Consider the following 109956-nt stretch of genomic DNA (forward strand, 5'->3'; position numbering starts at 1 on the left):
TATTCTAAATCCGGCGCGAAAAGAAAGTTTTTCTGCGGTGTTGCGCGCAGGGCGCGCGGTGGCGGGGCTGGCCTCCATTATTCGGTTACGTTCAGCCGTTTCGCATAAAATGGGTTCGAGCCGTTTCAAAAAGACGCTCCAAGATGTGACTTTCCGTTTTTTTACCGCTTTTTTCATTGGCGACGTCCAACGCCGACCACGGCTCGACGGACGCGTTTTGTGGGGGGAAACTGTCGCCGACTGGCGGACGCGGACGCATTTCGCGGTTCGCCAAGACGAGGTTCGTCTCCCGCGCGCTTATTTTGTCTAATAATTTTATGAACATAAACAACAACAAATTCTTTCTCTATGCCCGCAAGTCAACGGATGTGGAAGATAAACAGGTTTTATCTATTGAAGCGCAGATCGCGGAATTACGCGCGTATGCTGTTCAATCTGGATTAAATATCGTTGAGGAGTTTATCGAAAAACAGTCTGCCAAAATTCCGGGCAGACCGATCTTCGGGAAAATGCTGGAACGTATCGAGAAAGGTGAAGCAAGCGGAGTTTTGGCGTGGCACCCCGATAGATTGGCGCGTAATTCCGTGGATGGCGGGAAAATAATCTATCTCGTTGATTGCGGACATATTACAGCCTTGAAATTCGCGCAGTTTTGGTTTGAGCCAACACCGCAAGGAAAGTTTATGCTCTCTATCGCTTTCGGACAAAGTAAATACTATGTGGACGCGCTTTCTGAAAATACAAAACGGGGCTTGCGCCAAAAAGTAAGGCGTGGTGAATATCCCTCGCTTGCCCCTGTTGGCTATCTCAATGATTCGCGGACAAAAACGGTGGTGGTGGATAAAAAACGCGCTTCGCTTATTCGCAGGGCGTTTGAGCTGTATGCCAAGAACGAAAGCAGGTTAGAGGATATCTCAAACTTTTTGGCGCAATCCGGGATCACATCAAGGAATGGAAAACATCTCCACCGCAACAGAGTTACGTTTATTCTTTCCAATCCGTTTTACTACGGACATTTTCGCTATGCCGGAGAGATTCACGAAGGCAAGCACTCGCCAATCGTTTCAAAGAAAATTTTTGATCAGACGCAGGAAATACTGAAACAACGAGGCAGACCGCACCACAAGCAGAAAAATGAACCACAAGCATATTGTGGACTGCTTTCCTGCGCCTCATGCGGAATGATGATCACCGGCGAATACAAGGTTAAAAAACAGAAAAATGGGAATGTGCATAACTATACTTATTATCATTGCTCTAAAAAATCTAAAACTATCAAATGTCCCGAGCCCTGTATTCGCCAAGAGGAACTGGACAAGCAAATTTCCTCTTTGCTGCAAAAATATTCTTTGAGTAAAGACTGGGCGGAAAAAATGCGTGCAATGTTGGAAAAAGAAAAATTGGAAGTCACACAATCATCCACCGCTTTTGTTCAGGAAAACCAAAACCGAATTCGCGTCATCCAAACGAAACTCCAGCGACTTCTTGACGGGTATTTGGAGCAGGATATTGAACGAGAAATCTATCGTACCGAAAAAGCAAAACTACTATCTGAAAAGAAGTCGCTGGAGGAGCAAACGGTGCGGATTGAACAAAAGCGGACGGGCTGGCTCGAACCGATGGCAAAATGGCTAAAAGAGGCGGAAAACGTGTCTAAAATCGCGCGGGAGAGCGACCTTTTTGCGAAAAAGGTTGCAGCCAAAGAAATCTTTGGCTCGAACCTCGTCTTGGCGAACCGCGAAATGCGTCCGCGTCCGCCAGTCGGCGACAGTTTCCCCCCACAAAACGCGTCCGTCGAGCCGTGGTCGGCGTTGGACGTCGCCAATGAAAAAAGCGGTCAAAAAACGGAAAGTCAGATTCTGGAGCGGGTAACGAGAATCGGACTCGTATCTCAGCCTTGGGAAGGCCGCGTTCTACCACTGAACCATACCCGCATAGATTTTTAAACTATTTATATTTGTTTTGTCTCATACATTGTGCAATTTTGCAATCGGAATGCAAAATTGCACAGAAAAATAAGTTGATTACTTGTCAAAAGTGACTTTTTTTGCTTAGATTTGTCTGTTGAGGAGTAGGTTCTGATTTCCGATTTCTGACATCCGATCTCCTAGTCTTGCCGGAGTAGCTCAATGGCAGAGCAATGCTTTCGTAAAGCAGAGATACGGGTTCGATTCCCTTCTTCGGCTCTCAAGATTAGTTTCGCTTTGCGAAACAATCAAATGTACACAATACAACCAAACATCCTGTTTGGTTGTATTGCACAAGAATCGAAGAACTCCGAAACTCGGTTTGCCGGAGCGAATCGAGTTTCGGAGCACCTCAGTTACCATCTAAGCTGTTTTACACAAGAGTCAAAGAACTTCGAAAAATACGTCTGCTGACGAATTTTTCGGAGCTACCTTTCGTGTCTGCGAAGCAAAACTAATCAAATGTACACCCCGCCCTTGGCGGGGCACAAGAATCAATGAACTCTGGCGTGAGGTTTATTCTCAATAAACCGAGTGGCAGAGCCAAGAGATCTCGCGCCAAGAGGCGCGGAGTCTCGGAGCGACCTCCTTTATCCATTGCGAAGCGAAACCATTTAACAAGAAAAAATCCGTGTCGGCGGGACACGGATTGGGCGGGATGACGGCGGTCAATCGTAGGTGATGATGCGGAACGCATCGATGCGCCACTCTTCGATCTTGTCTTCGTGGCATTCTCGCACCGTTTCATCCGCGCGACGAACGGCGATGTCGAGTGTTTTGCTAAGATTGAAATACCCGTCACTGTAAGCCTCTTGATAGCGACGGCACAGCTCTTCTTCTTTCCAAAGCCTGTGAAGAAGTTTCTGTTGCTCACTGCCCAATCCCACCAGAGCGCGTTTTTGCTTGCGACGGATTGAAATAGTGCGAGGAAAATTCAGTAACCAGCCCACTGGGGACGAAATACAGGCAACCGCCGAAAAGACGACAGTTACTCCAAAAATTCCCAGACGCTGTTTCAAAAAACTTTCTTTCATTGCTGGACTCCTGCTAAATGTGTATCGGGGGCGACAGAAGAACATAGAATTATACTCTTAATACGGAAAATTGTCAAGCATGATCATTTCTGATACATTTGACCCCATGACCTCCAAAGAAGCCCAAGAATTAGTGCTGAGACTGCAAACAGTTTCAGACCGGCTTTGAGTTAGGTAAAAAGCGTATCCGGTTAGTGGAAATAGGCAAGAAACTGGAAGATCCGGCTCTGTGGAACGATCAAAAACAGGCCACACTGTTACAACGCGAACAATCCGCTTTGCAAAAAGAAGCGGGAAAATTAGACGCGCTAAAAAAGGAAATCGCGGATGCGACAGAATTATTATCAATTATTGCGGAAGAAGACGAAGCATCGAAAAAAGAAATTGAAGCGACATTTCGAAAAATCACAAAGGAACTTTCCAGTTTGGAATTGTTAACCTACTTTTCCGATAAACACGATAATTCGGCGGCAATCATCACGCTATCCGCCGGTGCGGGGGGTACGGAAGCGCAGGATTGGACTGCCATGCTTTCACGAATGTATTTGCGATATGCTGAAGCACAAGGCTGGAATACGCAAGTATTGGACGAAAATCGTGGCCAAGAGACAGGTTATAAACACATTACAATTCGGATGGAAGGGGACTATGTTTATGGAAAAATAAAACACGAGGCGGGTGTGCATCGGCTCGTTAGACAATCACCGTTTAATGCCGATAATTTACGCCAAACATCGTTTGCGTTATTGGATGTAATCCCGGAAGTGGGGAAGGAAGAAGTGATTATTCGGCCGGAAGATTTGGATTTTGAAGCTTTTCGCAGTGGTGGAAAAGGTGGACAGAACGTCAATAAAGTTTCCACGGCAGTTCGGATTAAACATGTTCCGACAGGCATTACAATCGCTTGTTCAACCGAACGCAGTCAGGCGCAAAATCGCGAACGCGTGATGACAATGTTGGCCAGTAAACTGGAACATTTGAGAGAACAACAACACGCTCAAAGCATCGCCGATGTGCGGGGTGAGGTTAAATCCGCTGAATGGGGCAACCAAATTCGTTCGTATGTTTTGCATCCGTATAAAATGGTGAAAGACCATCGGACAGAAGTGGAAACATCGGATGCAGAGGGAGTTTTGGATGGGGGATTGGATGAATTTATTACCGCAATGGTGACGCGGGGGAAAGATAAATAAATTATCAATTTTCAATGGCCAATTATCAATTAATGTTCAATTTTTAAATTATCAATTATCAAAAATCCGCAGCGTTTGATAATTAGAGTATTTGATAATTAATTGAACATTGATCATTGAGAATTGAAAATTAGCCAAAGCTGATTTTCCAGTTGGGTTAGAAATATCTGTTGAATTATCTTTCATCGACGTTTGTGCTATAATTCCCCCGTGATTCTCTTCCAAAACGTCAGCAAAAATTATACTAAGGGAACCTCCGCGTTGGACGACATAAACCTCGAAATACAAACCGGTGAATTCGTTTCAATTGTAGGACAGAGTGGTGCGGGAAAAAGTACGTTACTGCGCTTATTGTTTGCCGAGGAATTTCCCACGAATGGTTCGGTGATTATCGATGGTTGGGATATTACATCTATAAAACCTTGGCAAATTCCGCACCTACGCCGTCAGATTGGCGTTGTGTTTCAGGATTTCAAACTGATTACCGATAAGACGGCTTTTGAGAATGTCGCTTTTGCGATGGAAGTCACCGGTGAAGATACACGAGATATAAAAAGAACGGTTCCCCAATTATTAAAACTTGTGAACCTTTCCGATAAAACTGAAAACTATCCTTGGCAAATGTCCGGTGGTGAACAGCAACGTGTTGCTCTCGCGCGAGCATTGGCTTTCAAGCCACAGATTATTTTAGCTGACGAACCGACAGGTAATCTCGACGCATTACACGCGTGGGATATTATTCAGTTGCTTCTTAAAATTAATAAATTGGGCACGACGATCTTGCTCGCTTCACATGATGAAGCGATTGTTAACGCCGTGAAAAAACGCGTCGTGACATTAGATAAGGGAAAAGTTGTTCGTGATCAAAAAACAGGGAGATACGCACTATGAAAATGCAAGCACTGGGTCGGGCAATTAAATCCGGCGCAACCCATTTTTGGCGCAATATCTGGTTGTCGTTGGCGGCAACGGGGGTAATGGTTCTCACATTGGCGATGCTCGCGTTAATAATGGTTGTGTCTGTTCTTGGACAAAACATTCTTAGTGGGATTGAGTCTAAGGTGGATATAACCGTATTTATGGCGGAAGATTCGGCGGAAGCGGCAATTATGGCCGTGAAAAACGATATCGAGGGTTTAAAGCAGGTTTCCGAGGTTGTATATGTGTCAAAAGAAAAATCGCTTTCCGCTTTTCAAGAAAAGCATAAAAATAATCCGCGTATTGCTCAAGCTTTAACGGAGCTTGGTAGTAATCCAATGCAGGCGGCACTGGTGGTGAAGGCGGAAAATATTGAAGCCTATAACGCGATTAATGAATCTCTAAAAAGTCCCAAATATCAACGCTTGATTGCGCGGGTTACCTATGAAGACAATAGTGAAATTATTACGCGATTGTCGGCTGTAATTAAAACGGCGCGAAAGGTTGGGATGGCTATCACTCTCGCGTTGGCGGTAATCGCGGTGCTTGTCACATTCAACACGATTCGTTTGGCTATTTACGGTTACCATCGGGAAATTGAAATTATGACGTTGGTTGGGGCCTCACCATGGTTTATTAAGGGGCCGTTCGTAATTGAAGGGATAATTTCCGGGTTTGTGGCTTCCTTTTTTACTATTCTTCTGCTTTACCCATTTCTACGGATAGTCTCGCCCGGTGTAGGCGCGTTTTTTGTGGATAATCAATTCAGTATCTATCAGTGGGCGAACGATAATTTTGTGATGGTGATCGCATTGGTGGGTAGCGCGGGAATTTTGCTTGGCGCGATCAGTAGTATCATTGCTGTCCAACGCTATCTGAAGGCGCAGTAAAAAATATATCGAGATTTTATATCGTTGCTTTCCGCAACGAGAAATCTAATTTTACGACCTTAACTTTCTTCGCTTTTGGCACGAAGATTTTTTTACTGGTTGTTTCGTAGCCTCTTCTGGAACAAAATACGGTATAATTTCCCGGTTGTAAAAGAATAAAGAATAAACCGGAATTGTCGGTAATACGTACCTGGACAAATCTGTCTCCGGAAGCGACGCGAATCGTTGCTATGTCTAAAGGTTGACCGGTAGAAGCGTCAACAACAGTGCCTGTTTGTTTTCGACGTCTCAACATTTGAATTGTTTTGTAACCAAAAACGATAACATAAAGACATTCAAAAATAATGTTGAGTGTCGAGGGTTCATTAACCAAAAAATATGTATTAAGGAACACACCCAGAATCAAAAAAGGAAAGCTGTTTATATCAAGCCATTCTATGAATTTGGAATACGAGTGTATTATAAAATGCTGGAATGGTGTTCTTTTGTTTTCACGATCCATGAGAACAAACATACGTGGCAAAACCTTACTTTCAGTCTCGTTTTTGATTGGTTGATCAACCATTGAGATTCATATTAGAGCGTTTAAAGTTAATTAATCCGGAACGATATATAAATTCACCGGATTGCATTGCAAACATTGGTTCTTCAACGGAAGGGAAAATATAGCCCGGTTTTTGAACCACGAACTTGTATTCACCTTGTTGCAATAAATCACCGGCATTTCCCGTTTTAGAATCACTTATCCATGTGGCACGAACTTTTCCGTCGGGTGAAAAAATATTGATAATAGCTCCGCCAACAGGTTTGCCTGTTACGGCGTCGATGACTTTTACCCAGTGCTCGGGACGCCGACGGTCTGTTACAAAAATGGCCGAAGAAATACTAAATAATGAAAAGGCAATCGGTATCATACCAACAACAGGGATCGCCATTACAATCGCCTTTATTCCCTTACCCAGAATAGTTTTGCTACAAGCCGCGATGGCGCCGGAACCGGAACTGTTAAAATCATCATCCGTATTAAAAGAGGTTGTGGTTGAAGTTGTGGGAGAACCGGATGGCTCCGGGGACGGCTCGGCTGTTGCACTTGGAGTAAGTGTAGATAGTGGTTCAACCACAGGAGAAGGAGAAGGGGTGGGGGTGGCTAAAATGTCCCGGCAAACTACAACCTTTCTCTCTTTTTCATATTTACCCGTAACATCATACCCGACGCTATTTGCCTCAAAGGTTGTTCGAATGATAAAAGATGAACAAATATTGGTGCCCCCAGCGCGCCCTTCTTTTTCAAAATCCAGAGGAATTTTGACGTCAAATTCTTGAAGATGCGTTTGATCGATGGGGTTGATGTGTTGGATAATCGTGGGATCGATAGTTTTGTCTTTTGATGTGGTAATAATTTGTGTTCGTAACCCACTCTTAAAAAACTCATGATAAATTGATTCATTAAGCTCAATTCGCATATTTAATATTTGGCCGTAATTGGAGTTTATATTGCCAATGGGCTCTGTTTCGGATTTTTCGAGGATTTTTATTGCCGAAAAAGCATCCATCCAGGTGGTAGCTCTTGCTTGTGGCGCGATTAAAATAGCAGTTGATATCAGTATTCCAAACCCTATTTTACCTATTTTCATGATATTATTGTACTAAACTTACTGTAAAGCGTCCAAATTAATACAAACGTAACTTTTGAGTACTTAGGACTTGGTAATTAATAAACGCTTCATCTTATGTTCAATCCATCTCCAAATACAACTGCTTCTCAATCAAAAATTTTTCAACGTACGTTAAGTACGTCTCAAAATTTTGTTCAATCAAAGACAGTCGTCTTTGAAGCGCATTGAACATAATATTAAAGCGTTTATTAATTACCAAGCCCTAATGAAATTAAATAAAAAAACTATCATATTAGTGTTGTTGGGATTCCTATTAATATTGATGGTTGGTTTTTTTGTACTAAAATTACGCGCCGTGTATGGAGATGTACAGGGAGCAGTTAGTGCAAAGAGTGAACTTCTGTCCGCTATTAATTCTAAAGATACAAAGCGTGTCAAAATAGCAATTATCACAACAAGGGAAGCCGTCACCAAGGTTGATGAGGATTTAAACATTTTTCGCTATTTTGCTTTTGTTCCAAGGGTAAAAAGGGAAATGAATACGGCAAAAGATGTAATCTTGCAAACAAACTATTTGCTGGATTCAGCCAGTCTGGCAATCAAAATTATTAATGAATCGGGGGTGGATGTTATATCGCCAAATATGGATGTGACGAGCGCGGAAGCGTTGAAAAAAATTGATACCGCTCTTGTAAACAATAAATCGGATATGCAAAAATTGTTGGAGCGCGGGGATAAAATTATTGTTAATAAAGTCGCGAGTAGCAGTTTTCGGCAAATCAGATCCCTACACGAACAAATTACGGGTTATTCAAAAATAGCTCAACAGGTGGAAAGATTGATTATAACCACAGAAGATGGTACGGCTACTCTTTTGGGTTTACGCGGTGAAAAAAAATACTTATTAATGTTTGAAAACAGTGATGAGCTTCGTCCTGGTGGTGGCTTGATTTCAACTTATGGTTTAATCACTCTAAAAGACGGACAAACATCCAATCTTTTCATCGACCATGTTCAAAATTTGAAACTTTTTTATACTACGCCGATTGAACTTAATCCCGACCCAATTCAGCAAACAATGCGACACCAGAAGAATTTATATATTTACGATGCCAATTGGTTGGGAGATCCCAACGAATGGTTGGACAAAATTTTTCGTTCTTGGAATGCCCAAAAACCGCTTGTCGATGGGATAATAGTAATGAGTACGAAGATATTGGAAGATGTTGTACGGCGATACGAACCGCTTCGATTGCCTGGAACAAATGAAGAATTTCGCGCGGATGACATAGTCGCTTCCTTGGATTACAACCTTGATGTACAGCATGGTCTTTATGATGTTAGTAAATATAAGGTTTTGGGCCCCCTGGTCGACGAATTGCTGAAAAATATTAAGTCTTCAAAGCCTACGCAACTTAAAGAAATTTTAGTGAACGCGAAAAAACGTTTTCAATCACGCGATCTTTTATTTTATACAAAGGATGAAATTGTAAATGATGCGTTAAAAAACAATGGCATTCAAAACGAAATCACTGTGCCGGCCGGTGACGAGTTTTACGCGCTGGGGGCTAACTTGGGAAGCGGTAAGGCCGATGGACGAATGAAACGCTCGCTTGCGATGCGCGTTTATGCTCAAGAAATTTATCCGGCAACTTCGGCTACAATTACGCAAGATTACACCGCGGGTGTTGATGATTTTCGTGCCAGTGGATATTATGGATATCTCCGTTTCTTTTTACCTCTTGGAAGCAAGCTTGGTGCTTTTGATAATTTTAACTTGGTCGAAGATGAAAATATAATAGAGGCAGGGCGACAGGTTTACGGTAACTATTTCAGTGTTGCCACGGGAACAAAAAAAGACGTCGCGATTACATACGCGTTGGCCGAGAGCGTTGCCAAGCAAATTAAAGCTGGAAATTATTCGTTAACTCTGCGCAAGCAAGGTGGCGTAGAAATGCCGTTTGAGGTGAAAATAAATATTCCCGATAGTTGGAAAAATCCGGTAATTACGACATCCGACGGAACAACCGAATTTACAAAAAACCAAAGCACGGTCACATGGAAGGGGATATTAACAAAGGATATGCAAATCGAAATTAAAAAATAGGGCAGTAACGTTTCCCTCCCTTATTCAGGTTGCACACGCTTCGGCGGTGTTACTCTGATGAGCAAAGGGCGAGGGTGGGTTTTGTGAGAAAGTTTGCCATGTCTGGACGTAAAATCCAAAAAAGAGTAGTTTCAATAAACATTTTCCGGGATCGTCTAATGGCAGGACACGAGACTCTGAATCTCGTAATCTTGGTTCGAGTCCAAGTCCCGGAGCCACGTAAAGAAAATTGCAAAGCAATTTTCCACGTGGCAGGCCGCCACGCAGACTGCTACGTGGTTTACTTTACGTGAGCCGCGTAGGGACGTGAGCGCGATGCGCTTTTACGTCCTTTACGCGATCAAATAGTTTGAAATATCGCTGATTTGTATAGTTTTTTGGAATCAGATAAAATATGATCACGATGAAACCAAAAAGTAAAACAAAGCAAGATGCTGTAAAGGCAGATGATAATCAGAAATATTTTATTGCGATAAATCAGGAACTCAATTCTATTAGAAGCGAAATGGCAACGAAGGTTGAGTTAAGGGATATGGAAGAAAGAATTTTCCAGCACTTTGACGTTTCTGTGGAAAAAATTGAATCATCACTGCGCGGTGCAAATTCAGATCACATATCATTGCTTGATGAAAAGAAAAACGATCACGAGGTTCGAATTACAACACTAGAAGTCCGTGCGGGGCTACGCTCCATATAGCATTTAGTTCGGAGCGAATACAAAACCGTTATCGTTCAACATTTCGGGGCAATCTAGTAAAAAGTAATCCTGTGTTTCACTTGTTTATCAGGTGTTTTGTGTTGGATTTGGCCTAAAAACGTCACTTGAATTTTCTAAAAGAGTAGTAAATGGTAGACTAATGGTACCCATGCAAGACAAAACGGAGATAGAGAACCTGACACAGGAAATAAAAAAACTAAGTGCTAATTTTAACTGGCGTAGTTCATTTATCCACGGAATAGTGAGCGGTTTTGGTACAGCCATTGGTGCCGGCTTGTTGGTGGCTTTAGTCATATTACTATTAGGACAGCTAACCAATATGCCAATACTGGGACAACTCTTTAAATTCTTGGTTGGAAACTTGTCGGGCATAAAGTGAAAATCGTGTTACTGTTATGTAACAATTAAGATAAGATTTAGTTTAAAAAGGAGGTGAGAAAATATGGCGACTATCATAAATAATCCACCAGCTAATGATAATTCAGGTGGACCCATCGGTATAATTATCGGGATTATCGTCCTGATTGTTCTAGGATATCTCGGATACGTGTATGGGCTTCCTGCGGTAAGACAAAAGGGAACTCCGCAGATTAATGTACCAAGTAAAATTGATGTAAACGTTAATCAAACTAAATAACATACGATGAACGTATGTGCTAAAGGAGGTGAAAAATATGGGAATTATTGAAATCATTGCAATTGTGTTAATAGTCATGTGGCTTGGTGGATTTGCGCTTCAGATAGGCGGAGGACTTATTCATATCTTGCTCGTCATAGCGATAATTGTATTCTTATTGCGATTTATTAGAGGAAAATCTTGAAGCGTTTATTAATTACCAAGCCCTAAGGCGACTGACGTAAATAACCTATCCATCTTATGTCCACTACATCTCTGACTACAAACACTACTCGGTCACGAAATCCCTCAACGTACTTACAGTACGCTTCAAGATTTCGTTCGGTCGCAGTATTCGTATTCAGAGCGTATTGAACAGAATATGGACAGGTTATTTACGTCAGTCGCCTAAGGATGAACGCTGATCAACACACGTCGCATAGGACAGTCGCAGTCTTTGGGGCCGGTATTGCAGGTTTAAGTACAGCCCATGAGTTTGCTCGAAGGGGATATAAGGTATCTGTGTATGAAGTAAATCCAGATGCAGGTGGATTTTTTCGCAGTGCTCGGATGCCCACAGATGATCATATGCCTTCCGAGTACTCATGGCATGGCATTGGGCCTTGGTATCACAATGTATTTGATCTCATGAAACAGATTCCGTTTGACGAGACGGGGAGCATGTATGACAAGGCATTATCTCGACCGATTGCTTTTGGATTAGTTTCAGATAAAGGAAAAGCGGCATTTGATGATACGCTTTTTTTGAATGTGAAGAATATGTTTCGTATGTCATGGCTAGATGTTGTTCTGGGAGGTTGGTTGATGATGAAAACTTGGACAGCTAATCGTAGAACTGTTGAGCAGTACGCTACATGTAATGCGGCTCAAGCATGGAGACCTTTGTTACGTGATCGCGCTTGGAAGGCCTGGAGATCTTCTTTTGGTCCTTGGGTTGGTTCTGATTGGAAAAATGTATCTCTCCATACGGCTGGGCAATTTTTTCGTAAACAATTAATAATGAAACCATCCCATTTTCATAAAGCTGATGAGCAAGGCCCGGCGTGGTGGCATGGATCACGGGATGGATGGCTTCTTCTGCGTGGACCAAGCAGTGAATATTGGTTTGATAGATGGGTTGCATATCTTAAAACAAATGGTGTTGAATTTTTTTGGGAAAAGGCGTTAGAAAAATTAGATTTTGATGGGGAAAAAATACTAGTTGCACATTTAGAATCCGGAGATGTTGTGCGATCCGATGTGTATGTTCTAGCAACAAATCCGTTCGCCGCTGCAGATATTTTGGAACGTACACCTGATCTTGAAAAGCAGGATCAGTTACGTCTACTTCGTCCGCTTGTGCAAGATGGTCCACATATTCAAGTATCTTTGCGCATCGCCTTCTCGGAGAAAATAGCATGGCCCAAAGAGCGGATGGCAGTTATAGTCGCCGATTCTGAATTTAATTTGACGCTGTTCGCAGAGGAACAGGCTTGGGACTCCCAAGTGTCTTTGGGTAATAGTATTAAGTCTTTGTGGACGGTTACGGCTTGTGTAAGCTCTGTTCCGGGTCCACTCTTTGGTCTGCCACTTTCTAAATGTACGAAGGAGCAATTTATTGAAGAAGTAAAAGAGCAATTATTTCGTTGTGAAGGGATAAACACATTAATTCAAAAACATAATCGCGGTAGAGAGTTAAAGGATTTTCCCATTGTAAAAATAGAAGTTTGGCATGAATGGTTATTTTCTTCCCAGGGGATTACATCTCCTCAGCCGAAATGGGTAAATACAACAAATACACAACAATATTTACCTACCCAAGCAACGCCTGTTTTAAATCTTGTGTTAGCGGGCGCACACACTAAAACACAGGTTGATGTGTGGAGTATTGAAGCTGCCGTAGAAAGCGGTCGGCGTGCGGCTCAAGTAATTATTCCTGATGTGAAAGTTGTACCTCAATATAAACCGATATGGTTGCGTATGATCAGTGCTCTTGACGATGTTTTATTTGCTGTTAAAGGACCTCATATACTGAATGTTCTTGGGTGTTTTTTGATTATTATCGTTGTTGCTTTGATTTTTGTGAATTTGAGAAGATAACCAGGTTCTCACTTCCTCTTAACTCCTGCGGGTTAAAGTTTGGAATATAAATAAACTCGTTCTGTCTCTGAAAAACAGTTCTAACGTCGTTCACGATGTGGAGCACTTAAAACAGGTTCTAAACGCGACCATTACCTATCGCTAGAAAAATTAAAATAAGAGCATTGCGCCCTTATTTTAATCCATATTTGTATAAATTTTGCCTTACATTGTTACGTTTACGTCTGGTTGCTCCTTAGTCAGTCGTTTTATGTTCAATATCAAATAAAAATTAATACATAGATCAATTAATAAAATGACCAAAACAGAAAATTGAGCGCTAATAATAAATGTGAACAAACTTTCTAAAACAAAAAATACCATTTGAGCGATAAGACACTTAACTATCAAGTTGGCAGATTTTAGCATAATTTCGTTTAGTTTAATACCAATATATATATATAGAATTCCAAAAATTAGACCAATGATTCCAACTAATCCCAAAATTAAGTTACCTTGAAAAGTTTTAAATAAATTTATTATATTATAAACTTCATACATACCAATAATCAAAAAGAACCCTTTTAATGATTTTGTTGTTTCTAGAGTAATTTTTAGCATTTAAGTTTAAATATAATTAATACTACTAGACTAGCATTAGTGTAAAAAAGTGTATAGCATTACGAAACAATTGAACCCGTAAATAAAAATGCTATAATTTGATAGATGAAAAAAGCGATACCAATAATTATCATCGTTCTTACAAGTTTCTACTTGATTTATGATATTTTGCTTCTTGGGCACAATCGTGATGATATTTTTGTAGTTTATTTTTTTGAGGCAATAATTTTTGGTGTATTCTGTGTTTTGAAAATGAGAAAGACGATAAAGTATGACTTAATCTCAAGTGAAAATAGATCTGACAGTATAAGCAAATCAAAAGAGTATCAAGCAAAACTAAGAACCTCTGATGGTGTTGTTGGACTACTTACGTCTATTTATTTCTGTGTTCTTGCCGCTTTTTTTGTGTTGACTTATGTTTTTGTAAGTGAAGGAATATTTGAAATACAAATTAATTTTACCAACATATTACAACTATTGGTTATTCTTTTACTGGGACAATCCGTAGTTTACGTATCTGATTATATTATAGGCAATGATTACAAAAATGCAGATATAGAAAAATTATTTAGCCTTCCTTACTATAGGTTGATTATTTTGAGTCTTGTAATTATTTTAGGCTCTTTCTTTGGTTTTCCTGTAGTAGTTTTGATTATAATGAAATTGGCATTTGAAATTTGGTATAGCATCTTTGAAAAATCGAAAAATAAATTCTAGAGCCCTTGCTCGTATTCAGTCCATGAGAAGAAAAATGAGCAAAATAAATGTTTTGTTAAAACCAAGTCGTTTTTGATTTCTTTGTCCGAATCATCTTTGATTTCAAATACAGTGTCGTGGTAACGCAGCCCATTATCGCTTGTTTATCTTCTCGCTTCCCAGTCATGAGTATATGTTTGGCGTAGTCGCAAATATCAACGTTCGTTGCTTCGAATGAACTGTCGCTTTGTTTTAGTACACTTTCCATGAATCCTCAGTAGCGAATCAGATCTTCTGTAAACCGATTTTCAACCACCAGTTTATCAATATTCACTTTGTCGATTAGGTGGCTGTATTTTTTGTGCATCCGGGAAGCAAGCCACCTTCGTGGCTTGTGACGACATTGTTTTGTCCGCAAAGCGGACACAAAATTATTGATGAGCTTGTGTCCCTAAATTGCCACAAGCAATTCATGAACACTTCGCTCGGATTTGATGGCCGGAGCGATGTTTTTGTTTGCCCAACAGGGCAAGGCAAAAACCCCGCCATGCCCATCATAGTTTTACCGCGTCACGCCGTAGCTTTATGCGGAGGGTGAGCGGAGTGGAGAGGCCGGGGTCGAGGAAATTTTCGTCCGTCCTCGTTTCTTGCCCCGTAGCATCCCGCAAAAGCGGGATTGCTTCTGGGGTTCCGCCACCGAATTTCGTGCCAACGAAGTCGGTGCGTTGCCTACGATTCCAAAATCCTCATCAAGCCTGATTCAAAATTCTTGTATCGATTTTCTTGTTCATCTTTCGAAATAGCCATTTTCTGGTTGCGTGCCGGATAAAGAGATGAGATAATATTAATATGGATTTTCTAGATTTTTTGCGACAGTTTAGAATTGGGCCGTTTGCAATTTTTGATACCGCGCTTGCGTATGTGGGTATTTTTCTTGTGGCACCGCTTCTGACTAAATTATTTTCTCGACTTCATCTCAATATTTCCAGAACTGCGTGGCTTTGGCTAACTTTGCCCATTGCGGTGATATTCCATCTTGTGTTTCGCCAAAACACACCGTTCATGAAAATGTTTTTGGATCCCAATGGTTTTTACATGGTAAAAATTATACTTTTGTTTATGCTTTATATGGGCTTAAGAAATATTAGAACCAAAAAGCAGGTTAACGATTATTCAAGAGCTTAGTCTAATTTTTCGGAAAAACGGGATGAATCCGACATAAGACATGAAATTTTTTCGAATTAAATTTTTTGTTGGCACACTAGTTATTTTTTTGCTTCTGGGTTTTAGCTATCGCTACAGAGGAGATATGGTTCGTATTTTGCCACCGACAGGATTTCTAAACCAAGCACCCTGCCAAAAGCCGATCACATATTCTATCGCAAACATCGACCCGCGTTTCGGTTTAACGGAAGCGGAATTATTGAACATTGTGAAACAATCAGAAGAAATATGGGAATCGCCGATCAATAAACAGTTATTTGAATATTCACCCATGGGAAATTTAAAAATAAATCTCATCTACGACAATCGGCAGGGAGTCATAGACTCGTTGAGAAAAATAGGAACATCTATCAGCGACGACCAGTCTGCATATAACATAATAAAAACTAAGTACGATTCACTTGTTGTCTCGTACGACAAAGCAAAAGCGCAACTGGAAGTCTTAATCGCGACCTATAACGCAGACAAAAGTGCTTATGAGAGCGACGTTATTTATTGGAACAGTCGAGGTGGGGCACCAAAAGCGGAACATGACGCGCTGGAGCAGAGAAGAGTTGCTTTGAATAATCAAGTTGCAAAAATTAATCAAACCGAAGACTCTTTCAATGGAATAGTTGAAAACATTAATTCAACAAGAACAGAACTCAACAAATTGGCTGCCACGCTGAATATTCAGGTAAACACATACAACAACGTTGGTTCATCAAACGGCAAGGAATTTGGTGAGGGTGAATACGTAAAAGACGCAAGCGGAACGGCAATTAATATTTTCCAATTTGACGATAAGAATCAGCTTGAGATAGTTCTCGCTCATGAACTTGGACACGCGCTGGGACTGGCGCACGTTGATAATTCCAAAGCCATTATGTTTTACCTGATCAACAAGAGTATAGAAAAAAAATTAACAAAAGAAGATCTCGCAGCACTGGTAAAAGTGTGCGGGGGTAAGTAGAAAAGGAAAAGGTTAGTGATACGGAAGTATTTGTGGAGTAGATAAATAAAAAAATATTAAGTCCGGCCGTTTAAGTAATCATTTGCATTATTTTATAGTTTTGTTATGGTGCGTCAGTAGCTAGCCATTGTGGCGAGCGTGTTCGTTTCAACTGAAAAGGAGAAGGGCGATGCCGAGGATTCCCGAGCGTGTGGCGAGTCATGAATTTCATTTCGATCTTATTATGGCCGGTTTTGTCCGTGTGCACAGTGGTAAGGTTCGAGATACTTACTGGCGTCCTGGTGCGGATTGGCTTTTGGTGGTGGCCACCGACCGCGTCAGTATTTTTGACTTGGTTATGCCGTTCACAATGGATAGGAAGGGCGAATTCCTAGTGGCGTACACAGTGTTGTGTTTGACGGAGATTTTGAAAAACATCGACCACCACTTACTGGCTTACGGGAACAGTATCGACAAGTATCTTAATTCCGTGAAGTTGCGGGATAATATCGGTCTGCAGAAACGGGCAATCGTGGTGAGGAAGGAACAAGTGATTCTCATTGAATGTGTTGTCCGGGGGTATCTCACCGGATCGGGTTGGAAGGAGTATCAACTAGCCGGAGAGGTCTGTGGAAATAAGCTTCCAGACGGATTGTTTGATGGCGCACGTTTGCCCGAACCTATTTTCACGCCGACAATCAAGGCGGCGGAAGGGCATGATGACCCGCTTAATGTCCGAGATGTGGATCCGGAACTGGCGCGACGCTCGATTGAAGCGTACAAGCAAGGTGCGAAGTACGCATTGACGCGCGGAATTATTATCGCGGACACCAAATTTGAATGGTCAAAGAAACTTCTTGTCGATGAAGTCCTGACGCCCGATTCCAGCCGATTCTGTTTGGAAGAAGAGTGGAAGGCGTGTTCAGCATTACGCCAGTCTCCTCCATCCTATGACAAGCAACTCATTCGTAATTGGGGTCTGCAGGTCGAAACGCCATGGGGCAAATTGGACAGCTTGGATCCGGAACAGGAGGGACTTGATCCTGTGATTAAGGAAGCCCAGTACGCCTTTATTGGCCAACTTCAGATTCCCGCGGAAATTCTACAGCTTACCGGTGTCCGTTACGAGACGATTCTGAGTCGTTTGAGTGGACACTCACTCCCAGAATTTCAACAGAAATACATGGGAATACGTTAACCGCTTAGTAGCAGTTGATGACCCGCCACCGTCCAGCGCGACGGTGTTTTTTAATTACCAAACCCTAAAGTGGTATAGTGATTGTATAAATAATTATTTATTAGAATGTTTAAAAAATCTATTATAATTTTTGGCTTTGCCTTGCTTTTTAATTGGTTTTGGGAAATTGCGCACAGCGTGCTGTATGTTAATTATCAAGGTGGAGCGATTACTTCATTTGTTTTATTTCGGGCGGCGCTTGTTGACGCGGTAATAATTCTTTTTTTGATTTTCATTGCCGAGATATTCAAATTGAATAAAACGTTATTTATTGTTGGTGGTGGCTTACTTGTCGCCATCGTCATTGAAATTTGGGCGATGCACATCCACCAGCGGACATACAATGCATTGATGCCGATTATTCCTATTATCAAAACAGGTTTAACGCCGACGATTCAACTTGCTGTCACGGGATTAATTACCCTTAAGCTGGCTGTTAAAAATCATATCTGATGCAGTTTTAATTTATTAAAAAGTATGTTCTAATTGACTAGACATGGACATCAAACAACAATTCACAACAGTCACACGTTTCTCAAAGTTTGTGGCGTTAACTATGCTTGTTTTGTTACCGTTTGTTGGTTTTTATATTGGGGTGAAGTTTAAAGCATCTGTGACAAACACCAGCGCGCCTATTATTGTGTCGCCAACTATTACCCCCAAAGTTTCTTCATTACCAATAGCAAGTCCAAAAGAACAAAAGCCGGTAGAGTGCACCCAAGAGGCAAAAGTTTGCCCTGATGGTTCTGCTGTCGGTCGCACTGGCCCAAACTGTGAATTTTCAGTGTGTCCTTCGAGTAAAGATATTTTAAAAGATGATTTTATAGAATGGGCGGTTTATTCTTTTGGCAACGAATACAGTATTAACATTAAGGCCGATGGGAGTTTTCTTTTTGTTGATGAAATACCGGGGGGGGGCAGAAATCTGATTCAGGATGCCAAAGAGGTGTGATATCTAAACAGATGTACGCATCAATTATGGAATTTATAGTGTCGACGGGGTTTTTTGAGGCTGTTGACCAAGAGAGTGATAGTAATATGTGCGAGAGCGGGGAAAGTTTGCAGGTTAAAATGGGAATAAGGATGAACGCGCTATCATCAACATGTTTGGGGAATTTGGCGAAGCCTCAAAATGTTACTCAAGGAATAAAAAGAAACGAAAAAATTATCACGGACGTATATGAAAAACTAAAAAGTGCGATAGATTCAGTTCAAAAAAATGTTTGTAATTAGAAGATGAATTTTTAACTCATTCCGTAGTGGATTTTGAGAAACGAAAATTTTATCAATCACGGAGCGCGCAATTTTTTGAGGGAGGGACGAATCCTTATTTGAGGAATATTGTGTTTGAATCATTATTAGTATAATATATTTTAATGTCTTCTCATAAACATCCAGACGTCGTCGTAATTGGCGGGGGACCATCTGGTATGATGGCAGCCGGGCGGGCGGGAAAGCTCGGCCATTCAGTTTTGTTGTTGGAAAAAAATCTGTCTCTCGGCAGAAAATTATTACTTACCGGCGGTGGTCGCTGTAATATCACGAATCATAAACCAACCCCGCAATTAATGATCGAAAAATATAAAGGGAGTGAAAAATATTTGTATTCTGCTTTTGCACAGTTTGGCGTGGAGGACGCGATCGAATTATTTAACCGTCTTGGGGTGGAAACAAAAGAAGAGGCGGAAGGAAGGGTTTTTCCTACCTCCGATTCTTCGCGATCGGTTTTGCAAGCACTGGTTCGTTATATGCGAGAAGGAAACGTTTTGGTGCGCACTAACGCGGGTGTTGCGGAAATTAGTATCAATGATGAAACAAAACTTTTTCACATTAAAATGAAAGATGAAAGCGAAATTATCGCGAAAGCGTGCGTTGTCGCGACCGGGGGTGTCAGCCACAAGGAAACCGGGTCGACGGGGGATGGTTTTCGCTGGTTAAAACAACTTGGTCACAACATTATCGACAATAATATGGCGCTTGTTCCGGTGGCGTTAAAAGACGATTGGGCCAAAAAAATATCCGGCGTAACGCTGGAAGATATTAAACTGACCACTTTTCAAAACAATACAAAACAAAAGTCTCAAAAAGGAAAACTTTTATTTACGCATTTTGGCATTAGCGGACCGACAATTTTAAATATGAGCAAGGGAATTGGCGAGTTATTGCAATATGGCGATGTTGTGGTGATGTTGGATCTATTTCCGGGCACAGACCACGCGGAAGTGAAAAAAAGACTGCAAGAATTATTAGTTACAGAAAGCAACAAACAGCTAAAAAATACCTTAGCGCAATTGGTTCCACTTTCATTTGTTTCTGCCATCCTAGAACTCGGAAAGATTAGCGGTGATAAAGTAAATAACAGCGTAAGTCACGAAGAAAGATTAAAAATTGTGGCGCTCACCAAGGCGATTCCACTTAACGTAAGTGGGTTGCTTGGGGCAAGCAAAGCGATTGTTTCATCAGGTGGCGTTGATCCAAAAGAAGTAGATTTTAAAACTATGGAGTCAAGGATTGTCCCAAATTTGTTTGTCACCGGTGATGTGTTAAATATTGATCGGCCATCCGGCGGGTATAGTCTACAACTTTGCTGGACAACCGGCTTTGTGGCGGGAAGCAATATATTGAAAATCAATATGTGATTTTTCCGTTCGTGATATGATTATCGCATGGGAATGGAAGGAATTAAAATAAACGTTGCTGAGGCAAATATTCAGGATCATGAACAAACAGGTGTTCAAGAAAAAAAGACCACAGAAGCGCCAGTTGAAGATTCGGGCATAAAAATTGAAAAGGAGTTGAGGTCTGGATTATTACCGGAGGCATTAAGGGAATCGTGGAAAATCGTTGATCCTGAATCGCAAGAAGCGAAAATATTTCAAGAAGAGGCGGAAAAAATTGCCATCGCTCTGTATACACCGGTACCGGGTGAGGAACATTTGCCATATTATGAGTATCGACATCACGATTTCCAAAACAACCCTGTGCGTTTTTTGCTGTCAAAGGACGAATCGCCAAACGCTTGGTTTGTGGACAAGAGTGATCCGCCAATAATTGTTTTATCGCAGGCGCTTTTTACCAAGAAAGACGAAAATGGCGAAGCGTATATTGAATCGCCCGACGATTTAGCGGCGATTATAGGCCACGAATTGACACACATGAAAATGCGAGAAGTGTATGGTGCTATCTCCAACTCCAAAGCGGAAGAAGGTTTTGCGTACTCTATGCCTCTTGTGTTAATGCGGGACCACGGAAAATCAATTGGCTTGAATCCGGAAAACGTGTTTCGTAAAAAAGGTGGCGGGGTGGGCGTCTATGAAAGACTCTGCAGAGAGCAAAAGAAAAATTTCGATTGGAATTCCTATTTTGATGTACATCCCGCTCCTGATAATATTCATTCGATAGTTTCCGATACATTGGCGTACCTTAAAAAAGAAAGAGGCACGTTGGAGCCCGATGTCCCGGCCGTTAAACCGTATGGTCGTGATAGCCGAATTATTCAATCGGTAACACGCGCGGAATTTCATTCTTTTGTTGAATCGCGACTAGAAAAGTTTCCTGGCTATGGGGAAGCCGATTTGTTACAGAAAGCAGAAATTCTTGATTCGATTTTGGGTGAAATGGGGTCGAATAAATATGATGTTCGCGTTGGTGATGTTGTTTCGGAAATTCGAAGATTACGGCCCCAAGTAAAAACTGCGGAGGACAAGCGGATAATCAGTCGCTTTGCGGATCGTGTATTAAAGATTGGCGAAGGTGGTGATATTAAATCAATGAAACGTCTTTACGGGGCGTTATGCAGTACTGTAAATCAAAAGTTTGAAAAAACTCCACTAGGAAGATTTAGAACAATTTCGCGTGAAATCAGAGAATTTATAAATGCCACGAATGATGGTTCAAATGCCGATATGTTGGCCACGGCCAGGAAATTTGTGGGTTTACTGGAGGATTCAAACGGAAACACAATCGAGCCGTTTTTGGACTCTCCATATGGTCGTTCTTTTTTGGCAGAATTGGCTTGGCCACAATTTGCATTTCCAAGTGAAGAAAAAATTGCGCGTGCCCGCAGAAGAGGAGAGGGAGTCCAAGTTGAGTGGGACTCGTTAAGAAAAATTGCGGGGGAAAAAGAAGAGGTGGCAAAAGCTTGCGCGTATTTGGGTTTGATAAGGGATCCGTTTATTCTGGCCGGTGCAATGAAACATGAAGAGCTTGCATTGAGAATAATTGGTAGCCGACTTGGGGCGAAACGGCAATTCGGTTCTATCGCGGAAATATCGTCCGGTCCAAATGATGGTCACAATAAACTTAATTCAATCCGGTTTGACGCGGATGGGCTTGCAATTGGTATTAGAAGTGAGTCAAGCGATTCCTTGATGGATAAATATGTAACCAAAGCGTTAGAAGAATGGATTGAGGGTGAATTTATTCGATCCTCTGATGATCCTGAAGCGCAACAAGAATTTATGGATAAGCTTTCGGCTGTTGAAATGATGGTATCCAAAAAACAACTGATTGGATTAGATTCCATGGAAAAGAATTTTCCGCTTTTTCTGCGTGTCAACGAGGCCTTATGGCAGGAAAGAACGGCAATTAATTTTTTTCTGAAGCGATTGAACGATCTGGGGCAAAACGGCACAATACTTGCGCGAGAGTTTTTTATGTCGGAGGTTGGGGAAAGAGTGATTCAGCAATCATTCGGTTCCTTTCCTGTTGTTGGTTATTCGACAAAAAATGAAATGGAGATGGACGAAAAGGGAGAATATCTTAATGCGAATCCTTACCTTGTTTTTATATCCAAGAGCGACAGTATTTTTTCGGCTACCGAGAAATATGAGTTATTTAATAAATATATTTTTACAAACAGAACCGGTGTTGAGGGTACGGAGTATGAAAATTTTCTAGTAGTCTGCAGTGAGCTCGATGATGAAAAGGCCAAATATTTTTGTGATTTTATAAGGCCGGTTCTTGCGGAAAACGGATTTGTTGATGATGTTGGTTCCTGGGGTGGATTAATAAAAAAAATGGGTCAAATGGGGAAAGATGACGCGTTCGGGTTGGAACAAGCTTATCTTTATAATAAATCGTTTGGTTGGTTGCAAGATAAAAATTGTCCGACCGTCCGACAGGCGGCAGATTTTCTTTCAATGGTACCGTCTGAATATATAAAAAATTCAACTTTTCAAATCTCGCTACAGGAGCAATTGCAGGAAAGATCCGGGCGTTTTGCGTCCAAAGAAATGTCCAAAATGAACTTAGATTCGGCAATTTCACTTTGGTATACGCTATCTCGGGCCGAGGTTATTTACCCCGATGTCGCGGATGCCATGCTTGCTAGTTTAATCGGAAGGATTGAGGCGCTTGGTTCCCAAGATGAAGTTCGTAAAATGTCATTAGCCGGCAAGCTTATGGAGGGTGGACACATTCAGGATCCGCAAATGCGAAAACAATTGATCGGAGTTTGGACAGAGAGTGTTCGTGAGCTAAATGGATTAGACGAAAATGAACGTGGGTACGTGGATTCCATAACCATGCTTGCAGACAACTTAAAGACCAACAAGCTGGATCGCGCGGAAATTCTTCAAACGTTGGCGAGTACTCTTCAGGCACAGGATGTTCTTTGCAGAAAATTGAGAAGTCGCGCTTATGAGGTAACCGGCGAATCGCTGACTTCTACAATAAATTATCAAATATTTACTGACGCAGGGATAAATATGATCAAAAAATCTACCGCTAATCGTACCGCAACGCTGGATTTTTTGATCGCTCCTTTAACAAAACAGTCGGTTGATGCCTATGTTGATCGTTGCGCGTATTCGTTGGAATTTACCGGTCTTTCGTCGGCCGGATCCGGCGGCGCGTTCTCGATCAGTTCAACATTAGAGGAAGATCAGGGTCAGAAAGAATATCGTGAGCAACTGGCGAAATCATCATTGCGCAAGTTTTATGAAAATTTTTGGGCGGCGCCGATCGATGGGCGGGCGATTCTTGCGCGGGAGTTGTTGATTTCCCCGGACGAATCGTTGGATACAGTAGATGCCGAAACGTTCGATTACGCCGTTTCGAAGGTGTTTTCGGGGGAAGATAAGAATGAGAAGGAAGCCCGGATATTTTTACGTTCATATATTGACGCCCTCCCAAAATATCAACAGCATCTTTGTCTAGGTGCTATAATGTCTGCCGCCGAACGTCGTGGAAAAGGTGAAGTGAGAATGGGGGAAGCACTCGCGTATTTTTTGGAAAACATGGGTCCGGCGGAAACGAAGTTTGGGCAGGCCGCGCAAAGCCATCCGCAGGTTCCGGAAGATATTCGGACTGACTTGCGGCGTCTGAAATTTCGCGCCGGAGAGCCGATGCGGTGGGACATCACTCAATGGGTGGAAGAAACGAGAGATGATTTGGAACAAAATTATTTAAATGAAACAGGTAATGCCGCAACAATAACGCATATTGGCGACATGATTGGCTCGGGTTCGATTAATGTGGTGGTGGATTTGGATATGTCGGATGGAAATTCCTACGTTCTTTCTTTACTAAGGCCAAATGTCGAAGCAAAAGGACATTCGGGCTTCGAAACAATGCGGAGAATGGCTGACAATTTAAGCGTTCAGAATGATTCACGTGACGCGGTTCAAACGGTTCGTGAACTGATCGATCAGGCAAACGATCGATTGGTAATTGAGGTTGATTGCGGGTTAGCCAAGCAGCAATACTCAAACGCGAAGCAACTTTACGCCGGCACATCCGTTGTTATGGATGGAGAAAAATTTGAGTTTGATTCGGCGGATGTTGTTGTGGCAGGAAAAAAATATTTTATGATGCAAAAAATGCAGGGTCAGCATTATATTGAATTGCCGGAAACAACCGATGTTGAGCGCCAAGCAAAAAAGAAGATAGCACAGGCAATTCTGACTGTGGAGCTTAATAATAAATTAAGGGGTAAGTTTGATCCCGACAGGCACGGTGGAAATGTTCGTGTGTCAGAGGATTTGCATAAGATTTCCCATTTTGATTTTAAGTCTATGGCGGTCAATGAGTGGGCGGATGAGGGACTGAAGGAGTTTGCGAACCTACTGATTGGAGCGTTAACGGAAGAAAAAACCGCTGAGGAATTTTTTAATGATTTGGTTGATCAGGAACGCGTTATCAGGGAAGAGTACGCGGCGTCGGGAAGAAGTTTGGATCCGTTTGTCGCTGAAGTTTCAAAGGGGCTTCTGACCGATGGCGAATATGCCCAAATGCTTGATAAGGAAGATTTAATGCGCGTTGTGGTATCCGCGTTGCTTGCAGGGATTCATCCGGTTTTGAAAGAATCGTTATTGGATGCCGTTGAAGATCGTATCCCGGAACCGTTTAAGGGCGTATATTTTGAGCGAATTCGCCCGGAACTAGAGACCGCTTTGGAAACGGGCGAATTGACGCAAAATCTCTCTGATTTTTTACCTTATCGTGGAGGTAATGACGCGTTAATCAAAATCAATAGGTCATTCCCCTAAGTGGTAATGCGACCAATTTTGCAGTGTGAATATTGCGGATTGATATGTGATATATTTATCGTATGATCAAATATCAATTTTGCCCAAAGTGTGGTGGGGGTCTTAAGCCCAAGAATACGTCTTTATTGGTGTGTGGGGTTTGTAGTTTTTATTTCTACCAAAATCCAAAACCAACCGCGAGTGCGTTGATTGTCAAAGAAGGTAAAGTTTTATTGGGAAAACGTACGATTGAGCCGTCCAAGGGAAAATGGAACGTGCCGGGCGGTTTTCTTGATTTGGGGGAAGATCCAAAAGTCGGTGCCAAAAGGGAAGCGTTGGAAGAAACGGGGTTGGTTGTGGAAATCAGGGAATTTGTTGGGATTTATATGGATGTGTATGGGCCAACAAAAGAATCAACGTTAAATATTGCGTATTTGGCAAAAGTGGTCGGCGGGGAAGAAAAAATGAATGATGATCTAACCGAATTAAAATGGTTCGCACCCGAGGAGTTGCCAAAAGAAATGGCGTTTGAGAACAACGCCAAAATGTTGGAGGCGTGGTTAGAAAAATAAAAAAATCCCCGGCGGATTTCGTCGAGGTTTGGTAACTAATTGTAAATGGCAATAATTTTCTTGCGTTTTTCCGGAAGCGGTTTTTGCATAACGAGCTCAAAAATTTTGTGTTCGTGGGGGATTGGGGTGTTGTCGATACGTTGAACAATCTTAAAACGTACAGGTCTAAGATCCTTCAAATTGATGAGAATTTCCTGTGCGGATTGTTCGAAATCCACTTTGCCGGTGTGGTCAATAATGGAGAGGTTGAAATGTACGAACAGATACCCGCAGGGTTTGAGTGCCCGCGATATTTCGGCAAGAATCTTAGTCTGATTGACGTAGTGCATCAAATTGATGCAAAAGAATGCGCCGACGGAGTTATCGTCAAACGAGAGCGCTTCGCCGTTTTGTTGGTCGAATTTTAGATTGGGATGGACTAATCTTGCGGCGATTGTTTCGTCCTGGGAACGGTCAATACCAATCGTCTTAAAGCCGTTTTCGGTAAACACGGCGACGTCGTGTCCTGCACCACAGCCAAGATCAACAATTAGATCGTCAAACTCACGCAAGCGAAGAAAATTGGCAAAATCCTCGGCATAGGTGCGGGGGTGGTTGTCCCAATGACGGCCGTTGCCATATTTGATATGCAAGTGAACGTTTTTCATCTCATATTCTCCGTAACAAAGAACAAGAAGAAAGAACGAGGAAGCAGTGCCAATGTATATAATTAAGTAATAAATGTCAATAATGGATTACCGTGATGGCATTGACGGTACAAAGCATACGCAGGGTGATATAATTCAATCATGAACAACACATATAATTGGTACGCACAGTTAATTAAACCAACATGGGCGCCACCGTCTTGGCTTTTTGGACCGGTTTGGTCGGTTTTATATGTTTTAATCGCGATTTCATACGGAGCGGTTGTTTGGCTGGCGCTACAGAAGAAAATCACTTGGTTGGTTGTTTTGCCGTTTGCGCTAAATTTGTTGTTTAATGTAATTTTTACGCCGATTCAGTTTGGTTTGCGGAGTAATGTTTTAGCCGCGGTTGATATTTTGCTTGTCCTGACAACGTTGGTTTGGGCAATGGTCGCCATTTATCCGCATTCGCGCTGGATTGCTTACGCGCAAATTCCGTATTTGTTGTGGGTTTGTTTCGCGACGGTATTGCAGTTGACGGTTACTTATTTGAATAAATAAATATATGACAATTTTTAAAGAATTTAAGTCGTTTTTGTTAAGAGGGAATGTCGTGGATCTGGCGGTTGGCGTCGTGATTGGCGCATCTTTTGGGTCTGTAGTTACCGCGCTTGTGGCGGATATCATGACACCATTTATTGCCGCTGTAGCTAAAGTTCCGGATTTTGGCGGGCTTGTTTTTACGATAAATGGCAGTAAGTTTATGTACGGGCATTTTATTAATACGGTAATTTCTTTTCTGTTGGTTGCTACGGCGATATTCTTCTTTGTGATTAAACCAATCAACCTTTTAGTTTCACGTGCGCGAAAAGAACCCCCGGCAGACCCGACAACAAAGAAGTGTTCGGAGTGTTTGAGCGAGATGCCTGTGCATGCAAAACGTTGTTCACATTGCGCGCAGGTAGTGATTTAAAATGCTCTGTAACCGCTTACAAGTTAAGGAAAAAATAAGAACATCGCGCCCACTTCCGATGTGGTGCTGAGGCACTTCATCGGAAGTGGTGTAGGTTAGTAGCGTCGTAACGACGTTACGCGAACCCAAACCACATCGAAGGAGATGCTGAAGCACCACCTTCGATGTGGCCACTATGGCTATTTCCTCAACCAGTGAGCGATAGCAGGATAAGAATTAAACTAGACATTTTTATAAATTTGGTCTATATTCAGGTCTGATTTTATTGTGTAATCAATCAAGTAAATGGCCAATGATAATGTGATAATTAGGTTTTCTGACGTGAGTTTCGGATATCAGGAACATCGCCCTCTTTTAGACGAGGTAAGCTTTTCCGTGCGCGAAGGAAACCGTATCGCTCTTATGGGGCAGAATGGTGCCGGAAAGAGTACTATTTTTAAACTTATTACAGGAGAAATTCAGCCAACCGAAGGACGGGTGCTAATGACGGATAATGGCACGTCTGTTGCGTTAGGGCGTCAAGTTATGCCTGATGAAGCTAAGGAATTAACGGTTCGCGAATATTTTCAAACCGCTTTTAGAGAAGAAAAGTATGATTTGGATAAACACATTAAAGAAGTTTTTGAGGTGGTTAATCTCTCGCAACCGCTCGACAAGAAAGTCGGTAAATTTTCCGGCGGTCAGCAAGCACGTCTGCTTTTAGCCCATGCCTTAATTCAAAACCCCGATATTTTATTGCTTGATGAACCAACCAATAATTTGGACCAACATGGCATCGATCATTTGATGACATTTTTAATGCTGTACGAAAAAACTTGTATTGTAATTTCTCACGATGCAGACTTTTTGAATGCATTTACCGACGGCGTGTTGTATCTCGACGCATTTACCAAAAAAATTGAACAATACACGGGAAACTATGGCGATGTGGTGGAACAAATTAAAGTACGTATTGAACGGGAAAACCAATTGAACGCGCGGATGCTGTTGCAAATCAAGGAAAAACGCGCGCAATCGGAAGTGTTTGCTCATAAGGGTGGAAAGATGCGTGGCGTTGCCAAACGAATGCGGGAGGCGGCTTCCGAGGCGGAAGAAAATATTGTTGAAGTGCGAGAGGAAGATCGCGCAATTAGACCCTTTAAAATTCCGACGCAAGAGTTTGAAATAGCTTTTAAAGGATTAATTATCGATTTTAACTCCATCACGGTTGTAAAAAATCACGAAGCGGTGGAAAAGGATATAAATCTGATTGTTAATCGCAAGACACACGTTTTAGTAACCGGTCCAAATGGAATTGGTAAAAGCACCTTGTTGGAAAAATTAAGCAAAGGATCTTCGCCTGCGGCCGAAATTCATCCCGACGTGCGGGTGGGTTATTACAAACAGGATTTTGGAAATTTAAACTATAATCAAAAGGCCTACGACGCCCTGGAAGAAGTAATGGAAGACAAGGATGAACATATTCTTCGTTCCACGGCGGCGGGGTTTTTGTTAGACGGCAAAGTGTTGGCGAGTGAAATTAAGTCTCTTTCCGAGGGTCAGAAAGGGTTATTATCGTTTTGTCGCTTGGCGTTGATGCGACCGGGGCTTTTGATTTTGGACGAACCGACCAATCATATCAATTTCCGTCATTTGCCGATAATTTCGCAGGCTCTGCACGAATACGAAGGGGCGATGGTTTTGGTGTCGCACATTCCGTCATTCGTCGAACAAATTCGTATCGACGAAACAATCGATCTGGGTAAACTTTAAAAAACCAGCTTGTCAATAGAAAATGTACATGTCTTGGCATGTGTTGTGTTAGAATGAATTATCATTAATTATTAATAATTAATTAAATGGTTACAATCGGAGAAAAAGTCGCTAATTTTACCGTTGATGCTTTTGTTGGCGGTAAGATTAAAAAGATATCGTTAAATGAATGTGAAGGAAGGTGGTTGGTACTTTTGTTTTATCCGGCGGATTTTACTTTTGTTTGTCCGACAGAACTGCAAGAGGCAGCGGAATTTTATGAAGAATTTAAGTCAAATAACGCAGAAGTAATGAGCGTCAGTACCGACACGGCCTACGCGCACAAGGCTTGGCACGACACATCGGAGGCGATCGGCAAAGTACAATATCCGATGCTGGCTGATCCAACGGGGGATCTATGCAGGCAGTTTGGGACATATATTCCAAAAGAAGGACTTTCGCTACGGGCATCATTTATTATTGATCCAAAAGGTGTTTTGAAGGCGGCGGACATGCATGACAATAGTATTGGACGCAACACGGCCGAAATTTTACGCAAACTGCAGGCATCAATCTTTGTCGCAAAAAGACCGGGGCTTGTTTGTCCGGCGAGTTGGCATCCCGGGGATAAAACATTAAAGTCGTCGGTGGATTTAGTGGGTAAAATTTAGTTATAATATTTTTATGAAAAACACAATTATCGTCGTAGCAGTTTTAGTCGTCATTGTCGGGGCGCTGGTTTTTTGGAGTAAATCCGGTAAGGAAGTGGCGGTGCGGGTTCTGGAAACACCTCCTGCAAGCCCATTGAGTACTGAAACACCATCTGTTATAGTTTCCTCTATGCTTACAACACAACCAGAGATTAAAGAAATTAATCAAAAAGTTAATGTCACACTGGAAACAAGTATGGGAAACATTGGTTTAGAATTAGACGGTACGGTTGCTCCGTTGACGGTCGGAAATTTTGTTACACTGGCAAAAAGCGGTTTTTACGATGGAACAGCTTTCCACCGAATTATCTCCAATTTTATGATTCAAGGCGGTGATCCGTTGTCGAAAGATCCAGCTAATCGCGCGATGCAGGGCACGGGCGATCCCGGCTATAAGTTTAAGGATGAATTTAATACTCTGAAATTGGTGCGTGGTTCATTGGCAATGGCGAACTCTGGGCCAAATACCAATGGCAGTCAGTTTTTCATTGTCACGGCCGTCAGTACGCCTTGGTTGGATGGAAAGCATACTAATTTTGGTAAAGTAACATCCGGAATGGACGTAATTGATAAAATTTCCGCGGTAGAACGCGACGGCAACGATAATCCGCTCGTGCCGGTGGTTGTAAAAAAAGTTTTAGTTACTGAATAAAAAGGAAATATGCGTATTCTCGTAACGGGTGGTACCGGATTTGTGGGATCAAATATCGTTAAAGAATTAAGCGGTAAGGGGCACGAAATTATTATTACCGGTTCGGATGCCGAGCAGGAAGTAAATAAAGATGTAGCGAAATATTTACAACCAGGACTAACAGGAATCGATTGGGAGGCATTAGGGAAGCTGGATTTGGTTTTTCACGAAGCGGCGATTAATAATACTTTACTGAATGATCGCACGGAAATGTTGCGTGGAAATTTGGAAGCATCGCGGGAGCTTTTTGAGCGCGTCGTTAATTCTGGTTGTAAAAGAATTGTTTACGCCTCCTCAACGGCCGTTTATGGAAATGTACCGGCGCCATTTAGAGAAGATGGTCCAATTGTTCCTTTGAATGTTTATGGCGAATCCAAAAAAATGCTGGATGAGTTTGCGATGGATTTTGCAGAAAAAAATCCGGATATTGTAGTTGTTGGTTTGCGTTATTGTAATGTTTACGGTCCGGGCGAGGGACACAAGGGCAAGAGGGCCAGTATGATTTATCAGTTGGCTCGACAGATGCAGAAGGGGCGACCGCGCCTATTTAAGGACGGAGAACAAAAACGTGATTGGATATATGTTGAAGATGTTGTCACAGCAAATTTGTTAGCTGTCAAAGCTCCTAAGAGTTGCGTGGTAAATTGCGGTTCCGGGAAGGCCTCTTCGTTTAATACAATTGTCGGGATACTTAATACATTATTGGGGACGGATTGGCAACCGGAGTATATTGAAAACCCACACATCGCTACGTATCAAAACTATACATATTGTGATATGACTTATGCCAAGAAGATGATTGGGTTTGTTCCGCAATTCGACATAGAAAGCGGATTGAAAAAATATTTCGCGGCGGGACTATTTAATTCTTAATCTATAATCAAATGAAAAAAGAAAAGAAAGAAATATTCGATAAAAATAAGCAGAGCGAGATTGAGTTTCCCATTATATTTCATCACGCGCCGGAAGGACCGACTCGCGAATATCGATTGGAACAACTCAATGAAATATTGCAAAAATATGCAAATAAAATAAACAAACGTGATCCGGTTGAACGGATTGAAGTAACAATTGAACAGCCAAAAAATCCGGTGGGAAAAATTACCGGTTATGGCGTTCGTTTGCACATCTTTTTGTTTTGTGGCGAATCGTATGTCGCCTCGGCCGGATCATTTGTCGCGCGCGCTCAACATTTGGGGCTGGAAAAAAATATCCGAGAAGCAGGTAAGGAAATTATTTTGCAAATAGAAAAACACCGCTCAAAACAGATAGGGCACAATTAGGCCTCGTCCATAAATAAATTCCCCAAGATTATGTTCAATGCGCTTTGAATACGAGTGTTTTGATTGAGTAAAACCTCGAGGCGTACTAGCAGTACGGTGAGAGGGTTTTACGATTGAGAAATACTTGCAGTCAAAGATGCAGTGAGCATAAGATGGGGAATTTATTTATGGACGAGGCCTTAGTGCCTAGGATTAGTCGATCGTAATTGGGAGTGGTAATGGTTCCGTTTTTTGAAAAACCCAGTTTACTAAAGACAGGCCACCATCAATTGTGATTGTTTCACCGGTAATATACGAGGCGTTTTCGGACGAGAGAAAGAGAACCGCATTTGCAATATCAGTTGTACGGCCACGGCATTCGCCAAGCGGAACGGATGTAAATTTTGACGGTACTTTGCGATTGTTTCTGATCGCTCCAGGCGCGACGCCGTTAACGCGGATTTTTTTATCCGCCATGGAAAGGGCAAATTCCAAAATAAGCATTTTTAGGGCCGCCTTGGACATTGCGTAAGTTGCGTCACCGAGAGGTTTGTCTTGATGCACTGATGTCGTAAACACAATACTGCCACGCCGCATGTTTTTTGCGATTGCCTGGGAAAGAAAAAATGGTCCGCGTATATTGGTATTTAACACTGAATCAAAATCATCGGGTTCGGTTTCAAATAATGATTTTGATGAACCGATACCAGTATGGTTTATTAATACCTCAATTGGGCCATGGGCTTTTTCAACTTGCTCGATAATTTGACGATGCATGATAATTTCGGTGATATCGGTGACAATTGCCAGGGCTTTTTTGTAGCCATGTTTGTTAGACCACTTACGAAAACTATTGCATCCGATTTTATCAATATCAAGAATAGTAACGGCGTCGCCGTTTTTTAAAAAGGCCTTTGCGATCGCTAAACCAATACCGTTAGCTCCGCCAGTTACCAGGACAGATCTATTTTTTCGCATCATAAATTGTTGTTACTGCAAAAACTAAGATTAAAGTGCATTAAACCGAACATTATGTCAATAGTTTTTTCTGACTATGTTTAGGAGAGTCCCTCGTTAGATAGCTACTTATTGTCATTATTATTTCATGTTATAGTGTCTTATGTAACGATGAAAAATAAAAAAATTGCATTTGATACAATAATTAGACTAACGGGTTCACTCTGCCTGGTTCTTGCTGTGCTTTTTTGGATCCCGGGTTTACAAAACAGAACAATCGGAGGGGTATTCTTATGGATATCTATTTTGGCCAGCATTGTCGGTATCGTAGGGTCATATTTTGGGAAGAGATCCTGGTATAGTGGCGTGCTTCTATTGGCAACTTATTTATTTGTGATTTCACGCTACAATCCAAATCAGGTTATGCAATTTATCGTTATGGTTCTAGTTCTTTTTGTTGCCTTTGGCGGACTTACGAATAACTTTATTAAGCGCGTCTACTCTAAAAGATTATTTATCAAAAAAATCACATGAAGATATATTTTGGCGCTGATCACGATGGTAATCCATTAAAGGAAGTTATAAAAAACGAGTTAAAAAGGGATGGATATGAAATATATGATTTAAGCCCAAGCACTCCTGAAGGGGGTGACGATTATCCCGACTATGCCTTTGCGGTCGCGGAAGAGATTGCAAAAGATGCGGACGCGCGGGGAATTTTAATTTGTGATACGGGTATCGGCATGTCAATCGCGGCCAACAAAATTAAGGGGGCGCGAGCGGCCCTTGTGTTGGATACTTTTGGCGCAAAAAGGGCGCGCGAACATAATGACGCGAATATTATAGTATTTGGTACAAGCGAAATTAAAAAAAATGTCGCGATAGAATCCACGAAATATTTTCTTGAAACAATGTTTAGTTCCGCCGAGCGTCATGTTCGAAGGGTTGGTAAAATTAATTTGCGCGACCGATTTTGTTAGAATAAATTCTAAAATATGGGATGCATAATAGAACCGGCAATAAATGTGTACGCGAAAGAGGAGTACATTAGGAGAATAACTAGCGCGAAAAAGCTTGCTCCGATTATTCAGTTCGATGTTATTGATGGTGTTTTCGCGCAACCGGGAAATTTTAACGATCCAGAAATTGTAAAAAATAATTTACCGTCGAGACAAATTGATTTGCATTTGATGGTGATGGATTTTAAGAGAGAACTTGATGGGTGGTTAAAAATTAAGCCGGAGAGAGTAATTATACATATTGAACAGCCCGGTGATTTAGGGGAAAACCTTAAAATATTAGCAGAAAATAATATAAAAAAAGGTCTAGCGGTCGCGCCGTTTACGCCATTGGAAAAATTGATACCTTTTGTTGGACGGATTGATTATTTGTTGTTGATGAGTGTAGTTCCCGGGAGAAATGGACAAAAGTTTATTCCTGAAACTATTAACAAGCTAAAGATTCTTCGTGCTAAATATAAAACACTGCAAATTGGTGTTGATGGCGGTATCGAACAAGGGAACGTAAGTGAACTGGTTAAAGGCGGTGCTAACAATATCGTAGTTGGATCAGCATTGTTTAATGGTGATGTCGGGAAAAGATATCAGGAATTAACGAAAATTATTACACAGCAATAATGAGGGGTTTATTTTTTATTAGGCCCTAATAATTAACCATTAATTTATGTTGGAGATTCAGAGCATCACAAAACTATAACCCCCCGCCCTCTTGCTTTTTTGGGCGTTAGAGACTATAGTAACAAACCAATGGGTACCAGGACGGAATTAAAAATAGAATACCTTAAACAAATCTTTAAGGGATCAGATGATCTAATTCGCGATCTGGAACGAATTACACACATGCAGGACGTTACAAAAGGGCAACTCATTGCCGGGCCACAGATTAATTGCGAGAATATCTATATATTAAAAAAAGGATCGATTAATACCTATTTTGTTTATGATGGTAAAAAAATTATTGTTGACACGCTAAAACCGGGAGATATTTTTGGTGATGTCAATGGCGTGGGTTCGGTTGCCGGTGCGTGTGACGAATCGCCGTTTGTGGAAGTTAGAGAGGACAGCGTTTTGTCGATTGCAAATAGCCGAGACCTATATCGTGTCATGCAACGTTATCCTGATTTGGCGATTCAGGTCTTAAGAAATGTCGGAAATCGTTTATCGAGGGCGGAAAGAAAAATACAAGATTTGGCGTTGCGTCCGGTGAGTGAACGTATTGTAAGGGAACTGACACGGTTGGCGGAAATTAACGGTGAAAATACGGTCGGATATTACCGACTTGATGGGACTATCACGCACGAGCAATTGGCGATGATGGTTGGTGCCACAAGGGAGACGGTTACAAAATCATTAACAATTTTGCGGTCAAAAGGAATTGTGAATATTCGGCAGAATCATTACATTATTAATAAACAAATGACACAACCGCGTTTTACAGTGTGACAAAAGTCACAACTGGTGTAATTTTTCATAAGTACAATTCCTATTATGAAATTCACTAAAAAGGTTGCTCAAAATGTTTTGTTGAAACAGGAGGTGAGGAACCCAAAAATTCTTGTTTTGTTTTATTCCCTCTACGGACATATGTTACCAATGGCTGAGGCGGTGGCAAAAGGTGTGGAAATTAGCGGGGGAGAAGTAATATTTAGACAAGTGGACGAGGTTATACCGAAAAAAAAATGGACGACAGCAATGAAACAAGCTAAAAAACAAATGAGCAAAATTGCGATTGCTGACCCATATGATGATTTAAAAGATATTGATGGCGTGATTGTTGGTGGGCCTGTGAGATATGGAACTATTTCTACCCAGATGAAAGCTTTTTGGGACCAGACCTCGCAGGCCTGGTCAGAGGGGGTCCTAAACGGTAAGCCTGCTGGAGTTTTTGGTAGCACGGCTACCCAGCACGGTGGCAATGAAGTTGGCTTGATTACCATGATTGTGACATTACTGCATCATGGTTGCTATATTGTCGGACTGCCATTTAGCGAAAAAACCAACAGTGCGGGGTTGAGAGTCGTGGATGAAGTTTCCGGCGGTTCGCCTTACGGCCCGACAACTATTACCGGACCGATGGGGGAACGATCACCATCACAAAACGAATTGTCTCTCGCGCGATTACTGGGTGAAACAGTAACTACCGCGGCAAAAAAATTAATGTTTTAATTATAAAAAATTTAAGATATGAAATACGAATTACCAAAATTGGCATACGCTTACGACGCGCTTGAACCGCACATCGATGAATTAACAATGCATGTACACCACGATAAACATCATCAAACATATTTAGACAAACTAAACATTGCGATTTCAGGGCACTCTGATTTTGATGGTGTGGAGATTGAAACTGTTTTACGGAACATAAAAAGCGTGGACGAAAAAATCCAACAAGCCGTTATAAATAATGGAGGCGGGCACAGTAACCACAGTATCTATTGGACCAATCTTTCCCCAAATGGTGGTGGGGAACCGACGGGCGAAATTAAAAAGGCGATAAAATCCGAGTTTAATAATTTTGAGGACTTCAAAGCCAAATTTACGGAAACAGCAATGAATGCTTTTGGCAGTGGTTGGACATGGTTAGTTATTAAAGATGATAAATTGACTATTTTATCTCGCCTAAATCAAGATAGTCCATTACTTGACGGGTATGAGCCGTTATTAAGTTTAGATCTATGGGAACACGCTTATTATTTGAAATATCAAAACAGGCGCGCAGAGTATGTCGGCAACTGGTGGAACCTCATAAATTGGGAAAACGTAAATTCTAGATTAAAAAACAAATAGGATTATCGAGCGGTATACTGGCTAAAATTTGGAACCGGCGTTAAAATGTTGTTGACACAAATAAATGATAGACATTTCAAATATTCCAAAAAAGCTGGTATATAGTATTTCTTCGATTGCTGTTGTGGGCATCCTTTTTGGTGCCTATTTTGCCACCAGGGGCAATATCCAGCCAATTGGCGATATACCAGTCGCGACGGTTAAACCCAATGGCGAGAATAATACTTTTGGCAGTACGTTTAGTAATTTTATTCTTGGAAGATCGGCAGATGGCTCGGCAATAGGCAGTAAAACACCGCTTGTAAGGGCCACAAAATTTAGTGCCGGAGAGAAAGTTGGGCTTAGAGTTCAAACCAGCAGTGAGGTAGTTGTCGCGTTTCCCATTGAATTGAGATTTTTAAGGCAAGATTCTAGTGAGGAGACTCCATCGCTTCAACCATTTCGCCAAAAATTTTCGATTAAACCGGGTTTAAGAAGCTATTGTTGTCTCACTATCCCAAAAGAAGCCGGAAACTTTAGTATTGGTATTTTGAGAAATAATTCATTTGTTGGTTCGATTGCAAATATTGTTGTTGTACCTGCCAAAGTAGATGAGGGTGGATCAATTTTTGGTTTGTAAAAATTATTTACGGACGAAGTCTAAATCTAATCCTGAAATCAAAATTTCACGGTGACCGAGAATATAATCGCGTGCCGGCATTTTATTTTTATTTTGTGGCTGTACGGTAATAATATCTAGCGCACTATTTTCGCCACAGCACACTGATAAAACACCGGTTGTATTAATAAAAGTATCGCCAGGAATTCTTCCTGATGTATCTGCGGAAGATAAACGCGCTTCGTGAATTTTTAGAAGTGAATGATTAGATTTTAACGTTGTCCAGGCAATTGGCCAGGGTTGAAAAGCACGGACTTGTCGTTCGATCTTCTGTGCTGTTTGAGACCAATTTATTTGACCATCATTCTTTGAAAGTTTTTTACAAACGCTAATGCCTTCATGTAATTGGGGAACAGGCTTAATTTCTCCGACAATGAGCCGTGTGAGTGTTTTGACTAACAAAACACCACCGATATTGGAGAGTTTTTCGCTAAGGGTGCCTGCTGTGTCGCTTGGTGCAATCTTGACTTCTTCCTGACTAAGAATAGGGCCGGTATCCATCCCGGCATCCATTTGCATAATACTTACGCCAGTAATTATTTCATCCGATAAAATGGCGGCCTGAATGGGGGATGCACCGCGATACTTTGGGAGCAGTGATCCATGGACGTTGATTGATCCGAATTTTGGTAAGTTGAGCAGGGTTTTAGGTAATATTTTTCCATATGCAACGACAATAAAAATATCGGGATGTATCGCCGATAATTTATTAAAAAATTCGGTATCGTTAAGATTTTCCGGTTGCAAGGTTGAAATTTTATTTTCATTCGCCCATTTTCCAATGACGTTCCGAGAGATTTTTTTTCCTCTTCCAAACGGCTTATCCGGCTGAGTTACAACAGCGACGATATTAAATGGCGTATCGTAAAGGCAAATGAGCGAGGGGAGCGAAAATTCCGCGGAACCAAAAAAAACTACACGGATTTTCGTATTGTTTTCTTTATTCATTGCCAAGCCCTAGAAGAGAATTCTATTCTCTTGATAGTTCGAGATTAAGATTCCGTTTGTGTGATCAATCTCGTGTTGAAATATTTTTGCCAACATATCCTTTGCTTTAATTTCGATAGTTTCTCCTTTTTCGTTCATGCCGGTGATAATAATTTTTTTTGGTCTGGAAATTTTAACAAAGTAGTCCGGAACTGAAAGGCAACCTTCCTCGAGGGCGGAAGTTCCGTTTGATGACCATTTAATTTCCGGGTTAATTATGGCGTATGGCTCTTTTTCGAAATTGATAACTATGACCCGAAGTGAAGCACCAATTTGCGGGGCCGCCAAACCGATCCCATTGGATGCAATGACCGTATCTTTCATATCTGCTATTAAACCCTCTATTTCCGAGCTTAAGGGGCGTGAAACCATTTTGCCTGGTGCAGAAAGGATCTTGTTAGGAGCGTGGAGAATTGATCTTATTGACATACTTATTCCTGTACATTGTAATTCAAGCCCGATTTTTCGCAATAGGTTAGTGGTTTTATTGGACGAAGTCTGAAATTTTGCTTTTATTCTAGTGCGTAACTATGATTGAGATTGTGATCAAATACGCATGAAAATTCTAATTGTAGCGCCATATTTTTATCCCGCGTATGTATACGGGGGACCAATTGACGTTGAATATCAGACCGGCAAGGCTTGGGTGGAACAAAACCAAACAGTAACGGTTGTATCCACAAATGCGAACGGTAAAAAAGATATGGAGTTAAATAACGAATTTCCGGTTTATGTCGCGGGAATGTCAGTATATTATTGCAAAAGGTCGTGTTTGTCGGCGGTGTCATGGCGGATGCTGGTTGTTCTTTTCCAGCAAATTAAAAAAACCGATATTGTTGCACTTCATTTTGTGTATTCATTTCCAACCATTCCGACAATAATTTTATGTAAAGTATTTAAAAAAGAATTATTATGGCGTCCGCATGGGGCACTACAACGGTGGTCGGGAACAAAAAAACAATGGCTAAAAAATATATGGAACGAAATTTGTAAAATATTGCTTCCGGAGAGTACGCATATTTTATTTACTTCAATGGCAGAATGGGAAGAATGTAAAAAAATATTTCCGAACTCAAAACCACTCATTGTGCCAAATGGCGTTGTTGTTCCATTGGCGGAACCTGTCAAAATATTTTCAAAAAAGATTCGTCTTCTGTTTCTGGGTAGGATTGATCGGATAAAAGGATTAGAAAACTTATTGATGGCCATAAGAATGATTGATCAAGAAAAGTTTACGTTGGACATCTGCGGCGACGGTGCAAGCTCGTATATCAATGAAATAAAACAAAAAATCGAGGAATATCATATTAGTGATCGGGTGTTTATGCGTGGGGAGGTTTCTCGTGAAAACCTTGCACAAACATTTGCGAAGGCAGATTTTTTAGTAGTTCCTTCGCATACGGAAAATTTTGGTCAGGTTGTTGTTGAGGCCCTGGCTCACGCGGTGCCGGTGATCGCCTCAAAGGGGTCGCCATGGGAAAAAATGGAAGAAATTGGTTGTGGTTTGTGGGTCGAAAACGATCCAAAAAGTTTGGCCGCCGCAATCATAAAAATGAGCAAATTACAAATTTTGGAGATGGGAAGACGCGGTAGAACTTGGATGCAGAAAGATTTTGATTGGTCGCAAAATGCAAAAAAAATATTGCCAGTTCTGGAAACCCGTAACTAATTTAATTTAATGATATCATTCAAGGAAAGAGGGGCATCTATCGACCACGAACTTGGCACGTACTTTATTGATTCACGTATTATTTGGTGTTGACCTCGAAAAATAATTTGACCTACAAATTTTGTGCGTCTTTTATAGATCAGAGTATTAATTTTTGTACTTATACAATTTAAACTAATTTTAGCTTTTATTTTAAGTATTTCTTTTTGAGCAAGGATTTCGGAGGTGAATTCTTTTTCACATGTCATCAATAGCGCGTATGGTGGGAACCAAAGTTCTTTTCGGTCGCGTAAATCATTCTTTATTAATTCATCAATCTTATTATTTTTAATATAGTTAATTATTCCTGAAGAGCCATTTGAGTCTTCGATATAAATTAATTTTTCAGTTGAGTTTTTAATTAGTCCATATAATCTTTTTAGGGTGATCAGTGTTTCCTCAAGCGCACTAAAGCTTGTGGAATTTACGATGGAGGTAAAATCGGGAATTATGCAATAATCAAAAATTTTTGAGTCGATTGTGGAAAAAATCTTTTGTGTCGCGATTACTATATTTGCGTCTACTAAAGATTGCGTCGGGGTGTTAATTTGTTTTGTATCTCGATCAATTCTTAAAATATTCAATTGAGGAAATTCTCGTTTGAGTGATTGTTCAACAGAGTGTGTCCCATGTTTAAGGGCATTCAATTTTGGGCTGCCACACTTGTTGCAAAACGCGCGAAGCGAACCTTTGATGGATTTACATGTTTTGCAAAACAAGTCTCGTGTTTGTCTTTGAAGAATGGTCCCACACTGTTCGCAACGAAGCGTGTTTCCGCAATCCCTACATACATACAAACTCTCATAACCTATTGCGTTGTGGTATATGAGGATTTTTTTCCCCTGGTTAATATTCAGGCGAATTAAATTAATCGTTTCCTTTGAAATGAAACTCGACTCATCCCAATTTTTATTAAGAACGATGATATTTTTTAAACCCAAGGACCCAACTTTCATTTTTCGAGAAGAATAAAGGTCAAAAGAGGGGAGTATAGAAATATGGATTAGGGGAATTTTTTGTAATTTAGATTTTAGGTAGGCGCCAATTCGCGCGTCATAATGTGGATGCATATTCCATTGACGGTGAGACGATAGTGCCGGTTCAAGTAAAATAATAGTTACGAGATTTGAAAAAGGAAGGAATATGCCGCTATGAGTAGCGACGATAACGCATGATTCATTTTTTGTTATTGCTGAAATAGTTTCTGTTTTTTCTTTTTGTGATAATTGGGTGTTGTAGAATAAACAAATTCGCCTATTAGTTTTACAAACCTCAAGAACCTTATTTCCCATAATAATTTCAGGGATTAAAACCAGTACTTGTCCTGATGGGGCTTCTTTGATGGATTTATCGAGCTCGTTTTCCTTAAACTTGAATTTTATGGAACCGCGCTTCTTTGGTGAAGTTTGTTTTGGAAAACATAATTCGGTTGAGAATTTTCTATTTAAAACTAGCGTCTTCGTCACTAGTGACAGCGACTCAAAAGAGGCACAGGAAAACTTTTCCAGCCACTCAATGTCTTTGAGTGTGACAACTTGTTGTTTTTCAACTCCAATTATTGTTTTTAGATTTGAATAACTGCTTTTAGATTGACGCCAAACTACTCCTTCGATGATACGATTTGCAAAAGGAATTTTTACTAATGTGCCGGGAAAAACAAAAATATTTTCTGGTACAAGATATGAAAATTTCTGATTACCTTGCGGTGGAAGCGTAACGAGAGGTACAACTTCTACAATTTGGTTAGAAGTGTTCATTGATTTTTTCCGTTCCAAAATGATAAAGGCGCAAGTCGGTGATACCGCGATCAATTCCATTCGCACTGCACGTCTCGGCAAGACGTTGTTCCGGTTTTTTATATATCGAAGCCGGTAGGGAATAAGCAATTTTGCTCGTTTCCGTTCTTATTAGTAAACCATTTTCTTGTTTTAACTCACTAATATGAGACAGTAGGTGTGGCGTTTTAATCATCAATAATTCGTAAGTTAAAAATGGTAGATCGTTTTTTCTAAAGGCATACGTTTTTGCCAGGGAAATTGTGTGTGCTTGAATTTCTTCACAAATGGTAGATTTAGAAGGAAAAATGGATCCGACTCGTCCCCTCGGTGTTAGCCCAATTCGTTCAAAGACGGCTATAAATATACCATTCTTTGCCCTTGAGAGCTCGGGCGGTAATTCATAAGGAATTCGGTAAAGCCCTTGCTTCAAGATGTAGTATTCAAAAGTTTTTCGAACAATTTCTATCGACAATTCTCGCATATCTTAATCTTAACACCCTTAGATTGGGGATAAAAGCAATTTTGTCTATAATGAATAGGTGAATATTCATGAGAAATTGATTAACGTGTTTGGTGTACCTGTCGTTTTGGCGAGAAAACAAGATGTAGTTTTATGGTGCAAGAAAAGAATTACGGCAAACATTAAAACCAGAGTTGTTACTGCTAATCCAGAAATATTATTACAGGCTCGTAGCGATGCTTGGTATCATACGGTGGTTCGAACAGCGGACCTTGTTACTCCGGATGGTGCCGGAGTTTGCTGGGCAGCAGTTTTTTGGGGGTTGGCCGATCAATCGCGCGACGTTTTTGATATTATTAAATTATTCGTGAGTACGTTGTGGGAAGTAGTTTTTGGTAATAAGAACAGTGGATATTTTCCTGAACGGGTTTCAGGCTCTGACTTGCTTTGGGATATTGCAAAATTGGCCGAACAATTAAATAAAAAAGTATATTTAATTGGCGGGGAAAATGGGACCGCACAACGGGCAGCGATGCGTATAAAAGGTGAATGTCAAAACCTAAATATTCAAGCGTTTGGTTTAAATCATGTCGCTACGCCATATTCAGTCTATTCATTGCACAATGAAATTGAAAATTTTCAACCGGATATTATCTTTGTGGCGTATGGATCGCCAAAACAAGAGGAGTGGATTAATCAAAATATGCATCGGTATTCCTCGATAGGGCTGGCAATGGGCGTTGGTGGAGCATTAGACTTTATTGCCGGTAATACGGTCCGTGCGCCATTGCGTTTGCAAAATCATGCGTTAGAATGGTTTTGGCGGTTATATCAACGGCCTTCAAGATTTATTCGGGTATTTCGAGCAATTATTGTGTTTCCGGTAATAATTCTTATTTCACAACTTAAAAAGTTTTATGCAAGAAAAATCTGAAAATAAACCAAAGGTTCGAGTTCGGTTTCCGCCGTCACCGACAGGATTCTTACACGTGGGAAGCGCAAGAACGGCTTTGTATAATTTTCTATTTGCCAAATCAAATAATGGCCAACTGATTCTTCGTATTGAAGATACAGACGAAGCGCGTAATAATGCGGACGGGGAGGCGGATATTTTTGAAAGTTTAAAATGGCTGGGAATTAGTTGGGATGAGGGGCCGGACATTGGAGGACCGTCTAAATCATATAAACAATCCGAGCGCGCGGAGATTTATGAATTGGCCGTCAAAAAATTACTTAGTACGGGTAAGGCCTATCGTTGTTTTTGTTCACAAGAGCGTCTTGATAAATTAAGGGATGAATGTGAAGCGGTGAAGATGCCTTTTAAATATGATAATAAATGTAGAGGTATTTCATTGGAGGAAAGTGAAAAGAAGGGTAAGGTCGATAATTTTGTAGTTAGATTAAAAATTAACGAAGGAGAAGAAGTTATTATTAATGATCTTGTTCGTGGAAAAGTCAGGTTTGCGCCGGGGGCGGTTGATGATTTTGTTCTTTCAAAGGGCACAAATAAAGCTCTCTATCACTTAGCGGTTGTCGTTGATGATTATGAGATGAAAATAACTCATATTATTCGAGGTGAAGATGGCCTTAGTAATACGCCAAAACATGTGTTTTTACAGCGCGCACTTGGATATCAGACACCGATATACGCGCACTTACCGCTATTGCTTGATGAACAAAAGAAAAAACTTTCAAAACGCTCGGGGGATGTTTCCTTATTTGTAAAAACATTAAGAGAAGAAGAGGGTTATTTGCCGGAAGCAATTATTAACGGGCTGGCGTTGTTGGGGTGGAATTCGAAAACCGAACAAGATTTGTTTACACTAGAAGAGTTGAAAAATGTGTTTAAGTTGGAAAATGTACAAAAGGCCGGGGCTGTTTTTTCACTAGACCGATTGAATTGGTTGAATAAACAACATATCAGGAAACTCTCTGTCGAAGTTTTAAGGGAAAGAGTAAAACCATTCATGGATAAGGTTGGCGTTAAAGTGGCGGATGATTACTTAATGAGGTTGATCCAAATTGAAAGAGAAAGAATTACACTATTAAAGGAAGTTCCCGGGTTGGTTTTGGACACAATAAGTAATCCTGTTTTGGATAGTGAGAAGATTGCGTGGAAAAAAGATGATAAAAATATAGCAAAAGATGCTTTAGAGTTTTTATTGGATAAAATGGGGCAATTATCCGCAGAAACGTGGTCGGATTTTGAGATGTTACAGTCAAGTATTATGAAGATTGTCGATAAATCGGAAAAAGGAAGAGCGACAATGCTTTGGCCGATGCGTTACGCACTTTCAGGGAAAGAGAAGAGTGCCGGCCCCCAGGAATTGGCCTGGTTGCTTGGAAAAGACGAGACTATTAAGCGAATGCGCGAAGCTGTTGTACAGTTAGGGCCTGGTAATAAATAAACACCCCCATCTTATGTCCACTCCATCTCTGACTACAACCACTTCTCAATCAAAAATCTTTCAACGTACATTTAGTACGTCTCAAGATTTTGTTCAATCAAAGTGGCTGTATTCAGAGCGTATTGAACAGAATATGGAGTGTTTATTTATTACCAAGCCCTTAGGTTAATGGACAATATCAAAATAATAAAAACAATCGGAATCTTGATTATGGGTTTTGTTTGTTTTGGAATTCCTATCGTCACCCATGCCGATGTTTTGGAAGATCTGCGTCAGCAGATGACGGCCAAAAGAAAAGTAATTGATGAGATAGAACAAAAAATTAACGCGTTTAAGTCATCAATCGCGGAGCAACAATTACAAGCAGTTACTTTGTCCGGACAGATTCATGTTATTGATAATGGTGTTAAGAGTTTAACACTGGAGATCGATAAAACAAATGCGCAAATCTCGGAATTGCAAACCGAAAGTGAAGCGTTAAAAGAGGAAATGCAAGCAGTTGACGCGCAAATTAAAAATCAAAAAGAGGTGCTACGGGAGTATCTTCGGACTTTGCAAAACCTAGATACAATTAGCAGTGTGCAGGCATTTTTCAAATATGCCACTTTGTCTGACGCCATAAACGAAATTCGTTCTGTATATCGGGCGGAACAAAATAGTCAAATAACGCTCGATCGAATTCGTGAATTACAGCAAACACTGAAATCGCGCGAAGTAACTTTTAAAGATTTCAAAAGAGAACTTGATGGTCTTCAAGCAAGACAAGTAAGTCAAAAAAATATTTTGGGTCAACAGCAAGAAGCAAAAAGTAGACTTTTAGTATTAACTCGTGCTCAGGAATTTGAGTATAATAAATTATTGTCTCAATCCATGGCGGCTCAAAAAAGACAAGATGCCGAGATTACGCGTTTAGACGCGGCGATTCGTCTGGAGCTGGAAAAACAAGGATATCGCAAGCTTTCCGGTGTCGGTAAATTGGATTGGCCCATAGATCCAATTTTTGGTGTTTCATGCGGGTTTCATTGTTCCGGGTACCCTTACGCATCAGTAATTGGCGCACACACCGGAACCGATCTGCCGATTGATGTGGGGACACCCATCAAAGCATCCGCGGACGGCTATGTTGGAAAAGTGAACATTTCAGCCGGATCCGGTTATTCATACATTTTGCTGATTCATGGTGATAATATATCAACGATTTATGGACACGTTATTAATGCCAGCGTTAATGAAGGTTCGTATGTAACCAGAGGGCAGGTTATAGGGCATACGGGTGGTGCTCCTGGCGCGCGTGGTTCCGGACTTTCAACGGGCCCTCATTTACATTTCGAGGTAAGAAAGAATGGAATTCCGGTTGATGCACAAAATTATTTGCCGTAATTTGGTAACTGATATGTATAAGCCAAAATTTGTAGTAATTATTCCAACATACTTGAGGGTGGAAGCGTTGGGGTGCTGTCTTGAAGCTTTGGAAAAGCAAACAATATTACCGGATGAAATAATTATTGTTCGACGTGAAAGTGATATTGAAACAAAAGATTTTTTAAATCAATACAATAAAAAAAGGGGTGCGCTAAACACGACTGTCTTTTGTGTGATTGAAGCGGGATTTTTACCGCCAATTAAGGAGGGTCTAAAAATGGCGAAGGGCGACTACGTGGGTATTTTGGATGATGATGTTTTAGTTGGTTCTAATTGGGTGGAGACGGGATTGTTAACCTTTAAAAAAAATGGGCCCTGTCTTGGGGCTATTAATGGGGCATCAATAGGTCAAGACAAGAGCGGAACCGTATTTCCGGCAAGACTTTTTTGGTTTGGCCGTTTTGCGGTTATAAAAAATAAGTCCATAAGTACTAAAAAAATAAATGGACCAAATGAGGGAAACATGATTATTCGTGGCGAGGTGAGCACGGAATTGGATGTCGACATGCGTTTGAATTCCGGTCGGATAGCGCACCATGGTTTGGATTTTGGTTTGCAATTAATTATGCGAGGGTGGGAAATTCAGTATGAGCCACAACTAAATGCGTATCATCTTGCATTACGAGCACAAAGCGATGTTGACAATCCCCTAAATGTCAGCACCTTTATTCATAATTTAACGCATATAATTAATAAGCACTACGGAAAAATTAAATTATTTGTATTTGTGTTTTACAACTTAGTGGTTGGTCAACATGATATGCCCGGCCTGTTGTATGGTTTTTTTAGACATGTAACGCCTTCAAAACGTGTTTCCGTTGCGCGACGTGCCTTAATTTTGGAATTATTTCAACGCATATGAACGTATCGGTGTTGTTATATGAAGCAATAAAATTTATTATTCCGCTCCTGCCAATTTTGATACCCTTGAGCGCGGTAGTATTTTTATTCGTACCTTCGCGAAAATTGTTAGCATTGTTTTTGTTTTTTCTGGGATTCCAGGCGTTATTTATTGATGTGGGGGTTATGGTAAATATTCCACGTGTGTTGCTCTTCTTCTCTTTATTAACGCTGGTTTTATATTTTCCTAAAGATCTGGCGACTGCGATGGATGAATATCCGGGAAGAATTATGATAATAATTTTAATTATTTTTTTTAGCGTTTCAGCATTGTTGAATATCCCCAGTTTTCCGGTAAAAAGTATTGTTACAGCCTACGGACCGATAGGCGATAGTCTATTTCGTGATCGCGCCACAAAACAAATGTCACAAATTATGATGTTTGCACTTAAAGCCTCAATTCCTTTAGTAATTTTGGCGATATGTCGCTCACGGAAACAAATTGTGTCAATGGTAAAAATTTCCCTAATTGGTACTTCGATGCTTTGTATATATGGGATATATCAGTATTTCGCTTATTTGTATAATTTACCCTCGATCTTTATTTTTCGTGGAGCATCAAACCCCACTGGTGGTATTGGCATTTTTAGTACATCTCTCGGTAATTTTTTTAGAATTTCTTCCTTGGCGGGAGAGCCAAAAGATTTAGCTGGAATACTGCTACCATTTTCAGTTTTATTGGGAGTGATAACCTGGCGAGTAATTAGAGAAAAGAAATATAGACTAGGTTTTAAATCCCTTTTACTGGGCATATTTTTATTGCATGTCTTTATTTTTACCATGACTTTTTCAACCGCGGGGTGGTTGAGTGCCGTTGTTGCGGTGATTGGTATTTTAGGATTTAGTGTAAATTGGAAGCCCAAATTTAAACCGATCATATTGGTTTTTGGCGCGTTTCTTGGACTTTTTGCCGTATATATATTAGTTCCATCAGTTAATGAGGTGGTTAAACAGAGGTTTATCAGTAGGCTAAATCTGGAATATATAACCAATGATGTTAATTATGGAGGTCCGCAACTTTTACACATGTATAAAACGCATCCGGAGACGATTATTTATGGGGCCTCATTGGGCGGTGCGGTATTTTACGAGCAATACAATGAACAACCGGAGAGCTTTGTCTATTACTTGTTCGATTATGGATTGCTTGGAATTCTATTCCTTTGTTATTTCTTTTACTTGATCGTAAAAAAAGTACTTTATTTATCAAAACAAAATAATCTGGAAAATGATATTTTATTTAATGGTCTTTTATACGCGATGATTGGAAGCATGGCGTCAACACTGGTATTTCCAAAAATTGACGCGATGCTTGGTTTGTGGGTTCTGATTGGATTAACTAGTGCGTTGGTTGTATATTCGCGAGGAGATGGTAAAGGCCTCGTCCGTAAATAGGGCGGATCGTTGATGGACTTCACGTTTGTTTACGTTAGTCCCCTAAGGTGGTAAAATAAAACAAAATGGACACAAACAATAATTCATCCTGGCGCTTATTAAAAACCGTGAAAGATCGTTGGTTTGTTGTTGTGTGTATTTTTCTTTCAATTTCCGTGTTGGGGACATATATTATTTGGTTGGCGGCACGTACATATTCCGCAACCGCAGTTTTGTTGGTTCACTCACAACAAAAAGACGTAATTGATATGCAATCGTTACAAACGGTTGAAAGGATCAATTCCACTATCGCACAACTGGCTACACAAGAAAGCGTTGTCAGTAAGGTTGAAAATATTACGGGAAATTACCAAAGTAATGTTTCCGCGTGGCCGGTAAAAGGAACGGAATTTATCAATATTACAGCCATAGATTCTTCACCTGAATCGGCGCAACGTCTGGCAAATACTACTGTTGACGTGCTTCTTGATAGGGTAAATTGGTTGCAGGAAAAACAGCCGTTGGGAATTAGTGTTGAAGTCGTTGAAAAAGCGGTAGCACCACCAATTCCTTCTTCTACTTCAAAAAAGGTTCAAGCTGTTGGAGTCGTTATTTTTGCGATATTTTGTAGCATATTTTCAGCAGGTATCACGGAGTCTCTGGATAGGAGAGTTAGGGAGGAAGATGTAGAAACTGAGCTGCAGTTGGCCATTATTGGTAAGACAAACAAATTCCACCACAGTCATACCGGGTCTCTGCGTTCAAGAGATTCGTTTAAGCAATTGCAGTCAACAATGCAGTTTCTTAAATTTGATGAACCAACAAACGCCATTGCATTTACTGGAACTTCACCGGGTGAAGGAAAATCTTCAACCATAGCAAACCTGGCCCTCGCTTTTCATAACGTAGGGCAGGATGTAATAATCGCGGATTTGGACTTCCGGAGACCAACAATGCATCGGCTGTTTGATATAGCAAACAGCTCAAAAAGCGGGCTTAGCAATATTTTGTTGAGTACAAGCAATTTCCCTGATCCGGTGCAAACAAAATTTAAGCACATTTCTGTTTATCCCGCAGGAATTGCCGCACCGGATGACGCGGCACGTATTTATCAATCTCCTCGTTTACGTGAGCTAACTGAAAAAATGCGTGATAGTTGGCTATTGATTGATTTACCGCCACTTTTACTTGTTCCAGGGGCGGCAACAGTTGCTTCTGTTTGCAAAAACACAGTTTTTGTTATTGAGCCGGCAAAAACAAAACTTAGAGATGCAAAAGCGTGTCTGGCGATATTACGACGCGCAAATGTTAATATTGTTGGTGCTATTCTTACAAAAGTTAAAGGAATTAACGCCTATTATTCAAAAGACGAATATTAGTCTATTTTTTGAAGTTTATCTTCATAAAGTGAAATTAGCCGCGACACAACTATCGTCCAAGAATATTTGTTGCTAATTATGTTGTGTTGAGTTGTAGTATTATGCGGACTGGTAATAGTTTTGGAGATCGCCTCAGTGATTTTTTCTGCCAAACACTTACTATCGCCTGGGGGGCAAGGGCTTTCATTGTCAGTGATTTTAAGTATTTCTGAAATTGCGCCAGTGTTGGTTCCAACGAGCGGTTTTCCACAAGATGCTGCCTCCAGAAATGTTAAGCAAAAACCTTCTTGTAATGATGGTTGAACATAAATATCACAGCCATTAAAGAAATCCAAAAGTTCATCCCTGCATATTTCATTTGTAATAAAAGTCCAATTCGGACCGAGTTTGTATTTTTGTATATAATCGTCTAGTTTATTTTTATATTTCTTTTCTTTTATTGAACCAATATTTATAATGTGTACGTTTGGATAATATTTTCTAATTTCAACAGAAGCGGTCAATAAGACGTGTAAACCTTTGTGTTGAGAGATCGGAGCAACCGTCAAAATTGTGGGAAAATGATTTGGTCTTGATCTTTTAACGTTGAGTTGTGGTGTAAAAATATCAACATTAACACCATTTGGAATGACGATTATTTTCCCATCAGGAATATAGTTTTGGATCAAATGATTTTTTACATGTTCACTTACTGCAATAATATTTGTGACTTTGTACTTTTGAAATCTTGAGATATTTATTTGTTTTACGACATAGAAATAAATTGTTGTTAGTAATACATTGAGCGAAGAAATAGGTGTCGTTGAAAGTGGAGAATATTCCGCGGGGGGAAAATTATGTACTGTCCAAAAGACAGGGATATGAATAATGTGATTATTGAAAATACCAGTCACATAGTGACCATATAAAACATGAACAATGTCGGCTTTGAGGCTTAATATTTGATGAACAATAATCTTATCAAGTTCTTTGCAAAAATTTCGTCGTGCAGCGCGCGTATTGTGGTCAAGGTTGCTTGGTAAACCCAAATTATAGACATTGTAGTTGTCAATTTTTACCCACCTAAGTGGGGGAAAGGTTTTTTCGTCCGGTGTATAAGTTATAAGAAAAACATTTTGACCAAGCCTTGCGAGGGTTTTACAGATATTTTTCACATAGGTTATTGTCCCGCCAATCAGGGGAGAATAGTGTTCGCTTATACAAAGTATATTTAATGGCCGACTCTTGACTAATTGGTGGTTTGTTGCCATTTTTCAAGTTTATAAGGCATTCTTTAATCATGCTAGTACTTGGAATTAACGCGTTTCACGGGGATGCCGCCGCAAGCTTGGTGGATGATGGCAAGATTGTGGCTGCAGTCGCCGAGGAGAGGTTTACACGCAATAAGCATGAGGGCGGATTGCCAATTCAAGCCATTGCGTGGTGTCTAGGTCAAACAAAAAAAAGAGTAGAGCATGTGGCAATTAGTCGTAATCCGTCACTGTTTCGTTTGCGTAAAATCATTACGATTTTTGAAAATCCACTTTTATTAAAACGAATTAATAATAGGTTAAATAATGCGAACAAAATTAATGCCGTTAAGGAACAGGTTCAAAGAATCATTGATCACAAAATAATTCTACATCAGGTAGAACACCATCGTGCTCATCTTGCGTATACTTTTGCCGTAAGTAATTTTGATGAATGTAATTTATTATCAGTGGATGGGTTTGGTGATTTTGTTAGTACCGCTTGGGGCTCTTGCGATGGTAAAAATGTTAAAATCGATAAAAGAGTTTTTTTTCCACATTCAATCGGTATATTTTATACGGCACTAACGCAATTTTTGGGATTTTCCGGGTATGGCGAAGAGTATAAAGTAATGGCCTTAGCTTCATTTGGCACCCCGCGGTATTTAGAACTATTTAATAAAATAATTTCGAAGACTTGTAGCGGATTTCAGCTTTCGACGAAATATTTTACTCACACAAAAGGCGGTGCGGATATGACTTATGGTGCCGGTACGCCGGTAGTGGGGAAGCTGTACTCTAAAGAGCTGGAAAAAATATTGGGGCCCGCCAGAAGACGTGATCAACTAATAACTGAGCGACATTATGACATTGCCGCAACACTTCAAGCCATGACAACGGATATGGTGTTGCATCTCGCGATGCTGGTAAAAAAAACTTCAAACTTAAAAAATTTAGCCATCAGCGGGGGAGTGGCACAAAATAGCGTAACTAATGGCGTTTTTGAAAGAAGTGGGCTGTTTGAAAACTATTGGTTTCCGAGCGCACCCGCCGATGATGGAACCGCTATCGGCGCTGCGGCCATAGTTGCCCTTGCCAATGGCGATAGGTTCGTTGGGAAAGGTAATAATTCGGCATTCCTGGGGTCGAATTATTGCAATGATAATTCGGGCCTGATTTCAGCGGTTGTTGATTTGCTTGGCAGGGGTAAAATTGTCGGCTGGTTTGAAGGTAGAGCGGAATTTGGGCCGCGAGCACTTGGACATCGTTCTATTCTGGCAGATCCGCGACTAAAAGATATAAAGGAAAAAATAAATGCGGTCATAAAAAAAAGAGAAAACTTTCGGCCATTTGCTCCAATGGTATTATTGGAAGATTGTCCGAAGTATTTTGAAATGACAAAACCTTCACCAAACATGATGACGGTTGCATTGGTAAAAAAAGAATGGAGGGACAGATTGTCTGCCGTAACGCATTTTGATGGGACAGCTCGCGTTCAGACGGTTACTGGGGAATTTTTGCCAAACATTGCAACTCTATTGGAAAGATGGCGTGATGTCGCGGGTATGAGTGTTTTGCTCAATACTTCTTTTAATGAGAACGAACCGATTGTGAATACACCAGAAGAGGCAAAGGCTTGTTTTCAGCGGACAAAAATGGATGCGCTGGCCATAAATGGCGAGTTATTCGTGAAATAGGCGTTTTGTTGGTACATTTATGAGTGCTATGAAGATAACTTTTATAAATCCCCCCGTCTGGAAGGGAACTAGGCCAGTAGACAGAGTTTATGGTTGCACCTATGCCCTTTATCCAATTCCAAACATTGTTGCAGTGGGTTACGCGGCGGTAATTCTTGAGACAGGCTTAGATGCTGATTATTTGGATGCTGCTAATGAGCGAATTAGCGCAGATACGTTTCTTGAAAAAATAAGAAAAGATCAAAGTGATGTATATTCGTTTCATACAACAAATCTCTCACAAGAGATTGATTTAAAAACGGTTCGGGAAATGAGGCGGATTAAGCCACAGGTGTGGTTTGTTTTTACTGGTCCCGCGCCAACGGATCGTCCCGACGAATTTTTACTTGATGACAAGATGGTTGTTGCAAGGGGGGAAGCGGACTATATTTTGCGAGATATAGTTTTAGAAATTAAGAATGGTGGACGTAGGGAGGAATTTAAAAAAATAAAGGGAGCATCTTTTATTGAAAACGGGAAGCATGTTCATAATGTCAGTGCTGGTTTAATTGAAGACCTGGATGTGTTACCAATTCCCGCAAGATATTTATTGAAGAAAGGGATTTTTTATAATCCGAAATTACCCAACGAGCCGGTTACTTCAATGTTAACCTCGCGCAATTGTGCGTTCCAGTGCGTTTTTTGCGTGCCTAATTCAATTGGATTTGCAAGGGAAATCGAATATAAACGCTACAACAATAATGAAAATGTTTCCGATGGGGAATTGCCTTCTGGATACGGAAAATTTATTAAACCACCGGTTAGAAAACGTAGTGCAAAAAAAGTTATTGAGGAATTTGTTCAACTTAAAAAAGATGGCTATCGCTCCGTAGCAATAGCAGACGACCAGTTTTTGTGGGAGGAGGAACGAACCATCGAAATTTGTGATGGAATTAAGAATTTGGGAATTACGTGGGGCTGTCTTGCGAGGGCAGATCGAGTTACGGAAAAAACGGCCATCGCGATGGCTGAATCAGGGTGTCGTTATGTAGATTTTGGCGTCGAGTCTCTAAATCCACAAACACTTCTTTACATAAACAAGGGCACCACAAAAGAGAGAATTATTGAGGGAATCAAAATTCTTCAGAAAGTCGGTATAAAAGTAAAGGTGAATATGCTGATTGGTGCAGATCCCAATGAAAGTTCTGCGATGTTGTGGAACAGCATTAAAGAAATTACCTCTCTTCATCCTGAAAATATTATGTATAGCATTGTCAGTCCTTATCCCGGGACAAAATTTTATGAGATTGCAAAAAAGGAAGGGTTTTTTATGGATAGAGATTTTAAGGCAGTAAGTGTTCATCAAAAAGCAATCACTGATTTACCAAACATCTCCGCTCAAGATCTTGAAAAAATTATTCGCAAGGCGAATTACTTATTCTTGTTTAATTGGTATACAATTAAACAAAATTTGTGGCGCTTGGGGCGCCCAAAGAGTGCGATTTCTGCGTTACTGGCAATCAGGGAAAAACTATTTTCATGAACCTGACTGGGTAGTTGTGATGGGGTATGAAAATATTATTTATCACTTCAAGGCTACCGTTTCCACCATATCGTGGAGATAAGTTGCGAACTTTTAATTTTATAAAAGAACTTTCTCTGAATCACGATATTCATCTTGTTTCGTTCTACGAATCAAGACAGGAGCTCGTTGATTGTAAGCAACTGGAAAAATACTGTAAAAAAATTTATCTTGTGTATTTGCCCAAATGGCTAGCCTGGTTAAAGGCGGTCACGTTTTATTTCTCAAATGATCCATCGCAGGTTGCGTATTACCGATCTGGCAGAATGAAAAGACTTATTGCACAAATATTAAATAATGAGAGTTTTGATTTGGCATACATCCATCTTTTTCGAATGTTTCAATATGTCCATTTAATCCCCGACAATGTTTATAAAGTAACGGATTTAACAGATGTAATTTCGAAAGAAATCTTTAGATCAATTGGTAATGAAAATAATTTACACACAAGAATAATTAAAAGGGAGGCAACGAAAATAAGAAAATATGAACAGATGGTCGCGTGGACGACCAATGAGACATGGGTGATTTCTGAACAGGAAAAATGGGATCTAATCGCAAGTAGTAATTGCGAAAGGGTGAGTGTGGTTAAAAACGGGGTAAATATCAGTGGCGATATGAAGCGCCTTTATGATGATCCCAATATTTTATTTTTTGGATATTATAATACCAGTCACAATAAAGACGCACTGAAATTTTTAAAAGATAATATTATGCCAAATATCATAAAAAAAGTTCCAAATACTAAATTAACAGTTTTTGGAGCAGGGAAGTGGCGCACCCCGAAAAATGTAAAATCCAAGTTCCCTGTTAATTATTTAGGATTTATTTCTGATCTTAGCGACGTCTTTGTATCAGCAACTGTTATGGTGGCACCTATTTTATATTCTGCCGGAACACAAAATAAAATTTTAGAAGCCATGAACCATGGTGTCCCCGTAATCACCAGCAATTTTGGCAACGAAGGAATCGACGCAAAAAATGGCACCGAAATAATTCTTTGCAACAGTTCGGAGGAGTATGTGACCCAAATCTGCCGAATAATAACTGATGTTCGTCTAAATGAACATATTGGAGTAAATGGCCAAAAATACGTGCGTCAGAATTTTTCATGGGATAACGTGACTAAGAGGGTAAGTGAGATAGAAAAAACGCTTAAATCGCAAAATTTGAAGCCGAATTCATAAGGGAGGATTTTTGCAGTAGGGCGGCACGAGGTTCTGTATTTGCACTATTTATTGAGATAGATTAATATGAGTATAATCACTATTATACTCAGTTAAATACATACCCATGGACACAAAACAAAAACCGAGCCTTCCCCACCTGGATAAATATATTTTGCATTTGATCACACACAACTATTCAAAAGAAACAATTTATAATTACGAAAGAGATTTGCAACTGTTGGAAAATTTTTTGAAAAATGATTTGAAAATCCCCTTCCAAAAATTCGATAAGCAAGCATTGGAGCTTTATAAAGCCGAGTTGGTTTCGATTGATCGAAAAACGGCAAATGGAGTTACCGCGGGGGCCTCTACCCTATCGTCTCGTTCCATCAACAGGGCGCTTTCCGCTTTTCGTTCTTATTTATCATTTTTAATTGCAAATGATATTCCGTGTCCTTTACCGCGTGAAGCAGTCACATTAATTCGAATGGAAAGACGTCACGCGCGCGTAGCCGAATTGGAAGAATTGATTCGTTTGATTGAAGCACCGACAACAATGGAAAAAAATAAAGAAATTGCGTTGCGAAATCGTGCGATACTTGAAACATTGTTTGCAACCGGAATGAGAATATCAGAACTCGTGTCATTAAATTGCGATCAAGTGGACGGAAAAGGAAAGATATTTGTCAAAGGAAAAGGGAAAAAAGAAAGATTTGTTTATATGACGCCCAGGGCTACGGAATATGTTAATCGGTATGTGTCATTGCATAAGGACAAAAAAGGCGCGCTGTTTACCCCCCTGCGTGGCAGAAACGCAAAATCACAGAAAGCGAGAATATCAACAAACTATCTGCAAGATAAAATAAAAAAATATCGGGAGGCACTTGGAATTGTTGTGCCAACATCGGCCCATTCCCTAAGACATGGGTTTGCTACTTATCTCGCCGAGTCGGGTGCCAACCCCGCGGCTATTCAAATATTGCTCGGCCACGAATCTTTGGAAACCACAACGAGATATGTGCATCCCTCCGACAGGTTTGCCGAAACAACGCACAAAAAATTTCACCCGCTGCAAAACATCTAATGATTTGTCGCCACCAATTTTTTGGATATATTGCGGATGACTCCCAAAAGCGGGATATCTCAAATAATGACCAATGTCCACTACCCAATAACCACTGAATGACCACTAAGATAAATGACCAATTTCTACGCATAACGTCACCACTATGATGCTCGTATCCAGTGGTTATTAATGCATTAGTTATTCAGTGGTCATTGGTTATTGAGTATTGGTCATTAATCATGGATACACGAAGAAACACGATAAGAAATACTCGTTGGTTGATTAGATCTATCCCGCTATTGCGTGCGATCCCGTATTTCTTCTATCCTTTCGTTACGCAAACACTCGGTTCGTAACCCGCATCAATCGCCTCTTGTTCCGTTTTAAAGAAAACCAGGTTTTCTTCTTTAATACGTTTAACTTCGGCGCAACTTGTAAAATAGTATTTTGTGCCGTTTATCGACGCGGCATATTGGCCATTACCGGTTGTAGTACTATTTGTTGCATTATCGGTAGTTTCTCCTGCAACGCGTGGAAGCATACTCGCAACGGGAGTGGTTTTGGTCGCCGAGGTCAATACTGCGATATCGGCATCCGAAAACACTGATGGAACTGCGTTTGTGCCCTGAAAAACGATCGGAGACGCTTTTTTAGTCTCCGATGACCAATAACCCACCAAGTAGCCCAGAATCACCAGAAATACGCCTAAAACCCACATAAAAACTTTGTCCTCTCGCTTGGCGGTCAATTTTTGCCATTGGTCAGTTACGCTCATGTTAAACATATGGTACAACTATGGCTGATATTATCCCAGTAATACAACCGTCAAGAAGTTGAAAGTATTTGTTTTTTAATATATACTCATCAATTAAATGGAATACGCCTTTTTTCTTGGAAGCAACCCCGGTCTATCGGCCGTTGAGGTTCACGACTATTTTAAACGCATAAAAATTGTGGCGGATTTTGATTTAACTCGCCTGCCAAAATATTTAATAGTAAAAACCGATGAAACATTGAAGTGTCAGGCGATTATTGACGGTTTGGGCGGTACGCCGATGATCGCGCAAATAATCGGGGAATTGCCGGATTTGTCCGCCGAAACAATTATTGAAAAAACCGGTTTGGAGAGTCGATTTTCGGAAGGACAAAAACCAATTTTCTCAATTTCTTTTGAAACACTTGGTACTTCCCTGCCCGCCTCAAAAAGTCCGCGTGAAATTAGAACATTGGGGATAGAAATAAAAAAACTATTGAATAAAAAAGGTTGTCGTGTGGTGGTTCCGCAAATTGGAACTTCATTGAGCACCGCGCAATTATTTAATTCAGGCGTGCCGTTTAAGGCGGTTGGTATCCACATTATTGAGCTTGAAAGTGGTCGCTATGTCGCGATGATCGTTACCGCCGTGCAAGATATTGATTTTTACACGCGCCGTGATCGAGAGCGTCCGGAAGCCGATCCGGGCAAAGGAATGTTGCCTGTTAAACTTGCGCAAATTTTTATTAATTTTACACAAGCGGAAATCGGTTCAAAAATATATGATCCGTTTTGTGGCGCGGGTACGATTGTCGCCGAGGCCATGTTACAAGGTTTTAATGTAATAGCTACAGATATTTCTCTAAGACAAGTTGAACGCACAAAAATTAATACCGATTGGTTAAAAAACACATTTCCTAATTTAGTTGATCCGAGAAAAAACATTGTCGTTATGGCGCAAGATATCGAAAAACCGTTACGTGAGATCGAAAACAATTCGATTGACGCGATTGCTTCCGAGGGCTGGCTAGGGCCGGCTACCAACCACGAGTTATCGGCCTTCGAGATTGAAAATGTTTTCGTGAGAACCCAACAACTGCTTTATGCCCTGCTTGCCAATGTCAGTAGCGCGCTCAAAAGTGGGGCCACAGTGGTTGTGGCACTCCCCGCTTTTCGCGTCGATAAACGCATCGTAAGAGCGCCGTTTATGCAAGAAGAATTGCGAAAATTTTTACCAAAGGGCTACAAAGTTGAAAGCCTTGTCCCGGAAGGTTGGACAAATCCTGCCTTTCGCGACGCCGGTCAAGGAATGATGTTGTATGGTCGCCCAGACGCGGTGATTCTTAGGGATATTGTGCGAATAAGAAAAACAAATTAGCAAAGTATCACCTCGGAGGTGGTGCCTCAGCACCTCCTGCGAGGTGGTTTTGGGTTTGCGCTTAGAGCCTGGTAATAACATCGTTATCTTACCACTTATGGATGTGGCTGATTAATAATCACAGGGACATTGTTCACATACCAATGAGTATGTTAATATATAATCACATTATGGATAAGATATTAAATCACTCAATAGACGAGAGGGTATATAAAAGCGCAGTACTTTACTTCATAAAGTACTGCAACAATCAGTATTTGCACGCGACAAAACTGAACAAGCTTTTGTATTACCTTGATTTTATCTACTATCGCGATCACAAAAAATCCGTCACGGGCGACACCTATATTCACCAAGGTTACGGCCCAGTTCCGGCGCGAATAGATGAAATACTCGCCAGTTTGAAAAATGAAGGAGTGATAGAAACGGAAGCGGTTGCTCACAATGACGCGGAAATGATTAATTTCACCGTCAAAAACGAGGCGAAATTCGACGAAGCGGTTTTTACGCCCGATCAAAAAAAACTTCTAAAACAAATTTGCGATCAGTTTGGCGGTTGGCCGACGGAAAAAATAGTCGCACAAACGCACCTTGAAGCGCCTTGGTTTTATTCCAAACCCTACGAAATCGTGGACTATTCTTACGCGCGCGATATAGATTTTTTTCGAGAGTAACATCGAATTATGGCTTGGGTGTATGTGGAACGGGAAAACTTTGTTCGGATGTGCGAAAAGGCGGGCATTTCAATCGTAGTACGAACGGCGATTAAAACTTGGGCGCCGAGCGTAAGCAACCTATATCAGTTGGCTCGACAAAAACTGATTTATCGTTCTCCTAAAAATCGTTATGAAATTTGGGCGGCGGGAATCCCAAATCCGGACAGTAATAGAGGCAAAAGTGGCGGTTATCGCGTCGTCTATTTTTTTGATTTAACCGAAAAAACAATCAATCTGGACTTCATAGAGGAAAGAAAAGAACTCGGCTTCAAAAACGAAGGCCAAGCAAAAAAGAATCGCTACACCGATTACGTCAACCAACTGAAAATTTCTCTAAAAAAATTGGATGTTTAGCGTCCCTGCTCCTCAAAAGCTGTTAGCAGTTCATTCATATCCAGTTCTCGTCCCTCTTTTTCCGCCAAAGCCATAGCCCGACAAATAGCGCAGTCGTCGCAAGGCTCAAGGCCGGCTTCGGAAGCAACCTGTTTACTTTCCTTTTTTATCTTTTTTGACATGGGTTTTTGTTACTTTCCTTTTCTTCGGTTTTGACGTCCAGTATTTGCCGGGGTTTTTATCTCTTAGTTTTTTTATAATATCCTGTGCGTCTTTATCGGTGGCCACGTATTGCTTGATAATCTCCACCAGTTTATCGCTTTCGTGAAGTTCCAAATCTCTCGGAAAAGAAAAGAATATTTTTACGGCTTCCATAAACTTATCTTTTCCAAAATTGTCGTGCAACAGTTCCAATATCCTCGAATGATACTGAGCCGGGTACCAATAAACATTTGCCAAGTTGCCGATTTCCGCTTGTTTTTCATAAAATCCTTTTTCTACTTCAAAACACTTGATCAGCAATTGATACCACTTTTGCGCATCTTTTTGAGGCTTACTAAATTCCCGCTCCATGGTTTGATAAATGACATTAAAAATATTGCGAGCATAAATGTCAGAAAGCAATTCAAAATATTCCAAAGCAAGCTCTGTGTTTTTCGGCATTTCTTCGGGCGATCCTTCCCGCAAAGCGTGTTCGACGGATGACGCGAATCTGAAACAACTGTCAGGATCTTCTTTTTGCATTTCCTTTATGGTTTCAATCAGGATTGTTTTGAACTTTCTCTGATCATATTTCTCCGGTCCGAGATCGTCATATAAACCAGGCATGCCAAACCGCCAATTAACATATTTATTCTTTCTAAACTCTGCGTAGTAAATAAACAACGGCGCAGCTTCTTTTTTGATGTCAGCCGACAGGTTTGCTATGGCGGTCACGAACCTTAAAGAATCCTTCTCATTCAATGCCCTGATGGGGTCAAAAACGTGCAACACGCTCTTGATTAACGATTTTTGAACCGGCGGTGGCCACGCAATGAATTTATCCAGCAAATCAAATGCAACACTTTCAATTTCTTTTGACATTCGTAGTGCCCTTTCCCTGTCGTCGTTCAAAAACAGAAGCTCTCTGTTTTCCGGCAACACGGTCAGCCGGTTGCGAGCCAGTTGGCCAAGTGGTAGGGTGGCCATTTGTATTACGTAATAATTCGGGTCGTTAACCAACTTCTTCGTCAGTTCAATCACTTCGGCCACTTGTCCTCGCCCCGAAAGTACGGCGCATTTCGTCAGCACCCACCCGCACCAACCGCGAACCGAAGCAATTGCGTTCGATTCCTTACCTTCCAGAATACTTTTGTGTTCACTGTATTTATCTTCCGGATCGCGCGGATCTTTGCCGAGCGAATACGGGTCTGGGTCGTCGATAAAAATACGAATAATTTTTAATGCCTCGACTATTTTTTTCTTGGTCGCCAGCCTTGCCGCGAATTGAACGAAGGCCTCGCGACAACTGGCGTTAGTCAGCCACTTGGATATTTCAGCTACATTGTCGCCGTGTTTTTTTAAGAACGGAACGACAACCTCTTTGTAAATTTTCAGTAGCAATTCTTCGTCATCGGAGTCATCGTTTCCCAAGTGATTAAACAAAGCGTAGGAATAAATAATTTGCTGATCTTCACTGGGTTTTACCTCGTTTTCCAACAAACGAATTATCGACAAGCCGGCGACATAATCTTTTCTGATTATTTCATTCAACAGAGAGGCTACGGTATAAGCGCCAAAATGATCACTTTTTTCTTTTTTGATATAGTCGCTTGCAATAAAGGTTGTAAACAATTCAACGGCAAGTTTCAAATCAGTTTCCAGCAGTGTCTTAATGCCTGACACAACTTCGAAATCAAACATAAAACGCTCGTAATACTTTGGGTTAGAGTACCATTTTCGCATCGTTTGTTTGGCTTGCAGAAAACCATTTTTGGCCAAATCGGTCACAATCCGTTCAACAAAGGGATTAACCGGAATGCCGTATTTTTTAACAGTCAGTTCAACCAACTTCCATTTTTTGCCGTCGGACAGAGCAATGTTGCCGGCAGACCAATAGATCAGTTCGGATTTGTGCGGAATGCCTTTTTTTAAAAGAATAAATTCTTTTAAAATCTCAAAAGCCTCGTTGGAAACATTTTCGTCCGTGTTCACATATCGGTTTATGACTATTTCACAAACCGCGCGGTTTAAAAAATCAGGCTTGTACTTGTTTACCTCGTGTGGCATTGAGATACAACGCTCTTTGATAAATTGCCAACCCTTGGCTTTATCCTTTTCGTAATATTGATTAATGGCCGGTGTAAGAATGAAAGACACAAAATGCCGTTCATTAATGGCATATTGGCCGGAATCATAAGAAATTCCGCCACCCATATATTCCCACCCTTTGAAGTTCATTTTGCTTTTGAATTTTTCATAATATTTTTGGTATTGGGCACTCGCCATTTTTACAAATTCGTCAAACCGGCCTTCGAAATCTTCATTTAGCCATTCACGCAATATCTCGTAAACGTCGCGGGGGGCGTGGTGGATAAATTCTCCTTCGTCTTGCGTGATATTAAACGCGGAGGCGATTAAATCAATAACTTTTTGTTTCAGGTTGCCTTCCGTGTCGCGCTCGTATATTTTTCGCGCAAGCTTGCAAATTTCTTCTTTTTCCCATTCGCCGTGTTCGTTTCCGGTATCTTTGAGATAGAAAAAATCATTTTCATTAAACATAATCAGGTCTTTCGCTATAATGAACGCGTCGTCCAGATATTCTGCACCATCCTCCCCTTCGATAATCTTTTTAACTATCCTCACAATATCCACGTTAAAATAATCGGTTCGATAAAAACCACGAATCATTTTTGTGTATTTTTTAATATAGCTCAATATATACTTTCGATTTTTGTCTGTATGTAAATTGTTTTCGAAAATATAAAAGATTCCGAAGTTAAATGCATAGATCCTATTTAATTTCCAAACAGGATCCCAGTTTTTTAGAACCAACTCGTTATGTTTATTTTCCAGCCTATCTTTCGCAAACTTTAATCGTTCATAATCGGTTGAAAATGCAGAAAGCTCTTTTGGCACTTGCCATATACCATGGTTCGGATTACTTAATGCTCTTTCGAGTTCCCAGAATTGTTGCTCCCTTTTGCTTAGTTGCTCGTTGTAATAAACACTATTTTGCCTTGTTTCAACAGCAATGTTATTTATTTCTTTCAGAATATCTATTCGGGAATATGTGTCACCGACAGCCGACCCGATATAAATTTTTTGCACAAGGATGCTATCTGAGATTCTTTTAATGTCTTCTTCCGATAACCAAAAGTTTAACAGATCGGTAAAAAGGGAATAAATTGTTTTTTGTATAAATCCAGATTTTATATGCCAAAACCTAACCCTAGGAAGTAAACTAATCATTGCCGCGGAATACCCTTTTTCCTTAAATTGATCTTTTACACCATCCCAATAACGAGAATTTTCAACGCGGGAAATTAATTCTGTATTAACATTAGTGCAAACGATCAGTATCTCGTCGGCGTCTGCGACTTCTTTGCTTGCTACCACCTTAGTCAGAAACTCTTTTAAATGTGCGTAATTAAAAGGCTTTTTTCTATCTTTTGATTCACAAATTATTCTTTTACCATCATTAAAAACTAGATTGAAATCTTCAAACCCCTGGGCTTCAAGGTGAATATGTGAAAAATTTGGATCGCGTAAAAACTGCAGAAATAACGACATGGCAGCCCATGCCTGTGTATTAATTCCTTTATAGTTGCTTTGTCCTGCTCTGCCCATAAGATTATTTAAACTCAAGGTAAAAATGAATTCCATTGTCCGACCCAAAATCCGATGCGGTCAATTCTCTTATTGGCAAACTGGCTAAAAGTAAATGCCTGGGTGGACATACAAAGGAAACGATTCCCTGCGGATGCGAAAGACAGAAATCTTTTATACTGGCAAATAAGCAACGTCCAGCTGGGTCTATTTTTTTGAACAGATTAATTAAATCAGCTTTTTTTCCATCAACTATTTTCGAATATTGCTTTTTATTGAAAATTTTACTCTCTCCGATTGACGTTTTTTCTACAGTTTCAAGTTCGGGAGATGTCCCCGTGCTAAGAAAATCATTCTTTGTTGGAGTAATAACATATGGATAAGTATTAATTGAAAGCGCAACCACCTCATTTCTAGAAAAAGTATACTGTTGAGTATTTATGCCAAAAACAAAGTTGGGAGGGGTGCCTGGGTTAGTAAGACGAATTTCCTCAATTTTTATATGTAAAACATCGTCAACTAATAAACTGTGTTTTGCCTCCCTCTCTCTTACATAAGAACGTCTATGTAGATAACCATCGACCGATTCTTTTTCTAATTCTTTTTGGATTACTGATATTATTTCATTGTGTTTAGTTTTATCACTATTTGATGCATTGGGAAAAATCTCGTTTGCATCGATAATATTTAAATGAGGGATTTTATCCTTCAAGAAATCAAAATCCCATATACTAATTTTGAAAGGAAATTTGTTTATAACATTTAAACTTGTTAACCTTTCGGAAAATATTGTATTACTTTTATATCTTTTATGAGGGATAAAAATACAATATACATCCGGGTAATAGCTACTCCCCATAGACATTAGCTCTAAAATCTTATCGCTAAAATCAGATAGCTCTACTTCTAAAACATCGCTATAATTATGATTGTGTTTTTGGCGATTGAGATCTTTACATTCGAATTTCCAAAAATATTCCTTTCCTTGTATTTTAAAATTAGCATAGGCATCATACCCATTCTGTAGTCCTGAACGATTAGGCCAATATAAGGGCGTGAAAAGGTTCCTCATTATATTCGCCAAGTTATTTTCTAATTGTTGACCCTTGCTCATATATTTACTTTTTCATTGCCCTCAACAATTTTTATTTCCTCATTTGTTAAGTCGTAGAGACTATACACCAACGCATCTATTTGGCGTTCAAAGTCCTGGATCTTAGCTTGTTTTTCGGCGTTTACTAAATAGTCGTTAGATTGAATCACCTTTTGTATATTGTCTTCGAGAGCAATAAAATCAAGTTGAATATTATTCTCAAGTACTGCCTGCGGAATGGGTATTTGCTGGATGTAAAAGTCATACAAGTGCATTGTTCTTATTGCCCGTGCGTAGATGAAATTGTATGCATACCAATTTACAAAGCTGGAATTAAGATAAGAAAGCCAAAATTTTGACGACAATTTATCATCTAACGCAAAAGACATCAGCGTGTTAGTGATAATTATTCCTTCGGCATCATAGCAAGCTGTTAACTTTATATGTGGCTTTGGATTATCAATATGTGCAACTAAAACTTGCGCTATAACTTTTGGTTTTAAAAATTTTTTGGCTGAATCCCAATTCAATTTTGATTTATTTTTTAACCACCTATTAGATTTTATTTTCCATCGAGCGATATCTATGCCCTTTAAAAGTTTATAATCGGTTTGTTTATCAGAGAAAAAGTCTGTTCCAATAGCAAGACCCAATCTCCCCTTAACAAGGTGTTCGTTTGTTTTTGCGTCCTGAATTTTTTGCCAAAGCGTTTTAGAGATAAGCAATTTATAGATTTGGGCTGTACCATTTTCCGCAAATATTTCGGCCTTATGTCCTGATGCAAACTCAAAAACAACATCGTTCTTATTCAAATAAGAACATCTCACTTTATCATTAGAGCTGTTTTTCACTAAACCAAAAGCATTAGCCTCAAGTAACACTTCGTCAAACGCCTTACTTGAGTCAAGCAAAAACCTAAGATTATATTTCAACCAATACTCTTTCCTGAATCCATCCCACGCATCACCATACAGTGATTTCTTGGGGATTATGAAAGTTAAAATACCGTTCGGTCTAACTAAATTGTTAAATGATTTTTTACAAAATAATTCAGCACTGTCACCACTACTAAACTCAATATTTTCTATTTTTCGATAATATGTTTTTTGTTCTGAAGTCAAAACATTTCTAAAACCATACGGCGGATTTCCGATTACCACGTCAAATCCTTCTTTAATGCCGAACATAAACAACGGATCGAAAAATTCGGCACTGGAGTCGGAATTAAACGGATCGTAGGACAATAATTGTTCCTGTCGTTTTGATTTTTTGGTTTTTATTATTGACCCTTTGCCATTACCTTTTAATAAATCCGCAAAATCTTGCTTCATTTTTTCCTTAATATTCCGACTGCTGGAGGTGAAATAACGATCCCTAATCGTCCGCATTTTTTCTTCCAGCTTATCGTGATCCCAAATAGAAGTTTGGCCGTTGGGCGCCAAGGGAATTAAGCTGTTGGCGCAAACAAATTTAAATTCCAAATTTGGCAACGGATCAATACCCATATTCTGCCTATCCGGCAAAATCGGCTCGTCTACCACCAGTGAAAGCCAAGCGCGCAGGCGCGATATTTCCACCGCCATCGGCTCGATATCCACGCCGAAAATGTTTTTCTCAATAATTCCCAGTTTTGTTTTGTAACTATCAAACCGACTTTCAATGCGATCATAAACCGTGGAGATTAATTGCATCATCCCAATTGGAAATGCTCCGGAGCCACAAGCAGGATCGAGAATTTTCATTTCATCCAACGCGGAGACCAATTTTGCTTTATAGGGAGCGATGTCGCGTCGATCATTTTTTGAGTCAAACTCGTGCTCTTTTTTATCTAACAATAATGACAATAATTTTTCTTTGCGTTCATCTTCGCCCAGTTTTTCTGACAAAAACGCTCGCAAGCTTTCTTTGCACATATATTCCACAATTTCACGCGGTGTATAGAAAGCGCCTTTCGCTTTGCGCGCCTGCTTGCCGGTTTCGTCCGTAATTTCTGCGAGCAAGTTTTCAAAAATCCTGCCCAACATTTCCGGATCAATTGCCACTTGCTGAAAATCGCTGGTAGATTCGTCGGTGGTGAAATGGTAGCCATTTAAGAAGGCATAGAACCGCTGGAAAAAATCGGCCGGAAAAGTGAGTAGAGGGTCGCCATTGAGATCAGAATCCTTCGGTTCAAATAAACCGCCGTTCAGAAATGGAGTTTTAGCGTCTGTTGGAAAAAGGGTTTTCGCGCCCTCCTTTTTTCCAAACAGCGTTGCGTCAATTTTGTCCGCGTTTTTTTCGCGCTCGTCCATTGGCGTATTAAGCGTGCGGAAAAATAGCAATTCGAGTTTTGAATGATAATAATTGGTGGCATCCGTACTAGAAGCGTCAAAATAGCCATACTGCTCCGAAATTATCCCCTTTTTGCGGAGAAACCAGCAGAAAATCAATCGGCCAATTAAGCGCGTGGCAAATTGCCGGCGATGATCGCCTGCCAGGATATTTTTGTTTTCCAAATGTTGGAGTAGCTCGGTAAAAAAGCGTGAGATTTCTTTGTAGAATTCTTTATTAAGCGGACGAATATCGAAGCTATCCCATAAAATGTGATGGACTTGCGCCTTATTGGTAAAATCAAAACTCTGGAGCCAGTGGTTAAAAATTGTTTTTTGGGTGTTGGATAGTTTTCCATCCAGTTCTAACGTGCGGATTTTATAGTTGTTGCTTAAAACAATAATCAGCTTGTCCGCTTTATCGGATACCACAAAATCAATCCCGACATTTTTATTCGCGTAAATTTTTTCATCCTCAAAATTCGGGGTTAAGGTAACCAGATTGGCAATTACTTTTTTTGACGGTTTTTGCGCCCAAAATAACTTAAAATCAATGCCGTAATCCTTCTCTGTTTCCAGTGCGTAACTGGCTTTTCGATCCGCGAATTCCGGCGCGTTTTTCACCCAGCCCGGGTGCGCTTTCAGTTGTTTAAATTGACGTAATGTTGGTGTTGCAGAGACCACACCGAGCATAGACACAATCTCTTTTGCCACGGAAAACACATCGTTTAGATTTCCGCTCTTCTTGGCGCTCTGAAGGGCGTCGTCAATTTTGGAAAAGACTTCGTCGGCGTGATTATTTATTTTCACGGGCATATAACAATAATGATTGGGCTTGATTAGGAATAATAATCGTCTCTTCTTCGGCTACAGCCTCGCGAGCCAGGGCTATCAGTTCTTTAAGGTTATCATTATACGGCTTTTGGTTTCGGTGCGCCTTCGCGACATCTCTCACAAGATTATCCATTTTACTGTTGAGCAAGTGATTGTGGGTGTTAAAAGCATTACCCACCAGATCTATTTCCTCCAGCGTGTAATTATGGTCGTGCATAATCCGCAATATCATCGCTTTTTGCCCCGTCGGCAATGACGCTTCTTCGTTGCCGATCGAGAAATTTGTCGGTATGTCGGCCACCTCTTTCAGTTTAATCTTATCAAGAGTTAGCTTATCGACATCCCTGCGATTGTCGGTTTCATTGGTTCTAATTAATCGTAAAGCTTCCAGGACCGGCATAGCGCTACGCTCCTCGCCGTTTCGGTTCATTTTAATGAATTGAGGTATCAGTTTTTCATGGTCTTTGTAAAGTTCGCTTAATGCTAAAACCTCCGGCAATAATTCATCCTTTTTCGTTGGTAAAACAGCCCACTTGCCTTTTGGGATGTTATAAATTGACTGCTTGTATTCTTCTGTTTTTTCCGTGTCATTCGCAAACTGTTTCAAATCGTGCACAAAGTCGTCTTCGGCAAGTAAAAAGTCACCTGCTTCTTCAGCGAGCTGATAAGCCCTAAGCCTCTTTTGTTCGTCGTCGCTGTAAATCTCAATAAACTCCATCGGGTTAGCTGTTTCCCCCAGCACCGACTGATCAATTCCGATTGTGCTATTAATTAATTCAATTTTTCCCTCCAATCTTTTTACCAGTCTTAAATATGCCTCTAGTTTTTTATCGGGGCTCATATTAAAAATAATTATTTTCGCGTATTCCGATCCAAGCCGGTTCACGCGCCCGTTGCGTTGTATCATACGCACGGGATTCCAGTGCAGGTCATAATTAATAATTGTTCCGCAGTCTTGCAGATTTTGCCCTTCAGAGAGAATATCTGTTGAAAACAAATAACGCAATTCACCCTTGTTTTTATCGCATTGCTTGTAATGTTTGGCAATTGGCGCGAAACGTCCCGCAAGGTCTGTCGCCTCGTCACGATTTTTTCCAGTAAGAAAGCCTGCGTTTGTTTCATTCACCAAACCACCCGACGCGACTTGTATGTTTGCTTTTAAATATTCCACAGTATCAGAAAAGTAAGAAAATACCAGTACTTTTTCCCCCGCCGGTTTTGTTTTGTTCAGCTCCACTAAAACATTTGCCAACTTGGCCAATTTTGTGTCGCCTTGTTTAAACAACAAAAGACAATCTGAAATAATCTTTATAATTTCTTTTTCCATGGTTATGTCTTTCTTAAATGCCTCCACGTTGTATTTGTTTTCATCTACCTCGTCTTGAACATGCTTTTCCAAAAGTTCGGCATCCACATCACTCAAATCTTCCTCGTCTTCATCACGCATCGCGTCACACAGAACATCAAGATCTTTCATTGCTAATATTTTTTCTTGCTTAAGCCCCTTTTCAAACATAACGAGATTGTTTTCGTATTTTTTCAATGATTTTTCGATGGCGTACACTGAAGATTCCATGCGTTTTAAAAAGATAGTGCGAAAAATGCCGTAAATGCCACGTTGTTGTTGGAGCGCTTTGCTTTGTTCGGCAGGCAAACGCATTTCTTTTATTTGTTCTTTGGTTTTTCCATAATATCTTGTTTGATAAATACGCCACCGATACGGAATAAAGCCCAACATCAGAATCATTTGATATACAAAATAAACGGGAGATTCATTAGTCAGATCAGCTTCTGAATAAACTCGCTCCGCCAGTTCCAGTTGATCCAAAGGATGCATAAGCATACTGCATTTTTCCACGATATCCTCGGGTTTCCTGCTGTAAACAGACAACAAATCAATCTGTTGTGACTTGTTCTCCATAATTTTTTTGGTCATTTCCGGTGGCAAATGATAATTGGCGTTTTGGGGATCTGCCTTGGGAAATTCGTATTCTTTTCCGTTTATAATTAGTTTTCCGTATTCTTTTTCAATACCCTGACGCGTTCGACGCACAACAAGGGTGCGAATAATCGGAGCCATGATTTGCTTAATTTCTGCATAATCCGGCATTTCCTCTTTATTAAGTTTGCGATTGATTTTATTTTGCAAATCAGCTACGGCCTGAAAAAAATCTTTCATCTCGCTTTGTCCGGTTTTCCGATCAACAGTCATCACCTTATCCACAACATCCCCTCTGCCTCTTGTGCCAAGTATCAGCTGTCTACTTAAGTCTTGAATTTCGTTATTGATTGGTGTGGCGGTTAATAAAAGCACATCAGCTTTTTTGTTATTTCTAATCCAATTTAATAACGCATTGTATCTGGTACCGCCGGTTTTTCTTAGGTTATGTGATTCATCAACAACAAACAACGACACAGAAGCCAAATCATCAAGTTTTTGCTCTTCTTTCATTGCGTTAATATTTTGAAGGATCACGGGTTTCAGATGCATCACACCGGAGTTTATTAATTCTGCTTTCCATTGTTCCTCCAATGACTTCGGACATACCACGATTACCCGCTTCTTACCCTCCTCACTATCAAGATAATGTTTCATAACTTCGATTGCCGTGTATGTTTTTCCCAACCCCACCGAATCGGAAAGCATCGCTACGTGATATTTTTCCAGCTTTCTAAGTAACTGTTGAACATTTCTTTTTTGGAATTCCATTAACTCATAACTTTTATCCGTACTTTCCTTGAGAGCAACATCCTCTAGTTCGTCTTTGTAGAGTTCGTAAAGGGTTTTTATGTATGTTTCATATGGACTGAATAATACGTCGCCAACAGGAGACATTTCCAGAATCTCAATAAATTTTCCGTTCCAATTTTCCGTTGTCGGGTCATTCCATAATTGATCAAACCAAAACAAGTGCCCCACTTCTTGTTGCTCCGATTGCGGTTGAAAGGTTACAATCCGCGAGTCCTCTTCGATATCATTTAATTCCGTATTCACCGTTAGACCATTTTTGGTAAAATTTGACGAGCCGATTATGCCAACCGCTTCATTTGATTTATAATCGCCAAAAACATAACACTTGGCGTGTAAAAATGTTTTTCGATAGACTTTAACTTCCAGTTTTCCCGCGCTGATTAATGCTTTTATTTGAATTACAACTTCCTTGAGTTTTTTGTCTTGAATAATATTTTCTAAATCGTGAAAAATATCCTTGTCTGGAAAATCCGGTTCTGGGGCACTTATTGCGTGTCGAGGAATAAGGGGTTCGCGTCCTATCAATAATCGGATTTTATCCAAATTTTTTATTTTATCAATAAGCAGAGCGGTGCCGGGCAAATCCCAATAGCCTGTCGCTATTGATACTTGTTTGAAGTTTGGCATTATCTCGCAAATTACATCTGCGAGTTTGTGTCTGCTATTGTCGATAATTTGGGGTATTTTAGGCATTGATAATCACTAATTCTCAAAAAATTATTTCAAAGACTATGCAATTAAATTACTCTCATTGGACGGTATAATCAACCATTCTGTATGTAGTATTTGGCATATTGGAGCAACAGACACCTCCTGTATCAAAGTCTTGTCTTGTTCTTTGACAACAACCGGTGGTTTTTGTTACATTTCCAACTGAAGCATGCAATAATACCTTAAGAGGCGCTGGGGTGTTCCCTCGGAGATTCCGGGGCTTAAGCTCCAGATAACCACCTCTCAAGACGCTGCTTCTACTAGAAGATGATAAATTTGGATCGGGGCGTCCCCGGTCGGCAAGGGGTCCCGCAAGGGACTTTTTGTTATTATGGGAATACTTTGTATCCATATCCATCAACCTTTCCGTTGTTGGAAATGGCTACTTCTGATACCCATATACTACATACCAAATACAAGATACTCCGTGCGCTGGACAAAATTCTTATTATCGTTTAATCTGCTTAAGTCAATTAAAGTAATCATTTCTCACCCATATGGCACATAAAAAAGCTGGAGGTTCAACCGCGCTGGGTCGCGATTCGCAAGGGCAACGCCTTGGCGTTAAAATTTATGGCGGTTCCAAGGTTACAGCCGGGGCGATTATTGTTCGTCAACGCGGATCAGGCTATCGCGCCGGTACCAATGTAAAAATCGGCAAAGACGATACGCTTTATGCGCGCGTAGCCGGAATTGTGAAGTTTCAACAAAAGAAATTGCGGTCATTCCACGGCAAGACTATCATTCGAAGTCTAGTACACGTGTTGAGCAAATAATCTCAACTAAAGGACAGCCATTGGGCTGTTTTTTAGCAAATACACGACGGAATCCCTCCCCGCCTCCCTTTGAACAAAGGGAGGAATCGCGACGTTTCCCTCCTTTGTTCAAAATTGCACACGCCTCGGCGGTGTTGCCCTGATGGGCTAAAGGGCGGGGGTGGATTATTCGAAAATAATATATTAACTTCTATCTTTGATGGCCGCTTTAATAAACCCATCAAAAAGCGGGTGCGGTACGTTTGGGCGACTGTTAAATTCCGGGTGGAATTGTACCGCCACGAAGAACGGATGGTCTTTAAGTTCAACAATTTCCACGAGGTTATTATCAGGTGTTGTGCCGGAAATTATTAGCCCTTTTGCCTCGAGTGTTTCGCGGTAGTCGTTATTGAATTCGAAGCGGTGGCGGTGGCGTTCGGTGATTTCCTTCTTTCCGTATAATTCACGCGCCCTAGACCCGTTTTTGAGGCTACAAGGCCAGGCACCAAGACGCATTGTGCCACCCTTACGGTCGATTCCCTTTTGGCTTTCCATGATGTGAATTACTTGGTTGGCGGATTTTGGATTGAATTCTTCACTGGCGGCGTCGGCAATACCTGCAACATTGCGGGCAAACTCAATTGTTGCCAGTTGCATGCCAAGACAAAGACCTAAATACGGAATATTGTTTTCACGGGCATATTGAATTGCTTGGATTTTTCCTTCCGTGCCACGTTTTCCAAAACCGCCCGGAACAACCATTCCTGCCACTTTTTTTAAAGTTTTTACAGAAAGTTTTTTCTTTTCAATTTCTTCCGCGTCCACCCAAACTATTTCTAAATCACGCCCGTTATTCCAGCAAGCGGCCTTCAAAGCTTCGGTCATGCTCATATATGTATCTTTCATCTCGAGATACTTCCCTACTATCGCAATCTTTAATTTCGGTTTTTTTTGCTTGATTATTTTGACTAATTTTTCCCAATGCCCGTTCTTGAATTTCGCTTTTTGTTCAATGTTAAAATGTTTGAGAATTAATTTGTCCAACCCATATTCCTGCATTAAGAGTGGAGCTTCGTAAACAGAGTCCAATGTTGGCATAGGAACGATGGCGTCCGGCGTAACATTTGTAAACTGTGCCAGCTTTCCAATAATCTTTTCCGGAATCGGATAATCACTGCGAACAATTAAAACATCCGGTTGAATGCCGATGTTGCGCAAATCGCGGACGCTGTTTTGCGCGGGCTTGGATTTTACTTCTCCGCTTGCTTCAAGGTGTGGCAAGAACACTAAATGGACATATAAAACGTTGTCGCGACCCACATCAAGATGTAACTGACGCATTGCCTCATGAAAAACGACACCCTCGTAATCGCCAACAGTGCCGCCGATTTCGACGATATGAATATCATAGTCCGCACTTTGAGCGGCTTTCCAAAGTAGAGATTTGATCATGTCTGTTACTTGCGGAATAACCTGGACGGTTTTGCCTAAGTACAAGCCTTTCCTTTCATTGTCGATAACCGCCGCATAAATGCGTCCGGCCATCACCGACGAATCTCGTGTCAATTTTTCATCCAAAAATCGTTCATAGTGTCCCAGATCCAAATCCGTTTCGCCACCATCATCCGTAACAAAGCACTCGCCATGCTCTCCCGGATTGAGTGTTCCCGCGTCGCTATTCAAATACGGATCGAATTTTTGGATATTAACCTTAAAACCCTGTCGTTTTAAGATATTTCCCATTGATGCGCAGGCGATTCCTTTTCCCAGGCCGGAAAGTACACCGCCTGTAACGACAATAATTTTTGGGTTTTTATTATCAGTCGAAGAACCGCGAGCTTTATTGGTGACTTGCGGGTTGGTTTCTTTTATATTTTGGGGCATGGGATGTAGAAGTTTAATTTCTATTAGGGCTTGGTAATTAATAAACGCTTCAATATTATGTTTAATACGCTTCAAAGACGACTGACTTTGATTGAACAAAATCTTGAAACGTACTTAACGTACGTTGAAAGATTTTTGATTGAGAAGCAGTTGTATTTGAAGATGGATTGGACATAAGATGAACCGTTTATTAATTACTAAGCCCTTATCTTCGCGGATTTATCTTCTTCACCTTCGACGACAACAATCACGTCCGCCTCGAGTGCGTGAGGAAATTCCAGATGCACCGGCGTTTCGCCGATTTGCTTAATTGGACTCTTAAGACGAACAACGCTTTTAGACAACTTGGTTCCTATGGCCTTCTCAATTTCTACCGTAATATCCTTAGCGGAAATAGAACCAAACGCTTGTCCTTCCGGACCAACTTTCAACTTCATTGGGATTGTTTTTCCATCAATAGAGTCTACTTGTTTTTGTACTTCTTCTAAAAGCATCTTTTGTTCCTCTTGTTTCTTTGCAGCCTTCTTTTCAACTTCCTTAACACGTCCATCAGTGGCTTGTGCCGCTAAACCATTAGTAAACAAATAATTACGTGCGTATCCTTCGCTCACATTAACCACATCGCCGGCCAATCCGACATTTTTTACGTTTTCTAACAAAACTACATTGATATCAGTCATGGGAAAAATATAACACTATGGGTATACACAATGCAATAAGGAGTCAAGAGAGGTTGTTTTTGCATTTTAACACATCAAATTATCAATTTTCAATGACCAATTTTCAATTAATTATCCAACCTTCGCTAAAGCTTCGGTTGGCAGGCAATGGCTCAATTAGTTGAGTTACGGCGTCGTCTTTTGATAATTATAAAATTGAACATTCATTGATAATTGGTCATTGAAAATTGATAATTAACACTCGAGGATTTGATCTATCGAGAATTTTCTATCTCAGTTTGTAGAACGCCAACCGCCTTATCCAATTGCACGTCAATTTTGTCCGTTGAATCTTGGTCATCAACTTCAATGTCGGGCGTGATGCCTTTTTCATGAATGGCGTCGCCTTTTGGCATAAACCATTTGGCAATCGTCACGCGCAGACTGGAGCCATCGCTAAGGCTGATCATTTCCTGAACCGAACCTTTTCCAAAAGATTTTTCACCGATGATTTTAATTCCACGATTATCCCGCAAGGCCCCCGCAAGAATTTCCGACGCAGACGCCGACCCGCCATTCAATAAAACAATGGTTGGAATTTTGTTCAGCTCCCCCGGACCCATGGAATAATGGGTGACGGTTTTTTTAGGATCAATAGGAATTTCCTTCACCACGACGTCTCCCGTTTTTAGGAAGTGGCCGGCGATTTCCACGGCGCCATCCAAAACTCCTCCCGGGTCGTTGCGCATATCCAAAACAATTCCTTTTACGCGCGCTTGCGAAAGTTGTTTTACAATTTCCTTAAATTTTACGGCCGTATCTTCATGAAAAACCGACAAATTAATAATACCGATGCCATCTTTTATCTCAAGCGTGACGCTTTTTAACACGATATTGTCTCGCTTTATCGTAATCTCAATCGTTCCGTCTTGTTTTTCACGAATAATTTTCAATTTTACTTCCGTACCAACGGGACCGCGAATTCGATTGGCAATTTCCGTGATCGATTCGTCCTGTTTAATTATTTTATCATCAATCGCGATGATGTAGTCGCCCGCCTTTACGCCCGCTTTTTGTGCCGGCGAATCTTTTAACGGCGCCACGACTGTCACAAGATCGTTTTTGATGGAAATTTCCACGCCTATTCCGGAAAATTGACCGCTAAGTTCCTCGGCAAATTGTTTTGTTTCTTCCTTGTTGGCGTAGGCGGAAAACGGATCGTCTAATCCGGAAACAAGACCCTTTAAAATTCCATCCGAAAGATTTTCATCTTTGATCGGGCTGACATATTTTTTGTGAACAATCTCCCATACTTCATTGATTAAATCGGTACTAATCGCCCTGGGTAATTCACGAGAAAAAATGCTGGGCCGTGTAAATGAAGCATTGTTGGCAGTGGGTGCGAGATTATTTTTGCCGACACTTGTGCCAATAAAAAAAGCGACTACAACTAATAAAATATAACCAATACGATGTAGTTTTTGGAAATTAATTGTCATTGGCTTTGGGAAGTGTAACGGCGATATGTAATTCCTTAAGTTGTTTTTCAGAAACTTCCGAAGGTGCGCTCATCATCGCGTCTTGGGCCTTACCGTTCTTGGGGAACGCATAAATATCGCGAATACTTGTCATATCCCAGAGAACCATCATTAGGCGATCAATACCGGGCGCGCACCCACCGTGTGGTGGTGCACCAAACTTAAAGGCCGAAATCATTCCACCAAAACGTTTTTCAACTTCTTCCTTAGTGTAACCGGCGATTTCAAACGCTTTGTACATAATTTCCGGTTCGTGGTTTCGGATTGCGCCGGAGCTTATTTCAAAACCGTTCAAGACAAAATCATACTGGTACGCCAAGATTTTCAACGGATCTTGTTCGTTTAATGCTTTCATCCCACCTTGGGGCATCGAAAATGGGTTATGTGAAAAATCAATTTTGTTTTCTTCCTTGTTGAATTCGTACATCGGGAAATCCACCACCCAGCACCAAGCGGCCTTTTTGGGATCTTTCAGACCGAGCAAGTCGGCAGTGGCGATTCTTACCTGCCCAAGTGAACTGCACGTTTTTAGCCACTCACCCGCCCCAAAGAATAAGCCATCACCGTCAACGGCACCAGCTTTTTCAATCAATTTTTTTGTAAGATCTTCACCCAAGTATTTATCGATCGGTGACGCCGGCTTTCCGTCTTTAATTAAAATATAGGCCAAGCCGTTTGCGCCGGAAGCCCTCGCTTTTTCGGTTAAACCATCTATTTCACTGCGTGTGAATTTTGCGCCACCCGTTACATGCAACATTTTTACCACGCCGTCATTTTTTATAACATCAGAAAACACTTTAAATCCGCAATCTTTTACCATTTCCGAAACATCGTAAATTTTTAGATCATAACGTAGATCGGGTTTATCAATCCCATATGTATTCATCGCGTCGTGCCAGGTAATGCGCGGAAACGGTGCCTGGAGAACAGTTTTTTCACTAAACTCATTTGTGAGTTCAATCATTAATGGCTCAATCATTTGAAAAACGTCTTCTTGTTCCACAAAACTCATTTCCATATCGAGTTGATAGAATTCTCCGGGATGCCGATCGGCCCGAGGATCTTCATCACGGAAACACGGCGCGATTTGGAAATAACGGTCAAAACCGGCCACCATTAATAATTGCTTGAATTGTTGTGGCGCTTGCGGTAGCGCATAAAATTTTCCCGGATAAAGCCGGCTGGGTACTAAAAAGTCACGGGCGCCTTCGGGGGATGAATTAGTTAAAATCGGCGTTTGTACTTCCGTAAAGTCATTTTTGTGCATATATTGTCGAATGTATGTAATCAATTCGTCACGACGCTTTAATAAATCTTGCAGTCGTCGATGTCGCAAATCAAGGAAACGATATTTCAGACGAATTTCTTCGTTGGCATTGCTTTCGCCCGCAATTTCAAATGGCAGGTTTTCGCAAGTGCTCAAAATTTCCGCCGATTTTACTTCAATCTCAATTTCACCCGTTGAAAGGTTCTTATTAATCATATTTGCCGGACGCGCCGTGACTTCGCCGGAAATTTTAATTACATATTCATTTCTTAGCTTGTTGCCCAGTTCAAAAATTTCCTTTCCCGATTCTTGGCGAAAAGTAAGTTGGGTTATACCGTAACGATCTCGCAAATCAATAAAAATAACGCCGCCGTGATCACGGCGAGTATTCACCCAACCGGCCAAATTTACCGTTTCACCGACCTGCTCTTTTCTTAGGGCCCCACAATCGTGGGTGCGAATGGAAGTTTTGGTAGTCATTGCTTAAAAGGATAGCGTAAGACCGAAGTCAGTACAAGGAAATTTATCTTCAGTCTTCCAGTAGCGAAGATCTCCTTTAAAAAGAAAAAACCGTGCGCAGGTCTCTTGGTATCGATGTTTTTTGGATAGGGTGGGGTGGGCACCACAATCTTAAAACATCAGAGATTGCGCACGGCAAGAACAGTATAGAACAAAGTGGCACCCGAGCAAGGTGCGATCCTCTCACGCACGTTCTCAACGCGCGGATCCTCATAAAAACATTTATTTTACAAATGAGGCGCAAGGATTACGCAACAACTTGCCCGGGTTACCACTCGTAACAACAACTAGGTGGAAATTCCACCCACTGTTGTGACGCTATACCATCAGATTTGAACACTCTTTTTCAGTCACCCAGTCGGCCATAAGGGCGTCGAATCTCTGATTGCTCAAATCTAACGGCATATTTACTATAGCTGGTACAATGAACAGTCAATATATAGATATAGATTTTTCATCACTTCGTCAAACCCTCCTGACATGTTTGATAGTGGCGGTACTGTGGAGGGACAGCACCGCCGCTACCAAGCGCCTCTAAAAAGGCCTTTTGTGAAGTAACCGATCAGTGTATCCCAGGGGTGAATTTTTGTCAATGAGGTGCGAATTTGCTGAAAATTAGTGCTTCGCTAACCCAAATATATTAAAATCACAAACAAAAATATGCCGAAAATGGATCCTTATCCACAATTAAAAAACTCCCCTTTTTGTCAAAACTTCAGATGTATTACGAGATTACTCGTGCTCTTTCTTGATTGAAAGATAAATCTCCATAAGTGCAAAAAGTAAACTAACCATCAACGGGCCCAATATAAAACCAAGTGGGCCAAAAAAAGCAATTCCACCAAGTATTGATAAGAGAATAATGAACGGATGAATATTTACACCCTTTTCCATAAACTTCGGACCCAAAAAATTATCAACTAAACCGACAGCCATAACAGACCAAATAAGCATACCTAGTGATGCCAAAAATTGACCGCTCAAGAAAAGGTAAATAATAGCGGGAGTCAAAACCAAAGCCGTACCTACTCCCGGGATCAACGCCGCAATTGCCGCGGTACTCCCCCAAAGGGTTGGATTTGGCACTCCAAAGATGGCAAAACCAACCGAGGTTAATATACCCTGGATAACAGCAACAACCAAAGTGCCACGAATTACGGAATTTACAGCGACGATAAGTTTTTTTGCGATGGTTTCATCATGCGTATCGTGCAGAGGACTTAGGGTAATTAAGTAAGCCTTAAATTTTTGGCCGTCCTTAAAGGTGTAATATAGTGCCACGAGAAATATAAACGAGCTAATAAGCAGGCTGGCAATGTTTGAAAACACCGGACCCAGGTGCTGTAGTAGCCAGGTTAATCCTTGCTTTAGATATTGGTTTAGGTCTACGGAGAAATTAAGAGGCAATGAGGTTATATCTCTTACCTGGTTGATCGTTTTTTCAGCATATTGCGAAATATTGGTTGTGTTGCTTTCATCCGTAATCGAAGAGTACATCCCCGTTGCTTCATAAAAAATATTTATTCCCACAAAAATGAGAGGCATAACAGCTATAACCAAGACAATAATTGTAGAAATAAAGGCTGCTAGACCCTGTTTGTTGCGGGAAATTTTAAGAATTACACGGTGAACAGGGGCAAAAATCGTAACAAAAACCATTGCCAAAATTATTGCTGAAATGAATGGTTTGAAGACATAAAAACTTAGGATAATAGTCCCCAAAATTAGGCTCACCAAGAAGATTGTCTCAGATTTTTTTTGTGGCATTGGTGTTTAATTGATTACAACTTTATTTTATACTATCTGTTTGATGTAATCAATGATGCAAGCTTTAGGAAAGGGAGGAATAGTTACAACTTTACCAAATAACCAACTTTGCGTGTGATCTGTTAATACCAACCCATTCCTACCACTAACACGCCCGGATCTGTTTTAACGTCCAAAATTGCTTTTCCGGCAATATCAAATATTTGTAATCCTTTCACGTCGTAGCTAAAAAAGTTTTCCGACACGGCCGGCAGTGTGGGAGAAATCAACAGCGCGGGTGCCTCAAAAACTTTCGTCACTTGATTTGTGTGATTGTCAAAATATGCCAAGGAATGATCCAGCATCAAAAATAGTCGATTATCACCGGACCAGTTTAGTTGAAGATTGCTGATCGAATCGTTGATTTGTACAGGTGTCACCTTCTTTGTTGCAAGATCAAAGATAAAAGGAGTTAAGTTGGCAGGCCAATCCTTGTGTTTTCCCGCATAAAATGCCAAATACCTGCCATTTTGCGATAAGTTGGTATTAAATTCGACCGCCTCATTTTTGTGGATAAAGATTCGTTCAATTTCGCCATTGGTGTTATTAATTTTATTCAAAAAAAGTGAGTTGTATACCAACTTGGTCGGATCGTTCGGATTCACGGAATCTTCCGTAAAGCCTTGGTAAATGTACTCGGCATCGTTCGGAATTAGAAGTTCGTTCAGCATTGCGCTTCCCTTTATGATGTCTTTGGAGAAAATGATTCTGCCGTCGTTGGTATCATTTTTTTTAATGTTCTGGTTTTGACCATTTATCGTACTCATCATGATTGAGTGGTCGAATTTGTTTACTGCCCAACTGTTGGAATGTTCAGACGTTTCAAAAATAAGCGTTGGGGCGGTTTGGTTCCAACCGATTTTGTAGAAACGCGAAAAACTGGTGCCATCCTTGTTCATTGGCGCGCCATCATATTCAGATTGGCCTTTTGTTAAATAGAAAATTTCATTTGTTTCTGGATTGTATTGCACCGGGTAAGAAAATTGACTGCTGGAAAGATAATCAGAAACCGGTACGGATTTACTTGCCGTGACTCGTTTTGTTATGACATCAATCAGCTGGATTTCCAGCGTATTCTCTGTTTTTGTTGCGACAAAAAGGATGCTTTTTGCAACAGTTACCTTCCCCACCCTCAAAAAAATAGCCCCGGCAAGAATGCCAAAAACGATGATAGTTAATATAGAAATTGTGCGAGAAGTGAGTATTTTCATATACGATTCTAAAAATTCATTTTAACAAAATATGATATTCTTGCTCGTCTTGTGAGGTCACTAATCTATTGTCGATAAATATCGCGACCCTAGTTTCTTGTTTGTTTGACTCCATAAAAAAACATTAATCTTATTAAATAAAAATAACAAGAGCCCCGTTAAGGGCTCTCGTTGCTTATCACTGCCGAAGCAATAGATAAGGATTTGTTCTGTTTGTATTATAGTCCTCTATCAATACTTGTCAATACTGTCATTTAAACTTGTCATTTAAACACTACTTTCGAGTGCCTGTCCCGCGAAACTCATCAGAGTGAAGTGGGACGCCCACCAAGAATCGGCCTCGAAATGTGTAATTGAAATTTCACATTTCTGGCCACCGGCAATCGGTTTCGCTTCAAGCGAAACATCGATTGCCGTTCGATTCTTGTCGTAACACAAGCAGTTGTGTTACTTGGGCGAACCAATTAAAAACAACCCGCAAGGGGTCGTTTTTAATTTGGTGCGCCCACCAAGAATCGAACTTGGAACCGTTGGCTTAAAAGGCCACTGCTCTACCAATTGAGCTATAGGCGCCCGCCTTCGCTTTGATTCCCTATCAAAGCTACGGTGGGCAAGCATCTGGTTTATAGACCAATTACTTGTCCACCGAAGCTCTGAACGATTTCAGAGCGAAGGTGGAAGCTATAGGCGCGTACTTGATAGCTATTATTAAAGGCTATTTGTGATAATTTTGCAAGAAAAAAACCGCATTCACATGGAACGCGGTTTCGTCGAGCGCTTCTGTCACCGTGGTGACTAGGAGCGCCGACTCTTTTGTCCACGATCTTGAGCGTGCTGGCGACGTTGCGCTGCCTTGCTCACCTCTGGCACCGTGACCTCGGACAGAAACGTCTCACACAACTCGCGGATGCGAGTCGCGTCGAGCCGGGCCTTTTCGACCTGGCTGTTGGTCAACGATCCATTCATGGTGATTCCGCTTGCCGCTTGGAAGTACCACCGATCGTTGGTCACGAACCCGTCGGCCGTCAGCAAGGCGTCATCAAAGAACGCCGTCTCCCGCTCTCCCTCTTCGGCCGCCAATTCTTCTTCGGCGACACGAATCGACTTAATGAGGTCGACCATGTCTTCCGAATTAAAAACTTGGTAGTTCGGAGCGATGAAGAAATGGCCGCCGACGCCCGATCTGATTTGGAAGACCATCGAGGCTTCCACCGGCCCGCCGTAGATCTTGGGCAATCGAGCGGCCTTTCCGAACGCCTTGTTGTCCGTCTCGCCGACGCACAACACCAAAGGTTTTCCGCTCTTGTGGTTGCAGACCTTGATGATCTGCGCCCCTCCTTGAGCGATGAACTCCTTGGCGTCCAGAAATTGTTGCTGCTCGGCAATTTCGGCTTCGAGCCAGGTGCGAACGAAGCCCTTCAGAGCCTCTGCCGAGACCTTTCCCGAGCGATGCATGGTCTCAACCATAGCCGCCACGTGCATCGGGTGGCCGGGTCGGCCGTTTTCCTCCGTGCACTGCTTCATGAGGCGCTGAATCTCGGAGTAGAGCTGGTGTTGTCCCAGCCCGGCCCCATAAAGCGTCGCCACGAACATCGACCGCCCTTCCTGGGCCCGCCGAATCGAACCTCCTTCACGTTCGGCCAAACAGCCCGCGGCGATCCGATCGAAATTCTTCGCCGGTCCGTCGCAGCCACGGTAGTCCGTTTTCAACAACGCGTACAAGTACAGCGACAACCAGCTGATCACTTCATCGAAGTCGTTGATCGAGCCGATTTTCTTGATGACCTGTTCCGCGTGCCACACGTGCGGCGACGCGTTGGCGTCACTGTTCAGGACCTTCTCGACGAACAAGTCGAGACGCTCGTTTTGTTCTCGCATTTCCAAGAACTTCATCACGAGCGAGGTCGCACACTCATTGTCACTGCTTCCGTCGCGCTGGTGTTCATCAAGCGGATCCCCTTTGCCACCACACCCAACGCGCAGGCGACCGTGCTGATGAAGCTGGTCGAACCAGTCACCATCATGCAGGTTTTTGTCATACAAGACTACCTTGGCGTTAAAGATGCCCGTGAATTTTTCATCACCAAACATCCTCAGGATGCAGACGGACGACGCTTCGTCCAAATGAGCCATGAGTTCCATGTCATGAACAATGATTTCAGTGACGGGAACCGCGCTGACCAGAGTTTCATTACTCATCTTTCTCTTCCTTCTTATTTGGTCCCCGAGGGGACGTTGGGAAAACAGCGAACCAGACTTTGAGACGGCACCCGTCTCTCTCATGAGCGTGTTTTTACCTCAAAACAAGCTCATAAAAGCAGGTGAAATAAGAGAAAAGTATACTCCCGAAATCAGATTTTGTCAATGGTGCCGGTTTGGAGGTATTATGAGCATGTTAACAACGTCGTTCGTAGGGGAGCACGTCCCCGTGCTCCCGTGGGCGGGGACGAGGACGTCCGCCCCTACGGATTAATACAAATCAAAATGAAACAAAAAACAAAACACGTCGCCTTATTTACTACCGCCATCTCTGCGATTATTGTCACGGTGTTTTGTTTGGCTTACATCACGGCCAATGCGTCCAATCGCTACAACTTTTCCGGCCAAGGAATCGTGAGTGAAAATAATTTGAACGAAAAATATATCCGCGTTTCTTTCAAACAAATTTCCAAACAGGCTGTAAGTTTAGCCGGAAGCGAACCGGTAACGGTGCGGGTTAATCAAGCGAAATTTTATAAACCAAATGTAGCCGGCGTAATTCTTAAACTGCAACAAGAAAAAATTAGTGTTGGAACATTGGTAACAGTGTACGGCGCGGTTAAATCAGATAACTCGTTTTCTGCCAGCAAGGTGACGATTGTTCCCCGCAAATTTAGAATTCGCGGAAAATTAATCGCCATGCGCAAGGACTCGCATGTTTTGACAATTGAAGTATCCGCGAGCACTTATCAACCGACTAAATATGTCGGTAAAACACTGGAGGTTTCGTATACCGATTCGTTCAAAGTTACCCAATCGGGCGGTAACAAAGATGTGAATAATGTTGAACCGTTAAATCAACGCGTGATTATTGACGGAGTGATTGTTGGAGATGATGCGTTTGAGGCGATACAGATGAATGATCCACTATGACAAAATTCGTGAGCGAATTTTGTAAATCCCAAACATCAAATCCCAATGTCCAACAAAACCCTAAAAATCAAAATAACCAAAACGGCACGCTTTTGGGGTTTTTGAAATTATGATTTTGTTGGGATTTGGTCATTGGGATTTGGGATTTATATTCAACATTATTACTGATTCCTGCTTGTAGCAGGAATGACACGCCAATTATTTATCCAAAGAATCCCTTCTTCTTCCCTACTTCCTCGAACTCTCTAAGCAACTCTTCTTGTCTCTTTGAGATTTTTTTCGGTACATCCACAACAACTTTCAATATCTGATCACCACGACGATCCACGGCTCCGTGTTTAATTCCTTTTTCAGGCATTCTAAATTCAGCCCCCGGTTGCGTGCCTTTTGGAATCACAAGACCAAACTCTCCATCAACCGTTTCGACATTAATTTCTCCACCAAGTACGGCGATGGCAAATGGAATATGCGTTTCGGTGTGAATATTGAAACCCTGGCGCGCAAATTGCCGATCTTCTTTGACCGAAACGGCAATATATAAATCGCCAACGGATCCACCGAATCGAGGCGCATCACCTTCACCGGTAATTCTAATCCTTGTGCCATTTTCTATTCCGGCGGGAATTTTAATTACCAACGTTTCCAATTGGCGGGTGCGTCCTTCGCCGTGACATTCCCTGCATTTCGCTTCCGCCTTCTTTCCTTCCCCATGACAATCTGAACATTCTGCTTCCTGCACCATTGTGCCGAGAATTGTGCGTACTTGTTGGCGCACAACACCGGAACCCTTGCAAGTGCTACAAGTAACTATTTTTGTGCCGGGTTCCGCGAGATTTCCTTTACAGTGCTGGCATGTGCGATTGCGATTAAGCGAGACTTCCCTCTTCACGCCAAAAACCATCTCTTTAAAACTGATTAACATATCAATTTGCAAATCCGAACCGCGATTGCGTTCGCGCGCGCTAGATCGATTGCGCCCGCCTCCGCCACCAAAAAATTGCGAGAAAATATCGCCAAAACCACCCAAATCTTCGAAGTTTACGTCAAATCCTTGACCGCCAAATGGATTACCGCCAAATCCGCTCGCTCCGCCGTCACCATTTCGACCCGCATCCTCAAAAGTTTGGCCGTATTGGTCGTATTGTTGTTTTTTCTCCGCGTTGCCCAAAACCTGGTAAGCCTCATTGAGTTCCTTAAACTTCTCTTGATCGCCACCCTTGTCGGGGTGGTGTTCGTGCGCCTTTTTCCGGTAGGCGCGTTTAATCTCATCTTCCGATGAGTTTTTATTAACACCTAAAATTTTGTAGTAATCCTTGGACATGGTGAAATTTTGTATATGGTATTTAGTATATAGTATATGGGTTTAGAATTCCCGAAGGAGATAGAAAGTTGATTTGGATATATTATCTGTATTCGTCACATGTTTAACATTTAGCGGTTCTGAATAAATCCATATACCAAATACCATATACTACATACAAACGTGTTTTCCGACCAACCTCCGTCTTGACGACAGAGGTTGAATCGCAAAACATTTGCCCAACAACTGTTTTATTTCTTTTCCGCTTCTCCTTCTACGGTTTTACCTTCGCCTGGTTTTTCCGCGGAACCTTCTTGTGTTTTAGTAGCATCTTCCGGTTTTGGGGCTTCTTGCTGTTTTTGATACATCGCCGCGCCGGCTTTTTGCACGGTTTGATCCAACTCATCACAGGCTTTCTTTAAAGCGACAAAATCAACCTTGTCCATTTCCACCTGCGCTGACTTTTTAACGGCTTCAAGTTTTTCCGTGATTTCTTTTTTAACATCTTCCGTTAATTTTTCACCGGTATCTTTGAGGAACTTTTCCGTCGAATAAATCATTGTTTCGGCCTTATTTTTTTCCTCAACCTTATCCTTGCGGGCTTTATCTTCTGAAGCATGTGCTTCGGCCTCTTTTTGCATCCGTTCCACTTCCGATTTGGAAACACCGGACGAACCTTGAATCGTAATTTTCTGCTCACGATTCGTAGCCTTATCTTTGGCCGATACGGTTAGAATACCATTGGCATCAATATCGAATGTAACTTCGATTTGCGGAATACCGCGCGGAGCCGGTGGAATCCCGTCCAAAATAAAACGCCCAAGCGATTTGTTGTCCACAGCCATTTCGCGTTCACCCTGCAAAACGTGAATTTCCACTTGTGGTTGGCTGTCTGCCGCTGTTGAGAAAACCTGATTTTTCTTTGTTGGAACGGTAGTATTCTTAGTAATCAATGGTGTACGAATTCCACCCATTGTTTCAATGCCCAAGGTTAACGGAGTTACGTCGAGCAATAAAACGTCTTTAACGTCACCCTGTAAAATTCCACCCTGAATAGCGGCACCGATCGCCACCACTTCGTCAGGATTAACGTCCTTGTGCGCCTTTTTGCCGAAGAATTTTTCAACCAATTCCACCACGCGTGGCATGCGTGTCATACCGCCAACTAAGACCACTTCGTTGATATCGGCCGGAGTAAGCTTGGCTTCCTTCATTGCCAATTCGGTAATTGAAATCGTTTTTTCCACAAATGCACCCACTAATTCTTCCATCTTGGCACGGGAGAGTTTCAATAATAAATGCTTTGGACCGGAAGAATCCGTCGTTATAAATGGCTGATTGATTTCTGTTTCCATCGTCGTTGAGAGCTCAATTTTGGCCTTCTCGGCGGCTTCCTTAAGACGTTGCAGAGCAACCTGGTCCTTTGTCAGGTCAATGCCGTATTGTTTCAAAAACTCATCGGCAATCCAATCAATAATCTTTTGGTCAAAATCATCACCACCCAAATGCGTGTCCCCATGGGTTGCTTTAACTTCAATTGTGTCAGATGAAACTTCTAAAACAGAAACGTCGAATGTTCCACCACCTAAGTCGTAGACAACAATCTTTTCTTCTTTCTTTTTATCAAGCCCGTAAGCAAGCGCGGCCGCCGTTGGTTCGTTGATAATCCGGCGAACATTGAAACCGGCCACGGTTCCCGCATCTTTTGTCGCCTTGCGTTGTGAGTCGTCGAAATACGCCGGAACAGTAATGACGGCGTCCGTAATTTTTTCGCCCAAACGTTCCTCGGCGTCAACCTTTAGTTTTTGCAAAACCATCGCCGAAATTTCCAACGGTTTGTACCACTTATCGCCCATTTTTACTTCGGCGTAACCGTCCGCGCCTTCTTTTACTTCATAAGGCAAAAGTTCTTTGTCTTTTTGCACTTCTGGGTCAGAATACTTGCGCCCCATCAAGCGCTTGATGGAATAAAGCGTATTTTCGGCGTTGGTAACGGCTTGGCGTTTGGCGGTAACACCAACCAGACGTTCATTGTTGCGCGACATTGCCACCACTGATGGCGTGGTTCGCGCGCCTTCGTGATTTTCCAACACGCGGGGTTTTCCACCTTCGATTACCGACATACATGAGTTAGTTGTTCCTAAATCGATTCCTAATATCTTTGACATATTTTTATGATTAATAATTTAATAATTAATTAACATTTTAAGTTCCGTCTCATTCATCATTCATAAATCTTTATTCATCATTCACCGTTGGATTATCCGAAACTTTCACCTTCGCCGGTCGCAGAACCTTGTTTCCCAACTGATACCCCTTACTTACTACCGTTAATACTGTTCCGGCCGGTTTCGTCTCGTCTTTAATGTGTTCCACTGCTTCGTGATATTTTGGGTCAAATGGGACGGCGGTCGCGTCAATCGGCTCTACTCCTTGTGTTTGTAACGCATTGAGGAAAGCTTTTTGAATATTTGTCATCCCGATTACCCACTCGTTTTTACTAATTTCCTCCGGAATTGTTGTAAACGCGGCGTCAAAATAATCTAGAACCTGTAACATCGATCTTAAGGCCTCTTCTGTCCCATTCATTCTTGCTTTCATGTTCTCCTCGCCCATCCTGCGATGCAGATTTTCATAATCCGCCATTGCCCTTTTCCACCCGGCTAAATTTGTTTCCGCTTCTTCTTTTAATTTCATTTCTTCTTCATTAGGAGTTATGTGACTGTGAATTTTTTGCGCTTTGTCTCCCCTTTTTAAGATGTTCATTTTATTCTTCTCTCCCTTCATTTTCAATGATGTTCGCGAAAGCATTAAGCAGTTGGATGTTGTGCTCATAGCGCATTCTGGTTGGTCCGATAATGGCCAATAATCCTCGTTCTCCACTTGGTAAATCGCAGGCGGCCAAAATCATACTGACGTGTTTTACGTCCGCGAATGGATTTTCTCCACCGATATAAACTTGCGGAATCTTATTTAATTTTAAAACTAAGTCTTCGTAGTTATCTTCCAAAACATCTAAAATTTTTGAAACATCCAGCAAGCATTCCGCATCGGCGAATTCCGGTTCTCTGATTAATTCCGGCAATCCCGCTTCATGAAATTCATCACGGTCAATTAAACCGGCTACCGCCATATTTTGTGACAATCCCGCTAAAAGCTTTGCCGTTCCGCGTGCGAGACGATTATGTTGCGCTCGGGCATTCAAAAGCTCTGATTTTAAGCGATTAATTTCATTTTTTGTGAGGTATTCATCCTTGATCGTTTCATCCACAAAATATCGATAACCTTTATCAGTTGGAATTCGGCCGGCCGAAGTGTGTGGTTGAGTTAAATAGCCCGCATCTTCCAACCAAGCCAATTCCGCACGCACCGTTGCCGAGCTATACGGGAGGTTATAATTTTCCGTCAAAGATTCGGAACCGATCGGATCGGCCGTTTTGATGTATTCCCGTACCAGGGCTTTTAAGATTTTATCTTGACGTTCTGTCATTAGTTTCTATGTAATTTAGATGATAATGCAATTTAGCACTCTAAGCAATAGACTGCTAATTATGCTAATGGAAATAAAAATGATGTCAAGAGAATATCCCCCGTCGCCACGTAAAGTCGCTTCGGCAACCACGCGGCTATGGGGGATTATTTTTCTTTGTGAAGAAAAATAAAAAATCCATGCGCCGGTGCACATGGATTATCTCGCGTAATTCGACCTATTTGGTCTGGTCGGTAAACCGATCTTCGTCACCGCTCATAAAGTGAGCGACGGCAAAAACCAGAAAACTTGCTACACAAATATTGACTGGCCAATAACTTACTAGGGTCGAGAATGTGCTGGAGAAATAGAACTTTAATACCGTGTTTGAAAATAACCCGACAAATCCAACCACAGTGATAATCACAATCTGGCTAGCAAAGAGTGCACCGGAAACTAGAGCAATGACACCACTTGATACCCCGACAATGCGCAGCATGGCAAATTCCTTATTCTTGTTCAAGATGAAAAACGAACTAAACTGTGGGTTTAAACCCAACCAGGCACAGTAGTCCCGAAATATCGGTTTGTCAAGCACAGACTAAAAAAAGACCCGCCTTATTGGGGCGGGGGCTGACAGAGCGTCTTTACTTTGGTTGCGTAGCGCGAGTTTCTGAAAGCACGCAGGAGGCTAGAATGAAAACGATCATGCTGGGCACAAGAACACCGAACGCCCCAAAACCGAACCAAGCAACAAATAGATCTGTGTGAATGAACTTCAGGCCAGTGCTCCAAAAGGTTGACATGGCAGCATCAACAACGAAACAACAGCCTTGAACAGCAAAGACCAATGCTTCAATCAGAAAAACGACTCCGCTCAATGCACGGACAAATCGTAACATGGCAATTCCCCTTAGTCTGAAGTGAAAAACGAACCAGAGTGTGGGTTTAAACCCAACTTGGCAGGTTATTCTCGAAATATCGATTTGTCAAGCATCACTACTTTTTTGTGGTGCCCTAAAACACATCTCACAACAAATGTATGTGTTGTTATAACCCCACGTCGCCTCGCCCTGCGGGGCGGGCTATGCGGGGCACCACTTCGCTTTTTATAATAAAGAAGATTGAGTTTGTTATTATCAAACATGCCTGCACCGCGAAGCTCTTCATGTAAGTGAAGAGCGAAGTGGTGGACAAGATTTACATTAAATGTTAAATAGGAGGCAATCAGTTTTCGTCCTTCATCTATATTGCAATGCAAAAACAACTATTAACGATCGCGATTGTCGGAATAATCATTATTGGCGCTGTAACGGCCGGTGGTTATTACCTGGGAAAAGTGATCCAAAAGCCAAAAACAACCCCATCACCTTCTGAAAGTCCTCTTATCACAGAGCCAACGGCAACTCCGACACCAACTCCCGCTACCGTTTCGAGTACCCCAGTCTTGTTACCGACTGCCCCACCACGCACAAGCACATCAACCAAACAACAAGTTAAGGGTGTTACGGTAACCCAAAATTCAACACCAATCACCGCTAAAACAGGGCCGGACACAACGGTTTCGAAACAAACCTCAATCCGTTTTGTTGGTGTTCCAGCACAGGCCAGCGCGAATCAACCCTTTGTGGTTAGTTGGTATATTGATGGTCCGGAAGGGCTGATGGGTACAAGCACGCGTCTCGAAACATCACTAAATAGTAGTTCATCCACCGGCTCCTCCAGTTCTTCCGTTTCCGGTTCACAGTCATCCTCTTTTGGTGCTTTTCAAATCCCGCAAAAATTCCAATCCGAGGTCACGTTTGGTGGCAATTCGGGACCGGTAGTGCTAAAAGTAACCGCCGAGGTAGGTGGAATTACATATACAGCACGGCAGACAGTACAATTGACTGATTAACACTAGTTAGTGATTGGGACTTGGACATTTTTCGGTATTCTGGTTTAGTGATTGGCTATTGACCTTTTAAATTCCAAAACCCAAACCCCAATGACCAACAAAATCCAAAAAATACAAAATCCTAAGCACGATCGTTTTAGGATTTAGGACTTCGAAATTTTGTTGGGATTTGAGATTTGGTAATTGGGGTTTTATCCTGCCGGATTAAATACCGCATATACCGTGTTCGCGTCTTTTGGATCTGTTAACAGAAATCTAATCGCATTAGTTAACGGAAACTGATAAACCTTCCACTTGATTCCGTCGTCTTTTGATGTGTATAGGACAAAATTCGCGCCCGCGTAGATAGTTTTCCCCACCCCCGCCGCGATGGCGTTAATGGAAACGGACTGTTTTTCACTGACCGGCAACGGCACAACCGACCAGGTTTTACCATCATCAGTCGAATTAAATATCCCATGTTCAGTACCGGCTAGAATATTCTTGGTTTTATTTCCGTCGGAGACAAACTGGATTGCCAGTAGCGACTTTGCTTCGGTGTCGCCTTTTTTAATATTGACAACTTCGAAGTTTTCCCCACCATCGCTGGAACTGGCTACTTGTCCGCTAACCAGCAAAACATACCACTGCCCCGAGGCAGGTGCGACGCGCACGCCGGCAATTCCAGATGCAAACGAATGGGCGTTACTCCAGGTCGCCCCACCATCGCTTGTTATTAGCAAAGCGCCGGAACTAGAACCGACTAGCAGAATCTCCGGTCGCGTGGGATCAACTTCCATGGCTGTGATAATCCCGGGAGCGATCTTTTTACTGAATATACCGCCTGTTTGTACAACAGGATCAACATAAATTTCTGTCCAATTTTTCCCATCGTCAAAAGATTTCCAAATCTTATACCGTTTCGGATCCGTCACGGAATTGCCGAAAACAAATAAAATATTTGAATTACGCGGATGCACCGCGACTCCTAGAACAAATTGCGCGGGTGTTTTTACTTGTGCCCACTCCGCAGTTGTATTATCAAAATGTAATAAACCGCTAGGCCCGGCCGCCATGTAAAGTTTTGCCGTATCGTATGGATCAAAAACAACCTTATAAGGAGCGACCTTTGTAATATCCAATCCGCCGGTATATTTCGACATTTGGGTCCAATTTTGACCGCCATCTTTAGATACATAAACGCCACCGGGCGGAATTACTGTTGTTTTAGTAGTTCCACCGCACCCGGCGCCAAATAAAGCAATAGTTCCCAATATGGCGACTAGTTTTATTATATTTGTGTTCATATGCATATTTTAGCACTTATGGATAAATAGACAAAATAATTTGAAATTTGAAATTTTTAATTTGAAATCAATTTTTAATATCTAAATTTGAAATACGAACGCGTTTTTCAAATTAATTTATTACGATATTTTTTATCGGCCATAGCTTTAGCGACGGCTGACAAATTGATTAAAAATTTCAAATTTCAAATTATGTAAGGTGTTAAATGATATGCCTGTTGTTTGGGAAAATTGTTCAATATTCAACAAATAAGAATTATTTGCTATACTGTCCTCGTGCTAAGACAAATAAAAACAAAAGAGCTAACTTGGATAGACATTATCGATCTTACAAAAGAAGATTTGGATTTTCTGGAACGAGAGTTCCAATTTCATTCTTCGGATATTCAAGAACTCACCCACCGTTCAACGCGACCGAAGTTGGAAGAATATCAGGGGTATATGTTTGCAATCGTTCACTCCCCCGTCTTTGATGCCAAATCACGCAGTACGACCCCTGCGGAAGTGGATATTTTTATTACCGACGGCCACATTATTACCGTTCATATGGGACGCGTGCATTTGTTGGACCAATTTTTTAGACAGATAAACGAGAGCGAAAAATTACAAGAGCGCTATGTCGGTAGAAGCGCCGCCTATTTGCTTTACAGTATTATGGGCGTGCTAATTGATTCGTCATTTCCGAAAATTGATCATATTTACGAAAAAATTGAGCTTGCCGAACACAAAATTTTCAACGGCGAAGAGCGCGCAATGGTGTACGAGTTGAGCTCCTTAAGCCGCGATTTGTCCGGTTTCCGCCAAATTATTCGTCCGCAAATTCATCTCTATAATCCCGAAATGTTGCATGGCGATTTCGCGACGCCCGCCTACAAGGCAATTTTTAAAAGCATCCAGTCTCGTTTACAACGAGTTTGGGATGCTTTAGACAATCAATACGAAAAAATTACCTCCTTATCCGATACTAATGCCAATCTTTTATCGCACAAACTAAACGAATTTATTAAAGTACTAACACTAATCAGCGCGCTTTATATTCCATTGGCAGTAATTGGTCAGGTTCTGCCGTCTATTTCCGACGCGCCACAAGTTAATTTTGTAATTTTTTGGTTATTAATCGGCTTGATGTTGGTAATCGACTTTGTTATTCTTTGGTATTACCGCGCCCGCAAAATGATCTGATGAAAGTAATATCGTCGATTATTAATCTGATTCCGCGTAGGATTTCACCTAATCACATCACGGGATTCAGGTTTTTTTTAATCGCGCCGATTGTCTACTGTATTTGGCAACAATTGTGGCTTTATTTTGTGATTTTGTATTTTTTAGCATTATTTTCGGACTACCTGGATGGCATTTTGGCGCGAGAACGCGGATTGGTTACCAAGTTCGGCTCAGCGCTTGATCCGGTCGCTGATAAATTACTGCATATTGTTGTATTGGGCTTTCTTGTTCCCTTCGCGCCCGTACTGATTGGTGCGATTATTTTGCTTGATATTATTGTTTTGTTTGGCGGGTGGATGGTAATTCACAACTTTAATAAAAAGAATAAAATTCTTCACATCAAGGGTGCGAATATTTTCGGAAAAGTTAAAGTAATTTTACAGGGGCTGGTAATTATTCTGCTATATTGTTACCAAATTTTTCCACAAACGTTATTTACTTGGCCGGTAGCGATAATTTTAATTATATTTACCTTAATTTTCTCCGCGTTATCGATTTTGGATTACGCATTCGCGTTAATGCGCGCAAAATAAAATTTATTAGCATAAAACTGCTTGACAGTGTTAGAGATTGCTCGTATAAATTAATTAGACGCGAAATTTAAAATAATTTTCGCAGGTAAAACAAAAAAGAGTTTAATATAATACAAACAAGGAAATTGAAAGGAGGTGGTCGCAAGTGGCAAAAAAGAAAGCAGCAAAAAAGACAGCGAAGAAGAAAGCAACAAAGAAGCGCAAATAACATTGCTAACGCATTTTGTGCGTTTCATGTATTTGTATAAGCCTCCTTTTTTCCTACCCCACTTAAGCATCCCTTGAGGATGAGAGAACTAGCCCTTGAGGAAGTCTCGTCTAGGTGGAGAACGAAGAAGGAGGTTTTTGTATTTACCTGCTCGTTCTACTACGTTACACTCATAATATGAAGGTACACATCTGGAACACGCTTGAAAAGACCTTAACGGAGGTTGTACCGGTTAATCCGGATGGCGTCGTTAGAATTTATAATTGCGGACCAACGGTCTATAGTACCCCGCACATAGGCAATATCCGTCGTTTTATTGTTGCAGACTTGCTGGTAAAGGCATTAAAACATCTTGGATACTCGGTTCGTAGTGTTATGAATATCACTGACGTCGGCCACCTTATGGATTCCGATCACGCGGAAGCCGGTGCCGACAAAATGCTGATTGCATCGGAAAGAGAAAAACTGACGCCGGAAATAATCGCCGCCAAATACACGCAGGAATTTTTCGCGATATTGATTCAGATGCGAGCGGAGCCGGCCGATTTTTACCCGCGCGCCACAATGCATGTCTCCGCCATGATTAAAGTTATCGAAAACTTAATAACAAACGGTTTTGCGTATGAGACTAATTCCGGAATATATTTTGACGTCACAAAATTTAGTAGTTACGGAAAACTTTCCGGTAATACCACGGCGGAAGTGGAACCGGGCGCGCGCGTTGGCGTAAGAGAAGAAAAACGTCACGCGTTTGATTTTGTTCTTTGGGTAAAAGCAGAAAAGGAACATATTATGCAATGGGACAGCCCATGGGGGCGCGGTTACCCGGGCTGGCATATCGAGTGTTCCGCGATGGCGCAACAGCTTTTGGGTGAAGCAATTGATATTCATACCGGTGGAATCGATAATATGTTTCCGCATCATGAAAACGAGATTGCGCAAAGTGAGGGTGCCTCCGGCAAACAATTCGTCAAAACATGGTTGCATAATGAGCTCCTCTTGGTTGATGGAAAGAAAATGGCAAAAAGTACCGGTGGTTATATTACACTCAACGAAATTATTAAACGTGGCTATAATCCCCTCGCACTCAAGTTTCTATTTTTACAAACTCATTACCGTTCGAAATTGAATTTTGGTTGGTCGGCGCTTGATTCGGCCGTGGACGGGTTAAAAAGCCTTCAGGGTTTTGTGGATAAATTAATTGTCACCGGTAATCAAGACGATTTAGAAACATCTGTAAAACCGGCGTCTCAAATTGATCTCAATGATTATTCCGAAAAGTTTTCAAGCGCGTTAGCGGACGACCTTGGCACACCGCAAGCAATTGCGATTATCTTTGAAATTATTCGTAAAATTAATCCCCTGTTGGAAAATAATAGTTTATCAAAACAAGACGCCGTTAAAATATTGGAACTTTTCCGGTCATTTGACGCGGTTTTGGGTATAATATCGTTTGTTGGAAAAGAAAAAACAGCGGTTCCGTCGGAAGTTACGGAATTGATAAGCAAGCGCGAAAAAGCGCGCCAAGATAAAAACTATTCCCTCTCTGATGAATTACGGAAACAAATTATCGCTAATGGTTTTGACGTAAAAGATACCGCCATTGGCCAACAACTGACGTCGATTAAGTAATGTGATATTGTGCAATAACCTAAACTCATGCCCAGTAATACAACCCGCCATTCATTAATCCGTCTAAGCGATGCATATTCGAAATACTGGATTTTATCATTAATAATCAACTCCGTGATTAATAAGCGATCGAAATCGCTTATTGTGGCGGGTTGATATACTGGGCATGGCCGATAAGCACAAAAAACAACCAACAAGAAACCCTTTTCGCTCGGGTGATCGTATTCCTCCTCATAACCTAGAGGCGGAAGTTTCCGTACTGGGCAGTTTACTGCTCAATAAAGACGCAATCATTAAAGTCGCGGATTTTCTTAGAGCACCGGACTTCTATTCACCGATGCACGCCTTAATTTATGGGGCAATTATTGATTTATACGAACGTCGCGATCCGATTGATATTATCAGCTTATCAAACATCTTACGCGATCAAGGAAATCTTGCCGGAGCGGGTGGCGAATCTACCATTGCTTCCTTGGCCGCCGCCGTGCCAACGGCCGGTCACGTTGAGCATTATGCGAAGATTGTTCAAAAGAAAGCCACCCTGCGTCGTTTAATCAGTGCCGCGGCCAATATCAGCGAGCTTGGTTTTAATGAGGAGGAAGAAGTAAATAAAGTTTTGGATGAAGCCGAGCAGAGTCTGTTTTCCGTCTCCCAACAACACTTGAGACAATCTTTCGTACCGATGAAAACGGTTTTAACAGAGGCTTTTCATCGCATCGATAGTCTGCACAAGGGCGACGGCAGTTTGCGCGGTCTTCCAACTGGTTTTGCGCCACTCGATAATCTTCTTTCCGGTCTGCAACGGTCCGACTTGGTCATTCTAGCGGCTCGCCCCAGTGTTGGAAAAACATCCCTCGCGCTGGATTTTGCGCGCCACATCGCGGTGCGTGAAAAAGCGGCGGTTGGCGTGTTCAGCATTGAAATGTCCAAGGAACAGTTGGCAGATCGCTTAATATGCGCGGAAGCGGGAGTAGACCTCTGGAAAATGCGGACCGGACATCTTTCCAACGAAGGTTTTCCCGATGACGATTTTTCACGGATTAATCGCTCGATGGCGGTATTATCCGAGGCCCCTATTTATATCGATGATTCGGCAAGCAGTAATATTATGGAAATTCGCACTTTGGCACGACGCTTGCAGGCAGAACACGGCATTGGTTTTCTGGTAATCGATTATTTGCAATTATTGGAAGGAGATTCCAAGGAAGGTCGCGTGCAAGAAGTTTCCCAGATTTCTCGTGCGTTAAAAAGTTTGGCGCGTGAATTAAATATTCCCATTCTTGCGTTATCGCAGTTGTCGCGTGCCGTTGAAGCACGCCTACCGCCCGTACCAAAACTGTCCGACTTGCGTGAAAGCGGATCCATTGAACAAGATGCCGACGTGGTGCTTTTTCTGTATCCCCGCGGTCGTCACGAAAAAACGGCGGAAAGCCCCAATATCGTCGATGTTATTATCGCTAAACATCGTAACGGACCGACCGGCGTGATCTCCCTCTACTTCAAAGAAGAGTGCGCCAGTTTCGCGGCAATTGATACACAACATTATCAGCAGGAAGAAGTCGGACATAAGGCACGAGCGAGAGCGTAACCAAAATTTTCAATTATCAATTCCCAATTATCAATGAATTATCAATTATATAATTATCAAAAGTCCGACGTATTTGAAAATTGGAATTTGATAATTAATTGATAATTGACCATTGAAAATTGATAATTATTTATTGGCATGTCCATCGCTTTACTCCCCGAAGCATTAAGAAGAGTTTTAGAAGATCTTGAGCGCTTCCCCGGCATCGGCCCAAAAAGCGCACAAAGAATCGCCTTTAACTTATTAACCGAATCACCGGCTTTTTTGACAAAACTTCAAAACGATATTGGTGGACTTTTGGGAGGTATTTCAAAGTGTCAGGTATGTGGAATGCTAACCGATGGCAATAAATGTAAAATTTGTCTCGACTCCATGCGCGACAAATCGGTTTTTTGCGTTGTCGAGAGTTCGTTAGATATTATCGCCATTGAAAGAATTGGCGAATACCGAGGCGTATATCATGTCCTTGGCGGATTACTTTCTCCATTGGATCACGTTGGGCCCGAAGACATTGGCATCAGCGTTTTGATTGATCGAATCGACGCAGAAAAACCGCGTGAAATTATTCTTGCTCTAAACCCATCAACCGAAGGAGAAACAACGGCACTCTACATCAAAAAAATAGTTATCCAGGGTAACCCCGATGTGGTTATCACAAGATTGGCGCAAGGACTACCAACAGGAGCCGCATTGGAATATGCCGACGATCTAACAATCAGTCACGCGTTTTCGGGAAGAAGAACGCTGACGCGATGAATAATGATTTATGATTGACGACACATGAATGACGAAGCGCCGAACGCGTCTCATTATTCATACATCATAAATCATTATTCAAAAATCAGTCCCGACATGGAACTGATTTTTTTTACGCTAGTTTAATATCTCTGATCAATAATTCCGTAAACGTCTGTCTGTGTCCAAACGCCACCTTTTCACGTTTTTTTGGCTTGAATTTGATGCCTGTAACTTTTTTAGCTCGACCCTGTTTTAACACTTCGGCTGTCACAACCGCTCCCGCCACCACTGGTTTGCCAATTTCCGCCGTTTCATCATCACCAACCAACAGTACATCCGTGATTTCTACGGTTTCGCCGAGGATCTTCTCTAGTTTCTCAATTTTAACAGTTTCGTTGATTTTAACGAGACACTGCTTCCCTCCCGTCGCAATAATAGCGTAGTTTGGTTTCATGTGAGCAAGCTTAGCAGGGTTCTATTCAACGGTCAAGAAAGTCGTCGCGCTCACTCCCGAAGTGGTGCCGAGGTACTTCTTCGGGAGTGGTGTTGGTTAGCGTCGTCACGCTAATCTTATTTAGCCTGTATTCTCCGTTTCGCGTACTGTGACCCCACTAGCACAAATACCACCAACCCCACACTAAAAATCACGAACAAAATAATCTTATTCTGCGTTTGTAGGATTACGGCTGCCAATCCAAGCAAAACGGAACAACCGGTATAAATCGCCAAAATCACCCGATCAGAAAGACCCCGACGTTTCAATCTGTGGTGCAGATGTGTTAAGTCACCGCGAAATGGCGAGTGGCCTCGGCGTAATCGCCCAATCACCACAATTAACGCGTCAATCAGCGGTACCGCGCCCACCACGGCTGTTGTGGCCACTTTCGTTGCGCCCTGAATAGCTAAGATTGCAATCAAAAAGCCTAAAAACCATGATCCCACTGTTCCCAAAAACAGCTTCGCCGGAGGCAAATTCCAAAACAAAAAACCGGCGATAGCCACTGTTGCGGCAAAGGCGGCAACGGCAGTTCTTTGATCGTTTACTTGCGGTAAAACACTCACAAAACCGATTGTGATAAAGGCCACACCTGTAACCGAGCCGGCCAAACCATCCAAACCATCCATAAAATTTATAACATTCATCATCGCGACAATCCAAAAAACAGCTAAAATATCCCCAATAAATAACGTGCCGAAAATTGGCGCGTTGTTGAAACTGATAACTCCGCCAAAAGGATTTGTAATATAGTCGATGCCTAATTTTCCCCAATAAACGGCAATAATGGCAATAATAATCTGCGCGATGAGTTGGAAAAAAGGATCCAGTGCTCGACGTGAATCCCAAAGACCGACAATCAGAATAAGTAAAGTCGCGAAAATAAACGGCTGTAACGTATCTTTGCTTATAAAACCAAACAACAACGCGGCACACCACCACGCTACCATAATTGCCAACCCGCCTATTCTCGGCATTTTATTTTCATTCGCGTATACAAACAGTGCGCCGTACTTTGCGCACAATTTTGCAAAAACCATTGCAATCACAAAAACTATTAGAAAAAGCAATGGCGAAGTCCAGTCAAGCATTTAGGTTTTAATTTTGCCACGCGTCTTCTCGGTCACCCAAAAACCGAGTGGCTTGCCAATCATCATTCGCGTTTGCGCGTCGAGTGCTGGAAAACTACCCAAAATTGAGGCGATAAACGGCACCAACGCCCACTGCAGAACCATGTAAACATATTTTCTTTTTGGTGTCCCTGCCGGGGCGGGTGGTAAAAGCAAGAAAGTTAAGGTCATTGTTACAATCAAGCCACCCATCGCCAGTGACGCCAGAGCGCGTGTTACGTAAGGCAAATTATATGCCAATACCGTTTGATGAAACTCCGGATTGCCATATAGCACCGGTATCCAACCCAGGACAGCGATAATAATCGACGATGTCGCCCATGAATGATTGCCTTCAAAAATCAAAAATAAAGATTTCAAACGTCGACGAATTGAAATATTTTTTACGCGTCTAAAATTAAACGCCAAAAAAGGAAAGTTCTCAATTCCCCACGCCCAACGTCTTTTTTGCTTATACTGATTTACAAACGTTCGCCAAAGCGTCGGTGCCAGGGTGGCGTCCATTGAAACGTTGGTAAAAAGAGGGACGGTGCGGTATTTTCCGCCGTAATGCAAAAAACACTGCCAAAAAATGCGCGAATCCTCGGACACTACGTTTACCGACCAAAATCCAACATCCACCAGTGCCTTAAAACTCATCGAATGTGACGAAAAAGTCACCAAGCGCTCCGGACGTACCGCTTCAATCATCTGCCAAAAACTGGAATTAATCGCGATTACACGGGTAAACGATGGCGCGTCCCAGATATTATTATGATAAAGAGGTAACGGCTGATAACTGCATTGCGTGCGATCCGCGTTGGTAATATAGGCATAAGTCAAATAATTAAAATATTCCCGACCAACGCAAGTGTCGCTGTCAAAATTGGAAATAACCACTTTTTCGTACGCGATAAATTCCTTATCAAAAATTTCTTTTACTTTTTTCACCGCCCACGTGGCATTAGCGCTTTTCACGCGTTGCTCGCCGGGAATGCCGTCCGGATGAAGCGTGGTAATCAATCGACCAAACGCATCACCATAGTATTCCTCAATTTGTTTTTTTGTTTTTAAGGCGTGTTCGCCGGCGCGTTCCTCAAAAGCCATCGCCACCCACAAGCGTTCACGGGGGAAATTAGTTTCTTTTAAATGATCCATTGTTGTTTTAAGTACCTCAAAAGATTCTTTGTAGGTTGGAATCACCACCAAATTAATAATCTCGCGCCAATCCGGCATTTGCACGTTTTCTTTTTTAATGCGTTTTAGGTCTTCCAGAAAATGACCTTCTTGCCAAATTACCGTTTTAATCTTTTTTATTTCTTTGCGCGGTAATTCACCCCCTATGTCTATTTTATTTTCATAACCGGTAATTTTATCACCAACCGTTTTGATGGCGGAGGTCAAATCATCGAGCAGGTTTAAGCGTGCTTCCCAATCCACGCCGTGTTGTTTGCGTAATTGCCGATACGAAGATAATAAATATGAGGACATATAAACCGCGCGCACCAACCAATACAAATCGTAAAGAATCAGAAAAATGGAAATCCACATCGGAATAATAAACGAAAGCACCCCCAGGCCGATTAAGGTTAACCAGCTTGTGAAACCGGGCAGAATTTCGTAAAATCTCATTTCCAGCATCTCCAAATCAAGACGAACGGGGGTATCGCCCAACTCTCGTATCATTGTAAGAGGATTGGACATTTTTAACGGCAAAATAGTTTCTTTTAACATTCTTAAATAATTCTATTTAACCGCATCAAGAAAAAAGCCGTCACGATCAAGAAAAAGATAATCAAACCGGTGGCGACTACTAAATAAAGCGTGGCGATTTTTTCGCGTTTCACTAAAATAAAAGCCAATAGCATATTGACCGAATAAACCGCCAATCCAAAAATACCAAACCAGCCGATTTCGTTTCTAGTACCCAATAAATCAACCCCAACATCCACCGTGCCGTGCAATTTTACGCCGTCCGCGGGCAATTTAGTCCACATTCCCCAAAGAAGGGCAAAAAAAATCAGTAAAAAAACCAAATCAAAAATCGCGATTTTCAATAAAAACCCGCGCTTTGTAAATGAAGCTTCCGGCTGTGTCGGTAAATTTTGGTTAATTGTCATAGGGGACTCTCATAAATAAACTGTTCATATTCTGTTCAATACGCTCTGAATACGGTTACTACGATTGAACAAAATCTTGAGGCGTACTGTAAGTACGATGAGAGATTTTGTGATTGAGTAGTGATTGTAGTCAGAGATGTATTGGACATAAGATGGATAGTTTATTTATGAGAGTTCCCTTAGTGGTCTTCGAATATACCGTAATTGTAGGGCAAAGCAAGCCCAACTCCAAACAAAGAGTCGTGTCATTCCTGCCCGTGGGCAGGAATCCGTCGTAATCACTCCCTTTTCAACGAAATATGTCTATAAAACCCGTTACTCCTTCGTTTAGGAACTCTATAACGACTAACGCAACAGCAAAAATTATCGCGCCGTACAGCAACAGTTTCAGGATCCGTTCATCCCTGCGTTGCGCTTCCTCTTGCCTACGCTTCTTCTCTTCTCGCTTTTTCTTTTCTTCATCAGTTATTGGAAGATAAAGCGGTATACCCGTTTCATATGACTTCCGGGCGAGATACTTCCCTGCATAGCGCCACAACCAAAGAGAGAGGTACAAATTAAACAAAACGAGCGCCCAAAATACGAAATCGCTCCCGCCCAGCCAGCCACTCACCGGGATAAGTAAAACCCAAGCAGATATAATCATACAAACGAAGCCATAGAAATCCCATTTGAAAATGGGATTCATAATTTCGTCGTCAGATTCTTGATTTTCGTCCTCGTTGTTAGGAGTTTCCTTATCGTTGTCCATCCCAAAAATTATAGATCAACTGGAATATTAGAGTATTCTGAAGACACCTGACACCTTTAGGTTGCTCCTCCATTTTTATTAATATAATTCATAAATCTAGATATTTTTTTATTTTTTGTATTGATTAAATAAATACGCTTTTTAGCTCTTGTTAGCGCAACCAACATTTGATAAACCTCGCTATTTTTTACAGGATCGTTCATTGGTAACTTTTTTTCATCAAACCCAATCAAGAATACCACGTCTGCACCCAGCCCCTTTGCACCCAATATATTACAAACAGTGATATCCAAATTGGCCAGAGGTCTGGGAATATGACCATTTTCAACAATCAACTGACTCATTAGGAGTTCGCGTTCGCTCATCTTTTCAATCACTAGTTGTTTTTTAAGTTTTTCTATAGAAGACTCAGCAATATAGTCCCGAACAGATTTTGATTTTCTTAAAATAGTGTTTAAGGTGACTGCATTTTTCTCATGTTCTTTTTTAAATGCCATGGGAATATTTTGTATAAAACCAGCGGGATCCTTAAAATGATTAATGATAAGTTTTTCTTTAGTTGGTATATCCATTTCTTCTACAATTAATCGCCATGCGAGTAAATCATTTTTACCCTTTTGAAGAATCTTGTACCCCTCATACAGATTCTTTTTAAATGTAAACATACTCCCTTGTGCACCATGATGAACATTTCTAAAACCCATCTCTTTTAATTTCAATGCGACATCTGAAAGCATTCCTTTACATGACCTACCTTCACCTATCACCAGAACTGTTTTCACCTTCTGGTTCTGAAGAATATTACTTAATTCGCTTTCGATCTTAAACGGAATTTGACCCGGACCGACATCGCTTAGTAGAACTATGCTGGGATTAAGTAAATTATCCTCTTTTTTCTGCGGAAGATAGCATAAATACTCCTTCTGTATACGATCTTTTTCTTTTGTATTTAAACCAAAAGCTGTAACGATATCGTGAAAAGCTGTGACAATCGTTTGCGTACAGCGAGAGCAAAATCTCAAAGTATGGCCCTCAAAATCTTTGTTTGATGTTGAGAACTTATTTCTAATAAACTTTGGAGAAGACCCTTTAAACTCATACAAAGCCTGATCATCATCACCAACTACCAAAACTTCATTTTTTGTAGCCAGTATATCAATAAACTCAGCCTCTGTTTCATTAAAATCTTGAAATTCATCGACTAATATCAAATCATACTTAGGTATTCTGTCAGAATTCTTTTTCAAAACTTTTAAGGCGTAACCAATTATATCATCATCTCCGAATGCCCTGTAATATATTGTTCTCTTCTTATACTCAGGATCCAATACACTAGTGGTTCGTGACCCATTTAACTCAAGATCTTGCATAATAATATTGGATATGTCGGGGTAATATATCCAACTAGAAGGATATATGCTAAGCAAAAATTTCCTGGCAAATCCATGCAAAGTCATTGCATTCGCCATACCAGCCAGATCATCTGCAAGTGAGTCTCCTAATTTTCCAATAAACGTAATTGCCAGAAAATTGCTTTTTCCTTCCGCTTTCTTTTTTTTAATTGCCTGTTCAAATAAATAGCTCTTACCAGTACCTGGTCCAGCCACAACAACTTTTCTAGGATGTTTGGAATTCAATATTTTTTCTACGTCCAAACTTCTTTCTTTTACAAAATCAATTGCAATATCATTCATTGTGTTTTTTATAGTATTTGAGAAATTTCTTTATAGTTGTCCATATAAAAAAATTATAGAACAACTAGAATATTAGAACATTCCTAAAGATACCTGGCACCTTTAGGTTGCCCTTATTTTATACGGTGACCACTGTGGATTTTTTGCAACAAACTCTTTAAGAAAATTAAGCATTTTATTGCTATATTTTTGTAATTTAGAATTTTTGCCGGATTTTATCGATGTATGATATTCAATATTACCTAGCAGGTTTAAGTGTTTTGCTAACGATCTGATAAAATATGGGGTGACATTCATCTGTCGCGCTAAATCAGATTGTAAAAATGGATAATCTACTTCGGGGACACTTTTTTTTACCAACACACTTAGAGCCTCAGATGTTTTCTTTGCTTTTTCACTTGAAATTTCCGATTTATATCCCTTGGGAGTTTCCACGGCCATAATTCTAACATTCTCCTGTTTGTTGGTATAATTGCTAACAGATAGATGTCTGCCAATCCTTGATTTTTTGGGTTTAGATTTTATTCCGGATATCCAGTCTCCATGATTAATATACGTAGCAGAATCAGCAACTTCTGCAAAACTGCATGCACGATCGAGGATGTACAAAGCTCTGTTTTTTTCTGATTTTGATTTTCTTGAGTATGCAAAAAGTTTGCTCAGTTTGTGAGAGTAAAATGTATAATCCTTAAAAGCAACTGATAAATAATTTTTATCAAATTTAACAAAATACGATTTGAATTCATCTTTAATAATTCGATGAAATGTTTTGAGTGACCAGTAGATTAAATGAGTAACGATTTCATCATCTAAATCCGGGTAGATATTATGCAAAGCCTCATTTCTTAAAGAAATAATTTGTTGAATTGTCTGATTCTCCTCCAAAGAAATAATATGAACTATGTGGTGTAATTGATTCACTGCTTTTTCCGCATTGATACTTCTTCCGTCAGGAAAATATATGTTTTTCTTTTGCTTAATTAGGACGGCTTTTGCGAGCAACTCCCATGCTTGTGAGTTAAATATTATTGATGCTTGTTTCGAATGCAATCCTTCGATTCGATTAAACATTTCAATACTGAATTTTGCCGCATTTATACTGGTGTTAATGTGGTACTGGTATTTCATAACTCGTGATTTTCTTTTTGCCATATTACCTCATTGATTTCTCAATAATTGTAGTTTCTTCCGGAGTGAGGTCGTAGAGTTTATAAACAAGCTGATCAATTTGTTTTTCGTATTCTGTGACTTCTTCCTTTTTTGCGGGATTTTCTAAATAACCACCGGATTTAGTAATTGCCAAAATTTTATCAACAATTTCTATAAACTGTTTTTGTTGACACTCTAATGCTTTTTTTATTGGAAATTGTCTTAACTTTATAACCCCGATATCAACGCCGGCACCTCTTTTTTTACCATTTCTATAGAACCATTCTAAGGCGAATTTTGAATTAAGAACTGCAAGGATATATTTTAATCCATATTCTGGATTCTTTTCGATAATCATGGAAAACGAAAAACCGGTAAAATAATTTTGGTCGTCATACGTAAATTCGTTCTTAACAAACATCCCTTTAAAAATAATTTTTGGAGTTACGAAATATTTTATTTCTCTAGGCCTGTGCAAGCCATAGGGTTTATTCGAAGACGTAATAAAACCAGAATATTTATCCAAGTGCTTTTTAATATTGATATATTTAATATCTGTCCTAATTTTCTCTTTAACTACATTGTCTGTATAAATTAGATATTTTTGACGCCAAGCCATACCGTATCTATATATATCGTTTGGGTCTAGATATTTTTTAATCGCTGAGCGCTCAGTTTTATTTGGATTTATAGTATCTAATTCACTTTGACTCAGCACAAAGACTCCATCGTCTACTTGGACATCTTTTCTTTTTGAATTTTTTATTTGTTTATTACTGATTTTATCTGGAGATTCTTGAACTCCGACCGAGATATCACAAATACTACCTAATATAAATACATCATTAAGTTTATGATCATCTTCAAGGATAATTTCGTCATTTATGAAAACTGACGAGTTAGATAATAATTTAATTTTTAAATTCTGCGTGTCTCTTTTTTCACCAATATCTGAAATATCATTCACCAACTTCTTATACATAAATTTATCTACATCTTTTGTCTTTTTATAGACTGCAACCATATGCTGACCTGCAACGGAATCAAATACTTTTAATTTACCAATATCTACAAAACTAACAAAAGAAAGTTTAGTAGATACTCTTTTAATAAGTTTTTTTGCACCATAGCTATTTAGCCAATACCTAGAAGTTATAAAAGTAATTATTCCTTTATCTTTAACGAGGTCAATGGCTTTGTGTAAAAAATAGAACCAGAAATCCATTTTTCCTTGGTGATATTTTTTACCGAATTCAGATAAATTCACCTCCTCAAATCTCAACTTATTGCCCCTCTCTCTAAGATATGGCGGATTGCCTATAACGATATCAAAACCACCACTTCGAAAAACAGCAGGGGAAAAATATCTGGTATCAAAAAAACCAACTGGTTTATTTTGGAAGATGTTTTCATAACTTCCCCAAAGATCATTTATGCGCAGTCTCTCCGAGTCTGATTTTTCATTTTTTTGAGCCAGGGCTTTTTTATATTTTTCATCTTTCACATAACTATATGATTTCAGAATATTTTCAAGTTCCCTCTTAGTTTTTTCATGAATTAGATCCTTCAATTTTCCCGCTGTGACCAGTTTATGATTTTGATCAACTGGCGTAAAATATTCATCAACAAGTTCTCCTAGCGCAATCGCAAATTCATCGCCAAATAATGGACCTTCGTGGACTGGGGGGCTTATCAGTGTATTGGCGCAGACAAATTTGAAATCAAGGTTTGGTAGTGGCTCGATGCCTCTGTTATCAGCATTGTCATCAACTTGCTGATCAACAATAAGCGTCAAAAAACATCGTAAACGAGAAATATCTATGGCAATAGGCTGAATATCCACCCCATGAATACACTCTCTAATCACACCAAGTTTTCTTACATATCTAGGATCGTGTTTTTGAAGTAATCTACGTGCCTCCGGAGGAAATTTATTTATATACATTGAACATTCCGGATCAAGCACTTCGAGCATATGCACCAATCTCTGGAGCACACCAATCGGGAAAGCACCTGAACCACAGGCAGGATCTAGAATTGTAGTAATGTGAATTGCTTCAGCGAGAATTCTTCGTTCATGCGGGTTTATAGGATAGGAAGCATCGTCGTCCAAATTGTAAGACGAGAGAGCGCGTAGCTTCTCTTCGGATATATTGGTTTTAGTTTTTAAGTGCGTAATAAGTGATTCTTCTACCATGAAGTCCACAATCTCACGAGGAGTATAGAAACTACCCGTTGATTTGCGTGCGCTGGCTCCTGTTTCAGGGTTAACCTCCGCTAAAAGGTTTTCAAAGATTCTGCCCAACATTTCCGGATCAATTGAAAGCTCGGTATCAATTGAGGTGTTTTCGTCTATGGTGAAATTGTATTCCTCAAAAATTTGGAATAATTCAGAAAACCAAATATCAGGAATATTCACAACGCCACGCCGGTCGCTCATTCCGGTCGCTTTATTGAACTTGTGATTATCTTCAGTATGATCTTGAAATAATCCGCCGTTTAAGAATGGTACTTTATTAAAAAATTCTGCAAGAGCAAAAAATGTTGGCCGAGAAGGTTGTGGCTTATTTAAAACTTCAAAGAAAAGTGGCACGCAGACTGAATGATAATAATCCCCAGTTGTTTTTACCGCAGAAACAGATAGAATCTCAGACGGTATAAGAGGGTTATTTAGGTGCCCTTTCTTTTGCTTCAGAAACCAACAAAAAACTAATCGACCAATAAGACGAATGGCAAAATTTGCATTGACAGCATCATCTATACTCCCAAGCTTAAGAGTCCTTTCAAAAACCACGGCCTTTCTGCCTTCGCCCCGCGTGCCTCCAACAAGCTTAGAATATTGAGTTGCTATTTGAGTAAAAAATTCCTTGCTGACTACTGCCAAAGAAAACTTATTTTCTAAATCAATAATTGAGTCAATAATTCCTTGTAGCATTTTTGAAGGTGTTGCCACTTTTGCATTTGGTCCTAAGACATAAGAAAACCTGCGGGGGTTTGATACGGATTCTTTTATCCCGTCTTTTGTTCTGGTAACTTTGGTTGTGACAAGAGAGAGTCGCCATTCTAAAGAATCATCTGATATATAAGCAACTAAGGCATTAGACCGGGCATGACTTTTAAGCACGGCATAGGTATTTTTTGTAATTTCAACACGAGCATGAAGTGATGAATCTAGTTTGGCTACAAAAACAACAAGATCGAGCTTGTTTTCACCGGCTTCAGCGATTTGTTGGATTGATTTGAAACCAGTACGTACTTCAGATCGTTTTTTATCTAAAGAAAGCCTCGGAATAATGCCTTGTATAAATTCCGCAAAGGCCTCTTCATTATATTTATTTGTAAAAATAGGATTTATCACATGCGGTGTTCTTGAGTAAACAGGAGAAGATTTGATGATTTTGCTTCACTGTTTTGTCTGTCTAAACTAACCTTTACTTGTTGTTCGGGGGCTATCTCAATAATGGACTGCACTAATTGGTCTTCGGACAAATCGGTTTTTTTTGCCAGTTTAATTATTTCCTTTAGCTGGCGTTCCGAAAGGTCATCAAGATCACTGACAACCTTCATTAGGTCATCACAATAATTTTGATACTGCGATTCTTGAACACTCCTTAGAATGTTTACGACCTCTATTCGATTTTTTGACATTCGTCCCATCGGTGGCTTTTCAAAAAGTTTCTCTTTTATTGTATTAAAAACAATTCCAAATTGGTCGTCTGTCTTTTCGCCAACCTCATCCTCATTTGCTGCAAAATGATTTAATACTTTTTCCGCATCAACTAACTCGGCTTGTCCGCTAGTTTTGAGGGCATATATTTTGTTCTCTCCTCGAATACCAACACCAACCCCTAATTGAGCCTGACGATTTTTTCTAATAATTCTGGCTCGCATTGGGATTTTTTTTGCAAGTTCAATAGTTTCATCATGTTTCTTTGCTTGTTCATATGCTTCTCGATGAACGGTATCCCAACTCTCTTCCTCGGTTGTTGCCTTTCTGAATTCATCAATAAAAAATGATTCTGGGGTTTCATCTGCTGTGAGAGTGCGCGTATCGTTTCCTACTACAGAATTAAAAATCTGCATTTTTAATGTTGACACCCCCCTGATATTTGTTTCTTCCTCTCCATGTTCGGTGGGAAAATAATTATCAATAAAAAGCTCATTAAACATTTTTTTATCTATTCGATTTATCCGACCTACTCGCTGTATAACTCGTGTTGGATTATAAGGAATATCATAATTAATAACTCGTCCTGCTCTATTTAAATTAACACCTTCACTCAAGGCATCAGTTGCAACAAGAACCCTAAAATCATCAGATTGTTTATCGGCTACGATTCCGGCGTCAAAATTCTCTCTGACTATTTTGCGATCACTCTTACTATTTTTTCCAGTATAAACTAGCGTTGAAATTTTAGCTTTCTGGAGTTCTTCTCCGACATATAATACGGTGTCGGCGTACATACTAAAAATAACAATTTTTCGATCCGGATCATTGGCTAAATGTTCTTGAATATCTAGAGTGAGTTGTTTTAATTTAGGGTCTGGCATTGTTAAAAATGGTGATTGCAAACCAAACCACTTATCGTAAATATCGGCGAGCACACTGATATCATGTTTAAGCTCAGGTACAAATTTTTCATCAAGGTCCTCAAGTTTAACGAAAACAATCTTTTTATTATTTGTGACATCAGTGGTTGAAACTTCAGCCTGTTCTTCCAAATTAATCTCCTCTGTATCTTCTTCTGGCATCTCATCCGGCGATGGAATATAAGCTTTTTTGGAAATTGGTACTAATTGTTTTTTTTCTACCCAATCAAGAATTTTTTGATGTGAATCTATAAATTTTTGAAGAGTACTC

The 109956-nt window shown here is 40.9% G+C and carries 97 protein-coding genes, 3 tRNA genes and 1 pseudogene; 57 read left to right on the plus strand and 44 right to left on the minus strand.

The genetic code is table 11. From position 1 onward, the window contains the following. Positions 1 to 310: hypothetical protein (locus Q7S57_00390; GenBank protein MDO8511708.1), on the plus strand; the 310-nt coding region annotated here is incomplete at its 5' end. Positions 311 to 440: 130 nt separating this feature from the next. Here Q7S57_00390 and Q7S57_00395 read toward each other — a convergent pair. The 3 genes from Q7S57_00395 to Q7S57_00405 form a co-directional block, all read right to left on the minus strand. Next, the gene (locus tag Q7S57_00395) at positions 441 to 626 is read right to left on the minus strand and encodes a hypothetical protein (protein ID MDO8511709.1); all 186 of its coding nucleotides are present in this window, start codon (positions 624 to 626) and stop codon (positions 441 to 443) included. 1234 nt (positions 627 to 1860) lie between these two features. After that, a tRNA-Gly gene (locus tag Q7S57_00400) sits at positions 1861 to 1934 on the minus strand. 701 nt (positions 1935 to 2635) lie between these two features. Further along, on the minus strand, positions 2636 to 3001 hold the full coding sequence (locus Q7S57_00405; protein MDO8511710.1) for a hypothetical protein: 366 nt from the start codon (positions 2999 to 3001) through the stop codon (positions 2636 to 2638). A 158-nt stretch (positions 3002 to 3159) separates the two neighbouring features. Here Q7S57_00405 and prfB point away from each other — a divergent pair. The 3 genes and pseudogenes from prfB to Q7S57_00420 all read left to right on the plus strand — a co-directional run bounded on the left by prfB (position 3160) and on the right by Q7S57_00420 (position 6002). Further along, positions 3160 to 4194: pseudogene (prfB, locus tag Q7S57_00410) on the plus strand (peptide chain release factor 2). Between the two features lie 210 nt (positions 4195 to 4404). After that, positions 4405 to 5085, plus strand: a complete 681-nt coding sequence (gene ftsE / locus Q7S57_00415; GenBank protein MDO8511711.1) for a cell division ATP-binding protein FtsE — start codon at positions 4405 to 4407, stop codon at positions 5083 to 5085. After that, positions 5082 to 6002 carry a permease-like cell division protein FtsX gene (locus tag Q7S57_00420; protein ID MDO8511712.1) on the plus strand — a complete coding sequence of 307 codons (921 nt, stop codon included), beginning with the start codon at positions 5082 to 5084 and terminating at the stop codon, positions 6000 to 6002. Before ftsE ends, Q7S57_00420 begins: the two co-directional genes overlap by 4 nt. A 16-nt stretch (positions 6003 to 6018) precedes the next feature. Here Q7S57_00420 and Q7S57_00425 read toward each other — a convergent pair whose 3' ends face one another. Both Q7S57_00425 and Q7S57_00430 read right to left on the minus strand, forming a co-directional pair. Then, positions 6019 to 6567, minus strand: a complete 549-nt coding sequence (locus Q7S57_00425; protein MDO8511713.1) for a carboxypeptidase-like regulatory domain-containing protein — start codon at positions 6565 to 6567, stop codon at positions 6019 to 6021. Beyond that, entirely contained in the window at positions 6560 to 7636 is a 1077-nt protein-coding gene (locus Q7S57_00430) for a carboxypeptidase-like regulatory domain-containing protein (protein MDO8511714.1), read from the minus strand. The genes Q7S57_00425 and Q7S57_00430 overlap by 8 nt, the downstream gene beginning before the upstream one ends. A 247-nt stretch (positions 7637 to 7883) precedes the next feature. On the opposite strand from Q7S57_00430, the gene Q7S57_00435 reads away from it, so the two are divergent. The 7 genes from Q7S57_00435 to Q7S57_00465 all read left to right on the plus strand — a co-directional run bounded on the left by Q7S57_00435 (position 7884) and on the right by Q7S57_00465 (position 13159). Beyond that, entirely contained in the window at positions 7884 to 9725 is a 1842-nt protein-coding gene (locus Q7S57_00435) for a DUF4012 domain-containing protein (GenBank protein MDO8511715.1), read from the plus strand. Between the two features lie 144 nt (positions 9726 to 9869). Then, positions 9870 to 9943, plus strand: a tRNA-Gln gene (locus tag Q7S57_00440). Positions 9944 to 10128: 185 nt separating this feature from the next. Beyond that, positions 10129 to 10422 (plus strand): hypothetical protein, encoded by a 294-nt coding sequence (locus Q7S57_00445; protein MDO8511716.1) that lies wholly within the window; start codon positions 10129 to 10131, stop codon positions 10420 to 10422. A 160-nt stretch (positions 10423 to 10582) separates the two neighbouring features. Then, positions 10583 to 10822: a DUF5665 domain-containing protein gene (locus Q7S57_00450; GenBank protein ID MDO8511717.1), complete on the plus strand. Its 240-nt coding sequence runs from the start codon at positions 10583 to 10585 to the stop codon at positions 10820 to 10822. 63 nt (positions 10823 to 10885) lie between these two features. Continuing rightward, positions 10886 to 11080 carry a hypothetical protein gene (locus tag Q7S57_00455; protein MDO8511718.1) on the plus strand — a complete coding sequence of 65 codons (195 nt, stop codon included), beginning with the start codon at positions 10886 to 10888 and terminating at the stop codon, positions 11078 to 11080. 43 nt (positions 11081 to 11123) lie between these two features. Further along, entirely contained in the window at positions 11124 to 11264 is a 141-nt protein-coding gene (locus Q7S57_00460; GenBank protein ID MDO8511719.1) for a lmo0937 family membrane protein, read from the plus strand. A 209-nt stretch (positions 11265 to 11473) separates the two neighbouring features. Then, positions 11474 to 13159: an FAD-dependent oxidoreductase gene (locus tag Q7S57_00465; protein MDO8511720.1), complete on the plus strand. Its 1686-nt coding sequence runs from the start codon at positions 11474 to 11476 to the stop codon at positions 13157 to 13159. Positions 13160 to 13363: 204 nt separating this feature from the next. On the opposite strand, the gene Q7S57_00470 is transcribed toward Q7S57_00465, so the two are convergent. After that, on the minus strand, positions 13364 to 13759 hold the full coding sequence (locus Q7S57_00470) for a hypothetical protein (GenBank protein ID MDO8511721.1): 396 nt from the start codon (positions 13757 to 13759) through the stop codon (positions 13364 to 13366). Between the two features lie 105 nt (positions 13760 to 13864). Between Q7S57_00470 and Q7S57_00475 the strand changes: the two genes are divergently transcribed. Beyond that, on the plus strand, positions 13865 to 14476 hold the full coding sequence (locus Q7S57_00475) for a DUF6498-containing protein (GenBank protein ID MDO8511722.1): 612 nt from the start codon (positions 13865 to 13867) through the stop codon (positions 14474 to 14476). 55 nt (positions 14477 to 14531) lie between these two features. Here the strand turns inward: Q7S57_00475 and Q7S57_00480 are convergent, their stop codons facing one another. Continuing rightward, a complete protein-coding gene (locus tag Q7S57_00480; protein MDO8511723.1) occupies positions 14532 to 14723 on the minus strand; it encodes a hypothetical protein in 192 nt (63 codons plus the stop codon). Positions 14724 to 15304: 581 nt separating this feature from the next. Here Q7S57_00480 and Q7S57_00485 point away from each other — a divergent pair. The 9 genes from Q7S57_00485 (at position 15305) to Q7S57_00525 (ending at position 25888) form a co-directional block, all read left to right on the plus strand. Then, entirely contained in the window at positions 15305 to 15640 is a 336-nt protein-coding gene (locus Q7S57_00485) for a hypothetical protein (GenBank protein ID MDO8511724.1), read from the plus strand. Positions 15641 to 15680: 40 nt separating this feature from the next. Then, the gene (locus Q7S57_00490) at positions 15681 to 16631 is read left to right on the plus strand and encodes a M57 family metalloprotease (GenBank protein ID MDO8511725.1); all 951 of its coding nucleotides are present in this window, start codon (positions 15681 to 15683) and stop codon (positions 16629 to 16631) included. A gap of 169 nt (positions 16632 to 16800) precedes the next feature. Further along, positions 16801 to 17808, plus strand: a complete 1008-nt coding sequence (locus Q7S57_00495) for a phosphoribosylaminoimidazolesuccinocarboxamide synthase (protein MDO8511726.1) — start codon at positions 16801 to 16803, stop codon at positions 17806 to 17808. A 105-nt stretch (positions 17809 to 17913) separates the two neighbouring features. Continuing rightward, positions 17914 to 18300: a hypothetical protein gene (locus Q7S57_00500; protein ID MDO8511727.1), complete on the plus strand. Its 387-nt coding sequence runs from the start codon at positions 17914 to 17916 to the stop codon at positions 18298 to 18300. A gap of 43 nt (positions 18301 to 18343) precedes the next feature. Continuing rightward, positions 18344 to 18799, plus strand: coding sequence for a hypothetical protein (locus Q7S57_00505; GenBank protein ID MDO8511728.1), 456 nt, complete (start codon positions 18344 to 18346; stop codon positions 18797 to 18799). Next, positions 18796 to 19080 (plus strand): hypothetical protein, encoded by a 285-nt coding sequence (locus Q7S57_00510; GenBank protein ID MDO8511729.1) that lies wholly within the window; start codon positions 18796 to 18798, stop codon positions 19078 to 19080. The genes Q7S57_00505 and Q7S57_00510 overlap by 4 nt, the downstream gene beginning before the upstream one ends. A gap of 143 nt (positions 19081 to 19223) precedes the next feature. Beyond that, positions 19224 to 20486 carry an aminoacetone oxidase family FAD-binding enzyme gene (locus tag Q7S57_00515; GenBank protein MDO8511730.1) on the plus strand — a complete coding sequence of 421 codons (1263 nt, stop codon included), beginning with the start codon at positions 19224 to 19226 and terminating at the stop codon, positions 20484 to 20486. Positions 20487 to 20513: 27 nt separating this feature from the next. Beyond that, the gene (locus Q7S57_00520) at positions 20514 to 25337 is read left to right on the plus strand and encodes an AarF/UbiB family protein (protein MDO8511731.1); all 4824 of its coding nucleotides are present in this window, start codon (positions 20514 to 20516) and stop codon (positions 25335 to 25337) included. 62 nt (positions 25338 to 25399) lie between these two features. Further along, positions 25400 to 25888: an NUDIX hydrolase gene (locus Q7S57_00525; GenBank protein ID MDO8511732.1), complete on the plus strand. Its 489-nt coding sequence runs from the start codon at positions 25400 to 25402 to the stop codon at positions 25886 to 25888. 35 nt (positions 25889 to 25923) lie between these two features. Here the strand turns inward: Q7S57_00525 and Q7S57_00530 are convergent, their stop codons facing one another. Next, positions 25924 to 26535: a class I SAM-dependent methyltransferase gene (locus tag Q7S57_00530; GenBank protein ID MDO8511733.1), complete on the minus strand. Its 612-nt coding sequence runs from the start codon at positions 26533 to 26535 to the stop codon at positions 25924 to 25926. Between the two features lie 141 nt (positions 26536 to 26676). On the opposite strand from Q7S57_00530, the gene Q7S57_00535 reads away from it, so the two are divergent. The 7 genes from Q7S57_00535 to Q7S57_00565 all read left to right on the plus strand — a co-directional run bounded on the left by Q7S57_00535 (position 26677) and on the right by Q7S57_00565 (position 31902). Next, positions 26677 to 27075 carry a TspO/MBR family protein gene (locus Q7S57_00535; GenBank protein MDO8511734.1) on the plus strand — a complete coding sequence of 133 codons (399 nt, stop codon included), beginning with the start codon at positions 26677 to 26679 and terminating at the stop codon, positions 27073 to 27075. 10 nt (positions 27076 to 27085) lie between these two features. Further along, entirely contained in the window at positions 27086 to 27487 is a 402-nt protein-coding gene (gene mscL / locus Q7S57_00540) for a large conductance mechanosensitive channel protein MscL (protein MDO8511735.1), read from the plus strand. Positions 27488 to 27772: 285 nt separating this feature from the next. Further along, positions 27773 to 29239 carry an ABC-F family ATP-binding cassette domain-containing protein gene (locus tag Q7S57_00545; GenBank protein MDO8511736.1) on the plus strand — a complete coding sequence of 489 codons (1467 nt, stop codon included), beginning with the start codon at positions 27773 to 27775 and terminating at the stop codon, positions 29237 to 29239. An 86-nt stretch (positions 29240 to 29325) separates the two neighbouring features. Next, the gene (locus Q7S57_00550; protein MDO8511737.1) at positions 29326 to 29889 is read left to right on the plus strand and encodes a redoxin domain-containing protein; all 564 of its coding nucleotides are present in this window, start codon (positions 29326 to 29328) and stop codon (positions 29887 to 29889) included. A gap of 13 nt (positions 29890 to 29902) precedes the next feature. After that, a complete protein-coding gene (locus Q7S57_00555; GenBank protein MDO8511738.1) occupies positions 29903 to 30580 on the plus strand; it encodes a peptidylprolyl isomerase in 678 nt (225 codons plus the stop codon). Positions 30581 to 30589: 9 nt separating this feature from the next. Continuing rightward, positions 30590 to 31492: an NAD-dependent epimerase/dehydratase family protein gene (locus Q7S57_00560; protein ID MDO8511739.1), complete on the plus strand. Its 903-nt coding sequence runs from the start codon at positions 30590 to 30592 to the stop codon at positions 31490 to 31492. 11 nt (positions 31493 to 31503) lie between these two features. Beyond that, entirely contained in the window at positions 31504 to 31902 is a 399-nt protein-coding gene (locus tag Q7S57_00565) for a hypothetical protein (GenBank protein MDO8511740.1), read from the plus strand. A gap of 192 nt (positions 31903 to 32094) precedes the next feature. Here Q7S57_00565 and Q7S57_00570 read toward each other — a convergent pair whose 3' ends face one another. Continuing rightward, positions 32095 to 32862 (minus strand): SDR family oxidoreductase, encoded by a 768-nt coding sequence (locus Q7S57_00570; protein MDO8511741.1) that lies wholly within the window; start codon positions 32860 to 32862, stop codon positions 32095 to 32097. Between the two features lie 147 nt (positions 32863 to 33009). Here Q7S57_00570 and Q7S57_00575 point away from each other — a divergent pair, with 147 nt between their 5' ends. The 7 genes from Q7S57_00575 (at position 33010) to Q7S57_00605 (ending at position 37266) form a co-directional block, all read left to right on the plus strand. Next, positions 33010 to 33372 carry a hypothetical protein gene (locus Q7S57_00575; GenBank protein ID MDO8511742.1) on the plus strand — a complete coding sequence of 121 codons (363 nt, stop codon included), beginning with the start codon at positions 33010 to 33012 and terminating at the stop codon, positions 33370 to 33372. Continuing rightward, entirely contained in the window at positions 33369 to 33818 is a 450-nt protein-coding gene (locus Q7S57_00580; GenBank protein MDO8511743.1) for an RpiB/LacA/LacB family sugar-phosphate isomerase, read from the plus strand. Before Q7S57_00575 ends, Q7S57_00580 begins: the two co-directional genes overlap by 4 nt. Positions 33819 to 33833: 15 nt before the next feature. Beyond that, complete coding sequence (locus tag Q7S57_00585; protein ID MDO8511744.1) at positions 33834 to 34475, plus strand: hypothetical protein; 642 nt, start codon at positions 33834 to 33836, stop codon at positions 34473 to 34475. A gap of 129 nt (positions 34476 to 34604) precedes the next feature. Further along, entirely contained in the window at positions 34605 to 35300 is a 696-nt protein-coding gene (locus Q7S57_00590; protein MDO8511745.1) for a Crp/Fnr family transcriptional regulator, read from the plus strand. A 45-nt stretch (positions 35301 to 35345) separates the two neighbouring features. Further along, on the plus strand, positions 35346 to 36023 hold the full coding sequence (gene wrbA, locus Q7S57_00595; protein ID MDO8511746.1) for an NAD(P)H:quinone oxidoreductase: 678 nt from the start codon (positions 35346 to 35348) through the stop codon (positions 36021 to 36023). An 18-nt stretch (positions 36024 to 36041) separates the two neighbouring features. Next, positions 36042 to 36647, plus strand: coding sequence for a superoxide dismutase (locus Q7S57_00600; protein MDO8511747.1), 606 nt, complete (start codon positions 36042 to 36044; stop codon positions 36645 to 36647). Positions 36648 to 36711: 64 nt separating this feature from the next. Continuing rightward, entirely contained in the window at positions 36712 to 37266 is a 555-nt protein-coding gene (locus Q7S57_00605) for a hypothetical protein (protein MDO8511748.1), read from the plus strand. A 3-nt stretch (positions 37267 to 37269) separates the two neighbouring features. Here Q7S57_00605 and fmt read toward each other — a convergent pair whose 3' ends face one another. Then, a complete protein-coding gene (fmt, locus tag Q7S57_00610) occupies positions 37270 to 38253 on the minus strand; it encodes a methionyl-tRNA formyltransferase (GenBank protein MDO8511749.1) in 984 nt (327 codons plus the stop codon). Between the two features lie 9 nt (positions 38254 to 38262). Next, on the minus strand, positions 38263 to 38721 hold the full coding sequence (gene def, locus Q7S57_00615; GenBank protein MDO8511750.1) for a peptide deformylase: 459 nt from the start codon (positions 38719 to 38721) through the stop codon (positions 38263 to 38265). 127 nt (positions 38722 to 38848) lie between these two features. Between def and Q7S57_00620 the strand changes: the two genes are divergently transcribed. Beyond that, positions 38849 to 39961 (plus strand): glycosyltransferase, encoded by a 1113-nt coding sequence (locus Q7S57_00620; protein MDO8511751.1) that lies wholly within the window; start codon positions 38849 to 38851, stop codon positions 39959 to 39961. On the opposite strand, the gene Q7S57_00625 is transcribed toward Q7S57_00620, so the two are convergent. Both Q7S57_00625 and Q7S57_00630 read right to left on the minus strand, forming a co-directional pair. After that, positions 39958 to 41757 (minus strand): hypothetical protein, encoded by a 1800-nt coding sequence (locus Q7S57_00625; GenBank protein ID MDO8511752.1) that lies wholly within the window; start codon positions 41755 to 41757, stop codon positions 39958 to 39960. The genes Q7S57_00620 and Q7S57_00625 overlap by 4 nt on opposite strands. Then, the gene (locus Q7S57_00630) at positions 41744 to 42259 is read right to left on the minus strand and encodes a hypothetical protein (GenBank protein ID MDO8511753.1); all 516 of its coding nucleotides are present in this window, start codon (positions 42257 to 42259) and stop codon (positions 41744 to 41746) included. The genes Q7S57_00625 and Q7S57_00630 overlap by 14 nt, the downstream gene beginning before the upstream one ends. Positions 42260 to 42317: 58 nt before the next feature. On the opposite strand from Q7S57_00630, the gene Q7S57_00635 reads away from it, so the two are divergent. The 6 genes from Q7S57_00635 to Q7S57_00660 all read left to right on the plus strand — a co-directional run bounded on the left by Q7S57_00635 (position 42318) and on the right by Q7S57_00660 (position 49721). Then, positions 42318 to 43172: a WecB/TagA/CpsF family glycosyltransferase gene (locus tag Q7S57_00635; protein ID MDO8511754.1), complete on the plus strand. Its 855-nt coding sequence runs from the start codon at positions 42318 to 42320 to the stop codon at positions 43170 to 43172. Beyond that, positions 43156 to 44646, plus strand: a complete 1491-nt coding sequence (gltX, locus tag Q7S57_00640) for a glutamate--tRNA ligase (protein MDO8511755.1) — start codon at positions 43156 to 43158, stop codon at positions 44644 to 44646. The genes Q7S57_00635 and gltX overlap by 17 nt, the downstream gene beginning before the upstream one ends. 168 nt (positions 44647 to 44814) lie before the next feature. Continuing rightward, positions 44815 to 46026, plus strand: coding sequence for a peptidoglycan DD-metalloendopeptidase family protein (locus Q7S57_00645; GenBank protein MDO8511756.1), 1212 nt, complete (start codon positions 44815 to 44817; stop codon positions 46024 to 46026). Between the two features lie 13 nt (positions 46027 to 46039). After that, positions 46040 to 46930, plus strand: coding sequence for a glycosyltransferase family 2 protein (locus Q7S57_00650; GenBank protein MDO8511757.1), 891 nt, complete (start codon positions 46040 to 46042; stop codon positions 46928 to 46930). Beyond that, on the plus strand, positions 46927 to 48363 hold the full coding sequence (locus tag Q7S57_00655) for a hypothetical protein (protein ID MDO8511758.1): 1437 nt from the start codon (positions 46927 to 46929) through the stop codon (positions 48361 to 48363). Before Q7S57_00650 ends, Q7S57_00655 begins: the two co-directional genes overlap by 4 nt. Positions 48364 to 48428: 65 nt before the next feature. After that, complete coding sequence (locus Q7S57_00660) at positions 48429 to 49721, plus strand: P-loop NTPase (protein MDO8511759.1); 1293 nt, start codon at positions 48429 to 48431, stop codon at positions 49719 to 49721. Here Q7S57_00660 and Q7S57_00665 read toward each other — a convergent pair. Then, the gene (locus tag Q7S57_00665; protein MDO8511760.1) at positions 49718 to 50971 is read right to left on the minus strand and encodes a glycosyltransferase family 4 protein; all 1254 of its coding nucleotides are present in this window, start codon (positions 50969 to 50971) and stop codon (positions 49718 to 49720) included. The two genes, Q7S57_00660 and Q7S57_00665, sit on opposite strands and share 4 nt — an antisense overlap. A gap of 29 nt (positions 50972 to 51000) precedes the next feature. Here Q7S57_00665 and Q7S57_00670 point away from each other — a divergent pair, with 29 nt between their 5' ends. From Q7S57_00670 to Q7S57_00685, 4 genes are all read left to right on the plus strand, one after another. Then, positions 51001 to 52647 (plus strand): carbamoyltransferase C-terminal domain-containing protein, encoded by a 1647-nt coding sequence (locus Q7S57_00670; protein ID MDO8511761.1) that lies wholly within the window; start codon positions 51001 to 51003, stop codon positions 52645 to 52647. 28 nt (positions 52648 to 52675) lie between these two features. Next, a complete protein-coding gene (locus tag Q7S57_00675; protein MDO8511762.1) occupies positions 52676 to 54169 on the plus strand; it encodes a radical SAM protein in 1494 nt (497 codons plus the stop codon). A gap of 26 nt (positions 54170 to 54195) precedes the next feature. After that, the gene (locus Q7S57_00680; GenBank protein ID MDO8511763.1) at positions 54196 to 55395 is read left to right on the plus strand and encodes a glycosyltransferase; all 1200 of its coding nucleotides are present in this window, start codon (positions 54196 to 54198) and stop codon (positions 55393 to 55395) included. A 106-nt stretch (positions 55396 to 55501) separates the two neighbouring features. After that, on the plus strand, positions 55502 to 56461 hold the full coding sequence (locus Q7S57_00685) for a tyrosine-type recombinase/integrase (protein ID MDO8511764.1): 960 nt from the start codon (positions 55502 to 55504) through the stop codon (positions 56459 to 56461). 304 nt (positions 56462 to 56765) lie between these two features. Here Q7S57_00685 and Q7S57_00690 read toward each other — a convergent pair whose 3' ends face one another. Continuing rightward, positions 56766 to 57227: an Ada metal-binding domain-containing protein gene (locus Q7S57_00690; GenBank protein MDO8511765.1), complete on the minus strand. Its 462-nt coding sequence runs from the start codon at positions 57225 to 57227 to the stop codon at positions 56766 to 56768. Between the two features lie 88 nt (positions 57228 to 57315). Between Q7S57_00690 and Q7S57_00695 the strand changes: the two genes are divergently transcribed. From Q7S57_00695 to Q7S57_00705, 3 genes are all read left to right on the plus strand, one after another. Continuing rightward, positions 57316 to 58575 carry a hypothetical protein gene (locus Q7S57_00695; GenBank protein MDO8511766.1) on the plus strand — a complete coding sequence of 420 codons (1260 nt, stop codon included), beginning with the start codon at positions 57316 to 57318 and terminating at the stop codon, positions 58573 to 58575. Positions 58576 to 58745: 170 nt separating this feature from the next. Next, positions 58746 to 59249, plus strand: a complete 504-nt coding sequence (locus Q7S57_00700; protein ID MDO8511767.1) for a Panacea domain-containing protein — start codon at positions 58746 to 58748, stop codon at positions 59247 to 59249. 9 nt (positions 59250 to 59258) lie between these two features. After that, entirely contained in the window at positions 59259 to 59645 is a 387-nt protein-coding gene (locus Q7S57_00705) for a hypothetical protein (protein ID MDO8511768.1), read from the plus strand. Here Q7S57_00705 and Q7S57_00710 read toward each other — a convergent pair. From Q7S57_00710 to Q7S57_00730, 5 genes are read right to left on the minus strand one after another with little or no spacing between them, the layout of a single operon-like run. Next, a complete protein-coding gene (locus Q7S57_00710) occupies positions 59642 to 59806 on the minus strand; it encodes a hypothetical protein (GenBank protein ID MDO8511769.1) in 165 nt (54 codons plus the stop codon). The genes Q7S57_00705 and Q7S57_00710 overlap by 4 nt on opposite strands. Continuing rightward, entirely contained in the window at positions 59778 to 63488 is a 3711-nt protein-coding gene (locus tag Q7S57_00715) for a hypothetical protein (protein MDO8511770.1), read from the minus strand. The genes Q7S57_00710 and Q7S57_00715 overlap by 29 nt, the downstream gene beginning before the upstream one ends. Beyond that, the gene (locus Q7S57_00720; GenBank protein ID MDO8511771.1) at positions 63457 to 64545 is read right to left on the minus strand and encodes a hypothetical protein; all 1089 of its coding nucleotides are present in this window, start codon (positions 64543 to 64545) and stop codon (positions 63457 to 63459) included. Before Q7S57_00720 ends, Q7S57_00715 begins: the two co-directional genes overlap by 32 nt. Then, positions 64542 to 67649 carry a TaqI-like C-terminal specificity domain-containing protein gene (locus tag Q7S57_00725; GenBank protein ID MDO8511772.1) on the minus strand — a complete coding sequence of 1036 codons (3108 nt, stop codon included), beginning with the start codon at positions 67647 to 67649 and terminating at the stop codon, positions 64542 to 64544. The genes Q7S57_00720 and Q7S57_00725 overlap by 4 nt, the downstream gene beginning before the upstream one ends. Continuing rightward, entirely contained in the window at positions 67630 to 71112 is a 3483-nt protein-coding gene (locus Q7S57_00730) for a helicase-related protein (protein ID MDO8511773.1), read from the minus strand. Before Q7S57_00730 ends, Q7S57_00725 begins: the two co-directional genes overlap by 20 nt. A 515-nt stretch (positions 71113 to 71627) precedes the next feature. Here Q7S57_00730 and rpmA point away from each other — a divergent pair. Then, on the plus strand, positions 71628 to 71906 hold the full coding sequence (gene rpmA, locus Q7S57_00735; protein ID MDO8511774.1) for a 50S ribosomal protein L27: 279 nt from the start codon (positions 71628 to 71630) through the stop codon (positions 71904 to 71906). Positions 71907 to 72089: 183 nt separating this feature from the next. Here the strand turns inward: rpmA and Q7S57_00740 are convergent, their stop codons facing one another. From Q7S57_00740 to Q7S57_00775, 8 genes are all read right to left on the minus strand, one after another. Next, a complete protein-coding gene (locus Q7S57_00740) occupies positions 72090 to 73769 on the minus strand; it encodes a CTP synthase (protein ID MDO8511775.1) in 1680 nt (559 codons plus the stop codon). A 197-nt stretch (positions 73770 to 73966) separates the two neighbouring features. Further along, positions 73967 to 74449, minus strand: coding sequence for a 50S ribosomal protein L9 (rplI, locus tag Q7S57_00745; protein ID MDO8511776.1), 483 nt, complete (start codon positions 74447 to 74449; stop codon positions 73967 to 73969). 254 nt (positions 74450 to 74703) lie between these two features. Continuing rightward, on the minus strand, positions 74704 to 75927 hold the full coding sequence (locus Q7S57_00750) for a S41 family peptidase (protein MDO8511777.1): 1224 nt from the start codon (positions 75925 to 75927) through the stop codon (positions 74704 to 74706). After that, positions 75917 to 77713: an aspartate--tRNA ligase gene (gene aspS / locus Q7S57_00755; protein ID MDO8511778.1), complete on the minus strand. Its 1797-nt coding sequence runs from the start codon at positions 77711 to 77713 to the stop codon at positions 75917 to 75919. Before aspS ends, Q7S57_00750 begins: the two co-directional genes overlap by 11 nt. 771 nt (positions 77714 to 78484) lie before the next feature. Further along, positions 78485 to 79519 (minus strand): AI-2E family transporter, encoded by a 1035-nt coding sequence (locus tag Q7S57_00760; GenBank protein ID MDO8511779.1) that lies wholly within the window; start codon positions 79517 to 79519, stop codon positions 78485 to 78487. Between the two features lie 122 nt (positions 79520 to 79641). Further along, positions 79642 to 80769: a hypothetical protein gene (locus Q7S57_00765; protein ID MDO8511780.1), complete on the minus strand. Its 1128-nt coding sequence runs from the start codon at positions 80767 to 80769 to the stop codon at positions 79642 to 79644. Positions 80770 to 81266: 497 nt separating this feature from the next. After that, positions 81267 to 81342 (minus strand) — tRNA-Lys (locus tag Q7S57_00770). Between the two features lie 222 nt (positions 81343 to 81564). Next, the gene (locus Q7S57_00775) at positions 81565 to 82968 is read right to left on the minus strand and encodes a hypothetical protein (protein MDO8511781.1); all 1404 of its coding nucleotides are present in this window, start codon (positions 82966 to 82968) and stop codon (positions 81565 to 81567) included. Positions 82969 to 83253: 285 nt separating this feature from the next. On the opposite strand from Q7S57_00775, the gene Q7S57_00780 reads away from it, so the two are divergent. Then, positions 83254 to 83901 (plus strand): hypothetical protein, encoded by a 648-nt coding sequence (locus Q7S57_00780; GenBank protein ID MDO8511782.1) that lies wholly within the window; start codon positions 83254 to 83256, stop codon positions 83899 to 83901. A 202-nt stretch (positions 83902 to 84103) separates the two neighbouring features. On the opposite strand, the gene dnaJ is transcribed toward Q7S57_00780, so the two are convergent. The 6 genes from dnaJ to Q7S57_00810 all read right to left on the minus strand — a co-directional run bounded on the left by dnaJ (position 84104) and on the right by Q7S57_00810 (position 89572). Beyond that, a complete protein-coding gene (dnaJ, locus tag Q7S57_00785) occupies positions 84104 to 85222 on the minus strand; it encodes a molecular chaperone DnaJ (GenBank protein MDO8511783.1) in 1119 nt (372 codons plus the stop codon). A 230-nt stretch (positions 85223 to 85452) separates the two neighbouring features. Further along, a complete protein-coding gene (dnaK, locus tag Q7S57_00790) occupies positions 85453 to 87369 on the minus strand; it encodes a molecular chaperone DnaK (protein ID MDO8511784.1) in 1917 nt (638 codons plus the stop codon). A gap of 70 nt (positions 87370 to 87439) precedes the next feature. Further along, complete coding sequence (locus Q7S57_00795) at positions 87440 to 87967, minus strand: nucleotide exchange factor GrpE (protein ID MDO8511785.1); 528 nt, start codon at positions 87965 to 87967, stop codon at positions 87440 to 87442. Between the two features lies 1 nt (position 87968). Next, a complete protein-coding gene (locus Q7S57_00800; GenBank protein ID MDO8511786.1) occupies positions 87969 to 88691 on the minus strand; it encodes a hypothetical protein in 723 nt (240 codons plus the stop codon). Positions 88692 to 88908: 217 nt separating this feature from the next. Further along, positions 88909 to 89169, minus strand: a complete 261-nt coding sequence (locus tag Q7S57_00805) for a hypothetical protein (GenBank protein MDO8511787.1) — start codon at positions 89167 to 89169, stop codon at positions 88909 to 88911. Between the two features lie 148 nt (positions 89170 to 89317). Beyond that, positions 89318 to 89572 carry a hypothetical protein gene (locus Q7S57_00810; GenBank protein ID MDO8511788.1) on the minus strand — a complete coding sequence of 85 codons (255 nt, stop codon included), beginning with the start codon at positions 89570 to 89572 and terminating at the stop codon, positions 89318 to 89320. A gap of 353 nt (positions 89573 to 89925) precedes the next feature. Between Q7S57_00810 and Q7S57_00815 the strand changes: the two genes are divergently transcribed. Continuing rightward, a complete protein-coding gene (locus tag Q7S57_00815; GenBank protein MDO8511789.1) occupies positions 89926 to 90567 on the plus strand; it encodes a hypothetical protein in 642 nt (213 codons plus the stop codon). 191 nt (positions 90568 to 90758) lie between these two features. Here Q7S57_00815 and Q7S57_00820 read toward each other — a convergent pair whose 3' ends face one another. Then, positions 90759 to 91853 carry a hypothetical protein gene (locus Q7S57_00820; GenBank protein ID MDO8511790.1) on the minus strand — a complete coding sequence of 365 codons (1095 nt, stop codon included), beginning with the start codon at positions 91851 to 91853 and terminating at the stop codon, positions 90759 to 90761. A gap of 276 nt (positions 91854 to 92129) precedes the next feature. On the opposite strand from Q7S57_00820, the gene Q7S57_00825 reads away from it, so the two are divergent. The 5 genes from Q7S57_00825 (at position 92130) to recR (ending at position 97794) form a co-directional block, all read left to right on the plus strand. Continuing rightward, positions 92130 to 93035, plus strand: coding sequence for a magnesium transporter CorA family protein (locus Q7S57_00825; protein ID MDO8511791.1), 906 nt, complete (start codon positions 92130 to 92132; stop codon positions 93033 to 93035). Further along, entirely contained in the window at positions 93035 to 93610 is a 576-nt protein-coding gene (locus Q7S57_00830; protein ID MDO8511792.1) for a CDP-alcohol phosphatidyltransferase family protein, read from the plus strand. The genes Q7S57_00825 and Q7S57_00830 overlap by 1 nt, the downstream gene beginning before the upstream one ends. A 385-nt stretch (positions 93611 to 93995) precedes the next feature. Then, positions 93996 to 95450 (plus strand): cysteine--tRNA ligase, encoded by a 1455-nt coding sequence (gene cysS, locus Q7S57_00835; GenBank protein ID MDO8511793.1) that lies wholly within the window; start codon positions 93996 to 93998, stop codon positions 95448 to 95450. Positions 95451 to 95616: 166 nt separating this feature from the next. Beyond that, a complete protein-coding gene (dnaB, locus tag Q7S57_00840) occupies positions 95617 to 97038 on the plus strand; it encodes a replicative DNA helicase (GenBank protein MDO8511794.1) in 1422 nt (473 codons plus the stop codon). Between the two features lie 138 nt (positions 97039 to 97176). Further along, positions 97177 to 97794, plus strand: coding sequence for a recombination mediator RecR (gene recR / locus Q7S57_00845; protein MDO8511795.1), 618 nt, complete (start codon positions 97177 to 97179; stop codon positions 97792 to 97794). Between the two features lie 112 nt (positions 97795 to 97906). Here recR and rplU read toward each other — a convergent pair whose 3' ends face one another. The 9 genes from rplU to Q7S57_00890 all read right to left on the minus strand — a co-directional run. Then, positions 97907 to 98230: a 50S ribosomal protein L21 gene (rplU, locus tag Q7S57_00850; GenBank protein MDO8511796.1), complete on the minus strand. Its 324-nt coding sequence runs from the start codon at positions 98228 to 98230 to the stop codon at positions 97907 to 97909. Between the two features lie 116 nt (positions 98231 to 98346). Continuing rightward, positions 98347 to 99363 (minus strand): MraY family glycosyltransferase, encoded by a 1017-nt coding sequence (locus Q7S57_00855; protein ID MDO8511797.1) that lies wholly within the window; start codon positions 99361 to 99363, stop codon positions 98347 to 98349. Next, positions 99364 to 101115 carry a glycosyltransferase family 2 protein gene (locus tag Q7S57_00860; protein ID MDO8511798.1) on the minus strand — a complete coding sequence of 584 codons (1752 nt, stop codon included), beginning with the start codon at positions 101113 to 101115 and terminating at the stop codon, positions 99364 to 99366. Positions 101116 to 101117: 2 nt separating this feature from the next. Further along, a complete protein-coding gene (locus tag Q7S57_00865) occupies positions 101118 to 101501 on the minus strand; it encodes a hypothetical protein (GenBank protein ID MDO8511799.1) in 384 nt (127 codons plus the stop codon). A gap of 289 nt (positions 101502 to 101790) precedes the next feature. Then, positions 101791 to 102252, minus strand: a complete 462-nt coding sequence (locus Q7S57_00870; protein MDO8511800.1) for a hypothetical protein — start codon at positions 102250 to 102252, stop codon at positions 101791 to 101793. Positions 102253 to 102308: 56 nt separating this feature from the next. Next, a complete protein-coding gene (locus tag Q7S57_00875) occupies positions 102309 to 103946 on the minus strand; it encodes an AAA family ATPase (protein ID MDO8511801.1) in 1638 nt (545 codons plus the stop codon). A 102-nt stretch (positions 103947 to 104048) separates the two neighbouring features. Continuing rightward, positions 104049 to 105098 carry a hypothetical protein gene (locus Q7S57_00880; GenBank protein ID MDO8511802.1) on the minus strand — a complete coding sequence of 350 codons (1050 nt, stop codon included), beginning with the start codon at positions 105096 to 105098 and terminating at the stop codon, positions 104049 to 104051. A gap of 1 nt (position 105099) precedes the next feature. After that, positions 105100 to 108453, minus strand: a complete 3354-nt coding sequence (locus Q7S57_00885) for a TaqI-like C-terminal specificity domain-containing protein (protein MDO8511803.1) — start codon at positions 108451 to 108453, stop codon at positions 105100 to 105102. Then, positions 108450 to 109956 (minus strand): C-terminal helicase domain-containing protein (locus Q7S57_00890; protein MDO8511804.1); only part of this gene is annotated, 1507 nt, incomplete at its 5' end. The genes Q7S57_00885 and Q7S57_00890, both read right to left, overlap by 4 nt.

The organism is bacterium (assembly GCA_030647555.1).
GTDB lineage: Bacteria > Patescibacteriota > Andersenbacteria > UBA10190 > CAIZMI01 > CAIZMI01.

Excerpts from the sequence above, each read along its gene's own strand:
- Q7S57_00395 (MDO8511709.1), bottom strand. The coding sequence starts at position 626 with ATGTCCGCAATCAACGAGATAGATTATTTTCCCGCCATCCACGGAATT.
- Q7S57_00405 (MDO8511710.1), bottom strand. The coding sequence starts at position 3,001 with ATGAAAGAAAGTTTTTTGAAACAGCGTCTGGGAATTTTTGGAGTAACT.
- Q7S57_00420 (MDO8511712.1), top strand. The coding sequence starts at position 5,082 with ATGAAAATGCAAGCACTGGGTCGGGCAATTAAATCCGGCGCAACCCAT.
- Q7S57_00425 (MDO8511713.1), bottom strand. The coding sequence starts at position 6,567 with ATGGTTGATCAACCAATCAAAAACGAGACTGAAAGTAAGGTTTTGCCA.
- Q7S57_00430 (MDO8511714.1), bottom strand. The coding sequence starts at position 7,636 with ATGAAAATAGGTAAAATAGGGTTTGGAATACTGATATCAACTGCTATT.
- Q7S57_00435 (MDO8511715.1), top strand. The coding sequence starts at position 7,884 with ATGAAATTAAATAAAAAAACTATCATATTAGTGTTGTTGGGATTCCTA.
- Q7S57_00445 (MDO8511716.1), top strand. The coding sequence starts at position 10,129 with ATGAAACCAAAAAGTAAAACAAAGCAAGATGCTGTAAAGGCAGATGAT.
- Q7S57_00450 (MDO8511717.1), top strand. The coding sequence starts at position 10,583 with ATGGTACCCATGCAAGACAAAACGGAGATAGAGAACCTGACACAGGAA.
- Q7S57_00455 (MDO8511718.1), top strand. The coding sequence starts at position 10,886 with ATGGCGACTATCATAAATAATCCACCAGCTAATGATAATTCAGGTGGA.
- Q7S57_00465 (MDO8511720.1), top strand. The coding sequence starts at position 11,474 with ATGAACGCTGATCAACACACGTCGCATAGGACAGTCGCAGTCTTTGGG.
- Q7S57_00470 (MDO8511721.1), bottom strand. The coding sequence starts at position 13,759 with ATGCTAAAAATTACTCTAGAAACAACAAAATCATTAAAAGGGTTCTTT.
- Q7S57_00475 (MDO8511722.1), top strand. The coding sequence starts at position 13,865 with ATGAAAAAAGCGATACCAATAATTATCATCGTTCTTACAAGTTTCTAC.
- Q7S57_00480 (MDO8511723.1), bottom strand. The coding sequence starts at position 14,723 with ATGGAAAGTGTACTAAAACAAAGCGACAGTTCATTCGAAGCAACGAAC.
- Q7S57_00485 (MDO8511724.1), top strand. The coding sequence starts at position 15,305 with ATGGATTTTCTAGATTTTTTGCGACAGTTTAGAATTGGGCCGTTTGCA.
- Q7S57_00490 (MDO8511725.1), top strand. The coding sequence starts at position 15,681 with ATGAAATTTTTTCGAATTAAATTTTTTGTTGGCACACTAGTTATTTTT.
- Q7S57_00495 (MDO8511726.1), top strand. The coding sequence starts at position 16,801 with ATGCCGAGGATTCCCGAGCGTGTGGCGAGTCATGAATTTCATTTCGAT.
- Q7S57_00500 (MDO8511727.1), top strand. The coding sequence starts at position 17,914 with ATGTTTAAAAAATCTATTATAATTTTTGGCTTTGCCTTGCTTTTTAAT.
- Q7S57_00505 (MDO8511728.1), top strand. The coding sequence starts at position 18,344 with ATGGACATCAAACAACAATTCACAACAGTCACACGTTTCTCAAAGTTT.
- Q7S57_00515 (MDO8511730.1), top strand. The coding sequence starts at position 19,224 with ATGTCTTCTCATAAACATCCAGACGTCGTCGTAATTGGCGGGGGACCA.
- Q7S57_00520 (MDO8511731.1), top strand. The coding sequence starts at position 20,514 with ATGGGAATGGAAGGAATTAAAATAAACGTTGCTGAGGCAAATATTCAG.
- Q7S57_00525 (MDO8511732.1), top strand. The coding sequence starts at position 25,400 with ATGATCAAATATCAATTTTGCCCAAAGTGTGGTGGGGGTCTTAAGCCC.
- Q7S57_00530 (MDO8511733.1), bottom strand. The coding sequence starts at position 26,535 with ATGAAAAACGTTCACTTGCATATCAAATATGGCAACGGCCGTCATTGG.
- Q7S57_00535 (MDO8511734.1), top strand. The coding sequence starts at position 26,677 with ATGAACAACACATATAATTGGTACGCACAGTTAATTAAACCAACATGG.
- Q7S57_00545 (MDO8511736.1), top strand. The coding sequence starts at position 27,773 with ATGGCCAATGATAATGTGATAATTAGGTTTTCTGACGTGAGTTTCGGA.
- Q7S57_00550 (MDO8511737.1), top strand. The coding sequence starts at position 29,326 with ATGGTTACAATCGGAGAAAAAGTCGCTAATTTTACCGTTGATGCTTTT.
- Q7S57_00555 (MDO8511738.1), top strand. The coding sequence starts at position 29,903 with ATGAAAAACACAATTATCGTCGTAGCAGTTTTAGTCGTCATTGTCGGG.
- Q7S57_00560 (MDO8511739.1), top strand. The coding sequence starts at position 30,590 with ATGCGTATTCTCGTAACGGGTGGTACCGGATTTGTGGGATCAAATATC.
- Q7S57_00565 (MDO8511740.1), top strand. The coding sequence starts at position 31,504 with ATGAAAAAAGAAAAGAAAGAAATATTCGATAAAAATAAGCAGAGCGAG.
- Q7S57_00570 (MDO8511741.1), bottom strand. The coding sequence starts at position 32,862 with ATGATGCGAAAAAATAGATCTGTCCTGGTAACTGGCGGAGCTAACGGT.
- Q7S57_00575 (MDO8511742.1), top strand. The coding sequence starts at position 33,010 with ATGAAAAATAAAAAAATTGCATTTGATACAATAATTAGACTAACGGGT.
- Q7S57_00580 (MDO8511743.1), top strand. The coding sequence starts at position 33,369 with ATGAAGATATATTTTGGCGCTGATCACGATGGTAATCCATTAAAGGAA.
- Q7S57_00585 (MDO8511744.1), top strand. The coding sequence starts at position 33,834 with ATGGGATGCATAATAGAACCGGCAATAAATGTGTACGCGAAAGAGGAG.
- Q7S57_00590 (MDO8511745.1), top strand. The coding sequence starts at position 34,605 with ATGGGTACCAGGACGGAATTAAAAATAGAATACCTTAAACAAATCTTT.
- wrbA (MDO8511746.1), top strand. The coding sequence starts at position 35,346 with ATGAAATTCACTAAAAAGGTTGCTCAAAATGTTTTGTTGAAACAGGAG.
- Q7S57_00600 (MDO8511747.1), top strand. The coding sequence starts at position 36,042 with ATGAAATACGAATTACCAAAATTGGCATACGCTTACGACGCGCTTGAA.
- Q7S57_00605 (MDO8511748.1), top strand. The coding sequence starts at position 36,712 with ATGATAGACATTTCAAATATTCCAAAAAAGCTGGTATATAGTATTTCT.
- fmt (MDO8511749.1), bottom strand. The coding sequence starts at position 38,253 with ATGAATAAAGAAAACAATACGAAAATCCGTGTAGTTTTTTTTGGTTCC.
- def (MDO8511750.1), bottom strand. The coding sequence starts at position 38,721 with ATGTCAATAAGATCAATTCTCCACGCTCCTAACAAGATCCTTTCTGCA.
- Q7S57_00620 (MDO8511751.1), top strand. The coding sequence starts at position 38,849 with ATGAAAATTCTAATTGTAGCGCCATATTTTTATCCCGCGTATGTATAC.
- Q7S57_00625 (MDO8511752.1), bottom strand. The coding sequence starts at position 41,757 with ATGAACACTTCTAACCAAATTGTAGAAGTTGTACCTCTCGTTACGCTT.
- Q7S57_00630 (MDO8511753.1), bottom strand. The coding sequence starts at position 42,259 with ATGCGAGAATTGTCGATAGAAATTGTTCGAAAAACTTTTGAATACTAC.
- gltX (MDO8511755.1), top strand. The coding sequence starts at position 43,156 with ATGCAAGAAAAATCTGAAAATAAACCAAAGGTTCGAGTTCGGTTTCCG.
- Q7S57_00645 (MDO8511756.1), top strand. The coding sequence starts at position 44,815 with ATGGACAATATCAAAATAATAAAAACAATCGGAATCTTGATTATGGGT.
- Q7S57_00650 (MDO8511757.1), top strand. The coding sequence starts at position 46,040 with ATGTATAAGCCAAAATTTGTAGTAATTATTCCAACATACTTGAGGGTG.
- Q7S57_00655 (MDO8511758.1), top strand. The coding sequence starts at position 46,927 with ATGAACGTATCGGTGTTGTTATATGAAGCAATAAAATTTATTATTCCG.
- Q7S57_00660 (MDO8511759.1), top strand. The coding sequence starts at position 48,429 with ATGGACACAAACAATAATTCATCCTGGCGCTTATTAAAAACCGTGAAA.
- Q7S57_00665 (MDO8511760.1), bottom strand. The coding sequence starts at position 50,971 with ATGGCAACAAACCACCAATTAGTCAAGAGTCGGCCATTAAATATACTT.
- Q7S57_00670 (MDO8511761.1), top strand. The coding sequence starts at position 51,001 with ATGCTAGTACTTGGAATTAACGCGTTTCACGGGGATGCCGCCGCAAGC.
- Q7S57_00675 (MDO8511762.1), top strand. The coding sequence starts at position 52,676 with ATGAAGATAACTTTTATAAATCCCCCCGTCTGGAAGGGAACTAGGCCA.
- Q7S57_00680 (MDO8511763.1), top strand. The coding sequence starts at position 54,196 with ATGAAAATATTATTTATCACTTCAAGGCTACCGTTTCCACCATATCGT.
- Q7S57_00685 (MDO8511764.1), top strand. The coding sequence starts at position 55,502 with ATGGACACAAAACAAAAACCGAGCCTTCCCCACCTGGATAAATATATT.
- Q7S57_00690 (MDO8511765.1), bottom strand. The coding sequence starts at position 57,227 with ATGTTTAACATGAGCGTAACTGACCAATGGCAAAAATTGACCGCCAAG.
- Q7S57_00695 (MDO8511766.1), top strand. The coding sequence starts at position 57,316 with ATGGAATACGCCTTTTTTCTTGGAAGCAACCCCGGTCTATCGGCCGTT.
- Q7S57_00700 (MDO8511767.1), top strand. The coding sequence starts at position 58,746 with ATGGATAAGATATTAAATCACTCAATAGACGAGAGGGTATATAAAAGC.
- Q7S57_00705 (MDO8511768.1), top strand. The coding sequence starts at position 59,259 with ATGGCTTGGGTGTATGTGGAACGGGAAAACTTTGTTCGGATGTGCGAA.
- Q7S57_00710 (MDO8511769.1), bottom strand. The coding sequence starts at position 59,806 with ATGTCAAAAAAGATAAAAAAGGAAAGTAAACAGGTTGCTTCCGAAGCC.
- Q7S57_00715 (MDO8511770.1), bottom strand. The coding sequence starts at position 63,488 with ATGGAATTCATTTTTACCTTGAGTTTAAATAATCTTATGGGCAGAGCA.
- Q7S57_00720 (MDO8511771.1), bottom strand. The coding sequence starts at position 64,545 with ATGAGCAAGGGTCAACAATTAGAAAATAACTTGGCGAATATAATGAGG.
- Q7S57_00725 (MDO8511772.1), bottom strand. The coding sequence starts at position 67,649 with ATGCCCGTGAAAATAAATAATCACGCCGACGAAGTCTTTTCCAAAATT.
- Q7S57_00730 (MDO8511773.1), bottom strand. The coding sequence starts at position 71,112 with ATGCCTAAAATACCCCAAATTATCGACAATAGCAGACACAAACTCGCA.
- rpmA (MDO8511774.1), top strand. The coding sequence starts at position 71,628 with ATGGCACATAAAAAAGCTGGAGGTTCAACCGCGCTGGGTCGCGATTCG.
- Q7S57_00740 (MDO8511775.1), bottom strand. The coding sequence starts at position 73,769 with ATGCCCCAAAATATAAAAGAAACCAACCCGCAAGTCACCAATAAAGCT.
- rplI (MDO8511776.1), bottom strand. The coding sequence starts at position 74,449 with ATGACTGATATCAATGTAGTTTTGTTAGAAAACGTAAAAAATGTCGGA.
- Q7S57_00750 (MDO8511777.1), bottom strand. The coding sequence starts at position 75,927 with ATGACAATTAATTTCCAAAAACTACATCGTATTGGTTATATTTTATTA.
- aspS (MDO8511778.1), bottom strand. The coding sequence starts at position 77,713 with ATGACTACCAAAACTTCCATTCGCACCCACGATTGTGGGGCCCTAAGA.
- Q7S57_00760 (MDO8511779.1), bottom strand. The coding sequence starts at position 79,519 with ATGCCACAAAAAAAATCTGAGACAATCTTCTTGGTGAGCCTAATTTTG.
- Q7S57_00765 (MDO8511780.1), bottom strand. The coding sequence starts at position 80,769 with ATGAAAATACTCACTTCTCGCACAATTTCTATATTAACTATCATCGTT.
- Q7S57_00775 (MDO8511781.1), bottom strand. The coding sequence starts at position 82,968 with ATGAGTAATGAAACTCTGGTCAGCGCGGTTCCCGTCACTGAAATCATT.
- Q7S57_00780 (MDO8511782.1), top strand. The coding sequence starts at position 83,254 with ATGAAACAAAAAACAAAACACGTCGCCTTATTTACTACCGCCATCTCT.
- dnaJ (MDO8511783.1), bottom strand. The coding sequence starts at position 85,222 with ATGTCCAAGGATTACTACAAAATTTTAGGTGTTAATAAAAACTCATCG.
- dnaK (MDO8511784.1), bottom strand. The coding sequence starts at position 87,369 with ATGTCAAAGATATTAGGAATCGATTTAGGAACAACTAACTCATGTATG.
- Q7S57_00795 (MDO8511785.1), bottom strand. The coding sequence starts at position 87,967 with ATGAACATCTTAAAAAGGGGAGACAAAGCGCAAAAAATTCACAGTCAC.
- Q7S57_00800 (MDO8511786.1), bottom strand. The coding sequence starts at position 88,691 with ATGACAGAACGTCAAGATAAAATCTTAAAAGCCCTGGTACGGGAATAC.
- Q7S57_00805 (MDO8511787.1), bottom strand. The coding sequence starts at position 89,169 with ATGCTGCGCATTGTCGGGGTATCAAGTGGTGTCATTGCTCTAGTTTCC.
- Q7S57_00810 (MDO8511788.1), bottom strand. The coding sequence starts at position 89,572 with ATGTTACGATTTGTCCGTGCATTGAGCGGAGTCGTTTTTCTGATTGAA.
- Q7S57_00815 (MDO8511789.1), top strand. The coding sequence starts at position 89,926 with ATGCAAAAACAACTATTAACGATCGCGATTGTCGGAATAATCATTATT.
- Q7S57_00820 (MDO8511790.1), bottom strand. The coding sequence starts at position 91,853 with ATGAACACAAATATAATAAAACTAGTCGCCATATTGGGAACTATTGCT.
- Q7S57_00830 (MDO8511792.1), top strand. The coding sequence starts at position 93,035 with ATGAAAGTAATATCGTCGATTATTAATCTGATTCCGCGTAGGATTTCA.
- cysS (MDO8511793.1), top strand. The coding sequence starts at position 93,996 with ATGAAGGTACACATCTGGAACACGCTTGAAAAGACCTTAACGGAGGTT.
- dnaB (MDO8511794.1), top strand. The coding sequence starts at position 95,617 with ATGGCCGATAAGCACAAAAAACAACCAACAAGAAACCCTTTTCGCTCG.
- recR (MDO8511795.1), top strand. The coding sequence starts at position 97,177 with ATGTCCATCGCTTTACTCCCCGAAGCATTAAGAAGAGTTTTAGAAGAT.
- rplU (MDO8511796.1), bottom strand. The coding sequence starts at position 98,230 with ATGAAACCAAACTACGCTATTATTGCGACGGGAGGGAAGCAGTGTCTC.
- Q7S57_00855 (MDO8511797.1), bottom strand. The coding sequence starts at position 99,363 with ATGCTTGACTGGACTTCGCCATTGCTTTTTCTAATAGTTTTTGTGATT.
- Q7S57_00860 (MDO8511798.1), bottom strand. The coding sequence starts at position 101,115 with ATGTTAAAAGAAACTATTTTGCCGTTAAAAATGTCCAATCCTCTTACA.
- Q7S57_00865 (MDO8511799.1), bottom strand. The coding sequence starts at position 101,501 with ATGACAATTAACCAAAATTTACCGACACAGCCGGAAGCTTCATTTACA.
- Q7S57_00870 (MDO8511800.1), bottom strand. The coding sequence starts at position 102,252 with ATGGACAACGATAAGGAAACTCCTAACAACGAGGACGAAAATCAAGAA.
- Q7S57_00875 (MDO8511801.1), bottom strand. The coding sequence starts at position 103,946 with ATGAATGATATTGCAATTGATTTTGTAAAAGAAAGAAGTTTGGACGTA.
- Q7S57_00880 (MDO8511802.1), bottom strand. The coding sequence starts at position 105,098 with ATGGCAAAAAGAAAATCACGAGTTATGAAATACCAGTACCACATTAAC.